This window comes from Kushneria phyllosphaerae (genome assembly GCF_900312995.1).
Taxonomy (GTDB): domain Bacteria; phylum Pseudomonadota; class Gammaproteobacteria; order Pseudomonadales; family Halomonadaceae; genus Kushneria; species Kushneria phyllosphaerae.
This window is the reverse complement of sequence record NZ_ONZI01000002.1, coordinates 628,436-743,778: the sequence shown is the minus strand read 5'-3', so window position 1 is coordinate 743,778 and position 115,343 is coordinate 628,436. Positions and strand designations below refer to the sequence as shown.

Annotated in this window: 95 protein-coding genes and 3 tRNA genes (2 of these 98 running past the window's edge); 52 read left to right on the top strand and 46 right to left on the bottom strand. The window is 59.4% G+C overall.

Going from position 1 to position 115,343, the window contains the following annotated elements; all coding sequences use genetic code 11:
* Positions 1 to 424 carry the 3' portion of a sodium-dependent transporter gene (locus KSP9073_RS09290; protein ID WP_108842668.1) on the top strand. 1,040 nt of this gene lie to the left of the window's left edge, so 424 of the gene's 1,464 nt are visible here — the last part of the coding sequence; the start codon falls outside the window, past its left edge; it ends in the stop codon at positions 422 to 424.
* Between the two features lie 101 nt (positions 425 to 525).
* Here the strand turns inward: KSP9073_RS09290 and KSP9073_RS09285 are convergent, their stop codons facing one another.
* Complete coding sequence (locus KSP9073_RS09285) at positions 526 to 2,595, bottom strand: choline transporter (protein WP_108842667.1); 2,070 nt, start codon at positions 2,593 to 2,595, stop codon at positions 526 to 528.
* Positions 2,596 to 2,867: 272 nt separating this feature from the next.
* On the opposite strand from KSP9073_RS09285, the gene KSP9073_RS09280 reads away from it, so the two are divergent.
* Positions 2,868 to 3,431 carry an O-acetyl-ADP-ribose deacetylase gene (locus KSP9073_RS09280; RefSeq protein ID WP_207771450.1) on the top strand — a complete coding sequence of 188 codons (564 nt, stop codon included), beginning with the start codon at positions 2,868 to 2,870 and terminating at the stop codon, positions 3,429 to 3,431.
* A 51-nt stretch (positions 3,432 to 3,482) separates the two neighbouring features.
* Here the strand turns inward: KSP9073_RS09280 and KSP9073_RS09275 are convergent, their stop codons facing one another.
* From KSP9073_RS09275 to KSP9073_RS09265, 3 genes are all read right to left on the bottom strand, one after another.
* Entirely contained in the window at positions 3,483 to 4,415 is a 933-nt protein-coding gene (locus KSP9073_RS09275; RefSeq protein WP_133241010.1) for a hypothetical protein, read from the bottom strand.
* 121 nt (positions 4,416 to 4,536) lie between these two features.
* Positions 4,537 to 5,244, bottom strand: a complete 708-nt coding sequence (locus KSP9073_RS09270; RefSeq protein WP_108842665.1) for a response regulator — start codon at positions 5,242 to 5,244, stop codon at positions 4,537 to 4,539.
* A complete protein-coding gene (locus KSP9073_RS09265) occupies positions 5,241 to 6,737 on the bottom strand; it encodes a histidine kinase dimerization/phospho-acceptor domain-containing protein (RefSeq protein WP_243409173.1) in 1,497 nt (498 codons plus the stop codon). The genes KSP9073_RS09270 and KSP9073_RS09265 overlap by 4 nt, the downstream gene beginning before the upstream one ends.
* Before the next feature lie 229 nt (positions 6,738 to 6,966).
* Between KSP9073_RS09265 and KSP9073_RS09260 the strand changes: the two genes are divergently transcribed.
* The gene (locus KSP9073_RS09260) at positions 6,967 to 7,497 is read left to right on the top strand and encodes a gluconokinase (RefSeq protein WP_108842663.1); all 531 of its coding nucleotides are present in this window, start codon (positions 6,967 to 6,969) and stop codon (positions 7,495 to 7,497) included.
* Between the two features lie 80 nt (positions 7,498 to 7,577).
* Here KSP9073_RS09260 and KSP9073_RS09255 read toward each other — a convergent pair whose 3' ends face one another.
* The 10 genes from KSP9073_RS09255 to KSP9073_RS09210 all read right to left on the bottom strand — a co-directional run bounded on the left by KSP9073_RS09255 (position 7,578) and on the right by KSP9073_RS09210 (position 19,593).
* Positions 7,578 to 8,498 carry a Gfo/Idh/MocA family protein gene (locus tag KSP9073_RS09255; protein ID WP_108842662.1) on the bottom strand — a complete coding sequence of 307 codons (921 nt, stop codon included), beginning with the start codon at positions 8,496 to 8,498 and terminating at the stop codon, positions 7,578 to 7,580.
* Between the two features lie 56 nt (positions 8,499 to 8,554).
* Positions 8,555 to 9,610, bottom strand: a complete 1,056-nt coding sequence (locus tag KSP9073_RS09250) for an aldose epimerase family protein (protein WP_108842661.1) — start codon at positions 9,608 to 9,610, stop codon at positions 8,555 to 8,557.
* Positions 9,611 to 9,733: 123 nt separating this feature from the next.
* Positions 9,734 to 11,158, bottom strand: coding sequence for a sugar porter family MFS transporter (locus KSP9073_RS09245; RefSeq protein ID WP_108842660.1), 1,425 nt, complete (start codon positions 11,156 to 11,158; stop codon positions 9,734 to 9,736).
* Positions 11,159 to 11,389: 231 nt separating this feature from the next.
* On the bottom strand, positions 11,390 to 12,145 hold the full coding sequence (locus KSP9073_RS09240; RefSeq protein WP_108842659.1) for a FadR/GntR family transcriptional regulator: 756 nt from the start codon (positions 12,143 to 12,145) through the stop codon (positions 11,390 to 11,392).
* A 92-nt stretch (positions 12,146 to 12,237) separates the two neighbouring features.
* A complete protein-coding gene (locus tag KSP9073_RS09235; RefSeq protein WP_108842658.1) occupies positions 12,238 to 13,122 on the bottom strand; it encodes an SMP-30/gluconolactonase/LRE family protein in 885 nt (294 codons plus the stop codon).
* A gap of 64 nt (positions 13,123 to 13,186) precedes the next feature.
* Positions 13,187 to 13,843, bottom strand: coding sequence for a hypothetical protein (locus tag KSP9073_RS09230; protein WP_108842657.1), 657 nt, complete (start codon positions 13,841 to 13,843; stop codon positions 13,187 to 13,189).
* A 68-nt stretch (positions 13,844 to 13,911) separates the two neighbouring features.
* The gene (locus KSP9073_RS09225) at positions 13,912 to 14,841 is read right to left on the bottom strand and encodes a 2-hydroxyacid dehydrogenase (RefSeq protein ID WP_108842656.1); all 930 of its coding nucleotides are present in this window, start codon (positions 14,839 to 14,841) and stop codon (positions 13,912 to 13,914) included.
* Between the two features lie 48 nt (positions 14,842 to 14,889).
* Positions 14,890 to 15,837, bottom strand: coding sequence for a magnesium/cobalt transporter CorA (gene corA / locus KSP9073_RS09220; RefSeq protein WP_108842655.1), 948 nt, complete (start codon positions 15,835 to 15,837; stop codon positions 14,890 to 14,892).
* Between the two features lie 112 nt (positions 15,838 to 15,949).
* Positions 15,950 to 17,470 carry a chemotaxis protein CheW gene (locus KSP9073_RS09215; RefSeq protein WP_165814214.1) on the bottom strand — a complete coding sequence of 507 codons (1,521 nt, stop codon included), beginning with the start codon at positions 17,468 to 17,470 and terminating at the stop codon, positions 15,950 to 15,952.
* A gap of 20 nt (positions 17,471 to 17,490) precedes the next feature.
* On the bottom strand, positions 17,491 to 19,593 hold the full coding sequence (locus KSP9073_RS09210) for a methyl-accepting chemotaxis protein (RefSeq protein ID WP_243409172.1): 2,103 nt from the start codon (positions 19,591 to 19,593) through the stop codon (positions 17,491 to 17,493).
* Between the two features lie 365 nt (positions 19,594 to 19,958).
* Between KSP9073_RS09210 and doeA the strand changes: the two genes are divergently transcribed.
* The 6 genes from doeA (at position 19,959) to eno (ending at position 26,911) form a co-directional block, all read left to right on the top strand.
* Positions 19,959 to 21,146, top strand: coding sequence for an ectoine hydrolase DoeA (gene doeA, locus KSP9073_RS09205; protein ID WP_108842652.1), 1,188 nt, complete (start codon positions 19,959 to 19,961; stop codon positions 21,144 to 21,146).
* Positions 21,147 to 21,213: 67 nt separating this feature from the next.
* Positions 21,214 to 22,221 carry a N(2)-acetyl-L-2,4-diaminobutanoate deacetylase DoeB gene (doeB, locus tag KSP9073_RS09200; protein WP_108842651.1) on the top strand — a complete coding sequence of 336 codons (1,008 nt, stop codon included), beginning with the start codon at positions 21,214 to 21,216 and terminating at the stop codon, positions 22,219 to 22,221.
* A 92-nt stretch (positions 22,222 to 22,313) separates the two neighbouring features.
* The gene (locus KSP9073_RS09195; RefSeq protein ID WP_108842650.1) at positions 22,314 to 22,796 is read left to right on the top strand and encodes an Lrp/AsnC family transcriptional regulator; all 483 of its coding nucleotides are present in this window, start codon (positions 22,314 to 22,316) and stop codon (positions 22,794 to 22,796) included.
* A gap of 84 nt (positions 22,797 to 22,880) precedes the next feature.
* Positions 22,881 to 24,563: a CTP synthase gene (pyrG, locus tag KSP9073_RS09190; RefSeq protein ID WP_108842649.1), complete on the top strand. Its 1,683-nt coding sequence runs from the start codon at positions 22,881 to 22,883 to the stop codon at positions 24,561 to 24,563.
* On the top strand, positions 24,550 to 25,413 hold the full coding sequence (gene kdsA / locus KSP9073_RS09185; protein WP_108842648.1) for a 3-deoxy-8-phosphooctulonate synthase: 864 nt from the start codon (positions 24,550 to 24,552) through the stop codon (positions 25,411 to 25,413). Before pyrG ends, kdsA begins: the two co-directional genes overlap by 14 nt.
* 202 nt (positions 25,414 to 25,615) lie before the next feature.
* Positions 25,616 to 26,911, top strand: a complete 1,296-nt coding sequence (eno, locus tag KSP9073_RS09180) for a phosphopyruvate hydratase (RefSeq protein ID WP_108842647.1) — start codon at positions 25,616 to 25,618, stop codon at positions 26,909 to 26,911.
* A 594-nt stretch (positions 26,912 to 27,505) separates the two neighbouring features.
* Here eno and fdxA read toward each other — a convergent pair.
* Together fdxA and mutS are read right to left on the bottom strand one after the other, a co-directional pair.
* Positions 27,506 to 27,829, bottom strand: a complete 324-nt coding sequence (gene fdxA, locus KSP9073_RS09170) for a ferredoxin FdxA (RefSeq protein WP_108842645.1) — start codon at positions 27,827 to 27,829, stop codon at positions 27,506 to 27,508.
* 167 nt (positions 27,830 to 27,996) lie between these two features.
* Positions 27,997 to 30,549, bottom strand: coding sequence for a DNA mismatch repair protein MutS (gene mutS, locus KSP9073_RS09165; protein ID WP_108842822.1), 2,553 nt, complete (start codon positions 30,547 to 30,549; stop codon positions 27,997 to 27,999).
* Between the two features lie 236 nt (positions 30,550 to 30,785).
* Between mutS and KSP9073_RS09160 the strand changes: the two genes are divergently transcribed.
* The 9 genes from KSP9073_RS09160 (at position 30,786) to KSP9073_RS09120 (ending at position 38,094) form a co-directional block, all read left to right on the top strand.
* Positions 30,786 to 31,289 carry a CinA family protein gene (locus KSP9073_RS09160; protein ID WP_108842644.1) on the top strand — a complete coding sequence of 168 codons (504 nt, stop codon included), beginning with the start codon at positions 30,786 to 30,788 and terminating at the stop codon, positions 31,287 to 31,289.
* A 150-nt stretch (positions 31,290 to 31,439) separates the two neighbouring features.
* Complete coding sequence (gene recA / locus KSP9073_RS09155) at positions 31,440 to 32,513, top strand: recombinase RecA (RefSeq protein WP_108842643.1); 1,074 nt, start codon at positions 31,440 to 31,442, stop codon at positions 32,511 to 32,513.
* A gap of 108 nt (positions 32,514 to 32,621) precedes the next feature.
* Positions 32,622 to 33,068: a regulatory protein RecX gene (locus tag KSP9073_RS09150; RefSeq protein ID WP_108842642.1), complete on the top strand. Its 447-nt coding sequence runs from the start codon at positions 32,622 to 32,624 to the stop codon at positions 33,066 to 33,068.
* Between the two features lie 273 nt (positions 33,069 to 33,341).
* The gene (alaS, locus tag KSP9073_RS09145; RefSeq protein WP_108842641.1) at positions 33,342 to 35,948 is read left to right on the top strand and encodes an alanine--tRNA ligase; all 2,607 of its coding nucleotides are present in this window, start codon (positions 33,342 to 33,344) and stop codon (positions 35,946 to 35,948) included.
* A 30-nt stretch (positions 35,949 to 35,978) separates the two neighbouring features.
* Positions 35,979 to 37,226, top strand: coding sequence for an aspartate kinase (locus KSP9073_RS09140; RefSeq protein WP_108842640.1), 1,248 nt, complete (start codon positions 35,979 to 35,981; stop codon positions 37,224 to 37,226).
* A 209-nt stretch (positions 37,227 to 37,435) separates the two neighbouring features.
* On the top strand, positions 37,436 to 37,633 hold the full coding sequence (gene csrA / locus KSP9073_RS09135) for a carbon storage regulator CsrA (protein ID WP_108842639.1): 198 nt from the start codon (positions 37,436 to 37,438) through the stop codon (positions 37,631 to 37,633).
* Between the two features lie 112 nt (positions 37,634 to 37,745).
* A tRNA-Ser gene (locus tag KSP9073_RS09130) sits at positions 37,746 to 37,838 on the top strand.
* Positions 37,839 to 37,909: 71 nt separating this feature from the next.
* Positions 37,910 to 37,986 (top strand) — tRNA-Arg (locus KSP9073_RS09125).
* 31 nt (positions 37,987 to 38,017) lie between these two features.
* Positions 38,018 to 38,094, top strand: a tRNA-Arg gene (locus KSP9073_RS09120).
* 108 nt (positions 38,095 to 38,202) lie between these two features.
* Here the strand turns inward: KSP9073_RS09120 and KSP9073_RS09115 are convergent.
* From KSP9073_RS09115 to KSP9073_RS09100, 4 genes are all read right to left on the bottom strand, one after another.
* Entirely contained in the window at positions 38,203 to 39,168 is a 966-nt protein-coding gene (locus KSP9073_RS09115; protein ID WP_108842821.1) for a tRNA dihydrouridine synthase, read from the bottom strand.
* 213 nt (positions 39,169 to 39,381) lie between these two features.
* On the bottom strand, positions 39,382 to 41,013 hold the full coding sequence (locus KSP9073_RS09110) for a gamma-glutamyltransferase family protein (RefSeq protein WP_108842638.1): 1,632 nt from the start codon (positions 41,011 to 41,013) through the stop codon (positions 39,382 to 39,384).
* 66 nt (positions 41,014 to 41,079) lie between these two features.
* The gene (locus KSP9073_RS09105; protein WP_108842637.1) at positions 41,080 to 41,715 is read right to left on the bottom strand and encodes an IMPACT family protein; all 636 of its coding nucleotides are present in this window, start codon (positions 41,713 to 41,715) and stop codon (positions 41,080 to 41,082) included.
* 1 nt (position 41,716) lies between these two features.
* Entirely contained in the window at positions 41,717 to 42,193 is a 477-nt protein-coding gene (locus tag KSP9073_RS09100; protein ID WP_108842636.1) for a LexA family protein, read from the bottom strand.
* A gap of 299 nt (positions 42,194 to 42,492) precedes the next feature.
* Here KSP9073_RS09100 and smc point away from each other — a divergent pair, with 299 nt between their 5' ends.
* The 4 genes from smc to KSP9073_RS09080 all read left to right on the top strand — a co-directional run bounded on the left by smc (position 42,493) and on the right by KSP9073_RS09080 (position 50,011).
* Positions 42,493 to 45,993 carry a chromosome segregation protein SMC gene (gene smc / locus KSP9073_RS09095; protein WP_108842635.1) on the top strand — a complete coding sequence of 1,167 codons (3,501 nt, stop codon included), beginning with the start codon at positions 42,493 to 42,495 and terminating at the stop codon, positions 45,991 to 45,993.
* 242 nt (positions 45,994 to 46,235) lie between these two features.
* Positions 46,236 to 47,528, top strand: a complete 1,293-nt coding sequence (locus KSP9073_RS09090; RefSeq protein ID WP_108842634.1) for a cell division protein ZipA — start codon at positions 46,236 to 46,238, stop codon at positions 47,526 to 47,528.
* A 147-nt stretch (positions 47,529 to 47,675) separates the two neighbouring features.
* Positions 47,676 to 49,736: an NAD-dependent DNA ligase LigA gene (gene ligA / locus KSP9073_RS09085; RefSeq protein ID WP_108842633.1), complete on the top strand. Its 2,061-nt coding sequence runs from the start codon at positions 47,676 to 47,678 to the stop codon at positions 49,734 to 49,736.
* Complete coding sequence (locus KSP9073_RS09080) at positions 49,733 to 50,011, top strand: YheU family protein (protein WP_108842632.1); 279 nt, start codon at positions 49,733 to 49,735, stop codon at positions 50,009 to 50,011. The genes ligA and KSP9073_RS09080 overlap by 4 nt, the downstream gene beginning before the upstream one ends.
* Positions 50,012 to 50,111: 100 nt before the next feature.
* On the opposite strand, the gene KSP9073_RS09075 is transcribed toward KSP9073_RS09080, so the two are convergent.
* Complete coding sequence (locus KSP9073_RS09075; protein WP_108842820.1) at positions 50,112 to 51,422, bottom strand: 2-hydroxycarboxylate transporter family protein; 1,311 nt, start codon at positions 51,420 to 51,422, stop codon at positions 50,112 to 50,114.
* Positions 51,423 to 51,760: 338 nt separating this feature from the next.
* On the opposite strand from KSP9073_RS09075, the gene KSP9073_RS09070 reads away from it, so the two are divergent.
* The gene (locus KSP9073_RS09070; protein ID WP_108842631.1) at positions 51,761 to 53,434 is read left to right on the top strand and encodes an ATP-binding protein; all 1,674 of its coding nucleotides are present in this window, start codon (positions 51,761 to 51,763) and stop codon (positions 53,432 to 53,434) included.
* Between the two features lie 52 nt (positions 53,435 to 53,486).
* The gene (locus tag KSP9073_RS09065; protein ID WP_108842630.1) at positions 53,487 to 54,194 is read left to right on the top strand and encodes a response regulator; all 708 of its coding nucleotides are present in this window, start codon (positions 53,487 to 53,489) and stop codon (positions 54,192 to 54,194) included.
* 43 nt (positions 54,195 to 54,237) lie between these two features.
* On the opposite strand, the gene mnmC is transcribed toward KSP9073_RS09065, so the two are convergent.
* The 3 genes from mnmC to KSP9073_RS09050 form a co-directional block, all read right to left on the bottom strand.
* Entirely contained in the window at positions 54,238 to 56,262 is a 2,025-nt protein-coding gene (gene mnmC, locus KSP9073_RS09060) for a bifunctional tRNA (5-methylaminomethyl-2-thiouridine)(34)-methyltransferase MnmC2/FAD-dependent 5-carboxymethylaminomethyl-2-thiouridine(34) oxidoreductase MnmC1 (RefSeq protein WP_108842629.1), read from the bottom strand.
* Between the two features lie 194 nt (positions 56,263 to 56,456).
* Positions 56,457 to 56,756: a YciI family protein gene (locus tag KSP9073_RS09055; RefSeq protein ID WP_108842628.1), complete on the bottom strand. Its 300-nt coding sequence runs from the start codon at positions 56,754 to 56,756 to the stop codon at positions 56,457 to 56,459.
* Between the two features lie 2 nt (positions 56,757 to 56,758).
* The gene (locus KSP9073_RS09050) at positions 56,759 to 57,334 is read right to left on the bottom strand and encodes a septation protein A (protein WP_108842627.1); all 576 of its coding nucleotides are present in this window, start codon (positions 57,332 to 57,334) and stop codon (positions 56,759 to 56,761) included.
* 181 nt (positions 57,335 to 57,515) lie between these two features.
* On the opposite strand from KSP9073_RS09050, the gene KSP9073_RS09045 reads away from it, so the two are divergent.
* Positions 57,516 to 58,472, top strand: coding sequence for a PHP domain-containing protein (locus KSP9073_RS09045; RefSeq protein ID WP_341476557.1), 957 nt, complete (start codon positions 57,516 to 57,518; stop codon positions 58,470 to 58,472).
* A 33-nt stretch (positions 58,473 to 58,505) separates the two neighbouring features.
* Entirely contained in the window at positions 58,506 to 59,126 is a 621-nt protein-coding gene (locus tag KSP9073_RS09040) for an L-threonylcarbamoyladenylate synthase (protein ID WP_108842625.1), read from the top strand.
* A 144-nt stretch (positions 59,127 to 59,270) separates the two neighbouring features.
* Here the strand turns inward: KSP9073_RS09040 and KSP9073_RS09035 are convergent, their stop codons facing one another.
* Positions 59,271 to 60,272, bottom strand: coding sequence for an ion transporter (locus KSP9073_RS09035; RefSeq protein ID WP_341476556.1), 1,002 nt, complete (start codon positions 60,270 to 60,272; stop codon positions 59,271 to 59,273).
* A 220-nt stretch (positions 60,273 to 60,492) separates the two neighbouring features.
* Here KSP9073_RS09035 and KSP9073_RS09030 point away from each other — a divergent pair, with 220 nt between their 5' ends.
* On the top strand, positions 60,493 to 62,334 hold the full coding sequence (locus KSP9073_RS09030; protein ID WP_165814213.1) for an EAL domain-containing protein: 1,842 nt from the start codon (positions 60,493 to 60,495) through the stop codon (positions 62,332 to 62,334).
* Positions 62,335 to 62,410: 76 nt separating this feature from the next.
* On the opposite strand, the gene KSP9073_RS09025 is transcribed toward KSP9073_RS09030, so the two are convergent.
* Positions 62,411 to 63,322, bottom strand: a complete 912-nt coding sequence (locus tag KSP9073_RS09025; protein ID WP_108842623.1) for a CYTH domain-containing protein — start codon at positions 63,320 to 63,322, stop codon at positions 62,411 to 62,413.
* A 103-nt stretch (positions 63,323 to 63,425) separates the two neighbouring features.
* Between KSP9073_RS09025 and KSP9073_RS09020 the strand changes: the two genes are divergently transcribed.
* The 6 genes from KSP9073_RS09020 (at position 63,426) to glrR (ending at position 71,168) form a co-directional block, all read left to right on the top strand.
* Positions 63,426 to 64,106, top strand: a complete 681-nt coding sequence (locus tag KSP9073_RS09020; protein WP_108842818.1) for a TIGR00153 family protein — start codon at positions 63,426 to 63,428, stop codon at positions 64,104 to 64,106.
* A 47-nt stretch (positions 64,107 to 64,153) separates the two neighbouring features.
* Positions 64,154 to 65,419, top strand: coding sequence for an inorganic phosphate transporter (locus tag KSP9073_RS09015; protein WP_108842622.1), 1,266 nt, complete (start codon positions 64,154 to 64,156; stop codon positions 65,417 to 65,419).
* 194 nt (positions 65,420 to 65,613) lie between these two features.
* Positions 65,614 to 66,951, top strand: a complete 1,338-nt coding sequence (gene argA, locus KSP9073_RS09010) for an amino-acid N-acetyltransferase (RefSeq protein ID WP_108842621.1) — start codon at positions 65,614 to 65,616, stop codon at positions 66,949 to 66,951.
* A 750-nt stretch (positions 66,952 to 67,701) separates the two neighbouring features.
* Positions 67,702 to 69,204, top strand: a complete 1,503-nt coding sequence (locus tag KSP9073_RS09005) for a sensor histidine kinase (RefSeq protein WP_108842620.1) — start codon at positions 67,702 to 67,704, stop codon at positions 69,202 to 69,204.
* Between the two features lie 2 nt (positions 69,205 to 69,206).
* Entirely contained in the window at positions 69,207 to 69,773 is a 567-nt protein-coding gene (locus KSP9073_RS09000) for a hypothetical protein (RefSeq protein ID WP_165814212.1), read from the top strand.
* 36 nt (positions 69,774 to 69,809) lie between these two features.
* On the top strand, positions 69,810 to 71,168 hold the full coding sequence (gene glrR, locus KSP9073_RS08995; RefSeq protein ID WP_108842618.1) for a two-component system response regulator GlrR: 1,359 nt from the start codon (positions 69,810 to 69,812) through the stop codon (positions 71,166 to 71,168).
* On the opposite strand, the gene xseA is transcribed toward glrR, so the two are convergent.
* Positions 71,169 to 72,500, bottom strand: a complete 1,332-nt coding sequence (gene xseA / locus KSP9073_RS08990; protein WP_108842617.1) for an exodeoxyribonuclease VII large subunit — start codon at positions 72,498 to 72,500, stop codon at positions 71,169 to 71,171.
* Between the two features lie 227 nt (positions 72,501 to 72,727).
* On the opposite strand from xseA, the gene guaB reads away from it, so the two are divergent.
* The 6 genes from guaB (at position 72,728) to KSP9073_RS08960 (ending at position 83,146) form a co-directional block, all read left to right on the top strand.
* Complete coding sequence (gene guaB / locus KSP9073_RS08985) at positions 72,728 to 74,194, top strand: IMP dehydrogenase (RefSeq protein ID WP_108842616.1); 1,467 nt, start codon at positions 72,728 to 72,730, stop codon at positions 74,192 to 74,194.
* Positions 74,195 to 74,363: 169 nt separating this feature from the next.
* Positions 74,364 to 75,938 carry a glutamine-hydrolyzing GMP synthase gene (guaA, locus tag KSP9073_RS08980; RefSeq protein ID WP_108842615.1) on the top strand — a complete coding sequence of 525 codons (1,575 nt, stop codon included), beginning with the start codon at positions 74,364 to 74,366 and terminating at the stop codon, positions 75,936 to 75,938.
* Positions 75,939 to 76,109: 171 nt separating this feature from the next.
* A complete protein-coding gene (locus KSP9073_RS08975) occupies positions 76,110 to 79,163 on the top strand; it encodes a type I restriction endonuclease subunit R (protein WP_108842614.1) in 3,054 nt (1,017 codons plus the stop codon).
* Complete coding sequence (locus KSP9073_RS08970) at positions 79,156 to 80,397, top strand: restriction endonuclease subunit S (RefSeq protein WP_108842613.1); 1,242 nt, start codon at positions 79,156 to 79,158, stop codon at positions 80,395 to 80,397. The genes KSP9073_RS08975 and KSP9073_RS08970 overlap by 8 nt, the downstream gene beginning before the upstream one ends.
* Positions 80,394 to 81,539 carry an AAA family ATPase gene (locus tag KSP9073_RS08965; protein WP_108842612.1) on the top strand — a complete coding sequence of 382 codons (1,146 nt, stop codon included), beginning with the start codon at positions 80,394 to 80,396 and terminating at the stop codon, positions 81,537 to 81,539. The genes KSP9073_RS08970 and KSP9073_RS08965 overlap by 4 nt, the downstream gene beginning before the upstream one ends.
* Entirely contained in the window at positions 81,536 to 83,146 is a 1,611-nt protein-coding gene (locus tag KSP9073_RS08960) for a type I restriction-modification system subunit M (protein WP_108842611.1), read from the top strand. The genes KSP9073_RS08965 and KSP9073_RS08960 overlap by 4 nt, the downstream gene beginning before the upstream one ends.
* A 206-nt stretch (positions 83,147 to 83,352) precedes the next feature.
* Here the strand turns inward: KSP9073_RS08960 and KSP9073_RS17965 are convergent, their stop codons facing one another.
* Genes KSP9073_RS17965 through KSP9073_RS08945 form a run of 3 tightly spaced genes read right to left on the bottom strand, consistent with a single transcriptional unit; the run spans position 83,353 to position 85,924 of the window.
* Positions 83,353 to 83,529 carry a GNAT family N-acetyltransferase gene (locus tag KSP9073_RS17965; RefSeq protein WP_500683889.1) on the bottom strand — a complete coding sequence of 59 codons (177 nt, stop codon included), beginning with the start codon at positions 83,527 to 83,529 and terminating at the stop codon, positions 83,353 to 83,355.
* A 17-nt stretch (positions 83,530 to 83,546) separates the two neighbouring features.
* Positions 83,547 to 84,278, bottom strand: a complete 732-nt coding sequence (locus tag KSP9073_RS08950) for a TrmH family RNA methyltransferase (RefSeq protein ID WP_108842609.1) — start codon at positions 84,276 to 84,278, stop codon at positions 83,547 to 83,549.
* A complete protein-coding gene (locus tag KSP9073_RS08945; protein WP_108842608.1) occupies positions 84,278 to 85,924 on the bottom strand; it encodes an NAD(P)/FAD-dependent oxidoreductase in 1,647 nt (548 codons plus the stop codon). The genes KSP9073_RS08950 and KSP9073_RS08945 overlap by 1 nt, the downstream gene beginning before the upstream one ends.
* A gap of 234 nt (positions 85,925 to 86,158) precedes the next feature.
* Between KSP9073_RS08945 and rlmE the strand changes: the two genes are divergently transcribed.
* Complete coding sequence (rlmE, locus tag KSP9073_RS08940; protein WP_108842607.1) at positions 86,159 to 86,779, top strand: 23S rRNA (uridine(2552)-2'-O)-methyltransferase RlmE; 621 nt, start codon at positions 86,159 to 86,161, stop codon at positions 86,777 to 86,779.
* Positions 86,780 to 87,015: 236 nt separating this feature from the next.
* Here the strand turns inward: rlmE and KSP9073_RS08935 are convergent, their stop codons facing one another.
* Entirely contained in the window at positions 87,016 to 87,642 is a 627-nt protein-coding gene (locus tag KSP9073_RS08935) for an NUDIX domain-containing protein (RefSeq protein WP_108842606.1), read from the bottom strand.
* An 89-nt stretch (positions 87,643 to 87,731) separates the two neighbouring features.
* Here KSP9073_RS08935 and KSP9073_RS08930 point away from each other — a divergent pair, with 89 nt between their 5' ends.
* Positions 87,732 to 88,487 (top strand): DeoR/GlpR family DNA-binding transcription regulator, encoded by a 756-nt coding sequence (locus KSP9073_RS08930; RefSeq protein ID WP_108842605.1) that lies wholly within the window; start codon positions 87,732 to 87,734, stop codon positions 88,485 to 88,487.
* A gap of 24 nt (positions 88,488 to 88,511) precedes the next feature.
* Here the strand turns inward: KSP9073_RS08930 and KSP9073_RS08925 are convergent, their stop codons facing one another.
* A complete protein-coding gene (locus tag KSP9073_RS08925) occupies positions 88,512 to 89,390 on the bottom strand; it encodes a LysR family transcriptional regulator (RefSeq protein WP_108842604.1) in 879 nt (292 codons plus the stop codon).
* A 126-nt stretch (positions 89,391 to 89,516) separates the two neighbouring features.
* On the opposite strand from KSP9073_RS08925, the gene gstA reads away from it, so the two are divergent.
* Positions 89,517 to 90,125 (top strand): glutathione transferase GstA, encoded by a 609-nt coding sequence (gene gstA, locus KSP9073_RS08920; RefSeq protein ID WP_108842603.1) that lies wholly within the window; start codon positions 89,517 to 89,519, stop codon positions 90,123 to 90,125.
* Between the two features lie 60 nt (positions 90,126 to 90,185).
* Here the strand turns inward: gstA and KSP9073_RS08915 are convergent, their stop codons facing one another.
* The gene (locus KSP9073_RS08915) at positions 90,186 to 91,358 is read right to left on the bottom strand and encodes an MFS transporter (RefSeq protein WP_108842602.1); all 1,173 of its coding nucleotides are present in this window, start codon (positions 91,356 to 91,358) and stop codon (positions 90,186 to 90,188) included.
* Positions 91,359 to 91,789: 431 nt separating this feature from the next.
* On the opposite strand from KSP9073_RS08915, the gene KSP9073_RS08910 reads away from it, so the two are divergent.
* Both KSP9073_RS08910 and KSP9073_RS08905 read left to right on the top strand, forming a co-directional pair.
* Positions 91,790 to 92,845, top strand: a complete 1,056-nt coding sequence (locus KSP9073_RS08910; RefSeq protein ID WP_108842601.1) for a hypothetical protein — start codon at positions 91,790 to 91,792, stop codon at positions 92,843 to 92,845.
* 203 nt (positions 92,846 to 93,048) lie between these two features.
* Entirely contained in the window at positions 93,049 to 93,888 is an 840-nt protein-coding gene (locus KSP9073_RS08905; protein ID WP_108842817.1) for a helix-turn-helix transcriptional regulator, read from the top strand.
* A gap of 57 nt (positions 93,889 to 93,945) precedes the next feature.
* On the opposite strand, the gene KSP9073_RS08900 is transcribed toward KSP9073_RS08905, so the two are convergent.
* From KSP9073_RS08900 to KSP9073_RS08890, 3 genes are read right to left on the bottom strand one after another with little or no spacing between them, the layout of a single operon-like run.
* Positions 93,946 to 94,710, bottom strand: a complete 765-nt coding sequence (locus KSP9073_RS08900) for an ABC transporter ATP-binding protein (RefSeq protein WP_108842600.1) — start codon at positions 94,708 to 94,710, stop codon at positions 93,946 to 93,948.
* Positions 94,707 to 95,765, bottom strand: coding sequence for a FecCD family ABC transporter permease (locus tag KSP9073_RS08895; protein WP_439330944.1), 1,059 nt, complete (start codon positions 95,763 to 95,765; stop codon positions 94,707 to 94,709). Before KSP9073_RS08895 ends, KSP9073_RS08900 begins: the two co-directional genes overlap by 4 nt.
* 2 nt (positions 95,766 to 95,767) lie before the next feature.
* Positions 95,768 to 96,784 (bottom strand): ABC transporter substrate-binding protein, encoded by a 1,017-nt coding sequence (locus KSP9073_RS08890; protein WP_108842598.1) that lies wholly within the window; start codon positions 96,782 to 96,784, stop codon positions 95,768 to 95,770.
* A 532-nt stretch (positions 96,785 to 97,316) separates the two neighbouring features.
* On the opposite strand from KSP9073_RS08890, the gene KSP9073_RS08885 reads away from it, so the two are divergent.
* A complete protein-coding gene (locus KSP9073_RS08885; protein ID WP_207771449.1) occupies positions 97,317 to 97,832 on the top strand; it encodes a hypothetical protein in 516 nt (171 codons plus the stop codon).
* On the opposite strand, the gene KSP9073_RS08880 is transcribed toward KSP9073_RS08885, so the two are convergent.
* Positions 97,823 to 98,341, bottom strand: a complete 519-nt coding sequence (locus KSP9073_RS08880; protein ID WP_207771448.1) for a GNAT family N-acetyltransferase — start codon at positions 98,339 to 98,341, stop codon at positions 97,823 to 97,825. The two genes, KSP9073_RS08885 and KSP9073_RS08880, sit on opposite strands and share 10 nt — an antisense overlap.
* Positions 98,342 to 98,462: 121 nt before the next feature.
* Positions 98,463 to 99,194 (bottom strand): SDR family oxidoreductase, encoded by a 732-nt coding sequence (locus KSP9073_RS08875; protein WP_108842596.1) that lies wholly within the window; start codon positions 99,192 to 99,194, stop codon positions 98,463 to 98,465.
* Positions 99,195 to 99,320: 126 nt separating this feature from the next.
* On the opposite strand from KSP9073_RS08875, the gene KSP9073_RS08870 reads away from it, so the two are divergent.
* The 3 genes from KSP9073_RS08870 (at position 99,321) to KSP9073_RS08865 (ending at position 101,835) form a co-directional block, all read left to right on the top strand.
* Positions 99,321 to 100,205 (top strand): LysR family transcriptional regulator, encoded by an 885-nt coding sequence (locus KSP9073_RS08870; RefSeq protein WP_207771446.1) that lies wholly within the window; start codon positions 99,321 to 99,323, stop codon positions 100,203 to 100,205.
* Between the two features lie 274 nt (positions 100,206 to 100,479).
* A complete protein-coding gene (locus tag KSP9073_RS17625; protein ID WP_165814211.1) occupies positions 100,480 to 100,644 on the top strand; it encodes a hypothetical protein in 165 nt (54 codons plus the stop codon).
* Between the two features lie 180 nt (positions 100,645 to 100,824).
* Positions 100,825 to 101,835, top strand: a complete 1,011-nt coding sequence (locus KSP9073_RS08865) for a family 43 glycosylhydrolase (protein WP_108842594.1) — start codon at positions 100,825 to 100,827, stop codon at positions 101,833 to 101,835.
* Positions 101,836 to 101,930: 95 nt separating this feature from the next.
* Here KSP9073_RS08865 and KSP9073_RS08860 read toward each other — a convergent pair whose 3' ends face one another.
* Both KSP9073_RS08860 and KSP9073_RS08855 read right to left on the bottom strand, forming a co-directional pair.
* Positions 101,931 to 102,848 carry an alpha/beta hydrolase gene (locus tag KSP9073_RS08860; RefSeq protein WP_165814210.1) on the bottom strand — a complete coding sequence of 306 codons (918 nt, stop codon included), beginning with the start codon at positions 102,846 to 102,848 and terminating at the stop codon, positions 101,931 to 101,933.
* Positions 102,849 to 102,966: 118 nt separating this feature from the next.
* Positions 102,967 to 104,070 (bottom strand): quercetin 2,3-dioxygenase, encoded by a 1,104-nt coding sequence (locus KSP9073_RS08855; RefSeq protein WP_108842592.1) that lies wholly within the window; start codon positions 104,068 to 104,070, stop codon positions 102,967 to 102,969.
* 136 nt (positions 104,071 to 104,206) lie between these two features.
* On the opposite strand from KSP9073_RS08855, the gene KSP9073_RS08850 reads away from it, so the two are divergent.
* Positions 104,207 to 105,100, top strand: a complete 894-nt coding sequence (locus KSP9073_RS08850) for a LysR substrate-binding domain-containing protein (protein WP_108842591.1) — start codon at positions 104,207 to 104,209, stop codon at positions 105,098 to 105,100.
* A 23-nt stretch (positions 105,101 to 105,123) separates the two neighbouring features.
* Here the strand turns inward: KSP9073_RS08850 and KSP9073_RS08845 are convergent, their stop codons facing one another.
* The gene (locus tag KSP9073_RS08845) at positions 105,124 to 106,632 is read right to left on the bottom strand and encodes a DUF2252 domain-containing protein (protein ID WP_108842815.1); all 1,509 of its coding nucleotides are present in this window, start codon (positions 106,630 to 106,632) and stop codon (positions 105,124 to 105,126) included.
* 267 nt (positions 106,633 to 106,899) lie between these two features.
* Here KSP9073_RS08845 and KSP9073_RS08840 point away from each other — a divergent pair, with 267 nt between their 5' ends.
* Complete coding sequence (locus KSP9073_RS08840) at positions 106,900 to 108,594, top strand: mechanosensitive ion channel family protein (RefSeq protein WP_108842814.1); 1,695 nt, start codon at positions 106,900 to 106,902, stop codon at positions 108,592 to 108,594.
* Positions 108,595 to 108,656: 62 nt separating this feature from the next.
* Here KSP9073_RS08840 and KSP9073_RS08835 read toward each other — a convergent pair whose 3' ends face one another.
* On the bottom strand, positions 108,657 to 109,574 hold the full coding sequence (locus KSP9073_RS08835) for an alpha/beta fold hydrolase (protein WP_108842590.1): 918 nt from the start codon (positions 109,572 to 109,574) through the stop codon (positions 108,657 to 108,659).
* Between the two features lie 88 nt (positions 109,575 to 109,662).
* Between KSP9073_RS08835 and KSP9073_RS08830 the strand changes: the two genes are divergently transcribed.
* A complete protein-coding gene (locus KSP9073_RS08830) occupies positions 109,663 to 110,085 on the top strand; it encodes a MerR family transcriptional regulator (RefSeq protein WP_108842589.1) in 423 nt (140 codons plus the stop codon).
* 66 nt (positions 110,086 to 110,151) lie between these two features.
* Here KSP9073_RS08830 and KSP9073_RS08825 read toward each other — a convergent pair whose 3' ends face one another.
* The 4 genes from KSP9073_RS08825 to KSP9073_RS08810 all read right to left on the bottom strand — a co-directional run bounded on the left by KSP9073_RS08825 (position 110,152) and on the right by KSP9073_RS08810 (position 114,559).
* Positions 110,152 to 111,723, bottom strand: coding sequence for a PQQ-dependent sugar dehydrogenase (locus KSP9073_RS08825; protein ID WP_108842588.1), 1,572 nt, complete (start codon positions 111,721 to 111,723; stop codon positions 110,152 to 110,154).
* Positions 111,720 to 112,145 carry a DUF2231 domain-containing protein gene (locus KSP9073_RS08820; RefSeq protein ID WP_108842587.1) on the bottom strand — a complete coding sequence of 142 codons (426 nt, stop codon included), beginning with the start codon at positions 112,143 to 112,145 and terminating at the stop codon, positions 111,720 to 111,722. Before KSP9073_RS08820 ends, KSP9073_RS08825 begins: the two co-directional genes overlap by 4 nt.
* A gap of 204 nt (positions 112,146 to 112,349) precedes the next feature.
* The gene (locus tag KSP9073_RS08815) at positions 112,350 to 113,732 is read right to left on the bottom strand and encodes an ATP-binding protein (RefSeq protein WP_108842586.1); all 1,383 of its coding nucleotides are present in this window, start codon (positions 113,730 to 113,732) and stop codon (positions 112,350 to 112,352) included.
* Positions 113,733 to 113,746: 14 nt separating this feature from the next.
* Positions 113,747 to 114,559: a response regulator gene (locus KSP9073_RS08810; RefSeq protein ID WP_108842585.1), complete on the bottom strand. Its 813-nt coding sequence runs from the start codon at positions 114,557 to 114,559 to the stop codon at positions 113,747 to 113,749.
* Positions 114,560 to 114,665: 106 nt separating this feature from the next.
* Here KSP9073_RS08810 and KSP9073_RS08805 point away from each other — a divergent pair, with 106 nt between their 5' ends.
* Positions 114,666 to 115,343 carry the beginning of a TonB-dependent siderophore receptor gene (locus KSP9073_RS08805; RefSeq protein WP_108842584.1) on the top strand. It continues 1,629 nt past the right edge of the window, so only the first 678 of its 2,307 coding nucleotides appear in the window; its start codon is at positions 114,666 to 114,668; its stop codon lies beyond the right edge, outside the window.

Genomic DNA, 115,343 nt, shown 5'->3' with positions numbered 1-115,343 from the left:
TAATCGCGCGGCCTGGGGCACAGGGATTGTTCTATGGCTGGTCAGTACGCTGGCGATGCTGTCGTTCAATCTGGGCGCGGACTGGACACTGGGCGGGCGCACCTTCTTTGACTGGCTGGACTATCTGACCTCGCGATTCCTGATGCCCCTGGGCGGGCTGGGGCTCGCACTGCTGGCAGGCTTTGTGCTCAAGGACCGTTTGTTGCGTGATGAGCTGGGTCTGGCAGGCGTGGGTCATGCCCTGTGGCTTTTCATGATTCGCTATGTCTGTCCGCTGGCGATCGTGGTGATCTTCATCGACGCGCTCGGCATCATGACGCTGAACGTGTCCACGCAGTGGCCCTGGGGGCTGGCCATACTGGCCCTTTTCGTCGTGGTCGGGGAGTCGCTGAGCCCGCGACTGCGTCGCCAGTCGGCACACTGAGAAAATTTGAGCTCATGTCGATGAGCGTGCGATGTCGGTAAGCCTTTAATGAAAAGGGCCGCCCATTCTGGGCGGCCCTTTTTTGCTTTATCGTGATGCCTTCAGGGCGCAGGCGGCATGGTCGGGTCATCCGGGATGTTGGCGCCGTTGCCCGGTGCCTCACGCGTCATGTGCAAGAACTGCAGGTGACGTTCGTACTGATCCAGGATGTCGTTGATGAGCTGGTCACGACTAAAGCCGATCAGGTTATAACCCTGGCTGCCCTCCAGCAGATAGACCTCAAGGCGGTAGTAACGCGACCGGGTTTCGTTGGCGCGACGGGCAAACGAGGGCATCGAGAAGGTCCGCGGCCATACCTGATAGGTAAAATTCTGCTCGTTTCCAAGCTTCACGTTGAGCTCAAGGTGAAGCTCATCTCCTTCACCTGCCACTACCTCGGCTTCCACGCCCTGTCGGGAGAGCTCCTGAGAGACTTCTTCCATGGCTGGACGCACGGTCTCGCTGATGAAAGTGCCGGCCTGGCGCTGGTTGGGGAAATGCATGGCACGGTTGAGTCGCTGGCGCCAGTTGCGCAGCCCGCGCTCACCGCCAGCACCGGTACGGCTTGATAGACGCCCGGCAAGACTGGCGCGATGGCTGTCCTCCTTGAAGGCCTCGCTTTTGAATGAACGATAAAGGCCCGCCATGACAAAAAAGATTACGAAAGAGAAGGGCAGCCCCATGATGACCACCATGCCCTGCAGGGCCGAGACGCCACCGGCCATCAAAAGTGCCAGGGTCAAAAGACCGATGGCCACTGACCAGAAGATGCGAAGCCAGGTCGGAGCATCGTTGTGCACGCTGGAAAGGCGCGAAGTAAAGTTACCCAGTACGAGCGCGCCGGAATCGGCTGAGGTCACATAGAACAGCATGCCCAGCAGGGTGGCCAGAGAGGCGGTCCAGGTGACGCCCGGATACTGCTCAAGCAGGCCGTAGATGGACTGTTCGGGGCTGTTCATGGCGATCTGCCCGAACTCGGTGGCGCCATTGAGAATGCTCTCGATCGCACTGTTGCCGAAAATCGAGATCCACATCAGGGTAAAGATAAAGGGAATCGTCAGGGTGCCGACCACGAACTCACGGATGGTACGCCCGCGGGAAATGCGTGCCAGGAAAAGCCCCACAAACGGCGCCCAGGCCACCCACCATGCCCAGAAAAAGAGCGTCCATGTGTTGAGCCAGTCAGTCGGTTGATCAAAGGCGAAGGTGTTAAGTGTCATGCCCATGAAGCGATTGACGTAGTCACCGACATTAAGCACCAGTGCATTGAGCAAAAAGGTTGTATCGCCGGCAAACAGCACATAAAGCAGCAGCACCACGGCCAGAATCACGTTGAGCTCGGAGATGCGACGGATGCCCTTGTCGACCCCGGCTACCACTGAAATGGTCGCGAGCACGACCGACAGCGCGATCAGTCCGCCCTGAACGATCAGGTTCTGAGGCAGGTCGAAGAGATAGGTCAGGCCATAGTTGAGCTGAACCACACCAATGCCGAGACTGGTGGCAATACCAAAAACGGTGCCGATGACCGCAGCAATATCTACGGTATGACCGATGGCGCCTTCCACGCGGCGACCAAAAAGCGGATAGAGCGCGCTGCGGATGGTCAGCGGCAGATTGTAGCGATAGCTGAAGTAGGCCAGGGCCATCCCCATCAGGGCGTACATGCCCCAGCCGGTGATGCCGTAGTGAAACATGCCCCAGACAGTAGCCTGTCGGGCGGCTTCCAGCGTGCCGCCTTCACCGGTAGGGGGGGCCAGAAACTGGGTGACGGGCTCGGCCACGCAGAAAAACAGCAGATCGATCCCGATGCCGGCCGCAAACAGCATGGCCGCCCACGAGCCCAGACTGAACTCCGGACGAGAATGATCAGGGCCCAGGCGGATGCTGCCAAAGCGGGAAGCTGCGACGAAAATCACGAAGCCTAGATAAAGGGTTGCAGCCAAAAAGTAGTACCAGCCAAAGGTGTTGCTGATCCACCCAAGCACTGCAAAGATCAAATTGTTGGCAGAATCCGTGAAGAACATTCCCCAGAGGGAAAACAGCAGGATACAGATGGCTGAACCGTAAAAGACAACCGGGTTCAGTTCATCCTTTTTCTGTTCGGTAGTATCAATATGTTTGACGCTCATCGAAGGATTTTCCTCGTTGACGATGCGGTAATGAATGATTCATGAACGTCGCCCTCGTGACCCGGGGGCATATCCGGGCCACGAGGGCGCTGATCCGACTTTTATTAATTGGTCGTTCAATTAAAATACATGCTTTGCTGGGGGCCTTCAACTGACCTTGCGTAGACCCGCTCGGCCCTGGACCAATGGCAGGGGGGAGAGAATTGTCCGAACCGGACAGGCGTCGACCATACTGAAGATCAGTATTCATTAAAGGCGTCAGGGGAAAGACCATGACAACGGCCATGACCTGGATGAGCGGGAAATTACGGATAATTCAGGGTGATATCACGACCCTTGAGGTAGATGCCATCGTCAATGCGGCAAACCATTCCCTGATGGGCGGCGGTGGGGTGGATGGTGCCATTCATCGTGCTGCCGGTGGCGAGCTCAAAACCGCCTGTCAGGATCTGCGTCAAAAGCAGTGGCCGGAAGGACTGCCGGATGGGGAGGTGGCCATGACCCCCGGGTTTAATCTGCCCGCCCGCTACGTGATTCACACCGTGGGGCCGGTGTATGCCAAAACGATCGACAAGTCCGAGCTGCTCGCGAACTGCTATCGAAAATCACTGGCGCTGGCGGCTCAGCAGGGCCTGCACACCATTGCCTTCCCGGCAATCTCCACCGGCGTTTATGGCTATCCGTTTGATCAGGCCAGCGAGATTGTGCTCAAGGTCATGGCGGAGAAACTGCCCCATGGTGATCTGACTGCGACGCTTTGTTTTTTCAGCCAGCAGGACATGGATGCCTTTCGTCAGGTGGCCAGCCGGATGGGATATCAGCGCGATCGCGGCTAGTCATGAAAAACACCCCGTCAGCGCGGGGTGTGGTCATGATGGCGATATGGATCAGCTCTGATCGGGCTTTAAGGGGGCGTTCTGGTCTGCGCCATGATGGCGCGGCCCCATTGCGGGGTGGTGATGGCGGCTGACGCTATCCAGCGCTGCCAGCTGATCCTGGCTCAGGATGTCTTCCAGAGAATGATGAAAGGCGGTTCGAGCCTCGATCATCCGGTGGCGTCGGTCGCTGTCCTGCGACGCGTCCATGTCCTTGAGCTGTGCCATCTTCTGGTGAAGTTCTTTCGCCGCTGCCTTCATGGCATCAACCTGCAACGCCTCAAGATGCCAGCTTTTTACCAGTGCGTGACGGACATCGATGGGCGGCTTGCCCTTCGGGCCGCGCAGCTCCACATGGCGAATCATCTCGAGCACCCTGATCTGCTCGGCACTCAGTACCCTTGAAAGACGTGCGTGCTGCTGCTCGTGCAGCGTTGCCATGGCCTGGCGTCGGTCTTTTCGACTGTCCATGGCGCCCTTGTCATGGCGCAGTTCGGCGAGGTCCCGACGCATCTGTCGTCGTGAGTCATCAAGCGCCTGCCTTTGGGTATCATCCAGCTTCCAGCTATCCAGAAGCGCTGCCCTCAGCGCTCCCCTGGTCTGCATGGCAGCAGCGCGCTGATCCAGACCTTCAAGCACTCGACGTTGTTCGTCATTGAGGACTCTGGCGAGTGCCTCATGATGCGTCCGTGCCGCTTCCTTCATGGCTTCATGACGTGCCTGGATACTGTCAAAGCTCTGATCCTTCAGCGCTGTCAGGCGTTCGTGGAAGGCCTTGTTCTCGTTGGTCAGCTGATTTTTTTGTTGATCGCTCAGCGACCAGCTCTGATAGATGGCCTGACGTGCGCCAGGGTGCGCTGTCTTTTGATCAGGCGCGGCAGCACTGGCCGTGAAGGCGGTCAAAAACGCGACGGTGGCACTGGTGGCGAGCATCCATTTCTTCATTGCGATACCTCGTGGCTGGGTCTGACGCCAGTATCGCCACGATTTGTGCAACAAACGTGCAGGCAATGGGGATAAACATGCAGGGGGAAAGTATTGACGCTGTCGGCTGAGATGAATGCGCTCAGCTCAGGGGTTCATACTTGTAACCCACCCCATACACCGAGTGGATGACCTCACGCTCGGGCCAGATGTCGGCAAGCTTTTTCCTGAGCTTTTTAATGTGAGAATCCACGGTGCGCTCGGAAACGATGCGGCGGTCGCGATACATGTGATCCATCAACTGCTCACGCGAAAAGAGGCGCCCGGGGGCATTGAACATGACTTCCATCAACTGGAATTCGACCGCGGTCAGTCCCAGATCCGTACCGTTGGCCAGCACGCGCCAGCCCTCGCGGTCCAGGGTCAGGGGCGATGAGTCGGGCGCACCCGTACTGGCGGCGGACGCCACGGGATGAGTACGCCGTAGAACCGTGCGAATGCGGGCGACGACCTCCCGCGGCGAAAAGGGCTTGCAGATGTAGTCATCGGCGCCCAGTTCAAGACCCAGCAGGCGGTCTACCTCCTCGACCCGGGCTGTCAGCATGATGATGGCCATGACTGGCCAGCGCTCTCGCAGCCGTCGACAAAGCGTGAGCCCATCAAGGCCTGGCAGCATCAGGTCCAGCAGCACCATCGCAGGCAATGTTTCCGGCGCCTGTGCCTCCAGCCAGTCGATGACCTGATCGCCGCGTTCGAGGCAGTGAGGCGTAAAACCGCTGCTGCTCAGGTAGTCCCGCAGCAGCTCGGCAATCTTTGTTTCATCTTCAACGATCAGTACGTTGTCGTTCATGGCAGCGTTTTTCCGTAATGATGGTCGGCACTGATCCGATGATCGTTTTCGACAGGCGTGTCGTGGTCATCAAGCATAAAGACAAGGCGCCAGCACAGGCCACCCAGCGGCGTGTCCTGTGGTGTCATGCGTGCCCCATGAAGGTGTATCAGGGCACTGGCAATGGAAAGTCCCAGTCCGCTGCCACCGTGGCGGCGGTTGCGTGATCCCTCGATTCTGAAAAGCCGCTCGGTGAGACGGTGTTGCTCTGTGGGCGCGACGCCGGGCGCGCTGTCTTCCCAGATCACCACGGCCTTGTCATCCTGACGCAGGAGGGTGACATGAAGACTGCCCGGGGCGTCCGTATAAGCCTGCGTATTGCTCAAAAGGTTATGCCAGAGCTGGCGCAGGCGATGGGCGGATCCCTGAATCATGAGGCCCGGGGCAATGTGGGTGACCAGCGTAATGCCTCGTTCGTCGAGCCATTCGCGGCTCTCTTCAAGCTGGCTCTGCAGATGCGTGCTCAGATCCAGTCGATCCAGTGGCGCCTCAAGCGTACGGGCATCGGACTGGGCCAGAAGGCGAAGATCCTCGATCAGCTGACTGAGATGATCGACTTCCTGGTTCAGGGACTGGAGGCTTTTGCCATCCAGAGCACGTACGCCATCCTGCATCGCTTCAATTTCACCTTTCAGGATGGCCAGCGGCGTGCGCAATTCATGCGCGATGTCTGCGACCCACTGCTGGCGTGATTGACGATTGTGCTCAAGGCTCTGGGCGAGGGCGTTGATATCTTCAGACAGCCGGGAAAGTTCATCGCGACCCCGCAGGCGTAGACGAATGCTGTAATCACCACGGGCGATGGTGCGTGTTGCCAGCGCCATATCCCGCGTACGTCGGCCAAGCCACCAGGCAAGCCCGCCTGCCAGCAGCAGCGAGGTCAAAAGCATGACGCCGGTAATGATGCCCAGATTGCGCAGCTGACGATGCAAAAAGACCTGATCGATCGAGGAGATCATGTTGTCCGGCGCGCGATAGCCAAGCTGTCCGATGGTAGTGCCGTCAAGCACCAGTGCCCGGTAGTTCATGCCGTTACGGGGTTGATGAACGCCACCAATGACCGGCTGGCCCCGAGCATCGAGCAGTACAAACTGGCGTGGATCCACCATGGAACGGGGGAGGTCCGATGATGGGCCGCCGGAACGGCGTCCGGATGGCGGGTTTTGCGGGACAGCGCCTGCGGCGTCATGGTGGTCGCGCGGTGCCAGCGTCAGACGCAATACATCACGCCAGGCACTGCGGTTGTCGCCAAGCCATGTCCAGCTGCCATGAAGAGCATAGCCCTCGACGAGGGTATCGCTCAGGGTATCGATGCGCTCCTTCTGGGTGCGGCGCAAATAATCCAGAAAATCATCATCGATACTGCGGGCTGCCATGAAAAAGACCATCGCACCAAGTACGACATTGACCAGCAGGATAGCCCCAAAGAGCTTCAAACCAAGGCGACTGAACATGCATCCCTCATTGATGAAAAACATCACGTTAGCGCGCCTGACACCCTTGCAGCAGCGCGAGTCATGGAAAGGGCATGAAAGCGTAAAAGGCCTCTGATTTATACCAAGGTCTTATGTGCGAAAGTTGCCCCGGGACCATGGTTCGGTTGTAACCCCATGATGGCTTTGCAAGAATGTTGCAACAGTATGCGCAATGACGCCCGTACCCCTGTAACAAGAGAGCCCCGGCATGACAAAACAGTTCGATCAGCGTCATCGGCAATCACGACGCATTTTGATCATGGGGGTCTCCGGATCCGGCAAGTCGACCATCGGCGAGGCCGTGGCTGAAAAGACCGGCTGTGAGTATATCGACGGCGATCAGTACCATCCGCCGGCCAATATCGAAAAGATGACCAAGGGCGTTCCCTTGACGGATGACGACCGTCAGGGCTGGCTGGAAGCACTGGCAGATCTTTTTGCGCAGCATCGCCGGGAAAACAAGAGTGTGATGATTGGCTGTTCCGGACTCAAGAAATCCTATCGCGACATTCTGCGCCAGGGCGACCCGGAACTGATCATTCTCTTTCTGGATGGCAGTTACGACACAATCCTGCAGCGCATGGAGGAGCGTCAGCACTTCTTCTCGCCGCAAATGCTGCGTACACAGTTTGATACACTGCAGACCCCGGGGTCCGATGAGGCCATCAGCATCGATATCTCAAAATCCTTTGATAGTGTGATCGATCAGTGCGTCAGCGAGCTTGAAGCGCTCGACTGAGTTCAGCTGTCGATGGCAAAAACGGGGCCCGGCTGCGCATGCGCAGCCGGGCCCCTGTCATTTGACGCCTTTTCGCTGATCTATTCGATAAAGGCCTCAACGCTCTGGCGGCGTCCCAGCAGGAAGGCGTCAGCCACGTGGCGGAAGGGGGCTACGTCGACATCGCTTTGTCCTTTGCGGATCAGCTCGGCAAAGCGCCTGTAGAGCCCCGCGTATTCAACATCCTCGCCGTCGATGATGCGCTCACCATTGATGCTCAGCTGGCTGCCGCCACTGTCGAGCACCAGTTTGCCGTCTTCGGTGTCGACCGTAATCTGCCAGGTCTGGGGTCCGGTCTGGCGCCAGTCAAAATCGGCGTGGATGGGAGTATCGTGAACGTCGGTAAATTCGAGCGTGGCTCCGATCGGTGACTGGCAGTTTTCCGGTACTTCAAGCGTCGCTTCGCGCAGGAAAAAGGCTTCCGGCAGAATCCGGGTGACAATCGAGAGGGCATTGATGCCAGGGTCGAAAACACCCAGACCGCCCGGTTCCCATACCCATTGCTGGCCCGGATGCCACTGACGCACATCTTCGCGCCACTGGATATCAACCCCTGTGACGCGACGTGTTGACAGCCATTCGCGCGCCTTTTCGACGCCGGCAGCCTCGCGAGCGTGCCAGGTGGCGTAGAGCGTGACGCCCTGTTGCTTGGCACGGCGCACCAGATCCTCGACTTCGCTGAGCGAGACGCCCGGGGGTTTTTCCAGCAGCACATGTTTGCCAGCCTCGATGGCGGCCACGGCCTGGGCGTAGCGCACCTGAGGCGGTGTGCACAGGGCCACGGCATCGAGGGCGGGCACTGCGCTCAACAGGGCGTCAAGATCCTGATGATTATCCACGCCTTCAAGGGTGGCATTGCGACTGGCAATGGCGGTCAGTTCAAAATCGCGGTTATCCCGCAGGGCCGGCAGATGCTGGTCCCGTGCGATCTTGCCGAAACCTGCAATGGCAATGGTGGTCATGACTCTGTCTCTTTCCAAAAGGGGCCGTAAGTCTGTTGCGACGGTCCGGCCGGGGGTTAAAACGTCAGGCGATAGCAGGTGTGCTGGCGATATCGCTCGCCCGGATCGAGTCGGGTCGAGGGGAAGTGGTCATGGTTGGGCGCATCGGGAAACTGCTGCGCCTCCAGAGCCAGTCCGCCAAAGGCCTCGATTGGATGGCCCTCGTGATCGGTCAGGGTGCCATCCAGACCGATGCCGGTATAGAGCTGAAGCGAGGGTTGATCGGTAAAGACTTCCAGTCGTCGGCCGCTGTGCGGCTCGGCGACTGTTGCCCGGGGTTGGCCGGAGGGCACTCGATCCAGCACGAGGGCAACATCATGGCCACCGGCGCGGGAGAACTGCTCGTTGGGAATCTGCTCACGCGAGCGCAGGGTCGCGGGCGTGACAAAGTCATACGGGGTGCCGGCGACCGAAGCGATCGTGCCGGTCGGAATCGAGGCCTCATCAAGCACCAGATAGTGACCGGCTGCGCACTCGAGAAGATGGTCGCGCACGTCCCCGTGGCCGCGCAGATTGAAATAGGCGTGGTTGGTCAGGCTGATAACGGTCGGTGCTGAACATTGCGCCTCATAATTGATGGTGAGCCGATTGTCCTCATCGAGGCTGTAATGCACCGTGACCTCCAGCTCGCCCGGAAAGCCCATGTCGCCGTCAGGCGAGCGGTGGCTCAGACTCACGCCGATCCGGTCTGCTTCTTCAAACAGCCGGCCTTCAAAGCGCTGAAAGCTCAATCCCCGTGGCCCACCGTGCAGTGCGTTGAGGCCCTCGTTGGGCACGATCTGAAACGTCTGGCCATCGAGTTCAAAACGCCCCTTGCCGAGGCGGTTGGCATAGCGCCCGACCAGCGCACCGAAATAGGGGTGCGGTTTCAGGTACTGCGTCGGGTCGGCAAAGCCCAGCACCAGGTTGACCGGCTCACCGGTGTCTCGATCGGGCACGCGCAGGGCCTGCAGGGTGGCGCCGTAATCGAGAATATCCACCTGCATGCCGGCACTGTTGCGCAGCCTGAAGCGCTCAAAGGGGCTGCCGTCATCGTGCCGACCGGATTGGTCGCTTTCACAGTGCAAGGGCATGAATCACTCCACGGTCGATGAAAGACAAAAGCATTGTGTTGCAGCGGTTGCAGGTCAGTATAGAGCCCACACTCGATACAGGTCAGACCCCGGTGCACGGCAGCCGAATCGCCCGGGCTACGCCTATGGTTTCTGACCGATGTGGCGAAGCCGCTGTCCCGCCATCAGCGCCTGCTCAATCTTCTCGAGGGCCACGCCTTTAGTCTCCGGGACCAGCAGCAATGTAACCGCAATGAAGGCAAAGTTGAGCGCGGCATAGAGCCAGAAGGTGATTGCATTGCCCAGCACATTGATCAGGGTCAAAAAGGTCGCCCCAATGATCATGTTGGCGACCCAGTTGGTGACCGTGGAGCAGGCCACGCCGAAGTCACGGCCCTTGAGCGGCTGAATTTCGGAGCACAGGATCCAGACCATCGGTGCCGCCGACATGGCGTAACTGACCACAAAGGTCCCCAGAATTCCCAGCGCCAGGTACTGGGTCAGTGCGCCTTCAAGACCGTATTCAAACAGTCCGCCCAGTGCCAGCATGCAAAACCCCATGATGGTAAAGCCGGTATAAAGCAGCGGCTTGCGCCCGACGCGGTCGACCAGACCTACGGCGATCAGGGTCGCTAGCGTCATGACAAGACCGATCACGACCGTTCCCCAGAGCTGTTCGCTGGCGCTGTCAAAGCCGGCCATTTCCAGAATGCGCGGCGCGTAATACAAAATGACGTTGGCGCCGGTGAACTGCTGCATGAACTGCAGCGTGACGCCCAGCCCGGTAGAACGACGGAAGTTGGGGTTGCGCTTGAAAAGCTTCCAGCCGGCGTCCCCTACCTTGAGGTTTTCTCGAATGCGGATCATCTCTTCGTCAACGCCTTGGCCGTCATTACCGCGCAGGCGCATCAGGACGCTGCGGGCTTCATCAAAGCGCCCGCTGCTTGCCAGCCAGCGCGGGCTGCGTGGCAAAAAGAACATGCCAAGCAGTAATAGCACCCCCGGGATGGCGATAATGCCCAGCATGCCGCGCCAGTTCCCCGTATAGCTGAACAGGGTATTGGTCAGGTAGGCGAGCAGAATGCCGCCCATGATCATCAGCTGATAAAAGGAAATCAGTCGGCCTCGAATGTGCTCGGGGGCGATCTCGGAAAGATAGATGGGCGCAACATATGAGGAGATCCCTACGGCTACGCCCAGCACAAGCCGTGCCACGATCAGCATCTCGGGCGAAACGGCCAGCGCCGAGAGCAGCGCCCCGGCCACAAAGACCACGCCGCTGACGGTCAGCGTGAGCTTGCGTCCCATTCTGCGCGACAGGGTGCCGCTGACGCAGGCGCCCATGGCCGCCCCCAGCATCATGACGCTGACAATGATCTCCTGCTGGCGGTCACCGACGCCAAAATCATGTTCGATAAAGGGCAGGGCGCCGGAGATGACGCCGATATCCATGCCAAAGAGCAGACCCGCCAGCGCCGCAACGCCGCCGATCATGTAAACGGTCGACATCGAAGGGCGCGCGATACGGCCCCCCGGCTCACTCGATGTCGCAGTCGTGGATGATTTCATGAAATACCCCGAAGGATGGTACTGCGTGCATGACAGACACAGGATCAACAACAGGGTTTGTATGTTGGACATTTATCGGAAATGCTCAACATAGACTTTGGCCGCTTCGACCTTGGTCCAGGATCTTGATTGACGCTGAAGAACGAAGGGCTTGCGAGGTCATTTTTGAGGCACGGAACTGCCGTGGCGCAACCATGGTCTGAAAAACAGATCATGTTCCCGGGAAGGGACTTAACCGGTGGAGGGCACGGTCATGGGCAGGTGCAGCGGCACCGGGGCAGGGGTGATATCGACGTTCAGCGCCCGCGCGGTGTCTTCCAGCACCGCAATCGCGGCGTGATAGGCCTCATCGGGCTGGCGCATGCGAATGGCGTCCATGAGCCGATGATGGCTTTGAAGGCTATGGCTCGGGTCGAGCGTGCGAGTGTTGCTGTGTGACACCAGCAAATGAATCGATGGGCGCAGCACATGGGAGAGCTGGGACCAGACGATGTTGTGCGTGGCGTAATAGATGGCGACGTGAAAGGAGACGTCGCAGTGGTCGTGCTGCGTGGTGTCCTCATCAAGATGGTGATGGCGCATGTCCTCGAAGGCTTCCTCGATGGCGACCAGGTCCCGGGCGGTGGCGCTATTGGCTGCCATCATCGCCACCCACGGCTCGACCGTCAGGCGAAAGCTCAGAATCTCGCGCTGGATCTCCAGATGTGGTCCGGCAAAGCGGGTGATCCAGTCCGTCACGGCAGGATCAAGAATGTGCCACTGTGAAAACTCGCGCACACGAGAGCCATAGCCGGAAATACGCTCGATGATGCCGCCACTGACCAGCGCGCCCAGATGGCGCCGCACCACGTTGCGGCTCAGTCCAAAATGCCGACAGATCTCCAGCTCCTTGGGAATGAAATCGCCTGGCTGATAACGCCCGTCAAGAATTTCCTTGATCAACTGATCGGCCACATGGTGTGCATCTGGGGAGGCGGTATCGTTCATGCGAGTCTCTGTGGCGGCAGCGTCATGGTGGAACATATCACAGTCCGGGCACCTGCCCCGATACGCCAGTGCCGCATCGGGACAGGCGTCGCTCAGGCGCTATCGCGGACGGTGTTCCGGTAGCGATGGCCGGGTAGCCCGGGCGTCTCCACACGGGTGGAAAAGAGCGAGCCGGCATCGGGATACTGGTTCAAGGTGGCCTGATCCAGCCCCTGGCGAGCGCAGGTGACATACAGCGTGCGCAGATCACTGTCCCCAAAGGCCACCTTGGTGGGGTTGGGCGCCAGCAACGGCAGGGTTTCCACCACGTTGCCATGATCATCAAAATGCACCACGACACCGCCACCGTACATGGCGATCCAGTAGTGGCCGGCCTCGTCGATGGCAGCACCGTCCGGTGAACCCGGCAGCGCCAGCGCGCGGGTGTCGGCAAACAGTTCCGGCTCGCCCAGCTTGCCCTGCTCGATATCCAGCGGATAGCGATAAATCCTGTGCGTTGGCGTGTCGCTGAAGTAGAGCCAGCGGTTGTCGGGGCTGATGGCGATGCCGTTGGAAATGGTCACCTTCTCGAAATGCGAGGTCAGCTCATTCTGATAGCTGAAAAAGGCACCGGTGGGATGGGCTTCTTCGGCATTTTTGGTGCCAAACCACAGCCGGCCATGAGCATCGCAGTGGCTGTCATTGCACCAGCTGATGTCCGGGTTCTGAGGGCCTTCGACCAGGTGGTGCTGTTTTTGCCCCTGATCGTCCAGACGCCACAGGCCCGAACGGAAAGCGGCCAGATAGCCGCCCTGATCGTCGGGCACGGCGTAGGCCAGCGGCTCATCAAAGCGCCGGATGTGATGCTGATTGTTTTCAGGGTCGAGCTGATGAAGCTCCCCGCTCAGGATATCGACCCAGTGAAGGCGCTGCTGATCGACATCCCAGTGCGGGCCTTCCCCCAGCGCCATGGTCAGTGTCAGGTGCGGTTCCAGCATGTTCCCTCCGTGGTATTCGTGTTGGGTGTTGTTAATCGATGAGCGCCATGGCCCATGACGGAGCTTACGGCGTCTCAAGCCCTGTCAGCTGAAGGCGTGCGCTCAGTTTGCCATCGCGAAAATAGTCCGTCTGCACGAGCAGGCCCGGATAGCGTGACGTGAAATAAAAGTGCATGCGCCGGTCGGGCTTGTCCTCATCCCATGCCTCCACGTGGCGTGTCTGCCAGTGCCCCTGGGGCACGGACATTTCCGGATCATCGATGACCCGCCAGGCCATGTCACGCTGGCGCGCCTTGTGATCCAGGTAGGCAAAGGTACATGGCGTTGTCTGGCGACCGCGACACGAGGGGGCATTAAACGCCTGCCGGCTGAGGGCAAACAGCGCTGCCTGACGGTCGGGCAGGGAGGCGAGCTGCTGATCATCAAGACGATAGGTGTCACCAAAGCCGAACAGGCGGTAACGGCTGTAAAAGCTCCAGGGCGCCACGTCGGTGTCATTGCGAAGGCGAAAGCGGCTGTATTCATAGCCGGTCGCGATCTTGACCGAGGCATGCATGGTGGTACGCCAGCCCTCCTTGTCACGCTCGAGCTGATGAGTCATGTCGGCGTTGGGCCAGCCATCGATCACGAGATGATAGTGGGCCTTGAAGGGCTGAATCTCTCCGGCCTGAAGCGAGGTGGACACCATCAGGGCGGTCAGCACCAGAATAAGGCGAAACATGGCGTCTCCTGTCAGTAGGGCGCAAGGCACATGAGATTTGGCCTGTACCCTGATAGCCCGTGGCGGGATCAATAGCCCGTGGCGGGATCAACGGTATCAATGGGTTCCCCGCGCGTCAGGGCCACAATATCGGCGGCGAACTGCCGGGCGCCCTCGCTCACATCCGTGGGGGCGGCGATATGCGGGGTAATGATGACCCGCGAATCCTGCCAGAGAGGATGTTGTGTCGGCAGGGGCTCCTCCGGAAACACGTCCAGCAGGGCGCCGCGCAGATGGCCGTTTTCGATGAGCGTGAGCAGGGCGTCCGGGTCCAGCGTCGTACCGCGCCCGGCATTGATGACCACCGCGCCTTTTGGCAGTTGCCCGAGACGCTGCTCGTTGAGCAGCCCTCGCGTCTCCGGAGTATCCGGCAGCAGGCTGACGAGCACCTGTGAAGTCTTCAAAAGGGCGGTCAGCCCGTCATTGCCATGATGCGTGCCGATGCCGTCCACCTGTTTGGCCGACCGGCTCCAGCCCTGTACCTCGAACCCCTGAGCGCGGATGCGACGGGCGCAGGCCTGTCCGAGCGTTCCCAGCCCCACGATGCCTACGCGCCATGCGCTGCGGTCGGCCAGGGGCTGCTCCTGCCACTGGTGATCGATCTGCTGGCGGCGGTAGCGATCCATGTCACGATAGAAGTGCAGGATGCCATAGAGCGCATAGTCGGCCATCAGTGCGCCCATGCCGGCATCACGCAGACGAACAATGGGCACCCTCGGCAGGTCGGGCAGGCTTAACAGGGCGTCGACGCCGGCGCCGGCGTTGAAAATCGCCTTCAGCGATGATTGCTGGCAGGCCAGCAGAGACGCCGGCGGCTTCCAGACCACCAGAATGTCGGCCGGGCACTCACCGGCCTCCTGCGTGGTCACAATCTCGATGTCGGGCAGGACCGGGCACAATTCACGTGTCAGCGCTTCCTGCCAGCGTCGTGCCTCGGGAGCATGAATCAGTATGCGCATGGTGTTTCCCCTTGAGCGTGCCCACCAGCCTCGGTTGGCATCCATCCATTAAAGCCAGCCGCGATGCTTGAAGTACAAAAAGGGCGTCAGACCCGAGATGAACATGACAAAAATGGCAAACGGATAGCCCAGCGGCCAGTGCAGTTCCGGCATGACATCAAAGTTCATGCCGTAAATGCTGGCGATCATGGTGGGGGGAAGGAACATGACCGAGGCGATCGAGAAGATCTTGATGATCTGGTTTTGCTGGATGTTGATAAAGCCCTGGGTCGTGTCCATCAAAAAGTTGACCTTGTCGGACAGGAACGTGTTGTGCGACATCAGGGCATCAACGTCCTGAAGCACCTCACGGGCCTGCTCCTGAAGCTCGGTATGGCGGCGCAGGTGGCGCAGCAGAAAGTGCAGCGAGCGCTGGGTATCCATCAGGCACAGTCGGATCTTGCCGACGCTGTCCTCGACCTTGGCCAGACGGTCGATGGCGTCTTCGAGATCCGAGTCCTCGACTTCGAGCACCTGATGGCTGACCTGCTCAAGATCGCGGTGCATGTCCTCGACGCTGTCGGCCAGGTTTTCCACCTTCTGCTCGAAAATGGTCACCATCAGCTCGTGAGGCGAGCCGGCCTCGATCTGGCCACGACGGGCCCGCAGGCGCAACAGCCTGAAATCTGCCAGGTCCTCTTCGCGCAAGCTTAAAAGCCGCTGTGGCTGAAGAATGAAGGCAACCGTGGTGTTCTGGTGCTTGCCTTCATTGCGGGTCAGAAACAGGGAGTGAACGTGGAGGCCATCGGCGTCTGAAAAGTAGCGTGCCGAAGACTCGATCTCTTCAACATCGGTACTGCCGGGCAGCTCTTCGGCCAAAAAGGGGGCCAGGGCCTGACGCTCACTGTCGCTCGGTTCCTGCGCATCAATCCAGGTCGCCTGCGCCAGACGCGTCTCAAGCTCGTCGTCGGCCAGTTCGTGAATGGTCTGCTGCGCAAGGCTGTAGGTCCTGATCATGATGGCATTCCAACGCGATATAAATGGTCCTCATGATCCCAGAGCGCAGCAGTATTGCCAAAGACTTTAGCGCCACCGGCCCCGTGGCGTGTTGGTACGCAGCCTCATGTGCCTACGCCGACAGGGCAGGCGAGGCTGCATCAATCATTGTGCAGTTATGGCTGGCATTGATATCCACCAACAGGACGGCGAGTGTTTCCAGACACAGTACCGACATGATTTTTTTGCCTGCTCCCGTGCCCACCACGATCAATCGCTTGCACTGTTCGATGGGTGGGGTGCCGCTCTCCTGTTCGCCGCGCCAGCGAATGATCAGACTGTCTGCCGGGGCATCGAGATACTCGATATGACGGGCATTATCGATCATGAAGCCCACTCGGTACTCACCGCAATCCACAATCAGGACGTCCGTGGCGGGCGTATCATGAGGGGTATTCAGAAGTTCACGCAGATCGACCAGGGAAATCGCCTGTCCGCGGTGGGCCATCGTACCTGTCCAGCCCTCATCGATACTGGCACTGGGTGTGAAGCTGTCAGGCATGGCAATTACTTCACTGAGCTGCTCCAGCGGAGTGACAAACTGCCCAAAGGCATCAAAGTGGACAAAGGCAAAACGACGATAGGGGACCTGGGTCGGTGGACTCGAGGTGCCCGAAGTTTCCGGGGTTTTTCGGGCGATATACATTGCTGCCAGCGTCAGAACATCAGCCTCACCTGCAAATCGTGCGGCATCCACCAGCAGTGACTCGCCCAGCTGCGGATGGTGGATCATCCCGGCAATCGCAGCCTCGGGGTTGTCATGGGCTTCGGCAAGCGCCATGACGTCATGAGCGCCATAGGTCATCATCCGAATCACTTGATCCACGCAAAGGGCCAGCGGCTGTTCACGGGCAGTGATCACCACCATTAGCCGGCCTTCCGGGCGTCGTATGTCTTCATGCCCTGCCAGTACCAGAGGATCAAAGACCGGCATCGTCTGTCGTCGCAGTGCCGTGGTGCCCATAAAACCGGGTATGTCCATGACCGGTGCTGACAGGGTGCCCAGAGGTTGAATCTCGCGGACCATGGCGGCCGGCAGGCTTAGTCGAATACCACCGCAGTCAATCAGCAGGGCGCGTTCGGTGCCTATCCTTTGATCGGCATCCTTTCTGGCGCGCGCGTCCTGCTCGACATCGTGAAGCGATGCACGCGCCAGTATCATTCCGGGAAGAGCAAACAGGGCATCAAGATCCAGCACATACACCAGCCTGTCGCCATCGGTAAAGGCGGCCGGCGTCAGGGGCGGTGCCTCTGATGAAGCGCTGCCCAGCGTCTGTAGATGCTCGGACGAGACATGGGCAATACCGTGGACCGTGTCTACACGCAGGCCGAAATACCCCTCCTGCCAGCGCACGATCGCGATCTGATCGGCGCTCTCGCGTGGGCCTTCGCTATCATCCAGCTGCAAGAGCCTGCCCAGATCGATCACCGGGATCAGTTCATCGCGCAGCCGGAACGCTCCGAGAGCGAAGGCTGGTGCCATGGGCGCCGGCGTCAATGCATGAGGCAGTGCGACCACTTCGCGAATGGCATCGGTAGACAAGGCCACGTTGCTCTGACCAATGCCCAGCACCCCGAAAGATTCCGGTGACATTGTTTGTGTCCGGGACATGATCAGTGGCCCCGGGCGTCGGTAGAAGGCGTGCGCTCGGCGTGCGCCGTGGCGGCATTGAGACGTTGAATGGCCTGCGCGACGTGACCGGCATTGTCGAGCTGCGCCCTGGTTGTCCGAGTAATCTCGTCCACGGCACTGCCGGTTTTGTCGATGCCATCGACAATCTTGTCAAAGGAGGTTCGAGCATCACGGGATACGATATTGCCTTCCTCGATCCGACGCGTGGATTCGCCCAGCAGACGGTTGATCTGGCGGGTGGCATCAGATGACTTTTCGGCCAGTTTCCTGACCTCGTCTGCCACCACTGAAAAGCCCAGTCCGTGTTCGCCGGCGCGGGCCGCTTCAATGGCGGCATTGAAGGCCAGCAGGTTGGTCTGATTGGCGATCTCTCCGATCACCTTGACGATGGCATCAACATCCTCGGAGGCCTTGCGAATGGCGTCCATGACCTCGACCGAACGCGCTAGCGTATTGCTGCCGTGGCGGGCCTCTTCCTGAGTGGTATGAGCCAGTTGCTGGGTCAGCTGGGCATTTTCGGCAATGGCGTTGATGGAGGTGTTCAGATCAATGATGCTGCTGCCCATTGAGGCTGCCTGATCCCTGATGCTCTCCTCAAGAATGACCTGTTCGGTAATGTCGGTGGCAAACTTGATGATCTTGTAGACATGGCCGCTGGCATTAAAAATCGGGTTGTAGGAGCCCTGTATCCAGACGCGGCGGCCAAACTTGCCTTCACGACAGAAGCGGCCACTGACATATTCACCGTTGCCGAGCTTTTGCCAGAAGTCACGATAGTCGGTACTCAAGACATAGTCATTGTCACAGAACATGCGGTGATGCTGACCTCGCACCTCGTCCAGGGCGTAGCCCATGGTGTGGAGGAAGTTCTGGTTGGCCGCAAGGATGTTGCCCCTCAGGTCGAACTCGATGACGGCCTGAGCACGGTCGATGGCCTTGAGGCGGCCCTCGAGTTCGGCGGCCTCACTTTTTTTGGCAGTGATGTCGGTGGCAAACTTGACCACCTTGAACGGACGGCCATCCATGTCCATTATCGGGTTATAGGTGGCCTGCAGCCACACTTCCCGCCCGTCGCGGCCCAGGCGGCGGAATTCACCGCTCATGGGTTTGCCGCGATTGAGCTCATCCCAGAAATGGCGATAGTCATCGCTGCTGACCTGGGCCGGGTCACAGAACATCCGGTGATGCTGGCCGCGAATGTCGTCAAGGCGGTAGCCGATGGCACTGAGGAAGTTCGCATTGGCATCGAGCACATGGCCTTCAAGGTCAAACTCGATGACCGCCTGGGCGCGGCTAATGGCGTTGACCTTGCCTTCAAACTCGGCGTTGGCCAGCTTGCGGCTGGTAATGTCGGTTGCGAACTTGACCACCTTGTAGGGGCGTCCCAGCGCATCCAGGATCGGGTTATAGGTCGCCTGCAACCAGATCTCGCTGCCATCCTTGCGAAAGCGCTTGTATTCACCGTGAGAAAACTCGCCCTGTGCCAGCTCCTTCCAGAAACTGCGGTATTGCGAAGTCTGAACGTAGGCCTCTTCACAGAACATACGGTGATGCTCACCGATGATCTCGCTTGAGCGGTAGCCCATGGTGGCCAGGAAGTTGTCATTGGCAGACAGGATATTGCCCTGCAGATCGAACTCGATCACGGCCTGGGCACGATTGATCGCTTCGACCTTGCCTTCGAACTCGGCATCACGCTGCTTCTGAGCGGTAATGTCGGAGGCAAACTTGATCACTCGTACGGGCTTGCCGGTGTCATCAAAAATGGGGTTATAGGTCGCCTGCAGCCAGATCTCCCGGCCGCCGTTACCAAAGCGGCGATACTCGCCGGCGTCGAACTCACCACGCCCGAGCTTTTGCCAGAAGGCGCGATAAGCCGGAGAAGCCGTTTCTTCCGGATCACAAAAGATGCGGTGATGCTTGCCCCTGATTTCCTCGAGGCTATAGCCCACCACGTTCAGAAAGTTTTCGTTGGCATCGACAATGTTGCCTTCCGGCGTGAATTCGATGACGGCCTGGGCGCGGTCAATGGCGCTTCGAAGATAATCTTCCAGGGTGGCAGCGCTGCTGGTGATATCGCTCATGTGACGGCAATCCTTCATGGAGGCGTCCTGATAATCCGCAGCTCAGGGCGTCATGGAAACAGGCGCAACGATCCGTGCGCATCTTGAGCGCCATATCGACATCTTCATGAATGGTCTTTAATTCAAATTAAATATCGGCTTGCACTGTTTTTTTGCATGGAGGTCAATCAGTGCCTGCATGGATCCTCTTTTGACAGGCGGGGCGGGTCTGGAAAGATTTTGACCCGAATGGCCGAGCAGGGGCAGACTGACTAAAGGGCCGGGTCGCTGCGTGGCAGGCGTCGACTTTCTGCACCATGCTTGTTTTCGGGACGTCGTTGAATACAACAAATGCCTGGTCTCCAAGCCGGGAAAAGCGAGCGCCAATGACCGACATTGCATTTCCCTTTACACGCCAGGAGTACGCTCAGCGTTTGAGCCGGGTAAGAGCGGCGATGGCGCGTGCGGAGCTGGATCTCCTGATCATTTATGACCCCTCCAACATGGCGTGGCTGACCGGCTATGACGGCTGGTCGTTCTATGTTCATCAGTGCGTTTTGATCAGTCTCGATCAGGACCCGGTCTGGTACGGCCGCCGCCAGGACAGCAATGGGGCGATACGTACCTGCTGGATGAATCCCGACACTCATGTGACCTCGTACCCGGACTACTACGTACAAAATCCCGACATGCACCCCATGGACTATTTGTCGCAGTCGATCCTGCCTCACTGGCAGTGGCACCGGGGGCGCATCGGGGTCGAGATGGACAACTACTATTTCTCGGCAAAAGCCTATACCAGCCTGCTGGCGAACCTGCCCGAGGCGACGCTGGTAGATGCCAATGGCCTGGTCAACTGGTGCCGGGCGATCAAGTCGCCCACCGAGATCGAGTACATGCGTGTGGCTGGTCGCATCGTGGATGAAATGCATGGCCGCATTCTGGACATGGTCGAGCCCGGACTGCCCAAGAGCCGGCTGGTGGCCGAAATCTATCGGGCTGGGGTTGAAGGCGTGGAGGGGCATGGCGGGGACTATCCTGCCATCGTGCCCCTGTTGCCGACCGGCAAGGATGCTGCCGCCCCGCACCTGACCTGGGACGATGCGCCGTTCAAGCAGGGCGAGGGCACCTTTTTCGAGATTGCCGGGGTCTACAAGCGCTATCACGCGCCGCTGTCGCGCACGGTCTTTCTCGGGCGCCCGCCGCGGGATTTCCTGCGTGGTGAGTCAGCGCTGCTGGAGGGCATCGAAAACGGCCTTGCGGTCGCCAAACCCGGCAACCGCTGCTGTGATCTGGCCATGGCGCTGGGCACGGCGATGGACAAGTGGGGCTTTGACCGGGGGGGCGCCCGCTGCGGTTATCCCATTGGCCTGAGCTACCCGCCCGACTGGGGCGAGCGCACCATGAGCCTGCGCCCCAGTGATGAAACCGTACTGGAACCCGGCATGACCTTTCATTTCATGCCGGGCATGTGGATGGACGACTGGGGGCTTGAGATCACCGAGTCGATTCTGATCACCGAGACCGGGGTGGAAACCTTCAGCAATTTCCCTCGGCAGCTTTTCGTTAAATAGCGCACCAGTGCCGGTGCCCGGTTGAAAGGCACTGACCGTTGCGCACGACCAGGGAGTATCACTGTCCATGCGTCCAAGTCCGATTTCCGCCACTGTTGATTTCGATGCCGATGGCGTTCAGCACGGCTTTCTAAAGCTGCCGGTCTCTCATGATGAGTCTGCCTGGGGGGCGGTCATGATCCCGATCACCGTAGTCAAAAACGGCGAAGGGCCCACGGCGCTTCTGACCGGGGGTAACCACGGCGATGAGTACGAAGGCATTACGGCGCTTTTGAAGCTGGCTCGCCGGCTGACGGTCGATGAAGTCCAGGGCCGCGTGATCATTGTGCCGATGATGAATCAGCCGGCGGCTCAGGCCGGACGACGCACGTCGCCGATGGATCGCGGCAACCTCAATCGCAGCTTTCCGGGTGACCCCGATGGTGGGCCAACGAAGCAGATTGCCGATTACTTCACCCGCGTGCTGGTGCCGATGTGTGATTACGCACTGGATCTTCACTCCGGCGGGCGCACGCTGGATATCCTGCCCTTTGCCGCGGCCCATCGCCTTGATGATCTGGCCCTTGAGCGCCAGAGCCTCAAGGGGGCCATCGACTTTGGTGCCTCGACCGCCATCATGATGTATGAGCTGGACGCGGCAGCGCTTTATGACACGGTGGTGGAAAACCAGGGCAAGGTACTGGTCACGACCGAACTGGGCGGTGGCGGAACGTCAACGCCTGCCAGTATCGAGATCAGCGAACGCGGCGTGCGCAATTTTCTGATTTTTGCCGGGATTACCCAAGGCGACATTCAGCGGCCGGCACGTCAGCAGTATGTCGAAATGCCGGATGCCTCCTGCTACGTGCAAAGCGAGCATTCAGGGCTTCTGGAGATGACCTGCGCTTTGGGTGGAGTCGTGCGCGAAGGGGAAGTGGTCGCCCGTATATGGGGCATCACGCGGACCGGCGCCGAGCCAGTGGAATATCGCGCCAGCCGCGATGGCCTGATCCTGGCACGACGCTTTCCGGCCCGCGTCGAGATGGGCGATACCCTCGTGGTCATTGGAGAAATGGTCACCTCGCTTGAGCGTTGATGGCCACGACGGTCGCGATCAAAAGGACGGATAGCGGCCGTTGATCGATTGCCGGCGCCTCGTGTTCCGCCCTGCTCCAATGTGAGTATCTGATGAAACTCGACCAATACGATTTACGCATTCTCGATATCCTGTCCCGGGATGGGCGCATTACCAAGTCGCGGCTGGCCGAGGCCATCAATCTGTCGGTGAGCCCCTGCTGGGAGCGGGTCAGGCGGCTGGAGCGTGCCGGCATCATCGAGGGCTATAGTGCTCGTATCAGTGATCGGGTCAGGGTGGCGCTGACCTCGGTATGGATGCAGATCGAGCTGGAAAGCCACGGTGTGGCCGTGTCCGATCGGTTTGAACGCGTCATGCGAGAGACGCCCCAGGTCAGTGAATGTGTGGCCGTAGGGGGCGGGGTGGACTATCTGGTACTGATCGAGGCCGAAAGCATTGATCAGTACCAGCGCCTGATTGATGGCTGGCTGATGGAGGATCTCGCCATCCGGCGCTACTTCACCTATATCGTGACCAAGTCCATCAAAAAGGCATCATCCCCGCTGATCCGGCTCAAGGCCGACAATGCAAATTGAGCGCGACGACGCTTTCGCGTAAACTGATCTCCCATCCTGGTCTGCCTTTCTGGTTGACCTCCGCTCAGCATTAACAGGTTCCCCATGACGACGCGATATATTTTCGTGACCGGTGGCGTTGTGTCTTCTCTTGGTAAAGGCATCGCTGCAGCTTCTCTGGCCGCTATTCTGGAAGCCCGTGGCCTGAAGGTCACGATTCTCAAGCTCGACCCCTATATCAACGTCGATCCGGGCACCATGAGCCCCTTTCAGCATGGTGAGGTGTTTGTCACCGAAGATGGTGCCGAGACCGACCTTGACCTGGGGCACTACGAGCGCTTTATCCGCTCGCGCATGACCCAGGCCAACAACTTCACCACCGGGCGTGTCTATGAGCACGTGCTGCGCAAGGAGCGCCGCGGTGATTATCTGGGCGGTACCGTTCAGGTCATTCCGCACATTACCGATGAGATCAAGCGCCGCGTGAAGGCCGGCGCTGAAGGCTATGACGTGGCCATGGTCGAAATCGGTGGCACCGTGGGCGATATCGAATCGCTGCCGTTTCTGGAAGCCATTCGTCAGCTGCGCAGTGAAGTCGGCTCCAGCCACGCCCTGTTCATGCACCTGACGCTGGTGCCCTACATCAAGACGGCCGGCGAGACCAAGACCAAGCCGACTCAGCACAGTGTCAAGGAGCTGCGCTCCATCGGCATCCAGCCCGACATCCTGCTGTGTCGCAGCGAAGTCGAGCTTGAAGCCAGCGAGCGTCGCAAGATTGCGCTGTTCACCAACGTGGACGAGCGCGCCGTCATTCCGTTGCAGGATGCCGATACCATCTATCGCATTCCGCTGATGCTGCACGATCACGAGCTTGACGACATTGTCTGCGACAAGCTGCGTCTTGATCCGCCGGCGGCAGACCTGAGCGAATGGGTCAGGGTGCTCGATGCCAAGCTCAACCCGCTCAAGACCATCAACATTGCAATGGTCGGCAAGTACATGGAGCTGCTGGACGCCTACAAGTCGCTCAATGAATCATTGATGCATGCCGGTATTCAGACCCGCGTGAAGGTCAATATCGACTACATCGACTCCGAAACCATCGAGCGCGAAGGCGTTGAGCGTCTTGAAGGCAAGGATGCGATCCTGGTGCCGGGCGGATTCGGTTCGCGTGGCGTGGAAGGCAAGATCGCCACGGCCCGCTATGCGCGCGAACACGGCATTCCCTATCTGGGCATCTGCCTGGGCATGCAGGTGGCGGTCATTGAGTTTGCCCGTCATGTGGCCGGCTGGCGCGACGCCAATTCCACCGAATTCACGCACGATACCCGCCACCCCGTGGTCGGTCTGATCACCGAATGGATTACGCCGGAAGGGCGGATCGAAACCCGCGATGAATCGTCCGATCTGGGCGGCACCATGCGTCTGGGTGGCCAGAGCTGCGTGCTGAAGGAAGGCTCGAAGGCGCGTGACATCTATGGCAGCGACACCATCGTTGAGCGTCATCGCCATCGCTATGAGATCAACGACCAGTTCGTGGCCGATCTGGAAGCCGCCGGCATGGTGTTCTCCGGACGCAGTGTGGATCAGTCGCTGGTCGAAATGGTCGAGCTGCCGGATCACCCCTGGTATGTGGCCTGTCAGTTCCATCCCGAGTTCACTTCGACCCCGCGCGATGGGCATCCGCTGTTCACCGGCTTTGTCAATGCAGCGCTGACGCATCGCGCGGCGCGCACTCACAAGGCCGGCACGCGCGACCAGCAGGAGCGTGACGATGACAGGCACTGAGACGACCGTTCAGAAAACCATTGCCATCGGTGAGGTTACGACCGGCAATCAGCAGCCGCTGACGCTTTTTGGTGGCATGAACGTGCTTGAATCACGGGACATGGCCATTGAAGTGGCCGATGCCTGGGTAGAAGCCACCAAAGCGCTGGGCATCCCCTACGTGTTCAAGGCCAGCTTTGACAAGGCCAACCGCAGCTCGATCCACTCCTATCGTGGGCCGGGGCTTGATAAGGGGCTGGCGATTCTCGAGGAGATCAAAAGCCGCTTCAACGTGCCGGTGCTGACCGACGTTCATGAGCCGGGCCAGGCGCGTGCCGTGGCCGATGTCTGCGACGTGATCCAGCTGCCGGCCTTTCTGGCGCGCCAGACGGACCTAGTGGTGGCCATGGCGCACACCAGTGCCGTGATCAACATTAAAAAGCCGCAGTTCATTGCCCCGCACGAGATGCGCCACATCATCACCAAGTTTGAGGAGGCTGGTAACGACCGGCTGATTCTGTGTGAGCGCGGCGCAAGCTTTGGCTACAACAACCTGGTGGTCGACATGCTCGGTTTTGGCGAGATGAAAAAAACCGGCTATCCGGTCTTTTTCGATGTCACCCACTCGCTGCAGCAGCCTGGCGGGCGTTCCGACAGCGCCGGCGGGCGTCGCCAGCAGGTCGTCGAGCTGGCCAGGGCAGGCATTGCGACCGGCATTGCCGGGCTTTTTGTCGAGGCCCATCCGGACCCGGAAAATGCGCGCTGTGATGGCCCCTGCGCGCTGCCGCTGGATCGTCTGACGCCCTTTCTGGAGCAGATCAAAATGCTCGATGGGGTGGTCAAGCATTTCGTTCCCATCGATATACGCTAGTCTCAAAACGCCGGTCATCGTGACCGGCGTTTTTTTTGGTCGGGCCATTGGGTCGGCAAGGGTTTTGACTTTAGTCTAGCAGTGGGCGTGCGTACGCTGGCATGGCAGGCAAACAGATCGCTTTCTATGCTTTTATGGTGCGTTCATTCAAGTCCGGCGCGTAGAGTACGGGCCGGAAGTTTAACCAGTGAGGATGCTTTAGATGGCCGAGATTGTTGATATTCATGGACTCGAAGTGCTCGATTCGCGCGGTAACCCCACCGTCATGGCCACGGTCACACTGGCCGGTGGTATTCGCGAGCAGGCCTATGCGCCGTCCGGTGCGTCCACCGGCTCGCGTGAAGCGCTGGAGCTGCGCGATGGCGACAAGTCACGCTATCTGGGCAAGGGTGTCAAAAAGGCCGTGGAAGCCGTCAATACGGTGATTCGTGAGTGTCTCAAGGGCATGGATGCCAGCGACCAGCGCGCGCTGGACCAGGCCATGCTGGAGCTGGATGGCACCGACAACAAGGGCAATCTGGGCGCCAACGCCATTCTCGCCGTCTCGCTGGCAGCGGCGCGTGCTGCGGCTGTCGAGAAGGGCATGCCGCTTTATGCCCACATCGCCGAGCTTTATGGCACGCCCGGTCAGTTCAGCATGCCGTTGCCGATGATGAACATCATGAATGGCGGTGAGCACGCAGATAACAACATCGATATTCAGGAGTTCATGGTTCAGCCGGTGGGCGCCAAGAGCTTTGCTGAAGGTCTGCGCATGGGCGCTGAAATTTTCCATGCCCTCAAAAAGGTGCTTTCCGCTCGCGGGCAGTCCACCGCCGTGGGAGATGAGGGCGGTTTTGCTCCGAACCTGGAATCCAACGCGGATGCGCTGGGCGCCATCAAGCAGGCCGTCAGCGATGCTGGTTATCAGCTTGGCACCGATGTCACGCTGGCGCTGGACTGCGCCGCATCCGAGTTTTACAAGGACGGTCAGTACACGCTCTCCGGTGAAAACAAGAGCTTCACCAGTGAAGGCTTTGCCGACTACCTGGCAGACCTGGTCGATCAGTATCCGATCGTCTCCATTGAGGACGGTTTGGACGAATCCGACTGGGACGGCTGGAAGGCGCTGACCGACAAGCTGGGGGATCGCATACAGCTGGTCGGTGATGATCTGTTCGTGACCAACACGCGTATTTTCCGTGAAGGGATCGACAAGGGCATCGGTAACTCGATTCTGATCAAGTTCAACCAGATCGGGTCGCTGACCGAAACTCTGGATGCGATCAAGATGGCGCGTGATGCCGGCTATACGGCGGTCATCTCTCACCGCAGTGGTGAAACCGAAGATACCACCATCGCGGATCTGGCCGTCGGTACCTGTGCCGGACAGATCAAGACCGGCTCGCTGTCGCGCAGTGATCGTGTTGCCAAGTACAACCGTTTGCTGGTCATCGAAGATCAGCTCGCCGGCAAGGCGCCCTACAAGGGGCTCGCCGAAGTAAAGGGTCAGGGCTGATTCTGCCAGCTTTTGATCACTAAATTTAATCCGACTACCTCGCGTAGTCGGATTTTTTATGGTCCTGCTCTATATTCGACGAATCCTGTACGATTATCTTGACCCGGCAGGGGTGCAGAATCCAACATGAGTCCATCGTAGGCGGTCCGGTACCGGGCCTGAAATTACCTTCCTTTTCTAAATATTTGATTTGTCTGGTTTTTCCAATTCAGGAAAAAACATGATGATCGCTATTTTCCCGATAAGCTCTTTTTTAAAAACTTCTTTAACGATCAGAAAATCTGATCGTGACTTCAGCTGACGGTGCCATGGATGGCGTCGCTCGGATCACCGGACACCACATGGATTTATGGCGCGCAGAGTATCGGATGGATTCGATTTCTCCGCATGGACGACGCCAATGGATAAAGAGCCAATGGACTGGCTCAAGGATGCAGGATGCAAGGGCGGCCCTATCGGGCCGCCTTTTTTGTGCGCGCCCTTCAAGCGCAACAAAAGGGCAGTGCCTTTGGAGCAGCAGGCGGTAGAAAAGCGGACGTACGAGAAGGTGGGGAGGGGAAAGCGGGTCAGGACACCAGTGCCCTGACAAGCGCTTTAGCGCACCAGCTTGTCGATCTTGCCGGGCACGCCGTTCCATTCATCGGCATCCGCCGGTGGATCGGCGCGTTCACTAATATTGGGCCACTGCTCGGCCAGGTCGGCGTTGATCTCGATAAACTTTTCCTGACCTTCAGGCAGCTCGTCTTCCGAAAAGATGGCCTCGGCCGGGCACTCCGGTTCGCACAGGGCACAGTCGATACATTCATCGGGATGAATGACCAGAAAGTTGGGGCCTTCGTAGAAGCAGTCGACCGGGCAGACTTCCACGCAGTCCATGTATTTGCATTGAATGCAGTTCTCGGTGACGACAAAGGTCATGTCACGAACTCCAGGGTAGCAGGCGGTCACTGCCCATGCCGGGACAGGCAGTGTTGAAAAGGGGTGTGGGGCGGCCCACGAAAGGGGGCTTATTCTAGAAGGCCCGCCCGCCCGGGGACAAGCCGCTTGTGAGCAAAGCCGCCGCTCCGTTCGGGCGGTAACCGCCGTTAGCGTATTTTATCGCGCCATTGGTACAGCCACTCCTGAGCCTCTCGCGGTGACAGGGCATCCAGATCAAGCTTTTCAAGCGCCTCGACCAGCGGGTGCGGCGGGCTGGCAAAAAGGTCATTCTGCTGCGGCGGTGTCGTGTCCTGCATCGAGGACTGTAGCGGCGATGCAGGGCGCTCCAGTTCCTGGGCTTCCAGCATCATGAGCTTTTCACGTGCTCGGGCAATGACGGCGCGGGGAACCCCCGCAAGCTGCGCCACCTGTAGCCCGTAGCTCTGGCTGGCAGGGCCTGGCTCCACCCGGTGCATGAAAACGATGCCCTCGTTGTGCTCGGTGGCATTGAGGTGCACGTTGGCCACGCCCTCGGCCTGTTCGGGCAGGCTGGTCATCTCGAAGTAGTGCGTGGCGAACAGTGTAAAGGCGCGCGTGCCGGTCAGATGCTCGGCGGCAGCCCAGGCCAGCGACAGGCCGTCAAAGGTGCTGGTACCGCGGCCGATCTCATCCATCAGCACCAGGCTGTGGTCGGTCGCGTTATGGAGAATGCTGGCGGTCTCGGTCATTTCGACCATGAAGGTCGAGCGCCCGCCCGCCAGGTCATCCGAGGAACCGATACGGGTAAAGATGCGATCGATCGGGCCGATTTCGGCGCTGCCGGCCGGCACGAAGCAACCGGTATGCGCCAACAGGGCGATCAGCGCGTTCTGACGCATGAAGGTCGATTTACCGCCCATGTTCGGGCCGGTAATGATCAGCATGCGGGTGTCGTCATCAAAATGCAGATCGTTGGGGACAAAGGGGTGGTTCGAAACGTGCTCCACCACCGGATGACGCCCGTCCCGGATGGTCATGCCGGGGGCCTCGCGCAGTACCGGGCGCACCAGTGACAGGCTCTGCGCCCGCTCGGCAAAGGCGTGCAGCACATCCAGGGTCGCCAGCGCCCGGGCCGTCTGGGTCAGTGCCCCCAGTTCTGCGTTGAGCGACTCGAGCAAACCTTCATAGAGCAGTTTTTCACGCGCCAGCGCACGGGTGCGTGCCGAGAGCGCCTTGTCCTCGAAGGTCTTGAGCTCGGGGATGATGAAGCGCTCGGCATTCTTGAGCGTCTGGCGGCGGATATAGTCAGCGGGGACTTCCCGTGCCTGAGCACGCGGGATCTCGATGTAATAGCCATGCACCCGGTTGTAGCCGACCTTGAGTCCGGCAAGACCGGTTCGCTCGCGCTCACGCGTTTCCAGCTGGATCAGGTAGTCACCGGCGTTTTCCTGCAGTGCCCTGAACTCGTCGAGTTCTTCGTCAAAACCCTCGCGAAGGACACCGCCATCGCGGATCACGACAGGTGGGCTGTCGATCAGCGCCCGGGTCAGCGTATCGGCAAGCTCGGGGTAGGGCACGATATGGCGGGACAGATCATCCAGCACGCTGCCACGCGAAATGACGTCCAGCCGCTCGGCCAGCGTGGGCAGGGCATTGAGGGCATCGCGCAGCCTTGCAAGGTCGCGCGGACGGGCACTGAGCAGGGCCACGCGCGCCAGAATACGTTCGATGTCCCCGATGCCGCGCAGAATATCGTTGAAAAATTCAACGTGAGCCTCTTCGCCCAGCAGCATGACCCCCTGCTGGCGTGCGGCAATCTGGTCATGATCCCGGAGCGGGCGATTGAGCCAGCGTCGCAGCAGCCGCGCGCCCATGGGGGTGGCAGTGGTGTCCAGCACCGAGGCCAGCGTATTGTCCTGCCCGCCGGCCATGTTCTGGTCGATTTCCAGATTGCGTCGACTGGCCGCATCAATCACGACCGACTCGTCACGATTTTCAACGCCAATGGCGGTGATATGCGGCAGCGCGGTGCGCTGGGTATCGCGCACGTAGTCGATCAGGACACCGGCCGCCGTCAGCGCCCGGGTCATATGGTCGCAGCCAAATCCCGACAGATTCTGGACCTGTAGCTGATCACAGAGCAGGCGCCGCGCCGTGTCGAGATCAAAATGCCAGTCGCTCTGGCGGCGCAGACCGGCGCGACCATCAAGCCGTTCGGGCAGGCGCAGGCTTTCCATGACCAGAAGCTCGGCAGGATCAAGCCGGTGCAGCTCGGCGAGCATGTCGCCTTCTCCCTCGACTTCCAGCACGCTGAAGCGCCCGCTGGAAAGCTCGAGCCAGGCCAGTCCCCAGTGGTCGTTGTTGCCATGCAGGGCCGCCACCAGATTGTCGCGGCGCTCATCGAGCAGCGCTTCATCATGCAGGGTGCCGGGCGTGACAATACGCACGACCCGGCGCTCGACCGGGCCCTTGGCGGTGGCGGGGTCACCGATCTGCTCACAGATGGCGACCGACTCGCCCATGCGCACCAGACGCGCCAGATAGCCTTCGGCGCTGTGGTAGGGCACACCGGCCATGGGAATGGGGGCGCCGTTGGAGGTGCCGCGTGCGGTCAGCGTGATATCCAGCAGTGACGCCGCTCGTTTGGCATCGTCATGAAAGAGTTCATAGAAATCTCCCATGCGGTAAAAGAGCAGCACGTCGGGGTGCTCGCGCTTGATACGAAAATACTGCGCCATCATCGGCGTCGGTTGGGACTCGGTCTTGCCTGCCACGTGAAATTGACCCTGTCCAATGACATGTGAGGTGAAAGGGCGTGAGATTATCATGATCCGCTCCCTTGCCTGTATTGCTATAGTGCAGACAGTGGATGTCTCTCTTTTGCAGAGGGAATGATGGCGGGCAGGTCATGTCCCTTTCGAGGGGCAATCGAGTACCATGGATCTATCTGAATGGGATGTAACGGGCAGGAATCGTCATGGCAACAGCATCAGGCATACAGGAGCTGGCCAGCCGGCTGTGCATGCTCTGTCAGCAGCAGCGTGTGGTGCTGACCACCGCCGAATCCTGTACCGGTGGCGGCGTGGCGCGCGCCATTACCGATATCGCCGGCAGTTCGGCATGTTTTGAAACCGGCTATATCACCTATGCCAACAGTGCCAAGCAGCGACTGCTGGGGGTGTCTTCGGTGTCGCTGGAACTTTTCGGCGCGGTCAGCGAAACCGTGGTGCATGAAATGGTGCGCGGTGCCTGTCGTGACAGCGGCGCGGACCTGGGCGTGGCGATCAGCGGCGTGGCGGGCCCCGGAGGCGGTACGCCTGACAAGCCGGTCGGTACCGTGTGGCTGGCCTGGGGCAATGCTACCCAAAGCCAGGCTCAATGTTATCGCCTTAACGGCGAGCGCCTTGATGTACGTCGTGAAGCGGTCGCCCTGGCCCTCAAGGGCCTTATCGAGCGGTTGCAGGAGCGCCCCTTTGACTAATGCCGCCCTGTATTGAACCGAGCGTCATGGTCGTATGATGAAATAAGTCACCAAAAGGATGTGACAGATCATTTTTTTGGTTTAAAATACTGGATAAGCATACAGCTTAATGGCGTATCAGCGTCAGGCTGACCCGACAGGAGGGCCAACATGGCACAGGATGACAATCGCTCCAAGGCGCTTAACGCAGCGCTGTCCCAGATTGAACGTCAGTTCGGCAAGGGTGCGGTCATGCGCATGGGCGACACGCCCCGCGTGGCCCTTCCCGCCGTCTCGACCGGTTCGCTGGGGCTTGATATTGCCCTTGGCATCGGCGGGCTGCCCTATGGGCGTATCGTCGAGATTTTCGGGCCCGAGGCTTCGGGCAAGACCACCATCACCCTGTCAGTGATTGCTCAGGCGCAGAAGCAGGGCAAGACCTGTGCGTTTATCGATGCCGAGCACGCACTCGACCCCGCCTATGCCGAGAAGCTGGGCGTCAATCTCGATGACATGCTGGTCTCGCAGCCCGATACCGGTGAGCAGGCACTCGAGATCTGCGACATGCTGGTCCGCTCTGGCGGTGTGGATGTCATCGTGGTCGACTCGGTCGCTGCACTGACACCGCGTGCCGAGATTGAAGGCGAAATGGGCGATTCTCACGTTGGCCTTCAGGCGCGTCTTATGTCTCAGGCGCTGCGCAAGGTGACCGGACACATCAAGAATGCCAACTGCATGGTGATGTTCGTCAACCAGATCCGCATGAAAATCGGTGTCATGTTCGGTAACCCCGAAACGACCACCGGCGGTAACGCGCTCAAGTTCTACTCAAGCGTGCGTCTGGACATTCGCCGTACCGGTTCGGTCAAGCAGGGCGATGAAGCCGTGGGCAATGAAACCCGCGTCAAGGTCGTCAAGAACAAGGTGGCCCCGCCGTTTCGTCAGGCCGAGTTCCAGATCATGTACGGCAAGGGCATTTACCATGCCGGTGAAGTGGTTGACCTTGGCGTTCAGTGCAGCCTGGTCAACAAGGCTGGCGCCTGGTACAGCTACAAGGGCAACAAGATCGGGCAGGGCAAGGCCAATGCTGCCCAGTATCTTGAAGACAACCCGGCGGTGATGCAGGAGATCGAGGACGCGATCCGCGGTCAGCTGCTGGCGACGCCGAAATCGAAGGAAGAAGAAAAGGCGGAAGAGGCAGAAGCACCAGCAGATGCTGATGCCAACGGCGAAGAGCTTCTGTAGGTCGCTACTTTCTGACGATAGTATTCAGCTGACTGTGGTATCTAAAGGGGCACGCTCATGGAGCGTGCCCCTTTTCGATTTAATGGACATGAAACGCAGAGGGCAGTGATGTCACAAAAAACGCCTTATGAAGAGGCCATCGCGCTGCTGGCCCGGCGCGAATACACCCGCAGTGAGCTCGAGGAACGTCTTCTGCGTCATGAGCATGCTCCAGATGAGGTCAATGCGCTGCTGGATCGTCTTGCTGAAGATGATTTTCAGTCCGATGCCCGTTTTGTTGAGCATTTTGTTCGCTCACGCATCGCGCGCCTGCAGGGGCCGCGCAAGATCAGCGCAGAACTGGGCGGGCGGGGCATTGAGCGCGACATGATTGCTCAGGCGCTGGAAGACAGCGATGCCGACTGGACGTCACTGGCCGCCGAGGCGCTCAGGCGACGCTTTGAGGGCCCCGGAGAGGACATGAAGGCCCGGGCAAAACGCCAGCGCTTTCTGGCATCGCGTGGGTTTGACGGTCAGCAATGCAACAATGCCATGCGGCTGGCCTGGCCTTCATGACCCTTCGACTTCGCAGTCACGCCCGGCATGAGGCAAAATGGAGCACATGAGGACTGTCGCACCACAAGGCGACATACTGATACATTAAGCCGCCAAAATTCGTCTTGCCGTGAGCCTGCCCCTGTCGCATGCCTACAGGCGAGACCGGAAGACCATGAGGGTCACCCCTCGAGGCGCATGTTGACGACAGGCGACGGTTGCCATGCACCCTTCGCTTGATGCATCGCTCGTTGCCTCATTCAAATGACCTGACCCATTGTTTACGGGAAGCCCATGAAAAGCGCCGACATACGACAAGCATTTCTGAATTTTTTTGAACAGCACGGCCACACCCAGGTGCCTTCCAGCTCGCTGGTACCGGACAACGACCCCACGCTGCTTTTCACCAATGCCGGTATGGTGCCTTTCAAGGATGTCTTTCTGGGGCGTGACCCCAGGCCCTATGTGCGTGCCACGTCGGCGCAGCGCTGCGTGCGTGCCGGCGGCAAGCACAACGACCTGGACAACGTCGGGTATACCGCGCGCCATCACACCCTGTTCGAAATGCTGGGCAACTTCAGTTTTGGCGACTACTTCAAGCGCGAGGCCATCCATTACGCCTGGCAGTTTCTGACCGTCAATCTGGGCCTTTCTGCCGAGAAACTCTGGGTCACGGTGCATGTCAGTGACGATGAGGCCGCCGATATCTGGCTCAACGACGTGGGTGTCAGCGCCGAGCGCTTCTCGCGCCTGGATGAAGACAACTTCTGGCAGATGGGAGAAACCGGACCCTGCGGCCCATGTTCGGAAATCTTTTTCGACCATGGACCGGACGTCTTTGGTGGCCCTCCGGGAAGCCCCGATGAAGATGGCGATCGCTACATCGAGATCTGGAACCTGGTCTTCATGCAGTATGACCGTGATGCTCAGGGCAACATGACGCCACTGCCCAGTCCTTCCATCGACACCGGCATGGGGCTTGAGCGTATCGCCGCGGTCATGCAGGGCGTCCATTCCAACTACGAGATCGACCTTTTCAAGCGCCTGCTGGCGTCTGCTGCCGACATTGCCGGCCAAAACGATATTCATCAGCCATCACTGCGCGTCATTGCCGACCACATCCGCTCGTGCGCCTTTTTGATCGTGGATGGCGTCATGCCCTCCAATGAAGGCCGTGGCTATGTGCTGCGCCGTATCATCCGCCGCGCCGTTCGTCACGGTCACAAGCTGGGCGTGCGTGAACCCTTTTTCCACCGTCTGGTGGCAGCGCTGGATGAAGAGATGGGTGAGGCCTATCCCGAGCTGCGCGCACGTCGGGAGCAGATCGAAAGGGTGCTGCTCAAGGAAGAAGAGCAGTTTGCCCGCACGCTGGACCATGGCATGCGCCTGCTTGATGAGGCGCTGGCCGATCTCGAGTCCAACGAGCTGAATGGCGAGACCATCTTCAAGCTGTATGACACCTACGGCTTTCCCTACGACCTGACCGCCGATATTGCTCGCGAGCGTGACATTGTCCTTGATGAAGCCGGCTTTCAGCGCGAGCTCGAAGCACAGCGCGAGCGTGCCCGCGCGGCCAGTCAGTTCGGAGCGCGCATCGAGGCCGATATCGATCTTGATGGTGCCACCGAGTTTGTCGGGCGCGAGCGTCTGGCCTCGGGAGCACAGGTGCTGACCCTGCTTGATAACGACGGCCGGCAGGTCGATCAGCTCGAAGCCTGCCAGAGTGGCGCCGTCGTACTGGACGAGACACCGTTCTACGCCGAGTCCGGGGGACAGATCGGCGATCGCGGTACCCTGACGCTGCCGGGCGCCGTGTTCAACGTGCGCGACACGCAAAAGCGTGGCCAGCACTTTGTGCATCTGGGCGAGGTCAGTGAAGGCGTCCTGCCCGCGCAGGCCAGAGTCGAGGCCCGTGTCGAGGTGCCGACCCGTCACGCCATCATGCGCAATCACTCGGCCACGCACCTGCTGCATGAAGCCCTGCGTCGCGTACTGGGCACCCATGTGCAGCAGAAGGGCTCACAGGTGGGCGATGAGCGGCTACGCTTTGACTTCAGCCATAACGAGGCCATGACACCTGATGAGCTCGAGCGCGTCGAGGCCATGGTCAATGAGCAGGTCATGGCCAATACACCGGTGACCACACAGCTGATGACACTGGATGAGGCGCGCAAGCTGGGTGCTCAGGCCTTGTTTGAGGCCAAGTATGGCGAGAGCGTGCGCGTGCTGACCATGGGCAGCGATGACTTCTCCATCGAGCTCTGTGGCGGTACTCACGTGATGCGTACCGGCGATATCGGACCGTTCCGGGTGGTCAGCGAGACCGGCGTTGCGGCAGGCGTACGTCGAATCGAGGCCATCTCCGGCCATGCGACGCTGCGCTGGTTCTGCGACCAGCAGGCGCTGGTATCGCGCCTGGCCGACCAGGTGCGTGCACGGCCCGATCAGCTTGAATCACGGGTCAGCACGCTTTTGGAACGCAATCGTGAGCTCGAACGCGAACTTGAGCGCAATCGGGCCAAACTGGCCAGTCAGGCGGGCAATGACCTGCTGGACGCGGCAGAAGAGATCGGCGGTGTGCGCGTTCTGATTCGTCAGCTTGAAGGCGTGGGCGCGAAGGAGCTTCGTGGTGTTATGGATCAAATGAAAAACCGGCTCGGTTCCGGTGTGATCGTTCTGGCCGTCGCCAGCGATGACAAGGTGAATCTGATCGCCGGCGTCACGAAGGATCTGGTGGATCGACTCAGCGCCGGCAGTCTCGTCAGTGCCATCGCCCCGATGGTAGGCGGGCGTGGTGGCGGTCGTGCCGACATGGCCCAGGCCGGCGGCAGCGACGTCAGCGGCGTGGATAATGCCCTGCAGGCAGCGCGTCAGTGGGTTTCCGAAACACTTGAAGGGTGACGGTTCAATACACCAACCAAAGGGACATCTATGGCGCTTTACGTACAAAAATTCGGCGGCACCTCGGTAGGCAGCGTCGAGCGAATCAAGGCGGTAGCCGAGAAGGTCAAGGGATTTCGTGATCAGGGCCACCAGATTGTGGTGGTGGTGTCAGCCATGAGCGGTGAAACCAATCGTTTGATCGAAATGGCTTCACAGATCAATGAAGAACCCACGCCGCGCGAAATGGACATGCTGGTGTCCACCGGTGAGCAGGTGACGATTTCGCTGCTGGCCATGGCCCTGCACCAGCTGGGCGTCAAGGCAACGTCCTATACCGGTGCCCAGATTGGCATTCGCACGGACAGTGCTCATACCCGTGCTCGTATTCAGCAGATCGAGACCGACGAGCTGCGTGCTGACCTTGATGAGGGAAAGGTCGTGGTCGTGGCAGGCTTTCAGGGCGTCGACAGCGAAGGCAACATCACAACGCTGGGTCGCGGCGGCTCCGATACGACCGGGGTGGCACTGGCTGCCGCCCTCAAGGCCGATGAGTGCCAGATCTATACCGATGTCGATGGCGTCTATACCACTGATCCACGCGTCTGCGCCAAGGCACGTCGACTGGAAAGCATTACGGTCGAGGAAATGCTGGAGATGGCCAGTCTCGGCTCCAAGGTGCTTCAGATCCGTGCCGTCGAATTTGCCGGCAAGTACAACGTCCCGCTGCGCGTTTTGTCCTCCTTCGAGGATGGCCCGGGAACCCTGATTACTGCAGATGAAGAGATTTCCAACATGGAAGAGCCACTGATCTCGGGTATCGCCTTCAATAACAATGAAGCCAAGCTGACCGTTTTGAGTACGCCCGACGTGCCCGGCGTTGCCTCGCGCATTCTGGGGCCGATTTCGGATGCCAATATTGAAGTCGACATGATTGTGCAAAATGTCGCCCCCACGGGTGGTTACACCGATTTCACCTTTACGGTGGCGAAAAATGACTTTCGTCAGACACAGCGCATCCTGCAGGAGCAGGTCATTCCGTCTCTGGGCGGGGGCGAGGTGCGCGGAGATGACAAGATCGCCAAGGTGTCGCTGGTCGGGGTAGGGATGCGCTCACATGCAGGCGTTGCCAGCCGGATGTTTCGAGTGCTGGCCGATGAAGGTATCAACATTCGCATGGTGTCGACCTCAGAGATCAAGATCTCTGTCGTTATTGATGAGAAGTTTCTCGAACTTGCCGTGCGCTCGCTGCATACCGCTTTTGGTCTTGATAAGGCCGATGTGAGCGAAGAACACTAAAAAACACGGTAATACCACGTCATATGCTGGTGCTTGTGAGGCTTTCTGCCACACTGAACCAGTGATCGTGTACCGGTGATGAGAAGCGGTCGGGATAACACAGGTTGGATCGTGGTTCGGCTTGTCGCATAATGCCCCGCTTAAATCAGTCCGGTGCACGATCTATATGCATATATGTATAGGGAAGCAGCAATGAAAAGGAGGTCGCAATGCTCATCCTGACTCGCCGCGTGGGTGAGACACTCATGGTTGGCGATGAAATTACCGTGACCGTGCTCGGCGTCAAGGGCAATCAGGTCCGTCTGGGGGTTAACGCGCCCAAGAATGTTTCCGTGCATCGCGAAGAGATTTATCAGCGCATCCAGCTGGAAAAGAGTGATATTGACAGCGAGAACGATCCTGTCTGAAAAGCGCGCGCCTTCGCTACCATCCAGCCAAATATATTGAATCGAAAGAATTTTTGACTTGAGGCTGGACAGGTAAGCGCAAACCGGGTAATATGCGCGCCGTACCGATCGAGGAGAGATGGCCGAGTGGCTGAAGGCGCTCCCCTGCTAAGGGAGTATAGGGTTTATAGCCCTATCGAGGGTTCGAATCCCTCTCTCTCCGCCATCATCGGTATTGAATGTCGAAAGGCCCGCCCTGACCGGCGAACGTGACATTCAAACTGCTGTACTTTTGTTGCGCCCGTAGCTCAGCTGGATAGAGTACCTGACTACGAATCAGGGGGTCGGAGGTTCGAATCCTCCCGGGCGCGCCATCAGCACACAAAATTGGAAATTGTTTTATCTGCGCCCGTAGCTCAGCTGGATAGAGTACCTGACTACGAATCAGGGGGTCGGAGGTTCGAATCCTCCCGGGCGCGCCAGATTTCAGAGCCCCGTCCTTCTCGGACGGGGCTTTCTGCGTTTTAACGCTATATTTCCCGCGCCGTTGTCATCGGCGCCAGGGCACGTCTTTTTTTCGGTTCAGCTGCTCAGGATGAGAAGGACGCCTCGGCTTCCGAAGGCGATACCTCTTTCTGCAGGGCCGTCATGAACTCATCAAGCGCCGTAATCCGGCGAAGCCTTTGAAAATGCACGCCTGCTTCCGGGTCGTGCTGGCGCATGATGTTGAGCCACTGCTTTAAAAGCGACACCACGACCTTCGAGGGCAGGGCCGGGTCAATGCGCTTCACGTAGGCGGCCAGCAGGGCGCTGCGGTCCTGCCAGCGCGTGTCCGGCAGACGCTCGCCGGTGAGCTGCCAGTGACGAATGCGTTTTGCCAGCCATGGATCCGCCAGTGCCGCCCGTCCCAGCATGACGTCCTGACAGCCGCTCACCTCGCGGGCCTGCCAGTACGCCTCCAGTGTCCAGATATCGCCATTGACCACGACCGGCACGCCGGCCTGCTCGCGAATGCGGCTGACCCATTCCCAGTGCGCCGGCGGACGATAGCCTTCGCGACGAGTGCGGGCATGCACCACCAGGCGCCTGGCGCCGCCATCTTCTGCCGCACGTGCGCATTCCAGGGCCAGAGTCTTGTCCTCGAACCCGAGACGCAGCTTGGCGGTCACCGGGACATCGGTGCCTTCAAGGGCGCCATAAACGCCCTGTACGGCTCGATAAACACGCTCTGGCGTGCGCAACAGGGCTGCGCCTCCGTCATGACGGTTGACCGTCTTTGCCGGACAGCCAAAGTTCATGTCGATGACCGGTGCCCCCAGTGCCGCGGCCACCCGGGCATTCTCGCCGAGCTTGTCAGGCTGAGCGCCCAGCAGCTGCAGATAGACCGGCGTGCCGCTGGGTGTACGGCTGTTGCGATCCAGCTCGGGGCAGATGCGTTGAAAGACCCGCGGTGGCAGCCGGGCATCCGTCACGCGTACGAATTCGGTCACGCTCCAGTCGAATCCCCCCAGCTCGGTCAGCAGCTCACGGGTCAGGGCATCGATCACGCCCTCCATGGGCGCAAGACCGATCAGGCCGGCCCGGGGTGAGGCGTCGGCCGTGGAAACACAAAAGGGCGTGGCTGGCATGGCTGAGGGTCCGCGATAGTCGTGACTGGCGCCGCCATCATAGGCATGTTGATCACAATGACAAGCGGCGCGCACGTTTTCACCGGTGGCAGACGCCGCCGGTGGTCACGAGAGAACAACAGGTGGTTGGCCGCTACACGTTCAGAGCACCGCAATGGCCGAGTCGGTACGCGGCTCGGTGCCCCCGCATAAAATGCCGGTGGCCGAGTCGCGCAGGATAATCTGGCCGCGGCCGAAGCCGGTCAGGTCAAACGCGTAGTCGATCTCGTGGCCGCGACGGCTCATCTCGCGCAGCAGGTGGGTGGGGTAACCGTGCTCCACGCTGATTCGGCGCCCGCCGGTCCACTGCCAGCGCGGGGCATCCAGCGCCGCCTGCGGGTTGAGGCCGAAGTCGAGCAGGTTCATGACCACCTGCATGTGCCCCTGGGGCTGCATGAAGCCGCCCATCACACCGAAGGGGCCAAGCGCCCGGCCGTTTTGAGTCAAAAAGCCGGGAATGATGGTATGAAAGGTCTTCTTGGACGGCGCCACCACATTGACGTGATCGGCTTCAAGGCTGAAACCGTGACCGCGGTTGTGCAGGGCGATGCCGGTCTCCGGCACCACGACGCCCGAGCCGAAGTTGTGATAGTTGCTCTGAATGAACGAGACCATGTTGCCCTCACCATCGGCGGTGGCCAGATAGACCGTGCCGCCGGCATGCGGCGCACCGGGGGCCGGCGTCATGGCGGTCTCGGTGATCTCGTTACGGCGGCCGGTGGCATAGCGCTCGCTGAGCAGGTCCTCGATGCGGGTGGTCATGTGTTTGGCATGGGTCACGAAGGCATGGCCGTCGGCATAGGCCAGCTTGATGGCCTCACACTGGCGGTGCAGCACGGTAATGTCATCGCGGGCATGCAGGTCATCAAAGCCGTTCATGATGTTGAGACCCATCAGCGCCACAATGCCCTGACCGTTGGGTGGAATCTCCCATACCTCCACGCCACGATAGTTCACGCTGATGGGGTCGACCCACTCGACCTGATGCGCTGCCAGATCCGAGGCGTGCAGATAGCCGCCCGTGGCGCGTGAAAAGGCATCGATCTTCTCGGCCAGCTCGCCGCGATAGAAGCTCTCACAGCGACTTTGTGCCAGCGATTCAAGCGTCGCGGCGTGACGTTCACTTTTGAACAACTCACCGGGCTGTGGGGCATGCCCTTCGGGGGTGAACAGTGAAAACCATTCCTGCGTGGCAGGGTCGGTGAACGTCGGTCGAAAGCGCCTTTCGGCGCGCTGCCACTGCTCACTGATCGCCGGTGACACCGGAAAGCCTTCGCGGGCCAGTTGAATGGCCGGTGCCAGCAGCGCGTCAAAGGGCAACCTGCCAAAGCGCTCGGACAGCGCCGCCCAGGCCGAAGGGGTGCCGGGGACCGTGACCGGCGTCCAGCCATAAAGCGGCATCTGTTCATGGCCAGTCTTGATCACGGCCTCGCGGGTCAGCGCCTTCGGAGAGACGCCGCTGGCATTCAGGCCATGCAGCTGGCCGCTTCCATCCTCATCCTGCATCCATACCAGAGCGAAGGCATCGCCGCCAATACCATTGCCGGTCGGCTCGACCACGGTCAGCGCGGCGGCCGTGGCAATGGCAGCGTCGACGGCATTACCACCGGCGGCCAGAATGTCGCGCCCGACCTGAGCGGCCTGGGGCTGCGAGGCCGCGACCATGCCGTGGCGGGCATAGGTCGCACTGCGACAGGAAGGATAGGGATTATGGTGTGAAAAGACGTGATGCATGAGGCCTCTTTTGCCAGCCACGCTGATGGCGCAATTGTTATTGGTTAAATGTCGGCGGCGCGGCCATCAGGCCGGGGTTCCCGGGCGCTCATCGTGACAGATCAGTCGGCCCTTGAGGCGCGAATTGAGCCCCTCGAGATCGGGGGTCTGATCCATTGGCCAGGCAAGGGTGATCATGACGCCATCGGCGTCGTGCAGTGCCTGATCGACAGGGGCGTCATTGAGCTCGGCCCAGCGGCGCAGCTCGTGTTCCAGTGCAAAATCCGTGGTCAGCCACAGCGGGCGGCGCGTGACATATTCACGGGTGGGCAGGCTTTCAAGCGCCTGAAGCAGTGCTTTCGAGTAGGCGCGTACCAGTCCGCCGGTGCCCAGTTTGGTGCCGCCAAAATAGCGGATGATGACGCTGGCCGTCTGCCCCAGGCCGCTGCCTTCCAGCGCCTGATACATGGGACGTCCGGCCGTGCCGCCGGGCTCGCCATCATCGGAAAAACCGATGGCGTTTTGCTCCCCCGGCGGGCCGGCGATAAAGGCCGAGCAGTGATGTGAAGCGTCCGGATGATCAATACGTGCCTGGTCGATCAACTGCTGGGCCTGTTCCGGCGTGGTCACATGAGCAACGCGTGCGATGAAGCGGCTTTTTTGTACCTCAAGGCTCTTTTCAAGCCAGGGCGCATTGTCGAGACAGGGAATGGGGTAGCGCATGTCAGGCGGCATTGGCCGGGCGGCGGGCCACACCCATCACCAGCCCCAGCACCTGAATGTCGTCGTTTTTTAGATAGATCGGCGGCATGGTGGTGTTGGCCGGCTGCAGGCGTACACCTGACTTGTCGATGTAGACCTTTTTAAGGGTGACTTCCTGATTGTTGATCAGCACCACGGCCGTCTCGCCATTTTCGGCGGATTCGAGCTTTTCGATAATGATGATGTCGCCGTCATGGATGTTGCAGTCGATCATCGAGTCGCCACGTACCCGCAGGGCATAGGTATTACGTCGCACCATGCGCGAGGGAATGCGCACCGTTTCATTGTCGGCACAGACTTCCATCGGCATGCCAGCCGAGACGGTGCCCAGCAGCGGGACATCCACCAGCTCGTTGGCATCGATCTCTTCCCAGGCATCCTCGACCAGCGGAATGTTGGGCATACGGTGCAAAAAGCGTGGCTCGGTATGGGCTGACATAAGGCAACTCCCTTAAGGGACATCCAATGGGCTGACACATGACCGGCGACACATGATGCGTCGTCGCAAGGGGCGCGTGACACGAACATCACCCTGGCGGGCAGGTATGCAAACAGTGTCACGGGCAACCTTTCAAAGGTAACCGAAACCATACGGTGACGGTAGTCATTGACATGGAGAAAGCCTGCCAATCGTAGTAGAGTGGCGCGCTTTGCCGCGGCGCTGTCCGGCGCCTGCGACCCCGATGTGTCGCCGCCTGGCACCCGCCGATTGACCTGTTCCCGGAGCTATCCACTGGAATGCGCCTGACATCGATCAAACTGGTCGGCTTCAAATCCTTTGTCGACCCGGTGACAGTCCCCTTTGATACCGACATGACCGCTATTGTCGGCCCCAACGGCTGTGGCAAGTCCAATGTCATCGATGCCGTGCGCTGGGTGATGGGCGAGTCCTCGGCCAAGTACCTGCGTGGCGAGTCGATGGCGGATGTCATCTTCAATGGCTCGACCGGGCGCAAGCCGGTCGGGCAGGCCTCGATCGAGCTGATTTTTGATAATCGCGAAGGCAAGCTGGGCGGCGCCTGGGCGCAGTACGCCGAGATTGCCGTACGCCGGCTGGTCACCCGTGACGGGCAGTCCCAGTATTTCTTCAATGGCCAGAAATGCCGCCGTCGCGACATCGCCGATCTCTTTCTGGGGACCGGGCTGGGCCCACGTTCCTACGCCATCATCGGTCAGGGCATGATCTCCCGACTGGTTGAGGCGCGCCCCGAAGAGCTGCGTGCGACACTTGAAGAGGCGGCCGGCATTTCCCGCTACAAGGAGCGTCGCCGCGAAACCGAAAATCGCATGCGCCGCACCACCGAAAATCTTGAGCGCCTGGATGACCTTCGCGAAGAACTCGACAAGCAGCTCGAACGCCTCAAGCGACAGGCTGAGGCCGCCAAACGCTACCGTGAGCTGAAAGGGCGCGAGCATCGTCTCAAGGGCGAGCTGGCCCTCATTCGTGCCCGCGCTCTTCGTGATCAGCAGCAAACGCGCGACACCCGGGTTCGCGAGCTGGAAAACAGCGTCGAGCGTAACGTGCTGGGCATGCGCGAAAGCGAAAATCGTCTCGAGCAGTCCCGCAGTCAACACGATGATCTGGCCCAGACACTGGATACACGCCAGCGCGCCTTTTATGACACCGGTGCCGCCATCGCTCGAATGGAGCAGCAGCTTGAAAGTGCCCGGGCGCGCGAGCAGCAAAGCGAGGCCGACATTGCCGCCATTGATCGGGATCTGACCGATCTTGCTCGTCTGGCCGGTGAAGATGACGTGCGCTATCAGGACATCACCTCACGCCTGACGGCACTGACACCTGAACTCGATGCTGCGCGCGAGGCTTTCGAGATGGTCGAGGCCGGGCTTGAAGATGCCTCTGAACGCGAGCAGGCCGCGCTCGAGGCCTGGGAGGCCTTCAGCGAACAGCATCAAAACGCCACGCGTAGCGCCGAACGTGCCCAGAGCGAGGTGCGACGCCTTGAAGCCGTCATCAATGAACTCAACACGCGTATCGCCCAGCGCCAGAAACAGCGTGACGAGCTGCCCGAACAGAACGCGCTGGTAGAAGAGCGCGAGATGGTTGCCGAACGGCTTGCCGAGCTTGATCTCGAAATCGACAGTGATGAGTCGCGAAGGCTTGAATTGAAACAGGCGCTCGAGAATGTGGAAGCCCGGCTTCAGACGCTGGCCACCGCACGGGATGAGCACCAGAGCCGACGCAGTGCGCTTCAGGGCGAGCGCGCATCGCTTGAAGCCCTGATTCGGGCCGCACTGGACAGCGGCGATGAGGCGCTTGATGCCCATCTGAGTGCCCACGATCTGGCCGACGCCCCACAGCTTGCCGAACGGCTTGACGTCAAGACCGGCTGGGAGGCCGCTGTCGATGTGGTGCTTGGTCCCTGGCTGGCGGCGCGGGTGGTCGATGGTGAGCACGCTCAGGCAGTGTTGCAGGCGTTGCCGGGCGGAGCGCTGACCCTGCTCGATGAAAATGCGCCGGCAGCAGTGGCGCCTGAAGGCTCGCTGGCCGCCAGGGTGGCCGGTGCCGAGCCATTGAGTGCGCTGCTGGCGCGAGTCACCACGGCCGAGGATGATGCCGGTGCCTGGCGTGAGCGTGAACATCTGGCGGCCGGCGAGAGCGTGATTGCACCGTCCGGGCTCTGGCTGGGCCGTCACTGGGCGCACCTTCAGAGCGGCGATGAAAAGACCGGCAGTGTCGTGGCCAATCGTCAGCGCCGTGATCGCATTGATCTGGAGCTTGCCGAGCTTGAGCAGATAATGGCCGAGCGCGAGGCACAGATCGAACAGCTGCGCGGCCAGCGCACCCAGGACGGCGAGGCGCTGGAAACCCTCTACGCGCATCAGCGTCAGCAGCAGCAGGGGCGTCAGACGCTGGCGCTGGAAGCCTCAAAACTGGGGACCAGGCTTGAACACCTGAGAAGCCGTGACAGCGAGCTGGAAGAAGAGCTTGCGCTCATGCGTGAACAGCTCGAGGAGCATCGGTTGAACCATGAGCAGGCGCGCGAGCAGTGGGATCAGGCGCTTGAGACCGTGGAAGACAACGATGCCCAGCGTCAGCAGCTTGAGCGAGCGCGCCGTGACACCCGAGAGGCGCGCGAGGCCGTCAATGCACGCCTGGCGCCGGCACGAGAGGCCATCAATACGCTGGAGCTTGAACGTCAGCGTCTGAGTACCGAGCTTCAGGGCATCGAAGGCCAGCGTGCCCGCGCCGGTGATCAGCGCACGCGCCTTGAAGAGAAGCGCGAGATGCTGCGCGAGCAGCGTGAAGAAGCGTTTGAGCCGCTGGAGATGCTGCGCGAATCCCTTGATGAGGCGCTCCATCAGCGCACCCGCGAGGAACAGCTGCTTAACGAATGTCGCGATGAAGCCAGCGCCATTGGCAATGCCATGCGAGAGCTGGAACAAAAGCGTCAGGGGCATGAACGCGAGCTTGAAACCCTGCGTGAGCAACTTGAAGCCGAGCGCATGGACGTTCAGGCCCTGCGGCTCAAGGCAGAGGCTCAGGAGCAGCAGGTCGTGGAGCTTGGCCACGACAGCGCCACTCTGGCAGAAGGGCTGGCCGCCGGGGCCTCCGAGCAGGTCTGGCAGGAGGAGCTGGAATCGGTCAGCGACAAGATTCGCCGGCTCGGGGCCATCAACCTGGCCGCCATCGAAGAGTATGAGCAGCAGCTTGAGCGTCGCGACTATCTGCAGGGGCAGCATGCCGAGCTGACCGAGGCGCTCGATACCCTGACTCAGGCGATCAAAAAGATCGATCAGGAAACACGGACACGCTTTAAAAAGGTCTTTGAAGAGGTCAACGAGCGTCTGGGCGAGCTGTTCCCGCGTGTGTTTGGCGGCGGCGCGGCCTGGCTGACGCTGACCGGTGATGATCTGCTGGAAACCGGGGTGGCCATCATGGCAACGCCGCCGGGGAAGAAAAACAGCACCATTCATCTGCTCTCCGGGGGAGAAAAGACGCTCACGGCGCTGTCTCTGGTATTTGCGATCTTCCAGCTCAATCCGGCACCCTTTTGTATGCTCGATGAGGTGGATGCCCCGCTGGACGACGCCAACGTGGGGCGTTATGCGAAACTGGTTCGCGAGATGTCGCAAAACGTGCAGTTTATCTACATTACACACAACAAGATTGCCATGGAGGCAGCAGACCGCCTGATGGGTGTCACCATGCAGGAGCCGGGCGTGTCTCGCCTGGTGTCGGTGGGCGTGGAGGAAGCCGCCGAGCTTGTAGAAGCATGACGTCACGGGTCAACGCTGGCGGGATCCTGAATGCCGGATCCTGGCGGCGGGAAGTCTCGCAGGGATATAATCGAAGGGCGATTGCGTAATATGGGTTATTGACGTCATATTGCTGTCATCGGACGACAGCTTTCACGCCGACAGAGGCATGTTCAGGGCTGTGAAAGACACTCGTCCATTTATTCGAAAGGCGATCGCGCCATGCCCGGGTTTGGCATGGTGCCAACAACAGGCATGATTACATGGAATTGAGAGAGTGGCTCATTATCCTGGGGCTGGTTCTCGTCGCCATTATTCTGGTGGACGGTGTACGGCGCCTGCAGCGGCAACGACGTGGCCTGCGCATGGACCTTTCACGAGATATCGACACCAGTACACCGGCACGCGATCAGCAGGATGTCGAGCGTGAAGAGCGCATGAGCTGGGAGCTGCCCAACGGTGGCGCCCGCGTGATCTCCCCGGGAGAGCACGATGATCGTTTTGATGACCCTGACCCTGGGGCACGGGATCAGGATGTCGAACGCGACCGGGATCGCGATCCTGATCGTGGCCATCATGAAGACATTGATGATGAGGTCGATGACGAGCGCGACATGCCGGCCTCTCGCTCGCGTGAACGTCATGATCCGCGTGAGGTCGACGATCGGCTGGACCATGATCATGACGACGATATGATGGATGACCTGCCACCGCGTCGTCGTGACGAATTTTCTCGTCGGCTGAAATCGGTCTTTGCGTTTGGTGAAGGCCTGCGTGAATCGCGCAAGCATGCACGCGCCGCAGAGCCTGCTCGCGAAAAGGCACCTCGTGACACGCCATCCCGTGAAAAGGCGCCGGCGCGTCCGGTTGCTCGCGAGGAAGCGTTTGACGAGGATGATCCGCTGTTTGCACGACACGAGCGTCGTGATCCGCCACGCGATGATGTCGACTTCGATGAGATGGATATGGCGCCCGTTGATGAGGCGCCGTCGCCCGAGGAAATGCCGGCATCGCGTTCGCAGTTTGACAGCGCACGCTGGGCATCACGCCATCCGGTCCTGGAGCGTGCCGCGCGTGGCATGATCGAGGGAGAATCGGCGCGTACGGCCCTGAAAGACGCTGAAGAGATCGTGGTCATCAGCGTCATGTCCCGTGATGAGGACGGCTTTCATGGTCCCGACCTGCTTCAGCTGGTGCTGGCCTGCGGCCTGAGACTCGATGAGCGCGGTGTTTTCCATCGCTTTGAGACCGAGTCCAGCCAGAGCCCGCTGCAGTTTTCGATGGTCAACGTCGTCAAGCCCGGCACCTTCGATCTGGAGGTCATGGAAGAAGACGCCACGCCCGGGGTGACCTTTTTGATGCCGATGCCCAGCGCCGAATCCTCGCGCGAGGCGTTTGAAGCCATGTTTGAAACGGCCATGGTGCTGGTGCGTAACCTGGGCGGCGAGCTCAAGGATGAAAACCACAGCGTCATGACCGGGCAGACCGTCGAGTTTGCCCGTCAACGGGTGCATGAGTTCGAACGTCGCTGGCGGCTGCACCATCAGCCCCATTAGGGCGGCGAGCAATGCCGTACGTGTCATGGGGGCCTTCGGGCCCCCTGATCATTTCAGGGCCGTCTATCAGGGTCCTGTCGCTGCAGGCTGACCCATGTTGCGGCCACCGGTCACCGGTGGTCATGTCAAACGGAACAAATCACTGCCATGTGTGCAAAAAAAAGCGCTGACCCGGTTATTGATGAGATCAGAACACTTCGCGCGCAGCTCGAGCAGGCCAACTATCGCTATTATGTAGAGGATGCACCGAGCATCCCCGATGTCGATTATGATCACCTGCTGCGACGGCTTCAGGCGCTTGAAGCCGAGCATCCCGAGCAGGTAACGCCGGATTCTCCGACCCAGCGTGTGGGGGCGCCGCCAGCTGATGGGTTTCCCGAGGTGCAGCACGCCGTGGCCATGTTGTCGCTGGATAACGCCTTTGACGAGCAGGAAGTGCGTGCTTTTGCCCGCCGAGTGGCCGAGCGGCTTGAAACCGACGAGCAAACGATCCGGTTTTGCTGCGAACCCAAGCTGGATGGGCTGGCAGTGTCGCTGGTGTATGAAAACGGTCTGCTGGTACAGGGGGCGACCCGCGGCGACGGGCGTACCGGCGAGGGCATTACGGCCAACCTGCGCACGCTCAGATCCATTCCGCTCAGGCTTTTGGGCGACGACCTGCCAGCACTTCTTGAAGTACGCGGCGAGGTGTACATGAGCCACTCCGGCTTTAAGAAGCTCAACGACGACGCCAGAGCAAAAGACAGCAAGGTGTTTGCCAACCCGCGTAATGCCGCCGCCGGCAGCCTTCGTCAGCTCGACCCCGGGATTGCCGCCGCCCGGCCGCTGGAGTTTTGCGCCTATCAGGTGGCCCGTATTGATGAGGCGTGGCTCAAGCCCAGTCACTCGGCACTGATGCAGCAGCTTCGTGAGTTCGGATTTCGCGCCAGCCCCGAGATCAATGTGGTCACGGGCGCCGATGGGCTGATCGATTTCTGCGAGGGCATGGGCAAGCGCCGTGAGCAGCTCGATTACGACATCGACGGCGCCGTGCTCAAGGTCGATGATCTGCGCGCCCAGCGCGAGCTTGGTTTTGTGTCGCGCGCGCCGCGCTGGGCAATGGCATTCAAGTTCCCCGCCCAGGAGCAGACCACGGTGATTCGGGATGTCACCTTCCAGGTCGGGCGCACCGGGCGGCTGACGCCGGTGGCCCGCCTTGAGCCCGTACAGGTGGCAGGCGTGACGGTGTCGAACGCCACACTGCACAACATGGATGAGATCGAACGCCTTGATGCTCGCATCAATGACACCGTGATCATCCGTCGCGCCGGTGATGTCATTCCGCAGATTGTCAGTGTGGTCCTCGAGGCCCGCCCGGAGAATACGCAAGCCATCGAAATGCCCGAACAGTGCCCGGTCTGCGATTCAAAAGTGGAACGTCTGGGTGATGAGGTGGATGCCCGCTGCTCGGGTGGGCTGTTCTGTCCCGCCCAGCGCAAGGAGGCACTCAAGCACTTTGCCAGCCGCCGAGCGCTGGATATCGACGGGCTGGGCACCAAATTGATCGATGCGCTGGTCGAGCACGAATGGGTGACCACCCCGGCCGACCTGTTTCGTCTCGAGGCGGTGAAGCTTGCCGAGCTGCCGCGTATGGCGCAGAAATCGGCCGATAATCTGGTGGCCTCGCTTGAGCGCTCAAGGCATACCACGCTGGCGCGTTTTATCTATGCACTCGGGATCACGGAGGTCGGTGAGGCGACCGCCAATGCGCTGGTGCTGCACTTTGGCGAGCTGCAGCGGATCATGGACGCCTCGCGGGAAGCGCTGGAAGCTGTTGCCGATATCGGCCCGATCGTGGCCGGCCATATTCACAACTTTTTTGCCGAGGCGCATAACCGCGAAACGATTGAGGACCTGATGCGCGTCGGCATCGACTGGGAAGAAGTCGAGGTCGGTGAGCGCGAACAGCCGCTGGTCGGACAGACCTGGGTGCTCACCGGCACGCTCGAGACGCTGACGCGCGATGAGGCGAAAGCGCGGCTGGTGGCGCTGGGCGCGAAGGTCAGCGGCAGCGTTTCGAAAAAGACGCACGCCGTGGTCGCCGGTGAGGCAGCCGGCAGCAAGCTTGAAAAGGCCCGGCAGCTGGGCGTTGAGGTCATGAGTGAACAGGCCCTGCTGGCGCTTTTGAACCAGCTTGAAAGTGCCCCATCATCGGAGAACGCGTCATGAGCAGTGGAAGATTCGTGGAAGTCCCTTCGCGCATGCTGCCTGCGGACACGCTGAACCGGCTATTGGCCGAGTTCGTCACCCGGCAGGGCTATGACACGACCGATACCGGCGAGGGCGAGCGCGGCTGGATTGGCGAGGTCAGCGCTCAGCTCGAGCGCGGTGAGCTTTTGATCGTGCACGATCTGCAAACCGAGCTGACCGAGGTCATGACGCTGGATCAGTGGCGCGCCTTTGGCCGCCAGGTGGCCGATGATGAAGAGGAGGGCGACTGGTAGCGCTTCTGGCCGACAGCAATCAACGCATAAAAAAACGCCGCTCCTTCGGGAGCGGCGTTTTGTTGTCCGGCTGGCCCCGGGCACGGGGTGCCGTTGACGATCAGGCGAACAGCAGAGGCACCAGCACGCTTGAAAGCAGCAGGATCAGTGCGCCCCCCAGACGAGAAGAGATCTGGGCAAAGGGCATCAGCTGCATGCGGTTGGCTGCCGACAGCACCGCCACATCACCGGTGCCGCCCATATTGGCCATGCACAGCCCGGCCGTGATGGCGGATTCGATAGGATAAAAGCCCACCAGACGCCCGACCAGTCCGGCGCCGAAGGCGGCGCCTGCGACCACGGCCAGAACAATCAGGACGTAGGTGATGGAGATGGCGTCAATCACCTGTCCCAGATCGGTATAGGCAATGCCAATACCGAACAGCAGCGCGAAGGTCCAGTTCTTGGCCACAAAGCGAAACCACTGGGCTGCGGCATCGGTAACATTGTCGGGCAGCAGGCCGCTGATCTTGACCAGCGCAACCAGAATGATCATCAGGGCGTAGGGGTGCAGCGGAATCACGGTGCCCAGGATCTCACCGGTAATATAAAAGCTCAGGGCGACAATGATGCCAACGCCCAGCTTGCTGAGGTCAGGGGCGGTTTCATGATCGTTGATTTCAACACCCGGCATCATCTGACCGTTGCCGGTCAGCGACGGTACGCGCTTGCCCAGCCCGTTGAGCAGTCCGGCAATAATGATGGCAAAGACGTTGCCCAGCGCCAGCGCCGGCACCAGAATCGAGATGTAATAGCTGGCCGGCTGGCCCAGCAGCTGCTCATAGATCTGGCTCAGCGGTACGGCGCCTGCACCCATGCCACCGCCCATGATGGGCAGGGTGATGACGACCACGGCGTCCTGGGGCGAAAAGCCCAGCAGCAGCCCTGCGCCCATCGCAAACAGTGCCGCAAACAGCACCGAGCACAATAGCGGCAGGGCAAAGCGGGTACCGACCTTGACCAGCACCTTCGAGTCCATGCCCAGAATGCTGCCGGTGATCAGGGCCGCGATATAGAAGTTAAGAAAGCCGCCGCCTTTCATGAAGTCAGTGACATTGTCGCTGACGCTTTCCGGCAGCCATTGCAGATAGACCAGCGCCGCCGCGCCAAAGATGGCCAGGATGGCGCCCCCGCCCAGATAGCTTTTAACGATAGGCAGGCGGTCGCCGACAAATCCCAGCAGCTCCCCCAGAACCATCATCGCCGCGAGGGCGCCGATCATGCCGGTCGGAAGGGCATCCAGCATCATGGCGGCGATCAGTACGACCAGAACAACGGCGAAAAGGGGGAGGGAAAGTCCAAAAATGCGCCAGGAGGCAACGGACGTCGTGGCGGGGGTGTGGGCTGCCCTCGCAGTGTCAGACTGTGACATGGCAATGACCTGTTGTGTGTCGATCAAAAACGGATGGGAGAACGGGTATGCTGTGCCAGGGCAGCATCGCGATGAATTAAACGGACCCCTGACAGGCTGACGCGAGGATTACGGACACGCCGCCCATGACCAAGCTTTATGAATTAAAAAAATATTTTTGAAACTAATGAAAACGTTGTGCCGTGTTCGGTCACAAGCCGATACCTTATGAAATAACACCAAGGTTTATTCTTCTTTGGTCGCATGCCTCGGGCAGCGAAGGCGACGAGACATGGCCGGGTTCTGGCACAATGGCCCAAACGCCATCTACCGGTCCCTGCAGTGACCCATGACAGGACATGCCCCCGAACGTGAATGAATACCCCTGGCCGCGTAAATCACCGGTCCGCCTGAATACCCTGGCGGCCCTGCTGGCCTTTATCACCATCATGGCGTCACTGGTCGTGGCCTATGGCGTCTTCAGCGATCAGCTCTGGCGTGGCATTACGCGTGTCCAGCAGGACCGGGTGGTCAATGTGGCCACCACCCTGTCCCGCAGCCGCGAAGTGATCGAGGCATTGACCAGCGATGCTCCCCCTTCGTCAAATTCCGACATCGAGCAACGCATGGAAGCGCTGCGGGAACTGCTCAACGTCAATTTCATTGTCATTGTCGACCCGCAGAGCATTCGACTGACCCATCCCAACCGGCAGTGGATCGGCCATCATTTTCGCGGCGGCGATGAGGGACCTGCGCTGCAGGGCAAGCGCTACGCTTCAACTGCCATCGGCACACTGGGCACCAGCATTCGTGGTTTTGCCCCTGTACACAACGATGCCGGTGATATCATCGGTGCGGTGTCCGTTGGGGTAACGCTCTCTCATCTGGCGCCATTGCGGGCGGCCTCCCACAAGCGGCTCCTGTTTCTCTTTCTGGCCATTCTCGTCATCGGGGGGCTGGGCTCGGCGTGGCTGGCACGCACCATTCGTCGGCGTTTGATGGGCATGGAGCCTGACGATATTGCCCGACTGGTGGCCGAGCGACGCGTCACGCTGGACGCCATCCACGAAGGGGTGATCGCCGTGGATGCCAACGCGCATGTCACGCTGATCAATCCTGCGGCGCGTTCACTGCTGGGAGATATCAGCGTCCACAACATCAGAGTGGGCGAGAAGCTCGAGGTGCTGCTGCCCGCTAGTCATCAGGCGCATCAGGTGCTCAGTGACCGGGCAATGATCAATCGCCGCATGCAGCTGGGAGGGCAGTCCTTTCTGGGCAACTACCAGCCGATGCAGGCGGACGGGCGTCTGGTTGGCGCGGTCATGACCTTTCGTGACAGTCACGAGATGCAGGCGCTGGCCGAGGAGCTGACTGGCGTAAAACGCTATGCCGAAGCCCTGCGGGCCACCACGCACGAGTTCAAGAACAAGCTGCATGTCATTCTGGGGCTGGCTCAGCTCGAGGACCTGCCGGCGCTGAGGCAGTATCTGCAGGAACTGGTCGACTACCGCCACGCGGTTTCGGAATCCATCGTTGAACGCGTGCGTGAACCGGTGCTGGCGGGCTTTCTGATCGGCAAGCAGAGCGAGGCCCGGGAAAAGGGCATTACCTTGAGCGTTGAGGCTGAAACGCCCATTCCTCCGGCCAGTGATGGTGCCACGGTGCATGCGCTGGTCAGCATCATCGGCAATCTTCTGGAGAACGCGTTCGAGGCCCTCGATACCAGTGATGACCCCAGAGTGGCCATCCATATGGCGCTGGAGTCACGCACGCTGTCGCTGCAGATTCAGGACAACGGTGCCGGCATTGCGCTGGCACGCCAGACGCACATCTTCGAGCACGGCGTTTCCAGCAAGGGAGAGCGCCGGGGCCTTGGACTCTTTCTGGTCCGCGAACAGGTCGACGCCGTGGAGGGCAGCCTGTCGCTTTATTCATCGCCCGGGCAGGGCACGCTGATCGAGGTCAGCTATCCCTATCGCCCTGCCAACGGTGCTTCGTCTGCAGATGCAGCGAGCAGGCAGACACGTCAATGACCCAACACGCCGGCAGGGCCTGCGTATTCATCAGGTGCAAGAGCAACCACGCATGAGAGTACTGATCGTAGAAGATGACCCGATGGTCATGAAGCTCAATGTCGACTACCTCACCAGGGTCGGCGACATGGAGCTGGTGGGACGCTGCACCGACGTCACCACAGCACTGGTGGTGCTGGAACGCGAGACCATCGATGTGGTGCTGCTGGATGTCTATCTGGGCAAGCGCAGCGGCCTCGAAGTCGCCGGCTGGCTGCGCGAGCGTAATATCGACACTGATATCATCCTGATTACGGCCGCCTCGGAAACCGAGACCGTGCGCGAAGCACGCCGGCTGGGGGTCAACGACTTTCTGATCAAGCCCTTTGAGTTCAAACGCTTTCGCGAGGCGCTCGAGGCCTGCCGGCAGCGCCGCGACGCGCTCGACATCCTGAGTGATCAGGTGGATCAGCAGACGCTGGATACCCTGTTTCGCGCCGACAGTAATGCTCCCCGGCGCCTTAACGGCCTGCCCAAGGGGTTGACCGCCCACAGTCTGGCGCAGGTCTGTGAGGCCATTCTGGCACTGTCTCAGGACGAGTTTTCCACCGAAGGGCTGGCCGAGGTGGCCGGCATGTCCCGGGTGTCGATACGCAAATACCTTAAATATCTGGCCAACCTGGGGTTGCTCACCGAATCCTTCGCCTACGGTCAGGTCGGGCGGCCCTCGTTCTCCTACCGCTGTCTGGATCGCGAGGCGCTCGAGCGCATCGTCAACTAACGCCCCGCTCTGGCATGGTGTGCTGCACGCTTGCAAGGCGTCGTCACGACGTTTCACGGCGAATGATGGCGCGAATCAGGCGGCGCCCGGGGTTGAGGTGATCCACCAGCGGCCCGGGCAGCGGCAGCGGCTCTTCGCAAATGCGCGAGGCCAGAAGCTCGGCAATGAGCGGCGCGCTGACCAGCCCGCGTGAGCCATGGGCGAGCGTCACCCATAGCCCCGACTGGTAGTACCCGAGCGTGTCCGGCACGCGCGTGGCATCAAACCCCAGACAGGCATAGGCCGTCTCCCAGTGTTCGCTCTGCGGCAGACCGCCGGCGTAGGGGGACTTGTCGGGGCTGGCACATCGAAGCCCGCTGCGCGAGGGCAGTGCAGGGGTATTCCGTAACGCCCGGGCAAGCTCGGGCAGGGTGTGATCAAGCTCGCCGAGGTTAAAGGCATCGTCTTCGTCGCGCAGTGACAGGTCCCGGTCATTGGGGGAAAACGATGCCCCCAGACTCTGCACCCCTTCCCGGGCCGGTGGAGCATAGCCGCCGGCGCAGACAACACAGTGCGGCGACAGGGCCTGGCCCTGTTCATCGAGTTGATAGTGACTGACCTGACCGCGGACGGCCTGCAGCGGCAGAAAGGACGCCGCCGGTAGTGTGTTGGCGCCGTCGGCACAGGCCAGCACCACGTGGTCGGCACGCAGGTGCGTCCCATCGCTGAGCGTCAAATCATGCCCCGCATCCGTTGAGGTCAGCGCCTCAAGTGCTGCCTGGTGCCAGGTAATCCCGTCAGTCTCGGCCAGTTGGGCACAGAGACGGTCCGGGCGCACCCAGCCGGCGCCGGCGTAATACAGGCCGTGACGCACGTTCTCGGCCAGCGGCTGGCCGGCCAGCCGCTCGGCTTCGTCGCGTGAGACGCCGCGCACCACGCTCTCGGGCCATTGCCAGTGACCAAGACAGCGCTGCTGGCGCTCGGCCTCGCGCTCGCTGGTGGCCAGTTGCAGCACGCCAGTCGGGTGCCACAGCAAACGTTGCGGATCGATCCGGGTTAAAAAGCGCTGCGTGTATTGAAGCGCGGCGAGATAGAACCGGCTTTGATCGTTGACCTCGACCGCCGGGCGAATATAGAGCGCGCCCTGACGATTGCCCGAAGCGCCGCTGCCGGGTGGGTTCGGGTCGATCAGGGTCACGCGCCGCCCGCGTTGGGCCAGCGCGTGGGCCGTGCTGGTACCGGCAATGCCGGCACCGATCACGGCAATATGATCATCCTGTTCGGCCGGTCGCGGTGCGGCATCGATCACCCAGGGAGTCAGGCGTCGTCGCGCCTGCTGGCGGGCATGCAGGGGTGGCGAGGTCGGCATGTGGCCGCTGAGCATCTCGCGCTTGCGGCCAAAGCCCGGCACCTTCTGGATCTCGAAGCCGGCCTGACGCAGCCCCCGCTTGACCACGCCGGCACAGGTGAAGGTCGCCAGCGTCGTTCCTTCGCGGCTGGTCCCGGCCAGAGCCGCAAACAGGGCCTCCGACCACATGGCGGGGTTTTTGGACGGCGCAAAGCCATCCAGAAACCAGGCATCCACCCGGCCTTCCAGTTGTTCGAGGCTTTCGGCCGCATCCCCGAAGTGAAGATCCAGCGTCACGCGTGCGTGCAGGGTGAGGCGGTGAACACCGCGCAGGGCTGGCGGCCACTGCGCGATCAGGGTGCTGACCAGATCGGCGAAATCCTCATGATGGCCCAGCGCGCGGGCCAGGTCCTCAGCCGTGAACGGATGCTGTTCGGTGGAGATCACATGCAGGCGGGCGCTGTCCGGCGCCTGCGCCAGAAAGGCGTGGGCGGCGCACAGAACGTTGAGACCGCTGCCAAAGCCGGTCTCGCCAATGACAAAGGGGCGGGCATGAGGCCAGTCCTGCCAGCGCGCGGCCAGATGGTTGCCGTTTAAAAAGACATGTTCGGTTTCGCGTCGACCGTCTTCACGCGAGAAGTAGACGTCGCCGTAGTCAACGGCTTCAGGCGCATTGTCGTCGCGCCAGTGAAGCTGTGCCGGCTGAAGGGCGAACGGTGCCGGGGAATGAGTAGAGGGCAAGGGACAATACCGGGGAAAGATCAGGGGTGATCAAAAAGTGAACGATTTCTGGCAGGCCTGCCACCATCACGCTTTGCGCAATGTGTTCGCGGGGATCGCACAATGTTGTCACAGGCTTATCCACGCGGAGTGTGCATAACAGAAAACCTGTGGATAAGCGTGTGCGAGCCCCGCAAATACGGACCCTTTAAAAATCAGGGCAGCACTTTTTTGAACGGACGGACGCTAACCTGTGCATAAACACCGGCGCCGACGTAGGGATCATCATTGGCCCAGGCGCGAGCCTGCTCGAGGGAATCAAACTCGGCCACGATCAGGCTGCCGCTGAAGCCGGCATTGCCCGGGTCGGAGCCGTCCACGGCCGGAAACGGGCCGGCCAGCACCAGACGACCCTCATCACGCAGGGCCTCCAGACGCGCCAGGTGCTCGGGGCGCACGCTCTGCCGCGCTGCAAGGCTTTCATCCACATCTTCTCCGATAATGGCGTAAAGCATGCTTACTTCTCCTTTGTGTCGGTGCTGGTGTCCCTGATCGCCTCATCCTCACCGGGCATGTGGCGGGCCAGATAAACGCCCTGGATGAGAATGAACAGGATCGTCAGGCCCATCATGCCAAAGAGCTTGAAGTTGACCCAGACTTCCTCGCTGAAATGCATGAACACCGCGATGTTGATCGCGCCCATGGCCAGAAAGAAGACCACCCAGGCCAGGTTCAGACGCATCCAGACCGGGGCCGGCAGGGTCATGTTCTTTTCCATCATTCGCTGAATCAGCGATTTGCCCCCAAACAGCGGTGACAGCAGAAAGGCCACGGCAAAGAGCCAGTTGACCACGGTCGGCTTCCACTTGATGAAGTCGCCATCTCCCAGAATGACGGTAGCGCCGCCCAGCAGCACGACCAGCGCCAGGGTAACCAGATGCATCTTTTCGACCTTGCGCCAGCGCCACCAGGTAAAAAGGACCTGGGCGATGGTGGCCGGAATCAGTACGGCCGTGGCCAGCACGATATCCTTGGTCATCTGATAGACCAGAACGAAGATGGCGATCGGCAGAAAGTCGATCAGCATTTTCATACACAACACTCCTGAAAAGGGCCAGCGGGCAGGGCTTTGGGGTAAAAACGGGCATTCATTGATTCTTTGGGGCACGCAGCGCAACATGCCCGCATTCACGGACGTCACGCGCTATAAGCCGGCGACGCCGTTATACCATGCAGACTTCGCTGCCACTGATTTTGCTGCTACCGAGAGGCCAATGAACGCGCAGGATACCATCTCGTCATCGTCTGACCCCGGATCGTCATCTCCTGGCGCCAAACCGTCATCCTTTGACCCTGGCATGACGCTCGAGCAGGCCGGCCATATCGACCTTCACATGCACTCCACGGCCTCCGACGGCAGACTCTCGCCGCAGGCACTAATGACCCTGTGTCATCAGCGTGGCCTGTCGTGCGCGGCGCTGACCGATCACGATACCATCGATGGCGTCGAGGCGGCAGCACACGAGGCCCGGGCGCTGGGCATGACGCTGGTGCCCGGCGTGGAGCTGTCCACCCGCTGGCAGGGCGTGGGTATTCACGTGGTCGCGCTGTGGCATGGCCCGGCCCGGGCACCCATGATGGCACTGCTTGAACGTCTGGCTCAGGCCCGTCATGACCGCGCACTGGAAATCGCCGCCCGGCTTGAGAAGGTTGGCCTGGAAAACGCCCTGGCGCGCGCGCGCGAACAGAACCCGGACGCCCGGCTGCTGGGGCGACCCGACTTTGCCCGGGCGCTGGTCGAGGCAGGACTTGTGCCGGACATGATGCGGGCCTTCAAGCGCTATCTGGGCGCGGGAAAGACTGGCGATGTGAAGGTGCACTGGCCCACACTGGAAGAAACGCTTGAAGGCATTCGCCAGGCCGGTGCTGTGGCGGTGGTGGCCCATCCGCTGCGCTACGGGCTGACCCGGCGGCGGCTGGGACTCTTGCTGGATGAGTTCACCGAACTCGGCGGCGAGGGTGCCGAGCTGATCAGCGGCTATCAAAATGATGACCGCAGCCGTGACCTTGCCTCGCTTCTGGTCAAGCGAGGGCTTTATGCCTCGCTGGGCAGTGACTTTCACTATCAGGGCGGGGCGCTGGCTCCGGGCACCCTGAGTACCGTGCCTCGCAGTCAGCTGGTGCCCATCTGGCAGCATCCGCGGCTGATACCCGCCTTTAAAAGGCCGTAAGCGCCATTTTTGCCAGACCCAGGAGAGATATCCATGAGCCAGTTCTTTACCCTGCATCCGGAAACCCCGCAAAAGCGCCTTTTAACCCAGACGCGCGAGATTCTTGAAAAGGGTGGGGTGATCGCCTATCCGACCGATTCCGGCTATGCGCTGGGCTGTCTGCCGGGCAACAAAAAGGGTGTGGAGCGGATCAAGCGGCTGCGTGGGCTTGATGACAAGCACAACTTCACGTTGATGTTTCCCGATCTCAACGAGATCGGCACCTACGCCCGCATGGACAGCCCGATTTTTCGCGTGCTCAAGGCCTACACCCCGGGGGCCTATACCTTCATTCTTGATGCGACCAATGAGGTCCCGCGGCTGTTGCTGCATCCCAAGCGTCGTACCATCGGAATTCGCGTGCCCGATCACCGGATCACCCGGGACATTCTGGAAACCGCCGGCGCGCCCTTGATGAGCGTGACCTTTATCGCTCAGGGTGAGACGCAGCCCATGACGGATGCCGAAGAGATTCGTGACCGCTTTGGCTCGCAGCTTGATGCCATCATTGATGGGGGCGCCTGTTCGATGGAGCCGACCACGGTACTGGACATGCGCACCCTGCCGCCCGAGGTGCTGCGTCAGGGGCGAGGCGATACCAGCGCCTTTTCCTGACGCCTTGTTTTGAGGCCATCGCTGACCACAAAGGAGCTGCAGGCCTGCCTGCAGCTCCTTTGATGACGGCAAGGCAACTTTTATCGCTGGTCCGGAGGAAGGTCATTCGAATCCGGGCTGCCGCGTTTATCCGAATCATCGTTTTCATTCGGGGGGGGGGGCATGTCCATCCGGACCGTCGCTGCCATCGTGGGAGGGAGTAGTGCCGTCGCGCTCCTGCTCCAGTCGTTTCGTTTCCTCATCAAGGGCTTCGCGCTCTTTTTTTAGCGTTTCGATTTCCTCGTCGATCTCCTTTCGCCTGGGATCATCGTCCTCTTCGTTGAGCCAGTTGCCGCAAAGGCGGCAGTATTTGGCATCGCGCTCATGACCTTCGTGACCACAGCCCGGGCAGGCCTCGTCGGAGTAGTGATTGCGTTGAATCGAGCGCATGACTTCGGCCGAGAACACGCCGGTGGGCACGGCCAGAATCGAATAGCCCAGAATCATCATCATTGCCGAGATGAACTGCCCCAGCGGTGTGATAGGGGAAATGTCGCCATAGCCCACGGTAGTCAGGGTGACCACGGCCCAGTAGATGGATTTGGGAATGCTGGTAAACCCGGCCTCGACCGGCTCGATCAGATAGACCAGTGCCCCAAAGACGATGACCAGCGACATGACGGTCATCAAAAACATTAAAATTTTCTGCCGGCTGCGCTCCAGCGCCTCAAGCAGCAGATGCCCCTCGCCGACAAACTCCATCAGGCGCAGTACTCGGAAAAGCCGCATGACGCGCAACACCCGGATGACCAGCATTGCCTGAGACCCCGGGATCAAAAGGCTCAGCCATGAGGGCAGGATGCTGAGCAGATCAATGATGCCGTAGGCGCTGCGGGCGTAACGCCAGGGACGATTCAGGCAGTAAAGGCGCAGCAGGTACTCGACCGTAAAAATGCCTGTAAAGGTCCATTCGGCGATCAAAAAGGCCTCACCGTAGCGCGCTTTCAGGCTGACGACGCTGTCGAGCAAAATGATGATGACGCTTGTCACGATCATGATGATCAGGGCGATATCGAAGCCCTTGGCGGCCGGCGTATCCGATTCAAAAATGATCTGAAAAATACGCTCGCGAAGCGTCATCTGCTTTTTGTGGGGTTCACTGCTCACCGGCGCTCCGAAGTTTTTGTTGGGTCAGTCGCGTGTGTGCCCGGGCAAAACGTCAAAAATCATGCCACGACGCTTCAGCAAACGCAGCCCCCGCCGTTAAATACAGCAACACACTCGATGGCTATCGCCTGTAGTGTCTCGGGTCACCCGTCGAAAAGGGTGACGAGCCCTGCACGATACGGCCCGTCGTCAGTCAGCAACAACATTTATGGGGTGCGCCATGGGTCGTACGGTGCAGGCATTATGTCACGATATTCGTTATCTGGCCGATGAGCTGGCGGCAGGGTCGACGTCGCCTGACGAGAAAAGACTTGCTCACCTGTCGACCTGCTGTAACACCCTGCTGGAACTGCTCGGTACATCCTCGGTGCCGGAAGTGTTTCGCCCGTCTTCGGACGATATTTCCCTGTCTCAACATGAGCGCATGCTGCTGTGTGAACATGACGTTATCTGGCACTGGCAGGCCCAGGACGATGCCCTGACGCTGTCATCACGCTGGGAAACGCTGTATCACGACAACGTCAAACCCCTCCTGCTGGCCCAGTGGTGCCAGAAGCTGCACCCCGAGGACCGCGACCGGGTGCAGGCGCTGTGTCATCAGGCGGCCGCTATCCATGGGCTGTCGAAAATCGAATTTCGCCTTCTGGATGGGCTGGGGCAGTGGCGTTTCGTGCGCCTTCGCATGATCAGCCATGATCAGGCTGGGGAGCCGGGGCTGACCGGGGTACTCAGTGATATTACCCACGAACGCTATCGTGATCCGGTCACGGGCCTTGGTAATTCCAGTCTGCTTGATCAGCTTCTGGAGGACGCTATTGGGGATGCGCCGGGCGCGCGCCACGCACTGGTCAAGATCACCCTGGTCAATGCCACGCTTTTGAGCGAGTCCGAGCACTTCAACAATACCCGCGAACTCGAGATCCGCATCGCCGAGCTGCTGGCGGAACTGCTGCCGGCCGGTCGGCTGATGGCGCTGCCCGATTTCAGCTATGCACTCGTCACTCCCTTTCATGATCAAAAGGCCATGGCGCGCCTGGTCGAGCCGATCCAGCAGATGCTGAGCCTGCCGCTGGAAACCCACACGGGGCGTGTGTGGCTGTCCCATGTGGTGGGGGTTGTCCCTTTCGAGTCCGGCAGCAGTGATGACGTCAAGGCCTTGAGAAAACAGGCACGTTTGACCATTACAAACGCCTCGGGAGCCGGGGTGGGGGGAATTCATTATTACACCGACGAGCTTCAGACGCAGGCCGCGCGAGCTCGCCGCGGTGAACAGCTGATCCGTGCGGCACTGGCCTGTGATGGCGTGCTCTGCTTTTTGCAGCCTATTGTCAGTGTCAGTGAGGGCGGGCGGGTGGTCGCCTTTGAAGCGCTGATGCGTCTGCGCGATGGGGAGGAGGGCATTGCCATGCCCGGCGCCTTTATCGAGGCGGCAGAATCCACCGGATTGATCCATCAGCTCAGCCAGCAACTGATCGACAAGGCGTTGCATATTCTGGTGGACCCGGCCTTTACCCAGCGTTTTGGCCGCGACTTCGTCATCAACATCAATCTGTCCCGCCATCAGCTCAAGGACGCGATGCTGGTCGATGACATGATGCGACTGATCCACAAGCACGGCGCTGACCCGCGCCGCGTCAATCTGGAAATTACCGAATCGGCCGTTCTGGCAGAGCCTGCCGTGGCGCTTCGCAACCTGGTTCGGCTGCGCGAGCACGGCATCTCCATCGCCCTTGATGATTTCGGCAGCGGCTACTCTTCGCTGTCACAGCTGTGCGAGCTGCCGCTGGATTGCATCAAGATCGATCGCCGCTTTGTCATGGATCTGGAGCGTGAGCCGCGCAAGCGTCACGTGATGACGTCGGTGATTGATCTGTGCCGTCGTCTCGAGTTTCGTGTGGTCATCGAAGGCGTCGAGGAGAGTGCCACGCTCAAGACGGTATGCGACATGGGGGCCGAACAGATTCAGGGCTTTATCTATGCCCGCCCCATGTCGTCTAAGGACGTGCTGGGTCGACTCAATGCCACGCTACTGCCGGTATCCCTGCAGCCGGCATCGCTCTAGACCATTGAGCCGACCCGCGGTCGATTGCGAACTTTCAACGTCGACTATGGGCTTTCAACCTCGATACAGCGGGCTTTTAACCTCGATACAGATGCTGCATCAACGCCAGCCACTGCTGACCGAAACGACAGTCCAGCCACTGGGTGCGGGATAAAAGATCGGCCAGTCGACCGGCCAGAGTGGCCACTTCAGGGTCATCATGACGGGTCAGGTTGAGCAGCGTTTGGCGTGCATCATATAAAAACGACGGCTGCTGGCTGTCCTGAAAGGCATCCAGGGCCAGAATGGCCCGTTCAAGGCACTGCTCCGGCATATCAAGGGCGCAGGGCGGCAGCGTCCATTGCTGCTCACGCAGTGACACGGCACGTGCCGCCTTGCTGGCATTGGCCGGACGCAGGGCGCACTGGCCGGCCAGCTGCTCTGCCAGCGACCAGAGGGCGTCTTCCCGGCCGCCCTTGAGTTCAAGCTCGATTTCATGGATGGCGACCCGATGCTCGCCGACAATGATCTCGCCGATATCCAGCGCCAGCTCGATGCGGCTGCCCTCATGCTCAAGCAGCCACTGGGTGCGCTGAAAGTCGGTGCGATAGACCGGCTGCAGCGACTGCCGAACGTCGTCCTGCTCAAACGGAGTCACCCCAAGGCCTGCCAGCCAGTCCGTGTCCAGACTTTCTGCATCGCGCGGGATTTCCCACTCGCCGCGCGTATGCAGACCGCCATGGCCGTGGCCGGCAGTCTTGACCGTCTGAACAAAGCGCTGGCCGTCGCCGCGCAGGCGCAGGGCCACTCGATACTGCTCCAGGGCGCGTCCGGGGGTGTCGTAATAGACATTGGCCAGGCGGTACGTCTCACAGGTGGTGGCCTGCAGTAGCGGGTGGGCCTTCAGCGTTTCGACACTGTCCTGACCCAGGGCCAGCTTGAGCTCCACTTCCTGTGGGGTATCAGAGGCGTTTATGACGGTATTGTCGTCGTGCGTGCTCGGATTCATGTGTTAATTCGCTCTATCCGGGGGCCAAACGTTAAATTTTCATGACGCCGGGGGGTCAGATAAATATACTGGGGTGGCCATTTTTCATTGCAGTGAAATTACCATGGTGTCATCCAATCCCTTTTCAGCACTGTTCGGCCGGTCGCCGTTCCAGCCGCTGCTTGAACATATCGACAAGACCGTCGAGTGCGCCGACCTGCTGCCGATCTTTTTTCAGGCAACCCTTGAGCAGGACTGGACGCGCGCCGGCGAGATTCGCAATAGCATCAGCGCCGGCGAGCATGACGCCGACGAGCTGAAAACCCATATCCGCATGAATCTGCCCAACAGCCTTTTCCTGCCGGTCTCACGCTCCGACCTGCTCGAACTGATCAGTGTACAGGACAAGATCGCCAACAAGATCAAGGATATCGCCGGAATCATGCTGGGTCGGCGCATGCGTATTCCCGAGGCGATGGAAGACATCTTTCAGGAATACGTGCGCACGGCCGTCGCTACAGTACATCAGGCGCGTCAGGCGCTGGCCGAGCTGGATGATCTGCTGGAATCGGGGTTTGGGCGCAATGTCTCTGATCTTCTGAGCGATCAGATTCGCAAGCTCCATGAACTTGAACACCAGGCCGACGATCAGCAGGTCATGATCCGGCGCCGCCTTTTTGAGCTGGAAAGGGATCTACCCCCCATCGATGTCATGTTTCTTTATCAGATCATTGACTGGATCGGTGAAGTTTCCGACCGCTCTGAACGCGTAGGCAGCCGCCTGCAAATCCTTTTGGCCCGATAGGCGCACGTCACCATCGGGTGCCGAAGTTCGGATAACGATATTTTCCTATGACCATCATTGCACAGCATGGCGAGCTCTTTATTCTTCTCGCCTGCGTTTTCGGTTTCTTCATGGCCTGGGGGGTTGGCGCCAACGATGTTGCCAATGCCATGGGCACCTCGGTTGGCTCCAAGGCCATTACCATTCGGCAGGCGATCTGCATCGCCATTGTCTTCGAATTTCTGGGGGCATGGCTTGCCGGCGGTGAGGTAACGGCCACCATTCGCAACGGCATCATCGATCCCACGCTGCTCAGCAGTGAGCCCCAGTATCTGGTCTATGGCATGCTGTCGTCACTGCTGGCGGCCGCCATCTGGCTGATGATCGCTTCAAAGCAGGGCTGGCCGGTATCCACCACCCATTCGGTGGTAGGCGCGATCGTCGGCTTTGCCGTGGCAGGGCTGGGACCATCCTCGGTGCAGTGGGGTGCCATTGGCCAGATCGTCTCGAGCTGGGTGATCTCGCCGGTCATCGCCGGGGTGATCGGGTTTTTGCTGTTCCGCTCGATTCAGGGCCTGATCTTTGAAAACAAGGATCCGCTGGCGGCCGCACGGCGCTATGTGCCGGGCTACATGTTTCTGGTCGGGTTTATCGTGGCCATGGTGACGCTGCTCAAGGGGCTGAGCCATGTGGGGCTGAACCTCAGCTTTACCGATGCGCTGCTCTGGGCCATGGGCGTGGGCGCGATCATTACCTTGCTGGGCATTTTGCTTGAAAGGCGTATCACGCATGAGCCGCGAGGGGGCAATCGCTCCAGTTTCACGGGCGTCGAGCGCATCTTCGGGGTCTTGATGATGTTTACCGCCTGTGCGATGGCCTTTGCGCACGGTTCCAATGACGTTGCCAACGCCGTCGGACCGCTGGCAGCTGTGGTCAGTATCGTGAATACCCATGGGCAAATCGGCGGTAACGCGGCGCTGCCCTGGTGGATTCTGATCCTCGGTGGTGGCGGTATCGTTTTTGGTCTTCTGACCTATGGTCACCGCGTCATTGCTACCGTCGGCACCGGCATTACTGAACTGACGCCCTCGCGCGGCTTTGCGGCAACGCTTGCGGCGGCCACGACCGTGGTGATCGCCTCCGGCACGGGGCTGCCGATTTCCACCACGCATACGCTGGTCGGTGCGGTACTCGGTGTGGGTCTGGCGCGCGGGATGCAGGCACTGAACCTGCGGGTGCTGGGCACCATCGTGATCTCCTGGCTGGTGACCCTGCCGGCCGGTGCGGCGCTGTCGATCATCTTCTTTTTCATGCTCAAGGGCATGTTCGGCTAGATCTTTGACCGCACTTTGCCACGATGTGACAAAAAAGGCCGCCGTGATTCACGGCGGCCTTTTTTATGGTCGATTCCTGTGGTCAATTCAGGTGGGTGCTGCCCGGGCCTGCGTTGGGGCGTCTGCTGCTTTAAGATAAAGGGGCCTTCACACCCGTGAGGCCCCATTGATGCCTGTTTGATCCTGGAGCCCCCTTGGATATCTCATTTCCCTTTGCCGACTGGTTTCGAAACTCATCGACCTACATCGATGCCCACCGGGGACGTACCTTCGTGGTGCTGATCGAAGGAGAAGGGCTGACGCCCGAGCGTCGCGCCCCGCTGATTCAGGACCTGGCGTTGCTGCATGTTCTGGGTGTCCGGCTGGTGCTGGTCTTTGGCGTGCGTGCCCAGGTGCGACAGGCGCTGGAGGAAGCGGCGCTGACACCGCAGCGCCACCAGGGGCGGTTCGTGGTCGATGAGGCCTGCATGACGCTGATCGAGCGCGAAGTCTCGACCCTGCGTCTGGCCATTGAGGCCCGACTTTCGCCGGGGCTTTCCAATACGCCGCTGCATGGCGTCGAGATCAATGCCATCAGCGGCAATCTGGTCATGGCCAAGCCGCTGGGCATTCGCGAAGGCATCGATTTTCTACGGGCAGGTGAGGTGCGCCGGGTGCGCAGTGATGCCATTCGCACGCTGCTGGATCAGCGTTCGCTGGTGGTGCTGCCACCGCTGGGCTACTCCAGCACCGGGGAGGTCTTTGATCTGGACGCTGCGGATATTGCCCGTCATGCCGCCATTGCACTGGGGGCCGACAAGCTGATCATCGTGGGCCGTGCCGGCGGGCTGCACAATGCTCAGGGCCGGCTGATGCGTCAGCCGAATCTGCAGGAGGCGCAGGCCCTGGCCTGCCAGCATGAGGATGCAGAGCTTGCCGAGCATGTGCACATTGCCTGCGATGCGGCGCGCCAGGGCGTTGGCCGAACGCATCTGGTGTCCTGGCAGGACCGCGACGCGCTGCTGGCAGAGCTGTTTACCCGCGACGGTGTCGGCACCATGATTACCCGCGAGCGCTACGAACAGTTAAGAGGGGCCCGTATTGACGACATCGGCGGACTGCTCGAACTGCTGCGCCCGCTGGAAGAGCGGGGCATGCTGGTGGCGCGCTCGCGCGAGCGTTTGGAGCAGCAAATCGATGACTATGTGGTGATCGAACGCGATGGCATGGTCATCGGCTGTGCAGCGCTTCATCCCTATGCTGAGGACGGTAGCGCCGAACTGGCCTGTGTGGCGGTTCATCCGAGCTATCGCGGCGGTGAGCGCGGTGACTTGCTGCTCGAAGGAGTGGAGCAGCGTGCCCGCGAGAAGGGGTTAACCACGCTGTTTGCCCTGACCACCCATACCCTGCACTGGTTTCTGGAGCGTGGCTTCGTGACCTCCGAGCCTGACGCACTGCCTCAAAGGCGGCGTCAACACTACAACCCGCAGCGCAACTCCAGAGTGCTGCTCAAGACATTGACCTCTCAAGGCCTGTCAAAGGCAGGAAAATGACACCAAAAACAGGGCTGTCGTCTTCTCAAGACAGCCATTCGAGGGGGTTGTCTCCTCAGGGAGACAGCTTTAATTCTCTTAAAAAACAGTGGGTTGTTGTTATTTCCAAGTTGCCGTGTCGCCATGTGGCGACGTTTTTGATGGCGGTCATGCTGTCATACCGCCACAAAAGAATAGCGCTGGCTAAAATTATTATAATAAGTCTTTGTTTTTAAAGTATAAATAAAATCATGGCACATATTTGGCTATGGATGATGCATGGCAATGCGGCACGTCATCAGGGCTTTCTCGGGACATCAGAATTTTCCAGTGACAAGCATGTTGAGATGTGTGCCTGCCAAATGACCCTTGCAAGGAGGCGCCAGGCCACCATGGCCGTGGCATGGATGCCACCTCGGGTCCGTCTTTCGAAGACAGCGCCTTGCCGGTGTCTTTGATCATGAAGAAGCTGCAAACGCTATCGAAAGCCTGACTGCCAATCTCGATCGCGTAGCTTCGGGCCCCTCCAGGCCCACGGTGTTTTGGCTCTGCATGGTCAGGCGTGCAGTGTCTTTCACCACATTACCCTTCAGTTCCCTGCGTATGTTGAGAGCCGGCCTTGCCGGCTCTTTTTTTATTCCATCGAGGCTAATGAAACTGAATGAGTGAAAAATGTGTACGGACGTTATCGAACGGTGAGAATATCGGTTATTCTCTCTCGCATTCCTCACGATTTCATTTAACGGCTCGCCTGTCGGAGATTGTCAACTCATGGCTTCTCGAATAAAGCGTCGGTGGCGTCCTCGATCCCTTCTTCAGCAGGTATTGACCGCCTTTTTGTTGGTCATGCTGCCGATCGGTGTATTGATTCATCTCGCCGGTCAAAGTTTTTCCCAGCTTTCAGAGCTGGCTGATGTCAGCGCCCGCGAGGCCGTCGACGAAACCCGTCGTGCCCGTCAGCTGACCAACCTCTCCACGGATATGGAACGCAGCGCCCGTCAGTATGCGGTGCTTGATGATCAGAGCCTGCTTGAAATCTATGGCGAGCGTCGCGCGCGCTACAGCGACCTGCTCAACGAGCACGCCGCATTCATGGGCGATAGCCCCCTGATGCAATCGCTGCGTCAGCAGCTGACCGTGCTGGAGACTCTGCCGACGCCCGGCGAGGAGAGCCTGAGCGCGCAACTGTCCGAATTCAGCCGCTTTACGGCCTCGACGGAAGCGCTGGCCGAGTCCACGCGACGCCAGGTGGATGCTCGCATCGACGAGATTCGCGCCCAGGCCGATCAGGTAACCACCCGACTGTGGCAGGCCACGCTGGCACTGGTCTCGTTCAGTCTGATGCTGATCCTCTTCTTTACCTGGCGTATCATTCGCCCGATTCGCCAGCTCGAGCAGCGCATCCTTGGTATCGGCGGCAATGAGGATGCCGAGGAGAGTCGCCCGATTCAGGGCCCGCTGGAGCTGGTCAATCTGGAAGAACGCCTTGAATGGCTGTCGGCGCGCCTGCGTGAGCTCGAGGAACAAAAGCAGCAGTTCCTGCGTCACATGTCTCATGAGCTCAAGACACCGCTGGCCAGCATCCGTGAAGGTTCGGGACTGCTGGCTGATGGCGTGGTCGGGGAGATGAGTCAGCGTCAGCGTGAAATCGTCCTCTTGATCGATGAAAGCGGTCAGGAGCTGCAAACGCTGATCGAGCAGCTGCTGGACTACAATTTGCTCCAGCAGAATCGGCGTCTCAACGTGACGCGCTTTGACGTGGCAAGCGTCATTCATGAGGTGCTTTCCAAACATCGTCTCGCCCTGCAGCAAAAGGGCATGGTCGTCGAGGAGCGTCGCGCGCCGCTGTACTGGCAGGCTGATCGGGCACGTACGGCTCGTATACTCGACAATCTGGTGTCCAATGCCATTGCCTATGGCGCAGACGAGGGTCGGCTCTATATTTCAGCGAGCGCCGATCAGCAGCACCTGACGCTGGATGTGGCCAACAGCGGCCAGGCCATCAGCGAGCGTGACCGCGACCATCTGTTCGAGCCGTTCTATCAGGGCAGCTCGCAGCGCAAGGGGCCGCTCAAGGGGTCCGGCATCGGGCTGTCGGTGGCGGCCGAAAGCGCGCGGGCGCAGCACGGCACGCTGAGTCTGATCGAGGATTCGATCAACGGCTGTGAAGTCTGCTTTGAGCTGGTACTTCCCTGGATCGTGGAAGAGTCTTCACAGGACAACCCTTCTTTACCCCGGGCCGCAAGGGAAAAGGCGGCGCTGGCAAGGATATGACAATGAAGCACAATCTGATCGCAGGCAGTCTTTTAACAGCGACCCTGCTGCTGAGCGGATGCGCCATGATGGGCGATCGCGTTTCCGGCGCTGCCGAGGAGTGCATCACGCGGGGGATCCCCACCATGGTGGATGATGAATGCCTGCTGCCGACATGGGTCGCCTTTGGTCGTTCTGCGCAAACCGGCACACAGCAATGGCGTGATGAAGTGCTTCAATACATGAGTAGCGACACGCCTCGTGGCGGGCTGGCCCGTGCGGTGGTCTTTTCTCAGGAAGACGCCACGCACTGGCCGACAGGTCTGGCCCTGTTCAAGCGCTATACCGCTCAGGCCCCCGAGAGCATTCAGCCCTTGCTGCAGCAGTGGCAAAGAGATCTGGAGCGTCGCATTGATCTTCAATCCAGACTTCAATCCAGGCTGGATGCACAGCATAATCGCAGCACTCAGGGTAACAGTCGGCAGCGCCAGCAAATACAGTCGCTGGAGCAGGAAAATGTCGAGCTGAAAAAGAAACTGGACGCCCTGACCGCGATAGAGGAGAGCATGAACGCCAGGCAAACCCCCTGAGCCCTCCTCGCGCGTCGGGTGTGCAAGGAGACATACGTGAAAACTGCCCATCTGCTATTGGTCGACGATGATCCAAGCCTTCTCAGGCTATTGGGAATGCGTCTTGAAAGCCGTGGCTATCGGGTCAGTACCGTTGAAAGCGGGGCCCAGGCACTGTCACTGGTCGAGCAGCAGCGCCCCGATCTGGTCCTGTCGGACCTGCGCATGGATGGCATGGACGGCATGGCGCTGTTCGGGGAGATCCAGTCCCGTCATCCGGGCCTGCCGGTCATTATCCTGACCGCGCACGGCTCCATTCCCGAAGCCGTCAACGCCACCCGTCAGGGGGTATTCGGCTTTCTGACAAAGCCCATCGATCGTACCGAACTCTTTGCCCTGGTGGACGAGGCGCTCATGCAGACCTCACCGGCCAGCGGTCAGGCAGACCCTGCCTGGCGTCGCGACATCATCACCCGCAGTACGGTCATGGAGCAGGTGCTTGAGCAGGCCGGCAAGGTGGCCGGCAGCGATGTCAGCGTCCTGCTCTCCGGCCCCTCCGGCTCTGGCAAGGAGCTTCTGGCGCGTGCCCTGCATCGCGCCAGTGCCCGCGCCGAGCATCCTTTTATCGCCATCAACTGTGGGGCGCTGCCCGAACAGCTGCTGGAAAGTGAACTGTTCGGCCATGCCCGCGGTGCCTTTACCGGCGCGGTGAACGCGCATGAAGGCCTTTTTCAGGCCGCGCATGGTGGCACGCTCTTTCTCGATGAAATCGGCGACATGCCCCTGTCACTGCAGGTCAAGCTGCTGCGGGTGCTTCAGGAGCGTCAGGTACGTCCGCTGGGCAGCACGCAGAGCGTCGATGTGGATGTCCGCGTGATCTCCGCGACCCACCGGGATCTCAACGCCGCAATGAGCGAGGGCACCTTCCGCGAGGATCTGTTCTACCGGCTCAATGTGGTCAACCTGCGCCTGCCGGCCCTGCGTGAGCGCCCCGAGGACATTCCCATTCTGGCGCGCTATCACCTGGAGCTGGCCGCCGATCGACACAAGCCTTCGGTGAAGGGGTTCTCGAAGGAGGCCATTAACCTGCTGGCCTCCCATGCCTGGCCGGGCAACGTGCGCCAGCTGGTCAACGTGGTCGAACAGTGCGTGGCGCTGTCCAGTGCGCCGATTATCGCCCATGCGCTGGTGGCACAGGCGCTGGCCTCCGAGGACAACGCGCTGCCATCGTTCAATGCCGCGCGGGCCGGTTTCGAGCACGGCTACCTGGTCAAGGTGCTCAAGATCACCGAAGGCAACGTTACCCAGGCCGCGCGCATTGCCGGGCGCAACCGCACCGACTTCTACAAGCTGCTCGCGCGTCACGAACTCGATCCCAACAGCTTCAAGCCGGCCTACGTTACAGGCCCGCTGTGATCAACGCTTCAGCCGCCGCTTCACTTCCACCTTCAGCCGGCCCTCGCCCAGACGGGCCGTGAGCACTTCCCCGGGGGTGGTGTCTGTTGATCGACGCACCACGCCCGATGGGGATTCCAGAATCGCGTAGCCACGCCCCAGCACGGCCAGCGGGCTGACTGCATTGAGCTCGCGCATTATCCCTTCCAGCCGTTGACGCTGTGCGTTGATCTGGCGCTCGGGCGCTGCCATCAAGCGCTGTTCCAGGGCACCCAGGCGTTCGCGGCGGTCGCGCACCATGCGCTCGGGGGAAGCCTGCTGCAGACGGGCCTGATGGCTGGTCAGCTGCTGGCGGGCCTGTGCCAGCCGATACGTCGTGGCCCGCGTCAAACGGGCCTCCAGATCATTGAGGCGCTGGCGCTGGGTGCTCAGGCGTTCGCCGGGGTGGCGAAGGCGCGAGGCCGCGTGGTCCAGACGCTGCCCAAGCTGCTCGAGCTGGCGCTGCTGAGCGCTGTTGAGGCGCTGCGTCAGGGTGGCCAGGCGCCCCAGAATGTCGCGGCGATCCGGCACCAGCCGCTCGGCGGCAGCCGAGGGCGTCGGGGCGCGGACGTCCGCTGCCAGATCGGCAAGCGTCGTGTCGATCTCGTGGCCCACGGCGCTCATGACCGGAATGGGACTTGCCTGAATGGCACGCGCCAGACGCTCATCGTTGAAACACCACAGATCCTCCAGGCTGCCGCCACCGCGGGTGATCAGCAGCGCGTCAAAGCGGCCGTCACGGCCGGCGGCTTCCAGCGCACGGATCATCGCAGGTGCTGCCTGATCGCCCTGTACCGGCACTGGCAGCACGCTGACGTCCAGCAGCGGCCAGCGCGCCTGCAGCACGGCCAGCACATCCTGAAGGGCCGCGCCGCTGCCCGAGGTAATGATGCCCAGATGCTGCGGCGGGCAGGGCAGTTCACGGGCGTTATCGAACACGCCTTCGGCCTCAAGCTTCGTCTTCAGCCGTTCCAGTGCGGCCAGCAGAGCGCCGCGACCGGCCTCCTGCACCGCCTCCACGATCAGCTGATAGTCGCCGCGAGGCTCAAAGATCGAGACCTTCGCCCGAATGCGCACGCTGTCGCCTTCGCGCATGGGAGCGGCCACAAAGCGCGCGCGATTGCGAAAGAGCGCACAGCTGACCTGGGCGCGATCATCCTTGAGGGTGAAGTAGAGATGCCCCGAGGCCGGGCGTGACACGCGTGAAAGTTCGCCTTCCACCCACACCTCGCCAAAGGTGGCTTCAAGCGTGGTACGGGCGCGCCGATTGAGCTCGAAAACGCTCAGGGTTTCAAGGGGTGAAGACGGGGGCATGGCGGCTCCGTGCAGGGTGGTTTTATTCGATGCCAACAGTCTGGCACGGGCATGTGCCGGTGTCTGCTGATGTGATGGCCTCAAGCCGTGCCCTGCAAAAGACGGCGTATATGGCGGCAATAGCGCGCAGCCGGCGGGATGTTCGTTGTATGGGCGGGCCGCAGGCGTTAAAATGTTCGATTAATTATTCCCCGCCGCCTGTACAACCCACTCAGTGGACGCCAGTTATGCTGCGTATAGCTCAAGAAGCGCTTACGTTTGACGACGTATTACTTGTTCCCGGTTATTCCGATGTCTTGCCGAAGAACGTCTCTCTGAAATCCCGCCTGACCCGCAACCTCTTCCTCAATATTCCGCTTGTCTCCTCTGCCATGGATACCGTCACCGAAGCTCGCCTGGCGATTGCCATGGCGCAGGAAGGGGGCATCGGTATCGTGCACAAGAGCATGTCGATCGCAGCTCAGGCCGCTGAAGTACGCAAGGTCAAAAAGCACGAAAGCGTGATCGTGAAGGACCCCGTCACGGTCAGTCCTGATGCCAAGCTCACCGATCTGCTGGCCATGGCCAAGGAATACGGCTATTCCGGTTTCCCGGTCGTGAAGGGCGAAGAGCTGGTCGGCATCGTGACCGGTCGCGACATGCGTTTTCAGCCCAACTACAGCGACAGCGTCGAAGCAATCATGACGCCGCGCGAGAAGCTGATTACGGCGAAGGAAGGCACGCCGCTGGAAGATATCAAGCGCCAGCTGCAGGAACATCGCATCGAGAAGATTCTGATCGTCAGCGATGACTTTCACCTGCGCGGTCTGGTCACCGTGCGCGACATCGAAAAGGCCCGCACCTACCCGAATGCCGCCAAGGACAGCGACGGCCGTCTGTTGGTCGGCGCCGCGGTGGGTACCGGTGAAGACACCGGCGATCGCATTCAGGCCCTGTATGAGGCCGGCGTCGATGTCATCGTGGTCGACACCGCTCACGGCCACAGCGCTGGCGTGATCGAGCGCGTGCGCTGGGTGAAGCAACACTTCCCTGAACTGCAGGTCATCGGTGGCAACATCGCCACGGCTGCCGCGGCGAAGGCACTGGCGGACGCCGGCGCAGACGCCGTCAAGGTCGGCATCGGCCCGGGCTCGATCTGCACCACGCGCATCGTCGCCGGTGTGGGCGTGCCGCAGATCACTGCCGTTGCCGATGTCGCCGAGGCGCTCAAGCCCTACGACATTCCGCTGATCGCCGATGGCGGCATTCGCTTCTCCGGGGATATCGCCAAGGCGATCGTGGCCGGTGCGCACTGTGTCATGGTCGGCAGCCTGCTGGCGGGCACCGAAGAGTCCCCGGGCGAAATCGAGCTCTATCAGGGCCGGACCTACAAGGCCTACCGCGGCATGGGCTCGATGGGCGCCATGTCCCAGACCCAGGGCTCGTCGGATCGCTACTTTCAGGACAAGAACGAAGGCGTCGAGAAGCTTGTGCCCGAAGGCATTGAAGGCCGCGTGGCCTACAAGGGCCTGATGAGCGCCATTGTCCATCAGATGATGGGCGGCCTGCGCGCTTCGATGGGCTATACCGGTTCGCACGATATCGACACCATGCGCACCGTGCCGGAATTCGTTCGCATCACCAGCGCAGGCTTTGCCGAGTCGCACGTCCATGACGTGCAGATCACCAAAGAAGCACCGAACTACCGGAGCTGATGGCGTGCCCTGTCTGACCCGAACCTTTGGCCATCACGTGCCCTCGGGTATCGGGGCGGGCAGGGCATGTGCCTCGGTGACGAGGTTGCCCGGATTGAAGAGCGGGAGGCGAAAGCTTCCCGCTTGTTTATTTATATCCTCGCCGTTCTCGGCTGTGTAGAGAGATCCCATGACCGACATTCATGCCCACAAGATTCTGATTCTCGATTTTGGCTCCCAGTACACCCAGCTGATCGCCCGCCGCGTGCGCGAGATCGGGGTCTATTCGGAAGTGCGCGCCTTCGACATCACCGAAGAAGAGATCCGCGAGTACAACCCCAACGGCATCATCCTCTCCGGCGGGCCGGAATCGGTCTCGGAGCTGGATTCCCCGCGTGCGCCCCAGTGTGTGTTCGACATGGGCCTGCCGGTGTTTGGCATCTGCTACGGCATGCAGACCATGGCCGCTCAGCTCGGCGGTGCCACCGAAGGCTCCGAGAAACGCGAATTTGGCTATGCCCAGATCAGCGTCTCCTCTGAGGATGACCTGCTTGGCGGCATCAAGGACCACATCGGTGAGCACGGCGATGCCCTGCTGGACGTGTGGATGAGCCATGGTGACAAGGTTGCCACCGTCCCCGAACAGTTCGAGATCACCGCCTCCACGCCGAGCTGCCCGATCGCCGCCATGAGCTGGGCCGAAAAGCGTTTGTATGCCGTGCAGTTCCACCCGGAAGTGACCCACACCACCCAGGGCCAGCGCATTCTCGAGCGCTTCGTGCTCGAAATCTGCGGCTGTGAAAAGCTCTGGACCCCGGCGAAGATCATCGAGGATCTTTCGATGCGTGTTCGCGAACAGGTCGGTGACCGTCACGTCCTGCTCGGCCTGTCCGGCGGAGTGGATTCCTCCGTGGTGGCAGCGCTGCTGCACAAGGCGATCGGCGATCAGCTCACCTGCGTTTTCGTTGATAACGGCCTGCTGCGCAAGGATGAAGGCGCCCAGGTGATGGACACCTTCGCCCAGCACATGGGCGTGCGCGTCATTCGTGTCGATGCCGAAGACGAGTTTCTCGGCAAGCTCAAGGGCGTGAATGACCCCGAAGCCAAGCGCAAGGCGATCGGCAACACCTTCATCGACGTGTTCGACCGTGAAGCCGCGAAGATCGACGGCGTGGATTTTCTCGCTCAGGGCACCATCTATCCGGACGTGATCGAATCCGCCGCCTCGAAAACCGGCAAGGCGCACGTCATCAAGTCGCACCACAACGTGGGTGGCCTGCCGGAGACCATGAAGCTCAAGCTGGTCGAACCGCTGCGCGAACTGTTCAAGGACGAGGTGCGCAAGCTCGGCCTCGAACTCGGCTTGCCGTACGACATGGTTTACCGTCACCCGTTCCCCGGGCCGGGCCTGGGCGTGCGCATTCTCGGTGAAGTGAAGAAGGAATACGCCGACATTCTGCGCGAGGCGGATGCCATCTTCATCGAAGAGCTGCACAACGCCGACTGGTACCACAAGACCAGCCAGGCCTTTGCCGTGTTCCTGCCGGTCAAATCCGTGGGCGTGGTCGGGGATGGCCGCCGCTACGAATGGGTCATCGCGCTGCGTGCGGTAGAAACCATCGACTTCATGACCGCCCGCTGGGCGCACCTGCCGTATGAGCTGCTGGAGAAGGTCTCCGGTCGCATCATCAACGAGATCAGCGGCGTGTCGCGCGTGACCTATGACGTCAGCAGCAAGCCGCCCGCGACGATCGAGTGGGAATAACTTCCAAACCGGAATAGCTGTATAGCATTAGTTTAAAAAGCCACCAGTGAGCGATTGCTGGTGGTTTTGTCGTGTTTTAAGAGCTTGTTATTGAATGGCAACAACTTTCGGCAAAGCGTAATCTAGCAAAAGCTTTTTGGGATACTGATAATTAATTGTTGGATTTGCAAAATGTCATCTACTGAATTCCAGATAGAGCAGGGATTGATTCGAAAGCTTGAAGAGCTCAAGTATATCTATCGCCCGGATATCCGCGACAAAACTACTCTAGAGAATAATTTTCGCAACAAATTCGAGGCCCTCAACCGCGTCCGTTTGACTGACGCCGAGTTCGCTCGCCTGCGTGACGAAATCATCAACGCCGATGTCTTCCAGACTGCTAAAACTCTGCGGGAGTATGGCTATTTCCAGCGTGAGGACAGCACACCGCTGCACTACATGCTGGTTAACCTCAAGGATTGGTGTAAAAACGACTTCGAGGTCATCAATCAACTGCGTATCAACACCGATAGCAGCTACCATCGTTATGATGTGATCCTGCTCATCAACGGTCTTCCATTGGTTCAGATCGAACTGAAAACATTAGGTATCAATCCGCGGCGGGCCATGGAACAGATTGTCGAATACCGCAATGACCCTGGCAACGGTTACACAAATACACTGCTCTGTTTCATACAACTGTTCATCATTAGCAATCGCGCTCAGACTTGGTACTTTGCTAACAACCAGATTCAGCATTTCGCCTTCAACGCCGATGAGCGCTTTCTGCCTATTTACCAGTGGGCAGATAAAACCAACAGCAAGATCACTCATTTAGATGACTTCGCTGAGACCTTCCTTGCTAAATGTACTCTAGGCCAGATGATTAGCCGCTATATGGTGTTAGTAGCCAGTGAGCAAAAGCTAATGATCATGCGGCCTTACCAAATCTATGCGGTCAAAGCCATTGTCGATTGCATTCATCAGAACCGGGGCAACGGCTACATCTGGCACACCACTGGCAGCGGCAAGACGCTTACCTCCTTCAAGGCGTCCACTCTGCTTAAAGACAATCCAGATATAGAAAAATGCCTGTTTGTGGTTGACCGCAAAGATCTGGATCGCCAGACCCGCGAGGAATTCAACCGCTTTCAGGAAGGCTGTGTTGAGGAAAACACCAACACTGAAACCTTGGTAAGTCGCCTGCTTTCAGAGGATTACGCCGATAAGGTAATCGTTACCACCATTCAAAAGCTTGGCCTAGCCCTAGATGAGACTAGCAAGAAAGCCCAGCAGCATAAGGAAAAAGGCAAAAAGACCTATAAGGAGCGGCTTGCTCCACTTCGCGACAAGCGCATCGTCATCATCTTCGACGAGTGCCACCGCTCTCAGTTTGGCGATAATCACAAAGCAATCAAGGCGTTCTTCCCGAGGGCGCAGCTATTCGGCTTTACCGGCACGCCCATCTTTGACGACAACACTAGCTACAAGAAAATTGACGGTACCGTCGGTAGCTACCGCACCACCAAAGACATCTTCGAAAAGCAATTGCACGCTTATACCATCACCCACGCCATTGATGACCGCAATGTGCTGCGTTTTCATATCGATTATTTTAAGCCTGAAACCAACCCGCTGGGCAGGGACGGTAAAGGCATCGATAGCAAACCTAAAAAAGCCAAAGTCAAGCCTAATCAGACCCTGACCCAAGGAGCGGTGGTGGACGCTATTTTGGCCAAGCATGATGCTGCCACCAACCAGCGCCGCTTCAATGCCGTGCTAGCTACTGCCTCCATTAACGACGCCATCAGCTATTATCGGCTGTTCAAAGAGATTCAGTCCGAGCGTCGGGCCGAAGATGCGGACTATGCTCCACTGAATATCGTCTGCGTTTTTTCGCCCCCAGCTAATGGCGATAAGGATGTGAAGCAACTGCAGGAAGACCTACCCCAAGAAAAGGCTGACAACCAGCAGGAACCGGAGCAGAAAAAGGCCGCCTTGCAAGAGATCGTTACCGGCTACAACACCCACTACGACACCAGCCATAGCGTAAGCGAGTTCGACCGCTACTATCAGGATGTGCAGCAGCGCATCAAGAATCAGCAATACCCCAATAGCGATCTGCCGCACAAACACAAGATCGACATCACGATTGTAGTGGATATGCTACTTACCGGCTTCGATTCCAAGTACCTCAATACCCTGTACGTGGACAAGAACCTCAAGCATCATGGCCTGATTCAGGCCTTCTCGCGTACCAATCGCGTACTCAACGACACCAAACCCTATGGCAACATCCTCGACTTTCGTGGCCAGAATCAAGCCGTAGATGAGGCCATAGCGCTCTTCTCCGGCGAAGACGCCGGTCGTTCTCGTGAAATCTGGCTGGTGGACCCTGCGCCTACGGTGATTGAAAAATATGAACAAGCCGTTGCCGGAATCGAGCACTTTTTGACCGAGCGGAATGTCGTGGCCGAACCTAAAGGTGTTTACAACCTCAAGGGCGATACTGCGCGCATCGAGTTCGTCAACCGCTTTAAGGAAGTGCAGCGCCTCAAGACCCGACTTGACCAATACACTGATCTGGACGAGGAACAAAAGCAGCGCATCGACACCATTCTGCCCGAGGACGATCTGCGTTCATTAAGAGGCGCCTATCTGGAGACCGCCCAGCGTCTTAAGCAACAGCAGGGCAAAACCGGCGAGCAAACCTCCGAGGCTCAGGAGGCCATCGAGCAGCTAGATTTCGAGTTCGTGCTCTTCTCGTCAGCGTTGATCGACTATGACTACATCATGGGGCTGATTGCCCGCTTCAGCCAAGACAAGCCCAGCAAGAAGACCATGAGCCGCGATCAGCTTATCAACTTGCTCGGCGCCAGCAGCAACTTGATGGATGAGCGGGAGGATATCATCGAATACATTAAAGGACTGGAAGCCGGGCAGGGACTGAGCGAGCAGAAGATTCGTGACGGCTACCAGGCCTTCAAGACTCGAAAGGCCCACAACGAAATCATCGCTTTGGCAGAACGGCATGGGCTGGATCGCGACGCTTTGCAAAACTTCGTAGACGGCATTCTGGACCGCATGATCTTCGACGGCGAGCAGCTAAGTGATTTGTTTGAAACCTTGGAGCTAAGCTGGAAAGTGCGCAGCAAGGCTGAGGTGAAATTGATGAACGAACTAGTGCCGTTTTTAAAGAAACAGGCCGGTGGGCGTGAGATTTCAGGGTTGGCGGCATATGAGTAAAACAATGAAGATAGAAAGACAGGCATTGGTGCCCCGATTGCGTTTCCCCAAGTTTCGGGGCGCGGGAGAGTGGGAAATTAAAAGGCTTGGCGATAAAGATGTATCAGATTTTGTTAAAAATCGAACTCGACTAAATGAACTTAATTTAGATAGCTATATTAGTACAGAAAATATACTCCCGGATTTTGGTGGAATAAAGAAAGCTTCTAAGCTCCCACCTTCTGGATCATTTACAACTTACACGCCCGGAGACGTGTTGGTTGCCAATATCCGCCCATATTTAAAGAAGATTTGGGTGGCAGATAGAAAAGGAGGGGCATCAAATGATGTGGTTGTAGTGCGACCAAAAAGCGGGGTCAATAGCTCATTTTTTGCCTCGCTTTTGAAAAGCGACGCTTTCATAGATTACGTGATGAAGGGGGCTAAGGGTGTAAAAATGCCAAGAGGTGATATTTCTTTAATGAAGGAATACATCCTTGCAGTACCCAATACAGAAGAACAGCAAAAAATTGCCAATTTCTTTTCGTCCCTTGATGCACTGATCGCTGCGCAAGCGAATAAGATCGATGCCCTCAAGACCCATAAAAAAGGGTTGATGCAGCAACTCTTTCCCAAGGAAGGCGAAACCGTTCCCCGGTTGCGCTTTCCAGAGTTTCGGGAGTTGGGGAGTTGGCAATATAAGAATGCAGGGCTGCTCTTTTCAAACCGTACCGAAAAAGGCGAAGACGATTTGCCACTCTACTCCGTTACAATTAATGATGGAGTTACTAAGCGTGATAGCTTGGAGAGAAAAATTGACAACATTTCGCAGGCATCAGGTAATAAAAAAGCTCTAAGATATGATCTCATTTATAACATGATGCGGATGTGGCAGGGGGCTTCAGGGGTTGCCAGCGAAGATTGTATGGTTAGTCCTGCATATGTTGTGTTGAAGCCAAAGCTTAATGTTTGCCCGAGTTTCTTTGGTTATCTATTCAAGACTCATGACTTCTTGAATACGTTAACTGCACACTCACAAGGTTTGACCAAAGATCGTTTGCGTCTGTACTTCAAAGATTTTGCTCAGATTTCATTGCCAATTCCTCATATTGATGAGCAGCGGATGATCGCTAATTGCCTGTCATCACTTGATGCGTTAATCGCTATCAATTCGGACAAACTCGATGCCCTCAAATCTCATAACGAAGGTCTGATGCAGCAGCTCTTTCCCCGCCGCGAGGCTATGGACGTATGAGTAATAAGCCTGCAATCCATCGATATCAAAGCTTGCGTAGTTTGGCTAACAAGCTGCGTAGCGATCTGGAGGGTGTTCAATGCATTCTTCTATTTGCGTACAATAGAACAGGAAAAACCCGCCTTTCCATGGATTTCAAGGAGCGTGGCAAGAAAAAAAATAGAGGCCAAGCTGACTCTCTCTATTTTAATGCTTTTACTGAAGATCTTTTTATTTGGCACAACGATCTACCAGAAGATCGCGATCGCCACCTAAAAATTAATTCAGAGTCTAAGTTTTTCTATGGTCTGAAGGATTTGGCTCTCGATGAAACTATAGCTACTTATCTAAGTCGTTATGCCGAATTTGAGTTTGATATTGACTATGAAACTTGGACTGTTAGGTTTCGCAAGGGTGAAGAAGAAAATATAAAGATATCAAGGGGTGAGGAGAATATTTTTATCTGGTGTCTTTTTATGTCGATTTGCGAGCGTGTTCTAGATGGGCATGAGTCTTATCGGTGGGTGAAGTACCTGTATATTGACGATCCAATTTCTTCACTTGATGACAATAATGCGATTGCCGTCGCTTGTGACTTGGCAGAAATGCTACGAAAAGCATCGAATCGAAAGGATGATCAAGGAAAAGCTGCACCAATAAAAACCGTATTTTCATCGCATCACGCACTATTTTTTAATGTTATGTGTAATGAGCTAAGCCGAAGGAAAGAAGGATTGGAAAGTGTAAAGCTAAAGCGCTACTTTCTCCATCGTCCTAATGGCAAGGGTGTCTATACCCTTCGCGCTACTGATGACACACCTTTCTTTCATCACGTTGCTAGCCTCTCTGAGCTTCAGAAAGCTGTAGAATCCGGCCACCTTTATACCCATCACTTTAATGCCTTACGCAGTATCTTAGAAAAAACGGCAAGTTTTTTTGGTCATACGGATATTAATATTTGCTTGCGAGATTTAGATGATGAAATTCTTTATAATCGAGCCCTTAATCTTCTTAGTCACGGTAAATATGCTCTCTATGAACCGGTTAAAATGATGGATGATAATAAAGAATTATTTGGACGTATCTTGGAGGCGTTCTTAAATCGATACAAGTTCGATCTTCCAAAATTGGTTGAAGATATTGCTCCAAGGAATACCCCATGACTAAATCTCAACTGAGTCAACTGGGCAAAACCCTTTGGGCTATTGCCGACGACTTGCGTGGCGCCATGAACGCCGACGATTTCCGCGACTATATGCTGTCGTTTCTGTTTCTGCGCTACCTTTCTGATAATTTCGAGGCAGCAGCGAAAAAGGAACTAGGGGCGGACTATCCCAAGTTTGATGAAAAAGAAGAGCGGCGTGCACCACTGGCTATCTGGTACGCGGGCAACGCCGAGGATGTGCCCGCCTTTGAGAAGCAGATGCGACGTAAGGTGCATTACGTAATTCATCCGGATTATCTGTGGAGCAGCATTTACGAACGTGCCCGCACCCAAGACGCAGAGCTGTTGCAAACCCTAGAGCGCGGCTTCAATTACATTGAGAACCAATCATTTGCAAGCACCTTTCAGGGGCTGTTTTCCGAGATCAACCTTAATTCGGAGAAACTGGGCAGAACACCGAAGGCACGCAACGATAAGCTCTGTACCATCCTCACAAAGATCGCCGAGGGCATCGCCGACTTTTCTACCGATAGCGACACCCTCGGAGATGCTTACGAGTACCTGATCAGCCAGTTCGCTGCCGGGTCCGGCAAAAAGGCCGGAGAGTTTTATACTCCGCAAAGCGTTTCCACTATCCTATCGCGTATTGTCACGTTGGATAGTCAAGATCCTTCAACCGGTAAGAAAAACAAGCTCAACAATGTGCTGGACCTCGCCTGCGGCTCCGGCTCGCTGTTGCTTAACGTTCGCAACCAGGTTGGGCCGCACGGCATTGGAAAAATCTACGGCCAAGAAAAGAACATTACTACCTACAACTTGGCGCGCATGAACATGCTGCTCCATGGTGTCAAGGATAGTGAGTTCGAAATTCATCACGGTGACTCTCTAACCAACGACTGGGACCTACTCAACGAGATGAACCCGGCTAAGAAACTTCAGTGCGACGCGGTGGTGGCCAATCCACCCTTTAGCTACCGCTGGCAGCCTAATGAAGCGCTTGGCGAAGACTTCCGCTTCAAAAGCTATGGCTTGGCGCCCAAGTCTGCCGCAGATTTCGCCTTCCTGCTGCACGGATTTCACTTCCTCGGCGAAGAAGGCACTATGGCTATTATTCTGCCTCACGGTGTCCTCTTCCGAGGTGGCGTCGAGAGCCGTATCCGCACCAAGCTGCTCAAGAGCGGCCATATAGACACGGTTATCGGCCTACCTAGCAATTTGTTTTTCTCCACCGGTATCCCAGTGTGTATTCTGGTACTAAAAAAATGCAAGAAACCCAATGACGTTCTTTTTATCAATGCCAGTGAGCATTACGTGAAGGGCAAGCGTCAAAATCAGCTTTTGCCGGATCATATCGACAAGATCATTGACACTTACCAGCAGAGACCTGAAAGTAGCGAGCGCTATGCCCGCCGTGTAGACATGGAGGAGATTGAAAGGAACGATTATAATCTCAACATCTCTCGTTATGTCAGCATTGCAGCAGCTGAAAAAGAAATAGATTTAAAAGCTGTTCATACTCAGTTGAGTGATATTGAGACTCGAATTAAGGAAGCCAGAGAAACGCATAATTTTTTTCTAAAAGAGCTTGGCTTGCCCCCAATTTAATGGTTTGGTATTTGTAGGAGCTTGAGTTAAAGATCGCCTGCTTTATAAAGCAGGCATTTTTTGCAAGTTATGCATCAAAATATAGATTGTTATTTCGTAATCTTTAATGCTCGACTGAAGCAGTAGTTTTCTCCATCCAAAAATTCCTGAACACCTGACTCCGCCGCTTTATCTCCCTTGCCCGAATGACCAAAAACCCCTGAGCTTCAAAAAAGGGCAGGGCGGTCAGGGTGGCATTGGTGGTCAAGCGCGTTATCTCTTGGTAACAGGGCGTCCTGTTCCACCATGGCCAGTAGAACATTCGCTATGCCACAGCGCTGATGGTCCGGGCTGACAAACAGCCTATCGAGAAGGGAGCTTTTGGGAAGGCCCCCTTTTTCCAAAGCAACGTATGGGCTACTCAGCGCCCTGGCCGACTCAGCTCATACGCACACATGTTGACCGTCGCGGCCAGATTCAGTGACTCGATGGCACCGCACCCGGGAATCGTGAAGGGCTGTGCGCCGAGCGCGCTCAGCTGGTCACGGGGCACGCCGCGGGCTTCGTTGCCGAACAGGTAACAGTCACAGGCGCCAAAATCCGGCGAGTGAAGCGGCTCGCCCTGCATATCCAGGCAGGCGATGCGCGTGAAGCGATCGGAAAGCGACGCCAGCGGGACATCCAGTTCCAGCGGCGCATGGAAGATTGCGCCCATGCTCGCGCGCACGACCTTGGGATTATAGGGGTCGACGCTCCCCGGGCTCAGCAGGCAGCGAAAGCCGCCGAACCACGCAAGCGTGCGCAGGATAGTACCCAGATTGCCCGGGTCCTGGATTTCATGCAGATACACCGCACGCCCGGTATCGGACGCCTCCGCCGGGGTGTCGGGGATCGGCACCAGCGCGATGATGCCCTGCGGGGTTTTGGTATCGGCGATCTGTGCCATCTGGCGGTCACTGATGACGTGTGTCCTGAACGGGCTTTCCCACCGGGCATGCGTCTCGGTGACATACAGCTCTGCGCGCTGGAGCTGCGGGTTGTGCGCGGCCGCTTTCTGCAGCTCCAGTACCAGATGTTCACCCTCCACCAGAAAGTGGCCGAACTCGGCGCGGTATTTCTTCTGGTGGAGTTTCTTGATGTCGTCGAACTTCATCAGCCAGCGGCCCGGGCTGGCGCAGTGGCGGCGTCCATGTCAGACAGCAGCGCCTTTGCCAGCGCCTCCGCGACCTTGATGCCATCCACGCCCGCCGACAGGATGCCGCCCGCGTAGCCTGCACCTTCGCCGGCCGGATAAAGGCCGCGAATATTCAGGCTCTGGAGCGTATCGTGATGGCGGGTGATCCGCACGGGGGAGGAAGTGCGTGTCTCGATTCCCGTCAGGATCGCATTGTCGCGGTCAAATCCGCGAATCTTCCTGCCGAAGGCCGGCAGCGCTTCGCGGATCGCGTCGATGGCGAACGCCGGCAGGGAAGGTCCGAGGTCGCCCAGGCGCACGCCCGGCTGATAGGAAGGCTCGATTTCGCCGAACTCGCTGGACGGCACGCCGCGGATAAAGTCGCCCACCAGCTGCGCGGGCGCACAATAGTCGCTGCCCCCCAGTTCATAGGCCCGTTCTTCCAGGCGCTCCTGTAGCTCTACCCCGGCCAGCGCATCGCCCGGGAAGTCCTGTTCGGGAGTGATGCCGACCACGATACCGGAGTTGGCGTTGCGCTCGTTGCGCGAATACTGGCTCATGCCGTTAGTCACGACGCGGCCCGGCTCGGACGTGGCCGCGACCACCGTGCCACCGGGGCACATGCAGAAGCTGTAGACTGCACGGCCGTTTTTGGCGTGATGAACCAGTTTGTAGTCCGCCGCGCCCAGCGCCGGGTGGCCTGCATACTTGCCCAGGCGTGCCTTGTCGATCATGCCCTGCGGATGCTCGATGCGAAAACCAATGGCGAAGGGCTTGGCCTCGATGTGAACCCCCTGGCGGTGCAGCATGCGAAAGGTGTCGCGCGAGCTGTGGCCCAGCGCGAGGATCACATGACGGCTATGCAGCGTTTCACCATTGGCCAGCACCGCACCTTCGACCTGACCGTTGTCGAGCACCAGATCCGTCACCCGACTTTCAAAGCGCACCTCACCGCCAAGCGCAATGATTTCTTCACGCATCTTCGCCACGACCCCCGTGAGGCGAAACGTGCCGATATGAGGCTTGTTGACGTACATGATTTCTTCGGGCGCGCCGGCCCGCACGAACTCGTGCATCACCTTGCGCGCGTAGAACTTCGGGTCCTTGATCTGGCTGTACAGCTTGCCGTCCGAAAAGAGGCCGGCACCGCCTTCACCGAACTGCACGTTGGATTCAGGGCTCAGGACCTTCTTGCGCCACAGTGCCCAGGTGTCCTTCGTGCGGCTGCGCACGTTCTTGCCACGCTCCAGCACGATGGGCTTGAACCCCATCTGGGCGAGCAGCAGGGCGGCAAACAGGCCGCAGGGGCCAAAACCAATCACCAGTGGACGCGCTTCGAGATTCGCCGGCGCCTCGGCCACGGGGTAATACCGGGTATCCGGCGCAGGGCGCACATGCAGATCGTTTTTAAAGCGCGCCAGAACCTTGCCTTCATCACGGACTTCCAGATCGACGATGTAGATGAACAGGATGGCACTGTTCTTCTTGCGGGCATCGTAGCTGCGCTTGAAGACCGTGAAGTCCAGCAGATCCGCATCGCGAATGTTCAGGCGCTTGACGATGGCACGGCGCAGCGCATCATCAGAATGATCCAGAGGCAGAGAGAGTTCGTTGATACGAATCATGAAGGCGTCCTGGCCGGTGACCCCGGCAGAGAAAGGGTAGGGAAGATAATCGATGGGGAAGACAGTCGATGGCGAATTGTACCCGGCGGCGGTGGGCCTGTCAGGAGATGGCGTTGACGCCCTGTCGGGGACGGGCGCGTTCACTGCCCGTATCCGCTATAATCGCCGCCAGTTTGTCCCCCGCAGCGCAGCCTCGCGCTCGGGTCTCACCCGATTTTTGTGGTTGGCTCCAACATGAAACACTCCAAAAGCAGCCGTCGTTGGCTCGATGAACACGTCAACGACCCCTTCGTCAAACGCGCCCAGAAGGATGGCCTGCGCTCGCGCTCCAGCTACAAGCTGATCGAGCTCAACGAGAAGGACAAGCTCATCCACCCCGGGATGCTCGTCATGGACCTGGGTTCCGCGCCGGGCGGCTGGTCGCAGGTTGCGGGCCGAATCGTGGGCGACAAGGGCCGGGTGATTGCCACCGATATCCTGCCCATGGACGTCCTTGAAAACGTTGATTTCATTCAGGGCGACTTCACGGAAGATGACGTCTTCGAGCAGCTTCTCGCGCAGATTGACGGCCGGCAGGTCGACCTGGTCGTGTCTGATATTGCCCCCAATATCAGTGGCGTGGGGGCTGCGGATCAGGCCTCGTCCATGTACCTGGTGGAGCTGACGCTTGATATGGTCCGGCGCGTGCTCAAGCCGGGCGGGCACTATGCGGTCAAGGTGTTCCAGGGCGAAGGCTCGGAGGAATTTCTCAAGGATGTGCGCACTTCCTTTGAGAAGGTGGTCATTCGCAAACCCGAGGCGTCGCGGCCTCGGTCCAGAGAGGTTTATCTGGTGGGCAAGGGCTTCAAGGGTTAGGTCACGGCAACAGGGAGCAGAGGTATTTGCCCTGACCTGAACATGACGCCACGGTATTGAAAGAACACGGTATTGAAAAAAGGGCACCTCCCTGTGAGGCGCCCTTTTTGCAGGGCAACAGCGATGGCCCGCTGTCTCGTCGTTGTCCCGGGGACTGGTGTCACGTTGATAATGCGCCGCGATGAGCACAATCCCGCCGTAATGACCTTTCGGCGGGTCATTGACGACTTCGGGTTCTAACAATCGGCACTTGCCGAGACACTTTGCCCAGTCGCGTTGGCCATCGCCCTTCGCAGCGCCGCATGCTGCAACAGCATGATGGTTTTGCCATCGACAATCTCGCCGGTGCGAATCATCGACAGCGCCTCATCCAGCGGCAGTTCCAGCACCTCGATATCCTCGCCTTCATCTTCAAGCCCGCCGCCCTTGCCGGTTTTCAGGCTGTCGTCGTAATCAGCGATGAAGAAGTAGAGTTTCTCCGTGACCGACCCCGGGCTCATGAAAGCTTCAAACACCTTCTCGACGTGCTGAATGCGATAGCCGGTCTCTTCCTCGACTTCTGCCCGAATGCGCTCCTCTGGCGAGGCGTCATCCAGCAGACCGGCGGCGGTCTCGATCAGCATGCCGTGATGGTTGTTCACGAAGGCGGGGAAGCGAAACTGGCGCGTCAGCACCACCGTCTGGCGTTCGCGGTTGAACAGCAGGATGGTCGCGCCGTTGCCACGGTCGTAGGTTTCCCGGCTCTGGCGCTGCCAGGTGTTGTCCCGCCGCAGATAATCAAAGGTGGTTTTTTTCAGCGTGTACCAGTCATCCGACAGGACGCTGGTCTCGATGATGTTTACCCGGGGCTCGGTAGCGCGCATGGTGGGATCTCACGGCATGACAGGGAAAATCATGTTATCGTGCGGTTTCGTGCAAAAACAAGATAATTCGTGCAGAGAGCCAATGACGCATGCTGACCCATCAGCGGAAAAATGAAATTCTGGCGCGCCTGAAGCGGGAAGGGCAGGTGGTGGCTAAAACCCTGAGCGAGTGCTTTGGCGTCTCGGAAGACACCATCCGGCGTGATCTGCGCGAGCTGGCCGGTGAAGGGCTATTGCAGCGCGTACACGGTGGTGCGCTGCCGGCGTCACCTGCGGTAGCGGATTTTGCTCATCGCCAGGGCATCGAATCAGAGACCAAGCGCGCCGTTGCTGCCGCGGCGGCAAAAATGGTCACTACCGGACAGGTGGTGATTCTGGATGGCGGTACCACGGCGGTGGAAATGGCCCGACGGCTACCGCGGGACCTGACCGCCACGGTGGTGACGCATAGCCCGAGCATTGCCGTCGAACTGATCAACCATCCGGGCATTGAGGTCATCATCATCGGCGGGCGGCTGTTCAAGCACTCCATCGTGACCGTGGGCACGGCCGCCATGGAAGCGCTGTCGCACATTCGTGCCGATGTCTACTTCATGGGCGTGACCGGCGTGCACGCCACTGCCGGTTTGAGCACGGGCGATCTGGAAGAGGCCTACATGAAGCGGGCGCTGGCCGCCCACGCCGCCGAAACGGTGGTGATGGCGTCTTCTGACAAGCTCAATGCGGCCTCGCCATACATGATCGGCGAGCTGAGTCTGGCCAGTACCATCATCGTGGAAAAGAGTACGCAGGCGTCACTGACCGAGCCACTGGCCGCCGCCGGTGTCACGATGGTGATGGCGTGAATTCCCGTATGAGTGGAAATTCGGCTAACCCTTTACTCCTTTCACATGCTGCCAGAAGGCATCGGCTGCCCTGTTCACTGACATGTTAGGTGATCGCACTAATCCGAAGGTGCGATCAATGGAAGGGGCCAGCGGCAGAACGCGAAGGCCCTGCATATTTTCTGGCAGGGTAGATTCAGGCACCAGCGCAATGCCCATACCTTCTCGCACCAGTGCACAGGCACTGTCCCAGCTTTGTACCCTGATACGAATATCTGTCAGTTCCAGCGAGTGCGAACGGGCCAGGCTTTGAGCATTCACTGTGCATCCGCCGGTAGCGAGGATAAATGGCTGATGGGCAAGCTCCGAGAGGCTGACGCCGTTGCTGGTAGCTCGCCGCGCCAATGGATGAGATGTCGGCAACAAGGCCACCCAGGCATCACGACCCAACACAATGGCGTGGCGCCCAGGATCAGGATTGAGCACGACGCCAAAATCAACGTGTTGATGATCGACCCAGTGTTCGACCTCTTTGTCTGTGCCTTCCAGCGCTACAACCTCAACCTCTGGATAGCGCTGACGAAAACCACGAAGAAGAGAAGGCAATAGCGTCGAGGTGACCGATGGGAAGCTGCCCAGTTTGAGGCGAGCACTTCCCGGCCCGCCAAGCTTGTTCGCCAAACTGCGAATGGCGCAGTGATGCCTCAGCATGTTGCGAGCATGCTCAACGACCTGCTCGCCAAAAGCAGTGATGACCATCCGTCGATGCAAGCGCGAAAAGATTTTCATGCCCAGATGCTTTTCCAGCTGCGCAACGGCCTGGCTTGCCCCTGACTGGGTCATGCCAACGTCTTCGGCTGCCTGAGAAATGGTGCCCGTATCAGCAATGGAAACCACCAAACGCCAATGGGTAAGGTTCAGCAATGTAGTAGCTCAGCTAATGGCTTGTCGATGAGGCATTAATTTTACAGTGAATCTAGGCGAGCAACATACTGAGTTCGTTCAAACAAGGCTTCGGTTCAAGCCGATCTTTTAACTGTGGATGACTTCATGAAGCTTTATTACGCGCCTCACACCTGCTCACTTTCACCTCATATTGTGCTCAAAGAGCTCTCTCTACCGTTTGAATTGATCCGGGTCGATAACCGCACAAAGCAAACGGCAGACGGACAGGATTTCCTTCGCATCAATCCCAAGGGATATGTCGCAGCGCTTGAAATTGAACAAGGAAGAGTGATTACGGAAGGCCCGGCCATCCTTCAGTATCTTGCAGATCTGAGACCCGAGGCTGGTTTGATTCCCATACCGGGTGGATGGGAAAGAGTGCAGATGCAGGAGTGGCTGGCCTTTATTAACAGTGAAGTACATGCCGGTTTGGCACCGCTGTTTAACAAGGAACTGCCGCATGAAGCCAGAGCGATTTTTTCTGACAGAATCAGCAAGCGTTTCGATTTTCTGGAGAGCCGGTTGCGAGGCAATCGCTATTTGATGGGATCATCTTTTAGCGTGGCAGATGCTTATCTGTTTACCGTACTGGGATGGTGTCGATTTTTTGATATCAGCCTGGAGAAGTGGCCAGCCTTGATGGCTTATAAGGCGGTAATCGAAGAGCGATCTTCAGTGCAGGCCGCCATGGCCGCCGAGCGAGAGCAGGATTAAAAACGCCTCCGGTTCCGGCAGAAGCCGAGCCGGAGGCTTATGAAAAGCGATTCGGATGTCTCAAATCCCCGTGGACAAGGCTGATCTCCTGCTGGTTCCAAACAAGCAGATGCTCAGCCCACAAAGCCCGATCAAACCCGCTCCTACAGCCAGTCCCCATACCGGCCATCCCAGCGATAGCCATACGCCACCGGCCGCTGCGCCCATGGCGCTGCCGAGATACAGTGCGGATTCATTCAGCGCGACGGCCAGGTGGCCATCGCCGCTGGTGTCTCGCGCTGTCATCAGGGCGCTGTTTTGCGGGACCTGCAACGCCCAACCCACGGCGCCCCAGATGACGATGGGTATCAGCCCGGCCCACGGGTTTAGAGAAAGTGCCAGCGGCAGCCCGATAAGTGACAGACCCAACAGCGCCATGATACCGGTGGTGATCTGAAAATTGCTGAACCGATCAACGAGCGAGCCGACCAGAAAGCTGCCCAGTACGCCGCCCACACCCCAGACCCATAGAAAGGGCGTCACGCTCTGCTCGGTATAAACCCTGATCAAAGGTGCCATGAAGGTATAAAGCCCGAGACTTGCCACGGCGGCCAGCAGGGAAATGCTTAAAAGCCTGACGACACGTGCGTCCTTTAAAATGCCAATTTTTTGCCTGAGCGAACTCTGAGCCACCGGCGTTAGCGCCGGCAGCCAGCGCATCAGGCCGAGCAACGCGACTGCCCCGATTATGCTGATCAACCAGAGTGAGGCCTGCCAGCCCAGTTGATTTGCCAGCCAGAGCCCGGCAGGCACACCCAGTACAGTGCCACTGGCCATACCGCCCATGATGATGGCGATGGTGCGCCCGCGCTGGTGATCGAGAGCAATTCTTGAGGCCGCAGCAATGCCCAGTGCGAGATAGGTACCAGCAGCAAGCCCAGCCACGGCACGTAGCGCCATCAGCAGCATCATGTCGGGTGCTATGGCGCTGAGCGCGTTGGCGACCACAAACAGCGCGAGCATCCCTAGCAGTGCGGTGCGCTGTCGATGGCCCGGCAGCATCGCCACCATGACCGGGGAGCCGAGGGCATAGGCGAGCGTAAAGGCCGTGACCAGCTGTGCGGCCAGCGCTGTGGTCACGCCAAAGTCCTGCTCGATCAGTGGGATGAGCCCTGCTGTCACATAAGAGGCCATGCCGAGGGCAAAGGCACCGGCGGCAATCAGGCAGGTCACGATCCGGGAAATATCAGACATGGGGCACTCCTTTCAGGGGCGGTGGTGAAGGGCGCCAAGTCTGATGGGAGTCTAAGGGGGTTACAATTTAACCACTTATACTATTACTTTGTGACACCCCATAAAGGCGCGCATTGAGCCGCATGGGTCATGAAGTGGCTGTTGGTGAGCGATGCGCAGGGTTTCTTTCAGAAGATTGTCAGGAGGTCGTCAGGAAAGGAGGGTGCACTCAGGCAGTGTCGCCCCTGAATCTGGTCAGGCGATCTGTCGCTTGTTATGAATTTTTTTCAGGGCCGGGTTTTTTGCTATGCCGGTGCGTGTTGTTTTACCTGCTTGAACTACATTAAATATCGTTAAATTGGATGTGCGTCATGTTTTCTCCCGCAATGCTGTCCAGGCGTGCCGCGGGCGGGGCATGCATTGGCAGTATTAATACCCAGGGGAATGAATTCATGGTCAACACCAGCAAGACCCAATCCATTACGTTTACCCGCGGCGGGGAAACGACGTTTGTTCTACCCGATGACATCACCACGCTCTCGCTTGCGACCCAATTTGATGACAGTGGGGTCCGCTCCGGCGAAATGCTCGATCTGAATGTACAGGGCAGTGCCTTCGACGCGCTTGATTTGAGCGGCAATGGCCGCATCGAATGGGATAATGGGGCTGACGACACCACCGCCGTTCATCAAATTGATGCCTCAGGGCTTTTAGGCGGGCTTGAATACACCGCGTCCGCTGACGTGCAGGAAACCATCATGCTTGGTGGTGCGGACAACGGCGTTGACGTTATTCGTATGGCGGGTGATGCCTCGCGCTACGGCAACGATGGCGATGCCATCGATACGCTGATCGGTTTCGATACCCTCAAGGATACCCTGTTCATCGATGATCGCCTGGTGCAGTCCTTCGATAGCCTCGACCTTGATAACGCCGTCTTTGCGGATGCCTCGCTCTCGCTCGAAGAGGCGCTGACCCAGGCCGGTGCGCAGAATAGTGGTGACGCGATTTTGCCGGTACTGCACGGAGAAGATACCTACTTCTATCGTGACAGCGGGCCGGCGGGGCTGGATGAAAATGACTTCGTGCTCAAGTTTGAGAATTTTGCCGGAGGTCTGAACTCCTTTTACGATCATCAAGACTACATTTCCAGGATGGCGCCGGCGCCGACGGGTCCGTTTGAAGATGTCGTGGTGTCGGGCACGACCAGCGGTACCGACGGTGTTGCCGACAGCTTCGTGTTTGGCAGTGATGGCGCCTGGCAGGACGCCACCATCACCAATTTTGAGCTGGGCATCGACCGGATCGATCTGTCGCAGTTGCAAAATAGCGATGGCGAGCCGCTTGATTATGGTTATGTCCATATGACTGCGGCTAGTGAGCTTATAGTGATAAGCGACTCAGGATCATACTATGTACCCCTGGTCGGCGTACCGAAGTACGATCCGGGTTCGCCGACCGGCGAGCTGAACTATGCCATGGGGCCCGAGGACTTTCTGTTCGTCTGACCAGCGCCTGGCGCAATGGCCATCAATGCCGCCGCGATCATTGAGGCCATCAGGCCGCGTAATCCTGGTTGTGACTTCAGGGGCCCATCTTTTGATGGGCCCTTTTCATGGACAGAAAACCGACAGGGCATCAATGACTTGCCTTGATCAGCCATCGACAACATCATGTTGATCGACCTCTTTATGCCGTTGCGAGAAACCCCATGACGCCTGCCCGAACGCTGGATCGCACTCGCCACGAGCTGGCCCGATTTTTGACGACCCGGCGGGCGCGCGTGTCTCCACAGGAAGCCGGGCTGCCGGCCGGGCAGCGTCGCCGAACCCCCGGGTTGCGTCGTGAAGAGGTCGCAGCACTGGCAGGGGTTGGCGTCACCTGGTACACGTGGCTGGAGCAGGGCCGCGAGATCAACGTCTCGGCCCGGTTTCTGGATAACCTTGCCCGCGCGCTAAGGCTCGATGCCACCGAGCGGCGCCATCTGTTTCTACTGACGCATCAGCGCCCGCCGGTCGAGCCTGGCCAGACCTTCTGTGAAGTCCCGCCCCTGATCAAGCGCCTCATGGCGGATCTACTGCAGCGGCCCTGCTATGTGCTCAACCTGCGCTGGGACGTTCTAACGTGGAATGAGGCAGGGGAGCGAATATTCAACTTTGCCAAACAGCCACCGGAGCAGCGCAACCTGCTGTGGATGCTGTTCACCGAGCCGGCCATGCAGTCCCTGATCGACGACTGGGATCATCAGGCCGGCGCTATTCTCTCCAGCTTTCGTCGCGATTACGCCAAAGCCTCCGATGACCCCGCCATGCAGTCGCTGATACAGATGCTCGAAGGCGTCTCGGAAACCTTCAGAACGCTCTGGCATCAGCATGAGGTACACGCGCCGTGTCAGGGCAAACGCTGGCTGAACATCGAAGGCATTGGGTCGCTGGAGTTTGAGCACACGTCTCTGATCATCGATGAATCCCGCCATCTGCGGCTGGTCTATTACGCCGCGCTTGAAGGCCAGCCCGGTATGGCAGAGCTGATGAAAACGCTGTCGAGATAACATTGGCGGTGAAACAGGTCAGGCCCACGGCGGTACGATGCGTCTTGCAGGTGCTCCCTACACTATCTGACGAAACCGCATATAGCGCCGCTGGTGCTGCGGGTCATCCAGCATGTCCGCGTGTACCCCGAAGGTCTGGTGCAATCGATAGGGCGTGAGTACGTCTTCGGGTGGGCCGATATCGACCAGTCTGCCGTCTTCCATCACGCCGATCCGGTCGCAGTCCATGGCCTGATTGAGATCGTGCAGGGCAATCACCACCGTGATGGGCAGCGCGCTCACCAGTTTGAGAATCGAGAGCTGATGGCGAATGTCCAGATGGTTGGTCGGCTCATCCAACAGCAGGAGGCCGGGCTGCTGGGCCAGCGCCCGGGCAATCTGGACGCGCTGGCCTTCGCCGCCGGAAAGGGTATGCCACAACCGCGACTTTAAATGCTCGATGCCGACATCGTGAAGCGCCCGCGAGACGATCGCCTCGTCCTGATCCGACCAGCCACGCAGCGGCGAGAGGTAGGGTGTTCTACCCAGCGAGACTGCCTGGTGCACGCTGATCCGATCGCTCGCCATGGCCTGCTGCTCGACCAGTGCCACGGTGCGGGCAATATCCCGCTGGCGCATCCGATACATTGACTGCTCGCCCAGCCACACGTGACCGGTGTGCGGCTTTTGCAGCCCGGCCAGAATGCGCAGCAGCGTCGTCTTGCCGGAGCCGTTCGGGCCGATCAGACCAAGGTTTTCACCAGGAACGGTTTCAAGACTGATGTCATCAAGCAGCCGGTGGCCGTGAACCTGCCAGCCAATGCCCTGTGCGCTCAGTCTCATGTCAGGCGTGCTCCACGTATCAGGATAAGCGCAAGGGCCGGCGCGCCGATCAGGGAGGTAATCACTCCGATCGGCAGCGCCTGACCGGCAATCAGCGTGCGAGAGACCACATCCGAGCCGATCATGAAGACCGCCCCGGCAAGGGCGCAGGCCGGCACCAGCCGGGTATGACGGCTGCCCACGATAAAGCGCATGGCGTGAGGAATGACCAGTCCGACAAAGCCGATCGCGCCGACCATCGACACCATGACGGCGGTCACCAGCGCCATGGTCGCAATCAGCATGCCGCGTACCGGGCGCACCGCAATGCCCATCGAGGCGGCGCTGTCGGCGCCAAAGGTAAAGGCGTCCAGCGCCCGGCGATGCCACAGGCAGATGGCCAGGCCTGCCAGCGCGGCGGGGATGGCCAGGCGCACATCGTCCCAGCGCACGCCGGAAAGATTGCCCAGCAGCCAAAACATGATGCCGCGGGCCTGCTCGGCACTGGCAGAGCGCGCAATGATAAAGGCGGTCAGGGCGTTGAAGAGCTGTGCCCCGGCAATGCCCGCCAGAATGATTGCGCCCGAAGCCTGCAGAACGCCGCCGCGGCCGCCGGGGCCGGCCAGATGCGCCAGCACCACCACCATGCCAAAGGCGAGCATGGCGCCGGCAAAGGCGCCGCCGGATAGCGTCAGGGCTCCGGCCCCCAGGCCCGCTACGGTTACGGAGACCGCCCCGGTCGAGGCCCCGGCTGAAATCCCCATCAAAAACGGGTCGGCCAGCGGGTTGCGCAGCAGCGCCTGAAGCACCACGCCGGCCAGCGCCAGCCCGGTGCCGACGCAGGCCGCCACGATCGAGCGGCTGAGCCGATAGTTCCAGATGATGCCGGCATCAATGCGATCTACCGGGTAGCCGGCATTCCATAGATGGTTGGCCATCACCTTCAAAATCGTATCCACCGGAATGACGGTTTCGCCAATGGCAGTGCCGGCCATAAGGGCGATGGCCAGCACCACCGGCGCCAGCAGGTACCGGCGCCATGGCAGGGATAATACCGGGCGTGCCGTGGCCGCCATGCTCATGAGTCAAATGACATGTTCGACAGGGCTTCGGCCAGGGTTTCAAGCCCGTAAATGGTACGCAGGGTCGCGCTCATGGCGTGGGCATCCATTTCGATGATATGGCCCTTTTTGACAGCGGTCATTTCACGTGCGACCGGGTCGTTTTCGAGAAATTCACGCTTTTTGGCGATGTCATCTGCCGGATAACGGCGACGGTCCATCTGAGCCAGTACGATGATATCCGGGTCGGCGCGTACCACGGTTTCCCAGTCGACCGTGGGCCACTCCTCATCGGATTCGATCACGTTGCGAATGCCCAGCATCTTCATCATGTAACCCGGTGCGCCCAGCCTGCCAGCCATGTAGGGGGCTGCGCCGTTGTCCGGTGATGAGAACCAGAACGCTGCTGAAAGATCATCGGGGAGATCAAGCCTTCGGGCTTTGGCGACAGCCTGCGCTTCACGCGTTTTGAGATCCTTCACCAGCGCGGTGCCGGCCGCCTGTACGTCAAAGATGGTGGCCAGCTCGGTCACGCCCTTGTAGATCGAATCCGGCGTAAAGGCGCCGGTTCGGGTGCCGTCACCGCCGGTGCTGTTGTCCTTGGTATCGCAGTCGGCCGGCATGATGTAGGTATTGATACCCAGATCGCTGAACTGATCGCGTGTTGCCACGCTGCCGGCAGGGCCTACGTGCCACTCGTACTGCACGGCCACCAGATCCGGGTGCTTGTTCACGACCGATTCGAAGCTGGGGTCGTTGTCGGCCAGACGCTCGATATGGGCGTTTTCTTCACGAAACTGCGGCAGTACGGGGGTGAACCACACCGAGGTTCCCTTGACCCGATCTGCAAGACCCAGCGAATAGAGAATTTCCGTCGCCGACTGGCCAATGGTGACCACGCGCTCTGGTGCCGATTCAAAGCGCATGTCCACACCACAGTTGTCGATCGTCAGCGGATAGTGCGTGGTATCGGACATGGCCCATGAGGTCGGCAAGAGCAACAGTGCTGCCAGCGAGTGGCGCAGAAAAATCATGGGAAAGAATTCCAGTTATCAAGAGTGCCTTTAATGTACCAGCGCAGTGACGTACCAGATCCGTCACGTCGATCGCTGCTGTTTAAATGTTATGTTATAACAAATTTGTCATAGCTTGAAGCACAAGGGCGAAGGCTCTGCCATGCGACACCTCTTGATACACCATCTCGAGCGCCTGACAAGGGTACGGTTATAACCGTGCCTGCTGGCGCCATTTCCGACCTGTTGCTCATTCACGGTGACGGGCACCCGCCATCGCTGAAATGCCGGTCGTCGCCTCATGTACCAAGTTCCAGGCGTCAAATGCAGGGCGCTTTTTACCCTTTATACAGGGCCATCAAGATACGGTTATCGGGGGCTTTGCTGCTTCTCCATTTCAGCAGATGCCAGGTCCCGGATAAATTATTTAACATGGATTACTAAAGAAGCTTGGGTAAATGTCGTTATTGGACAGGCACTTGCATCGTGGCGAACCCCACGATGTCGACTAAAGGTCCATCAAGAGCCTGCCTGTTCCTCAAGAGATCATTTAATGAGCTTCAAAACCCTTGCCGCCCTTATGGGCACCTGTGCCGCGCTCACCCTGACCGGCTGTGCCTCCATCGTTGGTGACAGCGAGCAGAGCGTGACGATCAACAGCACGCCTTCCGATGCCGCCATTGTGATTACAGATGAAACCGCCAAACGCGTCTTTGTTGGTACCACGCCGACCACCGTGACGCTCAAGAAATCCGATGGCAGCTACTTCGGGGGCAAGACCTATCATGTTGAAATCAACAAGCCGGGCTACGCCTCGCGCAAGGTGGATCTGACCACCTCGGCGAACGGCTGGTTCATCGGTGGCAACATCCTGTTTGGTGGCCTTATCGGCTGGCTGGTCGTTGATCCGTTCAACGGCGGCATGTATACGCTCTCGCCGGATGAGATCGATGCTGATCTTGGTGATGAGGTGGCCATCAAGGGCGATCAGAAGTCGCTTAACCTGGTCATGATCGAAGATGTCCCGGCCGACATGAAAGACAGGCTGGTCAAGATCGGTCAGATCTGACCGGTACGAGCCGGGCGCACGCCCGGCTCGACAGCCTTCAAGTACTTCTCCATCCGAAAATTCCTCAGTACCTCCCCGCACCGTTTCATCTCCTGCGCCCTCACGACCTCAAACCCTCGTGCCTTGAAAAAGGGCAGGGCGGTGAGGCTGGCCTCGGTCGTCATACGATTCATGCCGCGTTGCCGAACAGCCTGCTCGGCGGTCATCAACAGCGCACTCGCCACGCCGCGGCGCTGATGGTCCGGGCTAACAAACAGCATATCGAGATGCCCGTAATCGGTGAGGCTGGCAAAGCCTGCCGGTGTGTTCCCTCGCGTCGCAATCCAGGTGAACTGGCGTTCAAGGCTGTTGGCCCAGACGTTGCGATCGATATGACCGGCCCACGCCTCGATTTCAGCCGGGGTGTAGTCCCGTGCGGCCACCTCGCGCACGGCGCGCTGGAAGATCGTGAGTGTGGTGTCAGCGTCACCGGTGCGGTAATCGCGGATGCAAAAGGCGGTGGCTGCCATAAACATGATCCTGCAGCGATGACGTCAGTGGGGACAGGGGGAAACAGGGCAAAGGGCCATCGAGCAGGGCCGGGTGTCAGTATAAGACACCCAACCATGAGGGTGGCGGAGGAGGCCGTGATCAATTGGCAGATGCGAGTGGGCGAAGGGTGATTTCGGTGGTGTCGACGCTTTCAGGGGCTTCAATGATATGGCGCACCGCCCGAGCGATATCACGCGGCTGCAGGGCAACGCTGCGGTAGTTGTCCATCAGGTCGGCTGTCTCCTCATGGGTGATGGTCGAGGCCAGTTCACTTTCGACGACGCCGGGATTGACGCAGGTTACCCGCAGGTGGGTGCTCTCCTGGCGCAGCCCGTCGGATATCGCGCGCACTGCGAACTTGGTGGCGGAGTACACCGCCGAGGTGGGCATCACCTGCAGAGCCCCGATGGAGGCGATGTTGATGATCTGTCCCGCCTGCTGGCGCTCCATCACCGGCAGCACCGCGCCGATACCCCACAGGACGCCCTTGATGTTGACGTCGACCATGCGCTCCCATTCGTCCAGCTTGCAGGCGGTGAGCGGTGACAGCGGCATGATGCCGGCATTATTGATCAGCACATCGATGCGCCCCCACAGATCCAGTGCCGCCTGTGCAAAGGCCTGCATCTGCTCTCTGCTGGTGACGTCCAGTGGGCGTACTTCGACAATGCCGCCGCTTTTGCGGATGTCGCCTGCGATGCGCTCAAGCCTGTCTGTGCGACGTGCGCCCAGTAGCACGCAGGCGCCTGCGGCTGCCAGTTCCCGGGCGATGCCTTCTCCAATGCCGCTGCTGGCACCGGTCACCAAAACGATCTTTCCGACAATACTCATGCTGCTCTCCCGCGGGTTTGACATGAAGTGACGTTCACTTCGGCAGGTCAAAGCTTAATGCGCAGGAGTGTTAACCAGAATATGCTGGCGACTGGATGCAATGGTTAGCGAGGCTTTCCAATCGGCATGGATCTCAATCTTCTGACGATATTTTTCGCCGTGGCTCAGGCGGGCAACTTCAGGGCCGCTGCCGACCGGCTGGGGGTTACTCGCTCGGCGGTCAGTCAGGGCATCCGACGACTTGAGCGCGCTCTGGGAAAGCCGCTTTTCAATCGCTCAACACGTAGCGTGCGGCTGACCGAGGAAGGCGAGCAGTTGCTGAGTGCGCTGTCTGATCCGATGGCCGAGATCGAGGCGGTACTGGAAGCCACCCGCGATGTGCCGGCCCTGCCCCGGGGACTTTTAAGGGTCACGGCAACATCGATCGCAGAGCAGTTTCTGTCAGGGCCCTTGATAGCGACCTTTATCGAACAACATCCTCATATCACGCTGGATGTCACCGTGACGGATGAGACATTCGACATTGTCGCTGGCGGCTTTGATGCGGGCATCAGGCTGGGAGAGGTGATCGATCGGGACATGATCGCGATGCCCCTGACCGGCGAGCAGCGTCAGGTCGCTGTTGCCACGCCGGACTATCTGGCACGTCATGGCGTGCCGCAGCATCCTCGGGATCTGGCGGCCCATCGCTGTATTGGATGGCGTCCCTCACCTGAAATGACCCCCTATCGATGGGAGTTCGAACGTGAAGGGCGTGCGTTTGCCGTGGCGGTCGACCCACAATTGACCACCAATGACATGCTGCTGATGATTCGTGTCGCGCTGGCTGGCGGCGGGATTACGTTCGGTATGGAGGAGACGTTTCTACCCTGGATCGAGCGCGGCCAACTGGTGACGATGCTCGATGACTGGTTGCCGCCGTTCGCCGGCTTCTATCTCTATTATCCAAGCCGACATACGGTGACGCCGAAACTCCGCGCGCTGATGGAACACGTGCGTCACTATCGATAGTTCGCACTGAATCGATAGGTCACCACTGAATCGATAGTTCACCGCTGACGATAGGGTCACCACTGGCGATGGACCATCGGCGGAATCGAGATCATCTGCCGGTCAATCTGCCCGGGAAGTGATTCCTTGAGACGACCTCGTACACGGTGCGCTGAAGGATCGTGAGCGTTCTGTCGGCATCATCGGCTCGGTAGTCACGAATGCCTAAAGTATCCGTAGGCATGGGGGCTATCCTTGGGTAAGTACTCCGTCATGCTCAGGCCGGGAGGTTTTAATGGAAACACTATGGGTGGACTGGCTGTTCTTCGCCGGGGTGATTCTGCTGCCGGTCGGGACGGGCATGATGCTGGTGGGCGGGTATACGCGCACCTTTCGTGCCGTACTGGTAGGCGCGGGGTGTTTGATGGTGGCAGCCATCGTATTGCTGGCCGGTCCATAAGGGCCATTCAAGGCGGTCTTTAGTCGCACATTTACCCGGTAAAAAGGCGTTGGAACAAGTTGTGCCAGTATTTCATTAGTATCCGTTAGTACCTATGGCGCATTGTTCGCCGCCTTTCTATGGACAACGCTTTCATCGCGATCACTCCCGCCGTTTTGGCATTCATCACCTGGGGCATCCATGAAAGGGTTGAGACGTACTACCACATCACTGTTGCTGGGCCTTGGCCTGCTGTCTACCGCTCACGCCGCCCAGGTCGAGGTGCATGACCCCGTCATGGCCCGCGAGGACGGCACTTATTACGTCTTCAGCACCGGCCCCGGCATTGATATCTATGCCTCTAAAGACATGACGCACTGGCGTCATTCCGACCGCGTGTTCAGCGGTGAGCCGAGCGACCCGCCCTGGGCCACATCCGTGGCACCGGGGTTTAACGGTCATGTCTGGGCGCCGGATATCGTCGAAAAAAACGGCCGATACTATCTGTACTACTCGGTGTCGGCGTTTGGCAAGAACACTTCGGGCATCGGTGTGAGCATCAATGAAACGCTTGACCCCGCGGCCGACAACTACCGGTGGCAGGATCAGGGGCTCGTGCTGCAGTCAAAGCCCGACCGGGATAACTGGAATGCCATCGACCCTGCGGTGATCGAGGATGACAACGGTACGGCCTGGATGAGCTTCGGCTCATTCTGGGGTGGGCTGAAGCTGGTGCAGCTTGATGATGACATGGCGAGTCTGGCGCAGCCGGAGAAGGTGATCGATCTCGCCACCCGCCCGAATACCGAGGAAAACCCCATCGAGGCGCCTTTCATCTTCAAACGGGACGGCCACTACTACCTGTTCGCGTCATTCGGCTTTTGCTGTCGCGGCGTGGACAGCACCTACCGGCTGGTCGTGGGGCGTAGCGACAGCGTGCAGGGCCCCTATATCGACCGGGACGGCGTACCAATGCTGGAAGGTGGCGGCACGCCGGTACTGAGCGGCACCGAGGCGTGGCCCGGGCTGGGGCACAATGGCATTTACACCTTCGATGGCCAGGACGTCATGGTGTTCCACGCCTATGAAGCCGCCGATGACGGCGTGCAGAAGCTGCGCATTATGAACGTGAACTGGGATGACGGTTGGCCTGTGGTCGATCCGGCCGCTCTCAATGCCAATACCACTGAGCTGGTCGAGGCATCTTCCTGAATCATTTGCGACATCAGCTCAGACCACCGTCGGTATGACATGCAACAGGGCGACCCATTGGGCCGCCCTGTTTTACTGTGGGGCACGCTGCATGGTTATCTCAGATTGTCTCTGAAAAATGCCTCGACAAGGCCGAACACGTCATGGGCTTCGACCTGTGCCCGGTCGGGAGCGTCACTGCGATACAGATGGATGGTATGAGGGCCATCATCATCCAGCGTATTGCGGTTGAAAAAGCCGTGTCCCAGCCCTTCAATCAGCCCCAGTGTGGCGGGGTTGCCGGTGCGTGAGAGCGCCTCGAACAATAGACGACTCTGCTGCCAGGGGACGGCCGTATCACTCAGGCCGTGCAGGATCAGCATTGGCGGTAGCCCGGCGGTGACGTAGGTGATCGGGTTGGCCGCGGCGACCCGCTCCGGGGCTTCGTTGATCGGCGCAACAATAAACAGGGATTCCATGGAGTCGGCATCGGCGCTGAACTTGCCCGGCGGCATCTGAATGGACTCGGGGTCGTCGGACGGCGTGCCGTTGAGATCGCGGTATTCATCCTGACGCAGGAAATCGGTCGGGCCGTAGCCATCGACCACCGCCTGGACCTGTTCGTTCTCTTCCAGGTACGGCCCGCTGCGGAAGTGCTCTGGACCGGAGGTAACGGCAAGCGTTGCCAGATGAGAGCCAGCAGAGGAACCCCACAGACCGAGGTGATCGGCATCATAGCCATACGTTGCGGCCTCGGACCTGACCCAGCGAATCGCGGTTTTCACATCCTCAACGGCGGCCGGGAAGGGCGCCTGCCCGGAAAGACGGTAGTCGATGCTAATCATGGCGAATCCTTCGTAGGCGAAATAGCGCGCCAGATCGGGCGCCAGCCTTCGATCACCGAACTTCCAGCCACCGCCATGCAGAAACATGATGACCGGAGGCGGCGTTCCGGTAGCGGTCGGCAAGTAGAGATCAGCCTTCAGAGCCTGTCCGCCGGGAGTTGCGTAGGTCACATCCAATACGGTTTTCACGGTTGTTTCCTTAACGCTGTCTGCAGATGCCGCGCCTGTCCATAAACCCGTCAATAGGCAGAGACCGGCGACCATGAGGGTCGCCGGTAAACGAGAGAAGCATCTGGTCATGGCGGGCCTATGATGATGCCGGGGCGTCGCCCTTGCCCAGCGGCTGCAGGTCCAGCTCGTCAAGATGGGCCAGTACGCGTTCAAAGCGGAACGGCGGCGGGGCCATCGGGAAAACATGGCCGTCATACGCGTCTCCAAGATAACGGAAGAAAGGCTCGAACACGCCAGGCGTCAGCCAACCGAAAAAGCGGGTATAGGGCGCATCGAGGCGGTAGGCGTGCACGTGACGGGCGGGCACCTGCACATAGTCCCCGGGCAGCAGCTTCACTTCCTGACCGTTGACCCACATGGTCATGTGGCCATCCATGCAGAAGAAGTTTTCAGTGTGCTCACGGTGAAAGTGCGGCGGAATGGCGTCGCCCTTTGGGCCTTCATTCATGATGGCAATGAACTGGTCCCCGCTTGAAGCCTGCGTCTGCATGAACGAGAACAGCTGCTCTGCAGCCACCAGTCGTTCACCGGTGCCGGCGCGCAGTACGTAGGGCATCTGTGTGGTCGGCACCCTATCATTGGTGACGCGCTCGGGAACGTCGGCGGGCTTTGGTGCCTCAACAAAGACCACATCGGCGACTGCCTCGGCGGCCCGCAGCGTTTCATCAGCAATCGAGAGATTCGCGTTTTCCGGCTGCACCGGGCGCGAAAAGGGCGTTCCCAGCGCCGGATACATGGCGCCGACGCGGTCGCCAATCGTCCAGGTCAGAAACCGGGTGCGCCAGTCGAGCATGGTGTGTCCATACACGGTTCCCGCCGGCACGTAGGCGTAGTCTCCCCGATTCAGTAAGTGATATTCACCGTCGAGTAAAAGCGTCACGCTGCCATCAAGAACCAGAATGGCCGCGTCGCTTTCGGCGTGGTAGCGCGGCGCCATGGTCGCGCCCTTGCCACCGGTCATGATGGCAGCCTCGTGAAGCCCGCCGGTATCGCCCGCCCGGGCGATCAGGGTGACCACCTGACCGCCAATCAGATGGTGTTCGCCTTCGCCGTCGCGCAGGGCATAGAGCGTCTTGCGGCCGGGCAGGGTGCCATTGGCCAGCAGGGCCGCTTCCGCGCCACTCACCGGGCCACTTTCACTGGATGAGTCGCCGTTGTTAGGGAGGAGATCCTGAACCATGTCAATACTCCTTCTCGTGACATGAAAAACATGGCAGTGACTCTAGTCACTGCCCTTTGTTCAGGGAAATATATTGTTTTGTCTTCTGTGATCACTGAAACTGATCACAATAAAAAGCCAGAATGGCAGGACACGCGTGGAACTCAGACATTTGCGTTATTTTCTGGCCGTGGCAGAAGAGCTGCATTTTGCTCGCGCGGCCAGCCGGCTCAGCATTGTTCAGCCGGCACTGAGCATGCAGATCAAGGCGCTGGAAGCCCGACTGAACGCACAGCTTTTTGTGCGCAACCGTCGCCAGGTGCGCCTGACCGCCTCGGGACAGGCTCTGCTACCGGAAGCGCGGCGCATTCTGGCGCAGGTGGTGCAGGCCGAAGAGATTGTGCGCCAGACCGAGGCCGGTGTACTGGGGCGTGTGCGGGTGGGCTACGCTGCCAGTGCACTGTATGCCGGTGTTCTGGGGCGCGCCGTGCACACCCTTCAAAAGGCGTATCCGAATATCGAGCTGCAGGTCAGCGAGTTGCACCCTCATAGCCAGCATACGGCGCTGCGTGAGGGCCGGCTTGATGCCACCTTCGGCCCGATGGTGTCGCTGACGCCGGATACCGAATTCGAGCACCGCCGACTGGCCGAATTTGCACTGCGTGTGGCGCTGCCTGCGGAACATCCGCTGGCGGATAATGCGCTCATCACAGCCAGTGACCTGCGTCAGGAGAGCTTTATTGGCTATATCGGCGAACACGACGATGAGGGTAGCTATCTGATGACGCGTGCGCTGGGATATCGTCCGCGTATCGGCATGCAGGCCCAAAGCCCTGTCATCGCGCTGGGGCTGGTGGAGGCCGGGCTGGGCGTCACGCTGGTCTCTTCGGTGCTGGCGCCGCGCTTTTCACAGGGCGTGGTCTATCGCGAACTGGTCGATGTGGACCTGGCACTCGATGTCACACTGATCATGCGAATTGACGAGCACAATCCGGCCGTCATGGCCTTTCGTCGCGTGCTTAACGACATCACATTTCAGGACCAAATGTGACCAGAACCGGCGCCTGCTGTACCTCACCGGTACACCATATCCAGCTGCGTGAACGCACCGCGGGCGTGATCTTCGCGGAACATCTCGTGGTCGCGGCGCACGCGCTCGGCGGCCTCTTCGGCAAAGGCCACCATGTCCTCGGTAAAAAGTGCTGCCGGGCCGATCGCCTCGATGATCGCCGGCTCGATGTCGTAGTCCAGCCGGCCCGCTTCATCGGAGAGCGCGTGCACGCCGGCGAGCACCTGACCGCAGATACGAGCGTACTGCTTCCAGTCGCTTTTGGATAAATCATCGAGATCGATGCTGTCACGAAACGGCGCGCGCTCGCGCGACATATAGCTGCGACCGTCAAACTCGATGTGGCCATAAAAGCGGTCGCCGCGAATCAGATGAACCGCCTGAGCGTGGGTGATGCGCTCGGCACGCGTGTTCATTTCGTACTGGCTGGGCGGTACCAGGCCGGCCAGCGCCGAGCGTCTCGCCTGCTTATATTCGATGATCAGATCATCCGTGCCATCGCCCAGTGGACCTTCCATCAGCGCATAGTAACGATCGAGTCCCAATGAGGCAGTGCCCTGGCCGCGGCGGATCGCGACGTCCTTGACCCGCATGCCCGCGCTTTCGGATGACTGAGCCCGTGGCGGCACATCAATGTGGTTGTTCTTCACCATCCGGTCGGTGATTTTTTGAAACTCGTCACGGCGCGAGGAAATCGGCACCAGCTTGTCGGTCGAGCGAAACCGCATGCCGGCCTCATCGAGATAGTCATCCCTGAGCCAGTCGGCGCGGGCTTCGTGGGCATCCTTGAACAGTTTGCGAATGAGTTTGGGCGCGTTGTCAAAACGCATCTCCTCTTCGTGCTCGGTGCCGTCCCGAGCCAGGCGTTGCATGGCCTCGATATAACCTTCGATGAACTGGCGCACTACCGAGGTGCAGTGCTTGTGTTTGAGCTCGCCTTCGGTTGATGCGGCAATCATGAAGCCGGTCGCGCCGCGCTTGAGGTCCCAGGTAAACGGCGCGTAATAGGCCTCGTCGAAATCGTTGACCGAGAAGATGGGCACGTTGCTGACGTTGGGCATGATGCCAAAGTTCTCGGGGTGCACGTCGCCCAGCGCCAGTACGGTGGGCAGCCAGGCGTCATCGCCGGCCATGTCGCGATAAAACAGCAGCGCCGTGCCGCGGAAAAAGGAAAAAAGCGAATCGGAGAGCTGGTCGAACTTGACGGCTGTTTCTTCGGTGCCATCGGCGATGCGGGTCTGGTGATCCTCGCGCAGGGTTTGGCGCACGTGAATGCGCCGCTCAAAGCCGGTCAGCGCGCGCGGGCGCAGCACAAACTCACCGCCGGCCACGGCGTTGGCCAGTCGTCGAAAGGTTTCGAACCGGGTGCCGATGACCGGCTGGGCAGTGCCTGCGCCTTCGCACTCAAGCGCTGCGGCAAGCTCTGCCTTGTTCATGGCAGCGCGCCCTGTAATCCCGAGCCTTTGCGCCTGTTCATAGAGCGCCTTGCGTGTCTGTCCTGTCTCATCGGTCATGATCACCTCTCGTTGTTGTGGTTTCTCGTGGCGGTCAGGACATTGCTGACCGTCTGCAACCGTCATTGTCAGCATGGTCCAGTTATCAGCATGGTTCATTGGCGCGCGCCGCGCTCGTTTGATCCCTGTCGGCCAGAAGGTGAGGGCAGGCCGTGATTCAAGGCGGCGACAAAAGGCAAAAGAAGTCGCATCAGCCCGGGGGCCGGGCGGTGTAGAATGCGCCAGCAGGTACTTTCATGGACGATGGACAAACCCGGTAACGCAGGCATGACGATAAAAAGACCGTGGTGGTTATGGCTGATGGCGCTGGCAGCGCTGGTGTTATCAGGCCTTTGCCTGGCAGAGCAAGGCAGCAGTAGCAGTGGGGAAGATGGCTGGTATGAGATCAGCGCTTTGAACACCGGCCTTGACAAGCGCATTGACAGGACCAGCCTTCGAACGCCACGCGAAACGATGCGCCATTTCATGCGCCTGATCGAAAGCGGAGATTACGACGGTGCGGCGCACATCCTCAATCTTTCCGATCTGCCGCCAGGCGAGCAGCGTGCGCGTGGGGGAGAGCTGGCCCGGCAGCTGGCCGAAGTGTTTCGGCGTGGCAAGTGGCTCAATATTTCCACGCTCTCGGCACGCCCGGATGCCATGATCGAGGATGTCTCCGGCAAGGACCCGCAGGCGGGCAAGATGCGCCGGGATATCCAGCTGGCGTCACTCGAGGCCGGTAATGATGCCTATGACATTCGCCTGGGCCGCTATCGGGTAAATGATGACGAGCCGATCTGGCTGATTACCCCGGAAAGCGTGTCTTCGATTCCGGCGCTGTATGACCAGTACGGCCCGTCACGCTTTGAAGCGTATATCCCCGAGCCGCTCAAGCAGAGTTTTGGGCTTTTAAGGATCTGGGAGTGGATCGCCATTCCACTGGTGCTGCTGGCGATCGCCCTGATCGGCAAGGGGGTGCATCTGGTGATGAGCGTCATCACGCGCTGGCTGCCTTCGGGCTCCCCGAGCATCTTTTTTACTCAGATCCAAAGCCCGGTGGCGCTGATCGTCATGGCGCTGGTGACGCAGACCCTGCTTGATTTTGTGGTGTCCTTTTCGGCCGTGGTCGCCACGACCCTGCGGGTTACGCTCACCATCGTCATGGCCTGGAGCGTGGGGGTAATCGCGCTGCGCCTGATCGATACCTTCATGCTGCACATGACCCGGCGCATGGCGGGTGAAATCGATGACTCCAAACCCCAGGACGAGCGCAAGCTTCTGACCACGCTCTATGCGCTGCGCCGCGTCATCATTTTGATCATGGTCATACTGGTGACGATCTACGTGCTGGGTCAGGTGCGTCTGTTCGAGACGCTGGGGATGTCGATTCTTGCGTCGGCAAGCGTTCTGGCGGTACTGGTCGGTATCGCCGGGCAGGCGGTGCTGAGCAATATTCTGTCGTCGTTTCAGCTCTCGCTGGCCAAGCCCCTGCGCATCGGTGACCTGGTGATGTTTGAAAACCAGTGGTGCTACGTCGAGGGCATTTTCTATACCTATATTCTGCTGCGGGTCTGGAACGAGCGGCGCCTGATCGTACCGGTCACCTACTTTGCCTCGCGCCCGTTCGAGAACCTGTCGGCCAAAAGCACCATGGAGTATCGAACCCTCGAGCTGACCCTGCATCTCAACGCCGATGTGGTCTGCCTGCGTGAAAGGTTTCTTGAGTATGCGAAGGCAGAAGAGAACGTCATTGAGCACCACAAGCTGATATGCAGCGTGACCGCGCAAAACGCCTCGGCGCAGACCATCACCTGCTTTTTGATGACGGTGGATCCGCTGTCCGGCTGGGCGGCAGAGGCCAGCATTCGCGAAAAACTCATGGCGTTTATTCGCGACCATCACCCCGACTGGTGGCCGCGTCAGGTGGTGGTGCTGAGCGAGCAGGACATCGCCCTCGGTGGGAATGCAGGGGAGCGCCCATAACGCTTTTGTTAACCCAAAAAAATACCCCGGGAGCGAACTCCCGGGGCATGTGATGGTGAGTATCAATCGGCCTGCGCAGCACCTGTCACAGCCATGAAATCCAACAAGTCACGGTTAAAGCGCTCTGACTCTTCCAGAAAGGGGGCATGACCCGAGTCGGTGTAAAGCACACTTTTGAGGCCGGGGTTGATCTGTCGGGCTCGAGCGATGGTCGGTTCTGCCTTGAGCAGCGCATCCTGTGCCCCGGAAATGAACAGCAGCGGTACTCTGGCTTCACCCAGTCCCTTGGCGGCTGGAATGCTCATCGATTGTACCGAGCGCTGCATATCCCATGAGGCGAGCGCAGCGTTGGCCACCAGACGGTCGAAGGTGGTCGTATCGGGAAGCTGATGGAAACACAGCTCCAGAAAGGTGCGCTCCGCATCAAGATGCGTCTTCAGATCAGTGGATACCATGTCGCGATAAACGCCCGGGTGAGGCTGGATCTGATCCGGCTTGAGTTCGACAACACCGTCAACATAAACTGCGCCGGCAATCTCATCATCGCCGTGGGCGGCCAGATAGTTGGTCATGACGGCACCCCCCAGCGACCAACCCACCAGCACCGGCTTTTGAAGATCAAGTGCATGTATGACGGTGTCGAGGTCATCTCCCCAGCGTTGACCTTCCGTGTACGCAGCCATATCGGTCGGTTTACCGGAAAGGCCGTGGCCACGAAGGTCATAGGTGACCAGCCGATAGCGTTGTAGTGCCGGGTTTTTCAGCTGGTTTTCCCAGTTCAGTCGGCTGCCCAGAAGGCCATGAATAAAAAGAATCGGCTTGCCGTCCGGGTTGCCTGTTTCCTGCACGGCAAGCGTGACGCCATCCGGTGCTGTCAGCGTATATTGTCGGGATTGAGCGATGGCTGGCAGGGAAACAAGCAGCCAGAAAGCGGCGATGACAAGTGTCATGAGTGCCGTTGCAGGTGAGCGTGAAATCATGTATCGATCCTTGAGTGAGTTAAGCCTCGAACAGCCTGCGGGGTGACACTAATGTCAGGGTCAAGCGGTCGGAAGAAAGAGGCTTTTCATGAGCGAAACTCAGCGCCACAAGGAGTCGGTTCCAGCGATGACGATTGGTGAGCTGTCCGGGCATACCAGCGTCAGTCGCCGTGCCTTGCGTCATTACGAAACCTCGGGGCTTTTAAATTCACGTCGAGCAGATAACGGCTATCGCTATTTTTCTCGATCAGCCATAGCACGCGTTGGCAGGATTCAGGAATTTGTAGCGGCGGGCTTCAGTCTTGAAGAGATCCGGACATTCCCGGAGTGCATGCTGCTGCTTGATGGAGGTGCGCCCTGCGCGCAGACGCTGGACATTCAAAGAGATCGGTTATCAACTCTGGAGGCGCGTATCGCCACCCTTGAGCAGCGTCGATATCGTTTGAAGGCACTTCTGAAGGCGGGTGAAGCCGCCGCCCTGAGTGCTGAAGAGAGAACAGATTCGTTGTAACACCAAAAAAACACCCCGGGAGCGAATCCCCGGGGCATGTGATGTTGCCGCAAGATACCGACGCGATCAGGTCGCCGTGGTGGCAGGCTCTTCCTGTGCGTCGTCGGACGGATCGTCTGGCACTTCATTGCCCTCATCAGACAGGGTGGACGACTCATCGGGCGTTGTGGCGCTGTCATCAGGCGCCTCGGGCATCGCGGCGCTGTCATCAGGCGTCGTGGTGCTTTCGTCAGGCGTCGTGGAAGGCTCATCAGGCATGGCGGCGCTGTCACCTGGTGTGGCCGGTTCGCTCTGCTGCATGGCGGCGCTGTCGTCACTGGCAGCAGCCGGTGCTGGCGGCGTTGAATCTGCGTCATCACGCGTGACGCGCCATACGGCATTGGTCAGATCGTCAGCGACGATCACCGAGCCATCCGGGGCAACGCTTACGCCTACCGGGCGGCCGCGGGTGTGGCCATCATCGGTGAGAAAGCCGGAAACGAAGTCGACCGGGTCACCGGCGGGCTTGCCATTTTCAAACGGCACAAAGACAACGTTGTAGCCTACCGGGTCGGCGCGGTTCCAGCTGCCGTGCTGACCGATAAAGACGCCATCACTGTATTCACCGCCTACCTGCGGATTGGAAAAGGCGACGCCCAGCGGCGCGCGGTGGGAGGCCAGACTGTAGTCCGGGGCGATGGCCGACTCGACCTTGTCAGGGTTTTCCGGTTTGACGCGTGGGTCAACATGCTGGCCCCAGTAGCTGTACGGCCAGCCATAAAAGCCGCCATCCTGAATCGAGGTCAGATAGTCCGGCACCAGGTTCGGCCCGAGTTCATCGCGCTCGTTGGCCACCGCCCAGAGGGTATTGGTGCCCGGCTGGAAGGTCAGGGCTGTCGGGTTACGCACGCCGGTGGCGTAGGCGCGATGCGCGCCGGTCTCGGGATTGATCTGCCAGATCTCGGCGCGGTCCACTTCGGCTTCCATGCCGCGCTCGGTGATGTTGCTGTTGGAGCCGATGCCGACATACAGATACTCACCGTCGGGGCTGGCGGTCATCGCCTTGGTCCAGTGGTGGTTGATCTCGGAGGGCAGCGGAGTCACCAGCTCAGGCGGACCGTCGGCCTGCGTCTGGCCCTGCTCGTAGTCAAAGCGCACCAGCGAGCCCTGGTTGGCGACATAAAGGTGATCATCGATCAGTGCCAGTCCATAGGGGGCGTCGAGCCCATCGGCAAAAACGGTCTGCTCATAGCTGCCATCGCCGGTGGGGCGCAACAGCGTCAGGCGATTGCCGCCCTTGACCGAGGTTTTCCCCTTCGCCTTGATGACGCCGGCCACAAAATCCTTGGGCCTGAGCTTTGGCGCGTGGCCGCCGCTGCCCTCGGCCACCAGGATATCGCCGTTGGGCAGTACCAGTGTCTGGCGCGGTATTTTCAGATCGGAGGCGATCTCCGTGATCGTGTAGCCCTCGGGGACGGTGGGTTTGAGGTCATTCCACGGCGCCTGTTCGGGCACGCCCATGTTGGGCAACAGTCCGCGCTGGGGTTCTGGAAGATCCGGATTGGCACCAAACTGGGGCGTGTCTGCCAGAGCACCGGTGGTGCCGGCCAGCAGTGCCATCGCCAGCGGCGTGGCCAGGTAGCGTCTTGAGAATCTCATTGTTTTACCTTCGCGCCAGTGTTTGAAAAACCGATCCAGGTGGCGACCAGTGCCAGCACCGTGACGATGATCGACAGGATAAAGCCGGTGGGCATGACCGCCCAGGCGTCCATGGCGTGGATCAGGGCATTGATAAAGCCCAGTACAAAGCTCACCACCAGCAGGGCGATATATACCAGGCCGCGGCGGCGGTTGCCGGCTCGGAAGAGTCCAAGCACGCCACATAAAAAGGCAAAGCCGTTACAGACGAGCGCACCGGCAATCAGCCAGGAAGACAGGTTGGACCACTGGATCTGATAGCTGGTGAGGTAGGCGTAATCGCTCAGCAGGGCGGCAAGAAAGAGCACGAAGGTGCCGGCCAGCAACACCCCATGCAGCGGATTCAATCCGCGTCGATATGTCGTTTCGGCAGCAGCGTTCACAGCAGAGCCCCTTGAATCATCGAATGGAAACGCGTGCCGGGTCGGCACGTTATTGTCATGAGCGTTCAACTACAGCGTAGCCGGTTTACGGCGGCGTCACTGAAGCACTTTCGACCTGGATCGAACCTGAATCAATGCTGAATAAAAAGTACTAGAACAGCGAGGGCAGAGAGCAATGGCGTCATGCCCTCACTCACTCATGTTTCATGATTGAGTGACGGGCAGGGCCACCACCACGCGCAGGCCGCCGTCGGGTTTGTTGGACAGCGTCAGGCGGCCCTGATGCGCCATCACGATGCTTTGCACAATGCTCAGTCCCAGTCCATGGCCCAGGATGTCGGCATCGCCGCGTACCCAGGGCTTTACGAGATCAGCAAGCTTCTGATCCTCGATGCCGGGGCCGTTATCGTGGAGGATGATTTCGACCCAGCGTCCGGTCAGACGCAGCGTCAATCGGGCGTGGCCGGCATGGCGCAGGGCGTTGTCGATCAGGTTGTGCAGCACTCGTCGAATGGCGGGCGCATGGCCGCAGATCACGACCGGTGGGGCGCTGTCGCGACATACGTCGCTGCCCGTATCAACGAATTCCTCCACCACCTCGCGGGTCAGTTCGGTCAAATCAAACGGCACTTGGACATTCGAGGTCGCGCTGTTGTCTGCAGAGTCCAGCAGCGAGGCGATCAGGGTGTCCATCTGATCAATGTTGGCAATCAGCTTTGCCCGCAGCGTGGCATCGCTGATGCCTTCTGCGCGAAGGCGCATGCGCGTCAATGGTGTTCGCAGGTCATGAGAGACGGCGCAAAGCAGCCGGGTGCGCTCGCCCATCAGATCGAGCAACTGCTGCTGCATGAGATTGAACGTCTCGGCAGCCTGGCGCATCTCCCTGGGCCCTTCGACCGGCAGGGGCGGCTGGCGAATGTCGCGGCCCAGTGCGGCGGCGGCATGTACCAGGCGTCTCAACGGACGGGTGCTCAAGCGCACGATCACCAGCGCGACCGCCACCATCGCCAGCGCACGCAGCAGATAGACGCGCATGGCGTAGTCTCCCAGTACCTGCCAGGCGGGCCGGCCGTTCCAGCCCCGGGCCTGTACCGCCTGGATATGCAGCCACTGTCCGGAGGAGAGCCGCAGCTGAAAGTTGAAGCGCCCGACAGTCCGGGAAAACCCGAACAGGCTCGACCAGGTGCCGGGGTGGCCGTCATCGTCTTCAAGGGCAACGTCCAGCAGCGACAGCTGCCGGGCATCGCCGGTTTCACGCTGCAGGGCGTCCTGCAACAGCCGCTCGACGTTTTTCTGCGCAGTGTCCATGCGGGCCGCCATGGGCAGCGGCGTCGCGCGTAGCTCGACGTGAAAGGTCTCGGAATTCAGCGCCTGAATGGGCCGGTCATTGTCCAGATGGCGCATGACGTCCACGGTTCGAAAGATCACCAGCCGCGCCGGTGCCTCGAGCACCTGGCTGTAGCGCACGTCATACCAGATGCTGCTGGAGAGCAGCTGGATCGACAAAACGCTGATGACCAGAATCATGCTCAGCTGGGCAAACAGGGAATCGGGCCAGCATCGACGCGCCCGACCGAGCGCACGCATGACGCTTGCAGGCCTCACGCTGAAGCAGTGGGCAGTTCGAGCAGATACCCCTCGTTGCGTATGGTGCGAATGAAGCGGGGGCGGCGCGCGTTATCCTCGAGCACATGACGCAGGCGGCTGATGCAGACATCAATGGAGCGGTCGTCGGGTGCGTATTCCCGCCCGAAGGCGCAGCGGCTCAGGTCGTGGCGACTGACGATCCGGTTGGTGTGCTCGCTCAGTGCCTTGAGCACCCTGAAATCGGAGCGCGGCAGATCGACAGTGCGCCCATCACGGGCGTGCAGTCGGCGCGTTTGTAGATTCAAACGCCAGCCGGCGATCTGTCGTTCACTATCTTCGGCATCTTCGGCATCTTCGGCAACACCTGCAGGGGCGGGCGCGAGATGGTTTTGAGCAAGGTGGCCTGAATTCTGGTGCTTGCGCCGCAGCACGGCACGAATGCGTGCCAGCAGTTCACGCGGGTCAAATGGCTTGCACAGATAGTCGTCTGCACCGATCTCAAGGCCGATGATGCGCTCGGCGCAGGCCCCGCGGGCACTGATCATGATCACCGGCAGCGTGCCTTTATGGCGCAGGGCGCGACACAGGCTCAGTCCGTCCTCTCCCGGCAGCATCAGATCCAGAATGACCAGATCCACGCTGTCATCCAGGCAGTGCCACATGTCGCGGCCGCTGGCGGCGGCGCGGGTGCGATACCCCATGCCCATCAGATAGTCGCAAATCAGCTCACGAATCTCGTCATCGTCATCCACCACCAGCACCAGCGGGCAGTCATCGTGTTGTTCGGCGCCCAGCGCCTGGTCTGTCACGTCACCAATACAATCCATTACATATGCCCCACAAAGCCAAAGGTCCCCAGCCGAAGGCGCCAATATAATCGTGACCCCTAGAATGGTAAATGCTAATCATTATTATTTTCGTAAAGGGTCATTCATGAACGATCGCGCCTTACAGGCCACCGGGAACCGCCTTGAGTGGCCGGGGAAGCCACTCGCCGCCGCCATTGCGGCCACTGTCAGCGGCTGCCTGCTCAGTACGGCCGTCCTTGCCGAGCCGTCTTTTGATGATCAACAGACCGAGCCGACCACTCAGCTGGCGCCAATGACCATCGAAGCCAGCTACCAGGGGGACCCTGCCCGCAGCTATACGGTGCCCGAGACCAGCAGTGCTACCGGCCTGTCATTGTCGCCGCGCGAGACGCCGCAGTCGGTGACCACCATTACCCGTCAGCAGATGGATGACCAAAGGGTGGTCAATCTCGAGGACGCACTTGAGCTTACCCCTGGCGTGACCGCTAACAAGACGGACGTCGGCGTTCGAACGTCCTTTCGCGCCCGTGGCTATGACATCAACAACTGGCGCGTTGACGGTCTGCAGTCCCCGGGGTCCTCGGACTTTAGCGGCGTCGGCAATGCCTTCAGCATGGACCTCTACGAGCGCGTGGATATCGTCCGCGGCGCCAACGGCCTGCTGGGCGGCACAGGGGACCCGTCAGCCACGGTCGATCTGGTTCGAAAGCGCCCGCAAAAGGATTTTGGCGGCAGTGCCTACACTTCCTACGGACGCTGGGACCGGGCGCGGGTCGGGGCGGATCTCAATGTACCGCTGACC

Coding starts and splice junctions, on each gene's coding strand:
- KSP9073_RS09285 (WP_108842667.1), bottom strand. CDS start 2,595: ATGAGCGTCAAACATATTGATACTACCGAACAGAAAAAGGATGAACTG.
- KSP9073_RS09280 (WP_207771450.1), top strand. CDS start 2,868: ATGACAACGGCCATGACCTGGATGAGCGGGAAATTACGGATAATTCAG.
- KSP9073_RS09275 (WP_133241010.1), bottom strand. CDS start 4,415: ATGAAGAAATGGATGCTCGCCACCAGTGCCACCGTCGCGTTTTTGACC.
- KSP9073_RS09270 (WP_108842665.1), bottom strand. CDS start 5,244: ATGAACGACAACGTACTGATCGTTGAAGATGAAACAAAGATTGCCGAG.
- KSP9073_RS09265 (WP_243409173.1), bottom strand. CDS start 6,737: ATGTTCAGTCGCCTTGGTTTGAAGCTCTTTGGGGCTATCCTGCTGGTC.
- KSP9073_RS09260 (WP_108842663.1), top strand. CDS start 6,967: ATGACAAAACAGTTCGATCAGCGTCATCGGCAATCACGACGCATTTTG.
- KSP9073_RS09255 (WP_108842662.1), bottom strand. CDS start 8,498: ATGACCACCATTGCCATTGCAGGTTTCGGCAAGATCGCACGGGACCAG.
- KSP9073_RS09250 (WP_108842661.1), bottom strand. CDS start 9,610: ATGCCCTTGCACTGTGAAAGCGACCAATCCGGTCGGCACGATGACGGC.
- KSP9073_RS09245 (WP_108842660.1), bottom strand. CDS start 11,158: ATGAAATCATCCACGACTGCGACATCGAGTGAGCCGGGGGGCCGTATC.
- KSP9073_RS09240 (WP_108842659.1), bottom strand. CDS start 12,145: ATGAACGATACCGCCTCCCCAGATGCACACCATGTGGCCGATCAGTTG.
- KSP9073_RS09235 (WP_108842658.1), bottom strand. CDS start 13,122: ATGCTGGAACCGCACCTGACACTGACCATGGCGCTGGGGGAAGGCCCG.
- KSP9073_RS09230 (WP_108842657.1), bottom strand. CDS start 13,843: ATGTTTCGCCTTATTCTGGTGCTGACCGCCCTGATGGTGTCCACCTCG.
- KSP9073_RS09225 (WP_108842656.1), bottom strand. CDS start 14,841: ATGCGCATACTGATTCATGCTCCCGAGGCACGACGCTGGCAGGAAGCG.
- corA (WP_108842655.1), bottom strand. CDS start 15,837: ATGATCAGGACCTACAGCCTTGCGCAGCAGACCATTCACGAACTGGCC.
- KSP9073_RS09215 (WP_165814214.1), bottom strand. CDS start 17,470: ATGTCACCGGAATCTTTCGGGGTGCTGGGCATTGGTCAGAGCAACGTG.
- KSP9073_RS09210 (WP_243409172.1), bottom strand. CDS start 19,593: ATGAGCGATATCACCAGCAGCGCTGCCACCCTGGAAGATTATCTTCGA.
- doeA (WP_108842652.1), top strand. CDS start 19,959: ATGACCGACATTGCATTTCCCTTTACACGCCAGGAGTACGCTCAGCGT.
- doeB (WP_108842651.1), top strand. CDS start 21,214: ATGCGTCCAAGTCCGATTTCCGCCACTGTTGATTTCGATGCCGATGGC.
- KSP9073_RS09195 (WP_108842650.1), top strand. CDS start 22,314: ATGAAACTCGACCAATACGATTTACGCATTCTCGATATCCTGTCCCGG.
- pyrG (WP_108842649.1), top strand. CDS start 22,881: ATGACGACGCGATATATTTTCGTGACCGGTGGCGTTGTGTCTTCTCTT.
- kdsA (WP_108842648.1), top strand. CDS start 24,550: ATGACAGGCACTGAGACGACCGTTCAGAAAACCATTGCCATCGGTGAG.
- eno (WP_108842647.1), top strand. CDS start 25,616: ATGGCCGAGATTGTTGATATTCATGGACTCGAAGTGCTCGATTCGCGC.
- fdxA (WP_108842645.1), bottom strand. CDS start 27,829: ATGACCTTTGTCGTCACCGAGAACTGCATTCAATGCAAATACATGGAC.
- mutS (WP_108842822.1), bottom strand. CDS start 30,549: ATGATGGCGCAGTATTTTCGTATCAAGCGCGAGCACCCCGACGTGCTG.
- KSP9073_RS09160 (WP_108842644.1), top strand. CDS start 30,786: ATGGCAACAGCATCAGGCATACAGGAGCTGGCCAGCCGGCTGTGCATG.
- recA (WP_108842643.1), top strand. CDS start 31,440: ATGGCACAGGATGACAATCGCTCCAAGGCGCTTAACGCAGCGCTGTCC.
- KSP9073_RS09150 (WP_108842642.1), top strand. CDS start 32,622: ATGTCACAAAAAACGCCTTATGAAGAGGCCATCGCGCTGCTGGCCCGG.
- alaS (WP_108842641.1), top strand. CDS start 33,342: ATGAAAAGCGCCGACATACGACAAGCATTTCTGAATTTTTTTGAACAG.
- KSP9073_RS09140 (WP_108842640.1), top strand. CDS start 35,979: ATGGCGCTTTACGTACAAAAATTCGGCGGCACCTCGGTAGGCAGCGTC.
- csrA (WP_108842639.1), top strand. CDS start 37,436: ATGCTCATCCTGACTCGCCGCGTGGGTGAGACACTCATGGTTGGCGAT.
- KSP9073_RS09115 (WP_108842821.1), bottom strand. CDS start 39,168: ATGGAGGGCGTGATCGATGCCCTGACCCGTGAGCTGCTGACCGAGCTG.
- KSP9073_RS09110 (WP_108842638.1), bottom strand. CDS start 41,013: ATGCATCACGTCTTTTCACACCATAATCCCTATCCTTCCTGTCGCAGT.
- KSP9073_RS09105 (WP_108842637.1), bottom strand. CDS start 41,715: ATGCGCTACCCCATTCCCTGTCTCGACAATGCGCCCTGGCTTGAAAAG.
- KSP9073_RS09100 (WP_108842636.1), bottom strand. CDS start 42,193: ATGTCAGCCCATACCGAGCCACGCTTTTTGCACCGTATGCCCAACATT.
- smc (WP_108842635.1), top strand. CDS start 42,493: ATGCGCCTGACATCGATCAAACTGGTCGGCTTCAAATCCTTTGTCGAC.
- KSP9073_RS09090 (WP_108842634.1), top strand. CDS start 46,236: ATGGAATTGAGAGAGTGGCTCATTATCCTGGGGCTGGTTCTCGTCGCC.
- ligA (WP_108842633.1), top strand. CDS start 47,676: ATGTGTGCAAAAAAAAGCGCTGACCCGGTTATTGATGAGATCAGAACA.
- KSP9073_RS09080 (WP_108842632.1), top strand. CDS start 49,733: ATGAGCAGTGGAAGATTCGTGGAAGTCCCTTCGCGCATGCTGCCTGCG.
- KSP9073_RS09075 (WP_108842820.1), bottom strand. CDS start 51,422: ATGTCACAGTCTGACACTGCGAGGGCAGCCCACACCCCCGCCACGACG.
- KSP9073_RS09070 (WP_108842631.1), top strand. CDS start 51,761: ATGCCCCCGAACGTGAATGAATACCCCTGGCCGCGTAAATCACCGGTC.
- KSP9073_RS09065 (WP_108842630.1), top strand. CDS start 53,487: ATGAGAGTACTGATCGTAGAAGATGACCCGATGGTCATGAAGCTCAAT.
- KSP9073_RS09055 (WP_108842628.1), bottom strand. CDS start 56,756: ATGCTTTACGCCATTATCGGAGAAGATGTGGATGAAAGCCTTGCAGCG.
- KSP9073_RS09050 (WP_108842627.1), bottom strand. CDS start 57,334: ATGAAAATGCTGATCGACTTTCTGCCGATCGCCATCTTCGTTCTGGTC.
- KSP9073_RS09045 (WP_341476557.1), top strand. CDS start 57,516: ATGAACGCGCAGGATACCATCTCGTCATCGTCTGACCCCGGATCGTCA.
- KSP9073_RS09040 (WP_108842625.1), top strand. CDS start 58,506: ATGAGCCAGTTCTTTACCCTGCATCCGGAAACCCCGCAAAAGCGCCTT.
- KSP9073_RS09030 (WP_165814213.1), top strand. CDS start 60,493: ATGGGTCGTACGGTGCAGGCATTATGTCACGATATTCGTTATCTGGCC.
- KSP9073_RS09025 (WP_108842623.1), bottom strand. CDS start 63,322: ATGAATCCGAGCACGCACGACGACAATACCGTCATAAACGCCTCTGAT.
- KSP9073_RS09020 (WP_108842818.1), top strand. CDS start 63,426: ATGGTGTCATCCAATCCCTTTTCAGCACTGTTCGGCCGGTCGCCGTTC.
- KSP9073_RS09015 (WP_108842622.1), top strand. CDS start 64,154: ATGACCATCATTGCACAGCATGGCGAGCTCTTTATTCTTCTCGCCTGC.
- KSP9073_RS09005 (WP_108842620.1), top strand. CDS start 67,702: ATGGCTTCTCGAATAAAGCGTCGGTGGCGTCCTCGATCCCTTCTTCAG.
- KSP9073_RS09000 (WP_165814212.1), top strand. CDS start 69,207: ATGAAGCACAATCTGATCGCAGGCAGTCTTTTAACAGCGACCCTGCTG.
- xseA (WP_108842617.1), bottom strand. CDS start 72,500: ATGCCCCCGTCTTCACCCCTTGAAACCCTGAGCGTTTTCGAGCTCAAT.
- guaB (WP_108842616.1), top strand. CDS start 72,728: ATGCTGCGTATAGCTCAAGAAGCGCTTACGTTTGACGACGTATTACTT.
- guaA (WP_108842615.1), top strand. CDS start 74,364: ATGACCGACATTCATGCCCACAAGATTCTGATTCTCGATTTTGGCTCC.
- KSP9073_RS08975 (WP_108842614.1), top strand. CDS start 76,110: ATGTCATCTACTGAATTCCAGATAGAGCAGGGATTGATTCGAAAGCTT.
- KSP9073_RS08970 (WP_108842613.1), top strand. CDS start 79,156: ATGAGTAAAACAATGAAGATAGAAAGACAGGCATTGGTGCCCCGATTG.
- KSP9073_RS08965 (WP_108842612.1), top strand. CDS start 80,394: ATGAGTAATAAGCCTGCAATCCATCGATATCAAAGCTTGCGTAGTTTG.
- KSP9073_RS08960 (WP_108842611.1), top strand. CDS start 81,536: ATGACTAAATCTCAACTGAGTCAACTGGGCAAAACCCTTTGGGCTATT.
- KSP9073_RS08950 (WP_108842609.1), bottom strand. CDS start 84,278: ATGAAGTTCGACGACATCAAGAAACTCCACCAGAAGAAATACCGCGCC.
- KSP9073_RS08945 (WP_108842608.1), bottom strand. CDS start 85,924: ATGATTCGTATCAACGAACTCTCTCTGCCTCTGGATCATTCTGATGAT.
- rlmE (WP_108842607.1), top strand. CDS start 86,159: ATGAAACACTCCAAAAGCAGCCGTCGTTGGCTCGATGAACACGTCAAC.
- KSP9073_RS08935 (WP_108842606.1), bottom strand. CDS start 87,642: ATGCGCGCTACCGAGCCCCGGGTAAACATCATCGAGACCAGCGTCCTG.
- KSP9073_RS08930 (WP_108842605.1), top strand. CDS start 87,732: ATGCTGACCCATCAGCGGAAAAATGAAATTCTGGCGCGCCTGAAGCGG.
- gstA (WP_108842603.1), top strand. CDS start 89,517: ATGAAGCTTTATTACGCGCCTCACACCTGCTCACTTTCACCTCATATT.
- KSP9073_RS08915 (WP_108842602.1), bottom strand. CDS start 91,358: ATGTCTGATATTTCCCGGATCGTGACCTGCCTGATTGCCGCCGGTGCC.
- KSP9073_RS08910 (WP_108842601.1), top strand. CDS start 91,790: ATGGTCAACACCAGCAAGACCCAATCCATTACGTTTACCCGCGGCGGG.
- KSP9073_RS08905 (WP_108842817.1), top strand. CDS start 93,049: ATGACGCCTGCCCGAACGCTGGATCGCACTCGCCACGAGCTGGCCCGA.
- KSP9073_RS08900 (WP_108842600.1), bottom strand. CDS start 94,710: ATGAGACTGAGCGCACAGGGCATTGGCTGGCAGGTTCACGGCCACCGG.
- KSP9073_RS08895 (WP_439330944.1), bottom strand. CDS start 95,765: ATGGCGGCCACGGCACGCCCGGTATTATCCCTGCCATGGCGCCGGTAC.
- KSP9073_RS08890 (WP_108842598.1), bottom strand. CDS start 96,784: ATGATTTTTCTGCGCCACTCGCTGGCAGCACTGTTGCTCTTGCCGACC.
- KSP9073_RS08885 (WP_207771449.1), top strand. CDS start 97,317: ATGAGCTTCAAAACCCTTGCCGCCCTTATGGGCACCTGTGCCGCGCTC.
- KSP9073_RS08880 (WP_207771448.1), bottom strand. CDS start 98,341: ATGGCAGCCACCGCCTTTTGCATCCGCGATTACCGCACCGGTGACGCT.
- KSP9073_RS08875 (WP_108842596.1), bottom strand. CDS start 99,194: ATGAGTATTGTCGGAAAGATCGTTTTGGTGACCGGTGCCAGCAGCGGC.
- KSP9073_RS08870 (WP_207771446.1), top strand. CDS start 99,321: ATGGATCTCAATCTTCTGACGATATTTTTCGCCGTGGCTCAGGCGGGC.
- KSP9073_RS17625 (WP_165814211.1), top strand. CDS start 100,480: ATGGAAACACTATGGGTGGACTGGCTGTTCTTCGCCGGGGTGATTCTG.
- KSP9073_RS08865 (WP_108842594.1), top strand. CDS start 100,825: ATGAAAGGGTTGAGACGTACTACCACATCACTGTTGCTGGGCCTTGGC.
- KSP9073_RS08855 (WP_108842592.1), bottom strand. CDS start 104,070: ATGGTTCAGGATCTCCTCCCTAACAACGGCGACTCATCCAGTGAAAGT.
- KSP9073_RS08845 (WP_108842815.1), bottom strand. CDS start 106,632: ATGACCGATGAGACAGGACAGACACGCAAGGCGCTCTATGAACAGGCG.
- KSP9073_RS08840 (WP_108842814.1), top strand. CDS start 106,900: ATGACGATAAAAAGACCGTGGTGGTTATGGCTGATGGCGCTGGCAGCG.
- KSP9073_RS08835 (WP_108842590.1), bottom strand. CDS start 109,574: ATGATTTCACGCTCACCTGCAACGGCACTCATGACACTTGTCATCGCC.
- KSP9073_RS08830 (WP_108842589.1), top strand. CDS start 109,663: ATGAGCGAAACTCAGCGCCACAAGGAGTCGGTTCCAGCGATGACGATT.
- KSP9073_RS08825 (WP_108842588.1), bottom strand. CDS start 111,723: ATGAGATTCTCAAGACGCTACCTGGCCACGCCGCTGGCGATGGCACTG.
- KSP9073_RS08815 (WP_108842586.1), bottom strand. CDS start 113,732: ATGCGTGCGCTCGGTCGGGCGCGTCGATGCTGGCCCGATTCCCTGTTT.
- KSP9073_RS08810 (WP_108842585.1), bottom strand. CDS start 114,559: ATGGATTGTATTGGTGACGTGACAGACCAGGCGCTGGGCGCCGAACAA.